General features: G+C 69.3%; 106 protein-coding genes (2 of these 106 only partly in view). 68 read left to right on the top strand and 38 right to left on the bottom strand.

Annotation, left to right across the window (positions count from 1 at the left end; translation table 11 throughout):
• Both argS and LC452_RS12205 read left to right on the top strand, forming a co-directional pair.
• Positions 1-1,250, top strand: partial view of an arginine--tRNA ligase gene (argS, locus tag LC452_RS12210; RefSeq protein WP_223625668.1) — the 3' portion only. The gene continues 415 nt to the left of window position 1, outside the view; only the last 1,250 of its 1,665 coding nucleotides appear in the window; its start codon lies beyond the left edge, outside the window; the stop codon is at positions 1,248-1,250.
• Positions 1,251-1,280: 30 nt separating this feature from the next.
• On the top strand, positions 1,281-2,135 hold the full coding sequence (locus LC452_RS12205) for a DUF2993 domain-containing protein (protein WP_223625665.1): 855 nt from the start codon (positions 1,281-1,283) through the stop codon (positions 2,133-2,135).
• A gap of 20 nt (positions 2,136-2,155) precedes the next feature.
• Here LC452_RS12205 and LC452_RS12200 read toward each other — a convergent pair whose 3' ends face one another.
• Genes LC452_RS12200 through LC452_RS12190 form a run of 3 tightly spaced genes read right to left on the bottom strand, consistent with a single transcriptional unit; the run spans position 2,156 to position 4,723 of the window.
• Entirely contained in the window at positions 2,156-2,737 is a 582-nt protein-coding gene (locus tag LC452_RS12200) for a TetR/AcrR family transcriptional regulator (protein ID WP_223625663.1), read from the bottom strand.
• Positions 2,712-3,617, bottom strand: a complete 906-nt coding sequence (locus LC452_RS12195; RefSeq protein ID WP_223625660.1) for an alpha/beta fold hydrolase — start codon at positions 3,615-3,617, stop codon at positions 2,712-2,714. Before LC452_RS12195 ends, LC452_RS12200 begins: the two co-directional genes overlap by 26 nt.
• 53 nt (positions 3,618-3,670) lie before the next feature.
• Positions 3,671-4,723, bottom strand: a complete 1,053-nt coding sequence (locus tag LC452_RS12190; RefSeq protein ID WP_223625656.1) for a YihY/virulence factor BrkB family protein — start codon at positions 4,721-4,723, stop codon at positions 3,671-3,673.
• A 147-nt stretch (positions 4,724-4,870) separates the two neighbouring features.
• Here LC452_RS12190 and lysA point away from each other — a divergent pair, with 147 nt between their 5' ends.
• The 6 genes from lysA (at position 4,871) to LC452_RS12160 (ending at position 12,276) form a co-directional block, all read left to right on the top strand.
• Positions 4,871-6,289 carry a diaminopimelate decarboxylase gene (lysA, locus tag LC452_RS12185; RefSeq protein ID WP_223625653.1) on the top strand — a complete coding sequence of 473 codons (1,419 nt, stop codon included), beginning with the start codon at positions 4,871-4,873 and terminating at the stop codon, positions 6,287-6,289.
• 21 nt (positions 6,290-6,310) lie between these two features.
• On the top strand, positions 6,311-7,615 hold the full coding sequence (locus LC452_RS12180) for a homoserine dehydrogenase (RefSeq protein WP_223625650.1): 1,305 nt from the start codon (positions 6,311-6,313) through the stop codon (positions 7,613-7,615).
• Positions 7,612-8,559: a homoserine kinase gene (gene thrB / locus LC452_RS12175; RefSeq protein ID WP_223625647.1), complete on the top strand. Its 948-nt coding sequence runs from the start codon at positions 7,612-7,614 to the stop codon at positions 8,557-8,559. The genes LC452_RS12180 and thrB overlap by 4 nt, the downstream gene beginning before the upstream one ends.
• Before the next feature lie 158 nt (positions 8,560-8,717).
• Entirely contained in the window at positions 8,718-10,745 is a 2,028-nt protein-coding gene (gene rho / locus LC452_RS12170; RefSeq protein WP_223625645.1) for a transcription termination factor Rho, read from the top strand.
• Between the two features lie 11 nt (positions 10,746-10,756).
• Entirely contained in the window at positions 10,757-11,836 is a 1,080-nt protein-coding gene (gene prfA / locus LC452_RS12165; RefSeq protein WP_223625642.1) for a peptide chain release factor 1, read from the top strand.
• A gap of 32 nt (positions 11,837-11,868) precedes the next feature.
• Positions 11,869-12,276, top strand: coding sequence for a phage holin family protein (locus LC452_RS12160; RefSeq protein WP_223625640.1), 408 nt, complete (start codon positions 11,869-11,871; stop codon positions 12,274-12,276).
• Positions 12,277-12,291: 15 nt separating this feature from the next.
• On the opposite strand, the gene epsC is transcribed toward LC452_RS12160, so the two are convergent.
• Both epsC and cysK read right to left on the bottom strand, forming a co-directional pair.
• On the bottom strand, positions 12,292-12,867 hold the full coding sequence (gene epsC / locus LC452_RS12155; protein WP_223625636.1) for a serine O-acetyltransferase EpsC: 576 nt from the start codon (positions 12,865-12,867) through the stop codon (positions 12,292-12,294).
• Positions 12,864-13,802 carry a cysteine synthase A gene (gene cysK, locus LC452_RS12150; RefSeq protein ID WP_223625633.1) on the bottom strand — a complete coding sequence of 313 codons (939 nt, stop codon included), beginning with the start codon at positions 13,800-13,802 and terminating at the stop codon, positions 12,864-12,866. Before cysK ends, epsC begins: the two co-directional genes overlap by 4 nt.
• A gap of 101 nt (positions 13,803-13,903) precedes the next feature.
• On the opposite strand from cysK, the gene prmC reads away from it, so the two are divergent.
• The 17 genes from prmC to LC452_RS12065 all read left to right on the top strand — a co-directional run bounded on the left by prmC (position 13,904) and on the right by LC452_RS12065 (position 30,723).
• Entirely contained in the window at positions 13,904-14,764 is an 861-nt protein-coding gene (gene prmC / locus LC452_RS12145; RefSeq protein ID WP_223625628.1) for a peptide chain release factor N(5)-glutamine methyltransferase, read from the top strand.
• A gap of 52 nt (positions 14,765-14,816) precedes the next feature.
• Complete coding sequence (locus LC452_RS12140; RefSeq protein WP_223625626.1) at positions 14,817-15,560, top strand: L-threonylcarbamoyladenylate synthase; 744 nt, start codon at positions 14,817-14,819, stop codon at positions 15,558-15,560.
• The gene (locus LC452_RS12135) at positions 15,557-16,726 is read left to right on the top strand and encodes an MraY family glycosyltransferase (protein ID WP_223625623.1); all 1,170 of its coding nucleotides are present in this window, start codon (positions 15,557-15,559) and stop codon (positions 16,724-16,726) included. Before LC452_RS12140 ends, LC452_RS12135 begins: the two co-directional genes overlap by 4 nt.
• A complete protein-coding gene (locus tag LC452_RS12130) occupies positions 16,726-17,244 on the top strand; it encodes a hypothetical protein (protein ID WP_223625620.1) in 519 nt (172 codons plus the stop codon). Before LC452_RS12135 ends, LC452_RS12130 begins: the two co-directional genes overlap by 1 nt.
• 143 nt (positions 17,245-17,387) lie before the next feature.
• A complete protein-coding gene (atpB, locus tag LC452_RS12125) occupies positions 17,388-18,176 on the top strand; it encodes a F0F1 ATP synthase subunit A (protein ID WP_223627644.1) in 789 nt (262 codons plus the stop codon).
• Positions 18,177-18,219: 43 nt separating this feature from the next.
• Positions 18,220-18,459, top strand: coding sequence for an ATP synthase F0 subunit C (gene atpE, locus LC452_RS12120; protein ID WP_045265023.1), 240 nt, complete (start codon positions 18,220-18,222; stop codon positions 18,457-18,459).
• Positions 18,460-18,486: 27 nt separating this feature from the next.
• The gene (locus LC452_RS12115) at positions 18,487-19,041 is read left to right on the top strand and encodes a F0F1 ATP synthase subunit B (protein ID WP_223625617.1); all 555 of its coding nucleotides are present in this window, start codon (positions 18,487-18,489) and stop codon (positions 19,039-19,041) included.
• On the top strand, positions 19,041-19,832 hold the full coding sequence (locus tag LC452_RS12110; protein ID WP_223625615.1) for a F0F1 ATP synthase subunit delta: 792 nt from the start codon (positions 19,041-19,043) through the stop codon (positions 19,830-19,832). Before LC452_RS12115 ends, LC452_RS12110 begins: the two co-directional genes overlap by 1 nt.
• Before the next feature lie 47 nt (positions 19,833-19,879).
• Positions 19,880-21,520 carry a F0F1 ATP synthase subunit alpha gene (gene atpA / locus LC452_RS12105; RefSeq protein ID WP_223625612.1) on the top strand — a complete coding sequence of 547 codons (1,641 nt, stop codon included), beginning with the start codon at positions 19,880-19,882 and terminating at the stop codon, positions 21,518-21,520.
• Between the two features lie 20 nt (positions 21,521-21,540).
• Positions 21,541-22,440, top strand: a complete 900-nt coding sequence (locus tag LC452_RS12100) for a F0F1 ATP synthase subunit gamma (RefSeq protein ID WP_223625609.1) — start codon at positions 21,541-21,543, stop codon at positions 22,438-22,440.
• A gap of 21 nt (positions 22,441-22,461) precedes the next feature.
• Positions 22,462-23,916: a F0F1 ATP synthase subunit beta gene (gene atpD, locus LC452_RS12095; protein ID WP_223625606.1), complete on the top strand. Its 1,455-nt coding sequence runs from the start codon at positions 22,462-22,464 to the stop codon at positions 23,914-23,916.
• Positions 23,917-23,918: 2 nt separating this feature from the next.
• A complete protein-coding gene (locus LC452_RS12090) occupies positions 23,919-24,179 on the top strand; it encodes a F0F1 ATP synthase subunit epsilon (protein WP_046014456.1) in 261 nt (86 codons plus the stop codon).
• Positions 24,180-24,270: 91 nt separating this feature from the next.
• The gene (locus tag LC452_RS12085) at positions 24,271-25,017 is read left to right on the top strand and encodes a YaaA family protein (protein ID WP_223625604.1); all 747 of its coding nucleotides are present in this window, start codon (positions 24,271-24,273) and stop codon (positions 25,015-25,017) included.
• 140 nt (positions 25,018-25,157) lie between these two features.
• Entirely contained in the window at positions 25,158-25,949 is a 792-nt protein-coding gene (locus LC452_RS12080; protein ID WP_223625601.1) for a large exoprotein, read from the top strand.
• Between the two features lie 98 nt (positions 25,950-26,047).
• Entirely contained in the window at positions 26,048-27,031 is a 984-nt protein-coding gene (locus LC452_RS12075) for an aldo/keto reductase (protein ID WP_223625599.1), read from the top strand.
• 79 nt (positions 27,032-27,110) lie between these two features.
• Positions 27,111-27,911 (top strand): PP2C family serine/threonine-protein phosphatase, encoded by an 801-nt coding sequence (locus tag LC452_RS12070; RefSeq protein WP_223625596.1) that lies wholly within the window; start codon positions 27,111-27,113, stop codon positions 27,909-27,911.
• 58 nt (positions 27,912-27,969) lie between these two features.
• Positions 27,970-30,723 (top strand): FtsK/SpoIIIE domain-containing protein, encoded by a 2,754-nt coding sequence (locus LC452_RS12065; RefSeq protein ID WP_223625593.1) that lies wholly within the window; start codon positions 27,970-27,972, stop codon positions 30,721-30,723.
• A gap of 24 nt (positions 30,724-30,747) precedes the next feature.
• Here the strand turns inward: LC452_RS12065 and LC452_RS12060 are convergent, their stop codons facing one another.
• Positions 30,748-31,743 (bottom strand): asparaginase, encoded by a 996-nt coding sequence (locus tag LC452_RS12060; RefSeq protein ID WP_223625590.1) that lies wholly within the window; start codon positions 31,741-31,743, stop codon positions 30,748-30,750.
• 48 nt (positions 31,744-31,791) lie between these two features.
• On the opposite strand from LC452_RS12060, the gene LC452_RS12055 reads away from it, so the two are divergent.
• The gene (locus tag LC452_RS12055; protein WP_223625587.1) at positions 31,792-32,289 is read left to right on the top strand and encodes an OsmC family protein; all 498 of its coding nucleotides are present in this window, start codon (positions 31,792-31,794) and stop codon (positions 32,287-32,289) included.
• Between the two features lie 15 nt (positions 32,290-32,304).
• Here the strand turns inward: LC452_RS12055 and LC452_RS12050 are convergent, their stop codons facing one another.
• Positions 32,305-33,102: a 1-acyl-sn-glycerol-3-phosphate acyltransferase gene (locus tag LC452_RS12050; protein ID WP_223625585.1), complete on the bottom strand. Its 798-nt coding sequence runs from the start codon at positions 33,100-33,102 to the stop codon at positions 32,305-32,307.
• Between the two features lie 93 nt (positions 33,103-33,195).
• On the opposite strand from LC452_RS12050, the gene LC452_RS12045 reads away from it, so the two are divergent.
• Positions 33,196-34,182, top strand: a complete 987-nt coding sequence (locus LC452_RS12045; protein WP_223625582.1) for an FKBP-type peptidyl-prolyl cis-trans isomerase — start codon at positions 33,196-33,198, stop codon at positions 34,180-34,182.
• Positions 34,183-34,219: 37 nt separating this feature from the next.
• Positions 34,220-35,302 (top strand): 1-deoxy-D-xylulose-5-phosphate reductoisomerase, encoded by a 1,083-nt coding sequence (gene dxr, locus LC452_RS12040; RefSeq protein ID WP_223625579.1) that lies wholly within the window; start codon positions 34,220-34,222, stop codon positions 35,300-35,302.
• A 60-nt stretch (positions 35,303-35,362) separates the two neighbouring features.
• Here dxr and LC452_RS12035 read toward each other — a convergent pair whose 3' ends face one another.
• The 3 genes from LC452_RS12035 to LC452_RS12025 form a co-directional block, all read right to left on the bottom strand.
• On the bottom strand, positions 35,363-36,985 hold the full coding sequence (locus LC452_RS12035) for a Mur ligase family protein (RefSeq protein WP_223625577.1): 1,623 nt from the start codon (positions 36,983-36,985) through the stop codon (positions 35,363-35,365).
• Between the two features lie 94 nt (positions 36,986-37,079).
• Complete coding sequence (locus LC452_RS12030) at positions 37,080-37,763, bottom strand: YcnI family protein (protein ID WP_223625575.1); 684 nt, start codon at positions 37,761-37,763, stop codon at positions 37,080-37,082.
• A 102-nt stretch (positions 37,764-37,865) separates the two neighbouring features.
• Positions 37,866-38,450: a hypothetical protein gene (locus LC452_RS12025; RefSeq protein ID WP_223625573.1), complete on the bottom strand. Its 585-nt coding sequence runs from the start codon at positions 38,448-38,450 to the stop codon at positions 37,866-37,868.
• Between the two features lie 66 nt (positions 38,451-38,516).
• Here LC452_RS12025 and LC452_RS12020 point away from each other — a divergent pair, with 66 nt between their 5' ends.
• On the top strand, positions 38,517-39,830 hold the full coding sequence (locus tag LC452_RS12020) for an RIP metalloprotease (protein ID WP_223625570.1): 1,314 nt from the start codon (positions 38,517-38,519) through the stop codon (positions 39,828-39,830).
• 19 nt (positions 39,831-39,849) lie between these two features.
• Here LC452_RS12020 and LC452_RS12015 read toward each other — a convergent pair whose 3' ends face one another.
• Positions 39,850-41,733, bottom strand: a complete 1,884-nt coding sequence (locus LC452_RS12015) for a chorismate-binding protein (RefSeq protein WP_223625566.1) — start codon at positions 41,731-41,733, stop codon at positions 39,850-39,852.
• Positions 41,734-41,982: 249 nt separating this feature from the next.
• Here LC452_RS12015 and ispG point away from each other — a divergent pair, with 249 nt between their 5' ends.
• From ispG to LC452_RS12000, 3 genes are all read left to right on the top strand, one after another.
• Entirely contained in the window at positions 41,983-43,113 is a 1,131-nt protein-coding gene (gene ispG, locus LC452_RS12010) for a flavodoxin-dependent (E)-4-hydroxy-3-methylbut-2-enyl-diphosphate synthase (RefSeq protein ID WP_223625563.1), read from the top strand.
• 65 nt (positions 43,114-43,178) lie between these two features.
• Positions 43,179-44,153 (top strand): hypothetical protein, encoded by a 975-nt coding sequence (locus LC452_RS12005; RefSeq protein ID WP_223625560.1) that lies wholly within the window; start codon positions 43,179-43,181, stop codon positions 44,151-44,153.
• 27 nt (positions 44,154-44,180) lie between these two features.
• Entirely contained in the window at positions 44,181-45,050 is an 870-nt protein-coding gene (locus LC452_RS12000; RefSeq protein ID WP_223625558.1) for a hypothetical protein, read from the top strand.
• Positions 45,051-45,069: 19 nt separating this feature from the next.
• On the opposite strand, the gene LC452_RS11995 is transcribed toward LC452_RS12000, so the two are convergent.
• The 3 genes from LC452_RS11995 to LC452_RS11985 are packed head-to-tail and all read right to left on the bottom strand — an operon-like array spanning position 45,070 to position 48,132.
• The gene (locus LC452_RS11995; RefSeq protein ID WP_223625555.1) at positions 45,070-45,975 is read right to left on the bottom strand and encodes an NUDIX domain-containing protein; all 906 of its coding nucleotides are present in this window, start codon (positions 45,973-45,975) and stop codon (positions 45,070-45,072) included.
• A 25-nt stretch (positions 45,976-46,000) separates the two neighbouring features.
• Positions 46,001-46,693 carry a nucleotidyltransferase domain-containing protein gene (locus LC452_RS11990; protein ID WP_223625552.1) on the bottom strand — a complete coding sequence of 231 codons (693 nt, stop codon included), beginning with the start codon at positions 46,691-46,693 and terminating at the stop codon, positions 46,001-46,003.
• Between the two features lie 14 nt (positions 46,694-46,707).
• Positions 46,708-48,132, bottom strand: coding sequence for an RNB domain-containing ribonuclease (locus LC452_RS11985; RefSeq protein WP_223625549.1), 1,425 nt, complete (start codon positions 48,130-48,132; stop codon positions 46,708-46,710).
• Between the two features lie 137 nt (positions 48,133-48,269).
• On the opposite strand from LC452_RS11985, the gene LC452_RS11980 reads away from it, so the two are divergent.
• From LC452_RS11980 to LC452_RS11970, 3 genes are read left to right on the top strand one after another with little or no spacing between them, the layout of a single operon-like run.
• Positions 48,270-49,040, top strand: a complete 771-nt coding sequence (locus tag LC452_RS11980; protein ID WP_223625546.1) for an isocitrate lyase/phosphoenolpyruvate mutase family protein — start codon at positions 48,270-48,272, stop codon at positions 49,038-49,040.
• A gap of 44 nt (positions 49,041-49,084) precedes the next feature.
• Positions 49,085-50,839 (top strand): proline--tRNA ligase, encoded by a 1,755-nt coding sequence (locus LC452_RS11975; RefSeq protein WP_223625543.1) that lies wholly within the window; start codon positions 49,085-49,087, stop codon positions 50,837-50,839.
• Positions 50,840-50,851: 12 nt separating this feature from the next.
• Entirely contained in the window at positions 50,852-51,892 is a 1,041-nt protein-coding gene (locus LC452_RS11970; protein WP_223625540.1) for a TIGR00730 family Rossman fold protein, read from the top strand.
• Here the strand turns inward: LC452_RS11970 and LC452_RS11965 are convergent.
• On the bottom strand, positions 51,861-53,216 hold the full coding sequence (locus tag LC452_RS11965) for an NAD(P)/FAD-dependent oxidoreductase (RefSeq protein WP_223625537.1): 1,356 nt from the start codon (positions 53,214-53,216) through the stop codon (positions 51,861-51,863). The two genes, LC452_RS11970 and LC452_RS11965, sit on opposite strands and share 32 nt — an antisense overlap.
• A gap of 132 nt (positions 53,217-53,348) precedes the next feature.
• Between LC452_RS11965 and nusA the strand changes: the two genes are divergently transcribed.
• From nusA to LC452_RS22090, 5 genes are all read left to right on the top strand, one after another.
• The gene (gene nusA / locus LC452_RS11960) at positions 53,349-54,335 is read left to right on the top strand and encodes a transcription termination factor NusA (protein WP_116635230.1); all 987 of its coding nucleotides are present in this window, start codon (positions 53,349-53,351) and stop codon (positions 54,333-54,335) included.
• A gap of 60 nt (positions 54,336-54,395) precedes the next feature.
• On the top strand, positions 54,396-54,650 hold the full coding sequence (locus LC452_RS11955; protein ID WP_223625534.1) for a YlxR family protein: 255 nt from the start codon (positions 54,396-54,398) through the stop codon (positions 54,648-54,650).
• Between the two features lie 94 nt (positions 54,651-54,744).
• Positions 54,745-57,492: a translation initiation factor IF-2 gene (gene infB, locus LC452_RS11950; RefSeq protein WP_223625532.1), complete on the top strand. Its 2,748-nt coding sequence runs from the start codon at positions 54,745-54,747 to the stop codon at positions 57,490-57,492.
• Between the two features lie 94 nt (positions 57,493-57,586).
• Positions 57,587-58,012: a 30S ribosome-binding factor RbfA gene (rbfA, locus tag LC452_RS11945; RefSeq protein WP_223625529.1), complete on the top strand. Its 426-nt coding sequence runs from the start codon at positions 57,587-57,589 to the stop codon at positions 58,010-58,012.
• A 294-nt stretch (positions 58,013-58,306) separates the two neighbouring features.
• The gene (locus LC452_RS22090) at positions 58,307-60,331 is read left to right on the top strand and encodes a helix-turn-helix transcriptional regulator (protein WP_223625527.1); all 2,025 of its coding nucleotides are present in this window, start codon (positions 58,307-58,309) and stop codon (positions 60,329-60,331) included.
• A gap of 20 nt (positions 60,332-60,351) precedes the next feature.
• Here LC452_RS22090 and LC452_RS11935 read toward each other — a convergent pair whose 3' ends face one another.
• Entirely contained in the window at positions 60,352-61,254 is a 903-nt protein-coding gene (locus tag LC452_RS11935) for an A/G-specific adenine glycosylase (protein WP_374197771.1), read from the bottom strand.
• Positions 61,255-61,303: 49 nt separating this feature from the next.
• Here LC452_RS11935 and LC452_RS11930 point away from each other — a divergent pair, with 49 nt between their 5' ends.
• The 7 genes from LC452_RS11930 (at position 61,304) to LC452_RS11900 (ending at position 68,278) form a co-directional block, all read left to right on the top strand.
• Positions 61,304-61,945, top strand: a complete 642-nt coding sequence (locus LC452_RS11930; RefSeq protein WP_223625524.1) for a hypothetical protein — start codon at positions 61,304-61,306, stop codon at positions 61,943-61,945.
• Between the two features lie 47 nt (positions 61,946-61,992).
• Positions 61,993-62,886 (top strand): tRNA pseudouridine(55) synthase TruB, encoded by an 894-nt coding sequence (gene truB, locus LC452_RS11925; RefSeq protein WP_223625521.1) that lies wholly within the window; start codon positions 61,993-61,995, stop codon positions 62,884-62,886.
• Positions 62,883-63,251 (top strand): hypothetical protein, encoded by a 369-nt coding sequence (locus tag LC452_RS11920; protein WP_223625519.1) that lies wholly within the window; start codon positions 62,883-62,885, stop codon positions 63,249-63,251. Before truB ends, LC452_RS11920 begins: the two co-directional genes overlap by 4 nt.
• Positions 63,252-63,308: 57 nt before the next feature.
• A complete protein-coding gene (locus tag LC452_RS11915) occupies positions 63,309-63,746 on the top strand; it encodes a hypothetical protein (RefSeq protein WP_223625515.1) in 438 nt (145 codons plus the stop codon).
• Positions 63,743-64,696, top strand: coding sequence for a bifunctional riboflavin kinase/FAD synthetase (locus LC452_RS11910; protein ID WP_223625511.1), 954 nt, complete (start codon positions 63,743-63,745; stop codon positions 64,694-64,696). Before LC452_RS11915 ends, LC452_RS11910 begins: the two co-directional genes overlap by 4 nt.
• A gap of 210 nt (positions 64,697-64,906) precedes the next feature.
• On the top strand, positions 64,907-67,048 hold the full coding sequence (locus LC452_RS11905) for a DEAD/DEAH box helicase (protein ID WP_223625506.1): 2,142 nt from the start codon (positions 64,907-64,909) through the stop codon (positions 67,046-67,048).
• 201 nt (positions 67,049-67,249) lie between these two features.
• A complete protein-coding gene (locus LC452_RS11900; RefSeq protein ID WP_223625503.1) occupies positions 67,250-68,278 on the top strand; it encodes a 6-phosphofructokinase in 1,029 nt (342 codons plus the stop codon).
• Positions 68,279-68,398: 120 nt separating this feature from the next.
• On the opposite strand, the gene LC452_RS22085 is transcribed toward LC452_RS11900, so the two are convergent.
• Entirely contained in the window at positions 68,399-69,250 is an 852-nt protein-coding gene (locus tag LC452_RS22085; protein WP_223625500.1) for a DUF559 domain-containing protein, read from the bottom strand.
• Between the two features lie 201 nt (positions 69,251-69,451).
• On the bottom strand, positions 69,452-71,551 hold the full coding sequence (locus LC452_RS11890) for a S9 family peptidase (protein WP_223625497.1): 2,100 nt from the start codon (positions 71,549-71,551) through the stop codon (positions 69,452-69,454).
• Positions 71,552-71,706: 155 nt separating this feature from the next.
• Here LC452_RS11890 and LC452_RS11885 point away from each other — a divergent pair, with 155 nt between their 5' ends.
• Entirely contained in the window at positions 71,707-73,083 is a 1,377-nt protein-coding gene (locus tag LC452_RS11885) for an inorganic phosphate transporter (protein ID WP_223625494.1), read from the top strand.
• On the top strand, positions 73,080-73,415 hold the full coding sequence (locus LC452_RS11880; RefSeq protein WP_223625492.1) for a peptidase: 336 nt from the start codon (positions 73,080-73,082) through the stop codon (positions 73,413-73,415). The genes LC452_RS11885 and LC452_RS11880 overlap by 4 nt, the downstream gene beginning before the upstream one ends.
• A gap of 16 nt (positions 73,416-73,431) precedes the next feature.
• Here LC452_RS11880 and LC452_RS11875 read toward each other — a convergent pair whose 3' ends face one another.
• Positions 73,432-73,998, bottom strand: coding sequence for a TetR/AcrR family transcriptional regulator (locus LC452_RS11875; protein WP_223625489.1), 567 nt, complete (start codon positions 73,996-73,998; stop codon positions 73,432-73,434).
• 60 nt (positions 73,999-74,058) lie between these two features.
• Between LC452_RS11875 and LC452_RS11870 the strand changes: the two genes are divergently transcribed.
• Both LC452_RS11870 and LC452_RS11865 read left to right on the top strand, forming a co-directional pair.
• On the top strand, positions 74,059-74,979 hold the full coding sequence (locus tag LC452_RS11870) for a phosphodiesterase (protein WP_223625486.1): 921 nt from the start codon (positions 74,059-74,061) through the stop codon (positions 74,977-74,979).
• A 60-nt stretch (positions 74,980-75,039) separates the two neighbouring features.
• On the top strand, positions 75,040-76,500 hold the full coding sequence (locus tag LC452_RS11865) for an aspartate ammonia-lyase (protein ID WP_223625483.1): 1,461 nt from the start codon (positions 75,040-75,042) through the stop codon (positions 76,498-76,500).
• Between the two features lie 68 nt (positions 76,501-76,568).
• On the opposite strand, the gene LC452_RS11860 is transcribed toward LC452_RS11865, so the two are convergent.
• The gene (locus tag LC452_RS11860; RefSeq protein WP_223625480.1) at positions 76,569-77,438 is read right to left on the bottom strand and encodes a fumarylacetoacetate hydrolase family protein; all 870 of its coding nucleotides are present in this window, start codon (positions 77,436-77,438) and stop codon (positions 76,569-76,571) included.
• 89 nt (positions 77,439-77,527) lie between these two features.
• Between LC452_RS11860 and LC452_RS11855 the strand changes: the two genes are divergently transcribed.
• Complete coding sequence (locus LC452_RS11855) at positions 77,528-78,829, top strand: PrsW family intramembrane metalloprotease (RefSeq protein ID WP_223625477.1); 1,302 nt, start codon at positions 77,528-77,530, stop codon at positions 78,827-78,829.
• 40 nt (positions 78,830-78,869) lie between these two features.
• Positions 78,870-79,559, top strand: coding sequence for an alpha/beta fold hydrolase (locus tag LC452_RS11850; protein ID WP_223625475.1), 690 nt, complete (start codon positions 78,870-78,872; stop codon positions 79,557-79,559).
• Between the two features lie 112 nt (positions 79,560-79,671).
• Here the strand turns inward: LC452_RS11850 and LC452_RS11845 are convergent, their stop codons facing one another.
• Both LC452_RS11845 and LC452_RS11840 read right to left on the bottom strand, forming a co-directional pair.
• Positions 79,672-80,421, bottom strand: coding sequence for a cache domain-containing protein (locus LC452_RS11845; protein ID WP_223625472.1), 750 nt, complete (start codon positions 80,419-80,421; stop codon positions 79,672-79,674).
• Between the two features lie 7 nt (positions 80,422-80,428).
• Positions 80,429-81,232, bottom strand: a complete 804-nt coding sequence (locus tag LC452_RS11840) for a FadR/GntR family transcriptional regulator (protein WP_223625469.1) — start codon at positions 81,230-81,232, stop codon at positions 80,429-80,431.
• A 99-nt stretch (positions 81,233-81,331) separates the two neighbouring features.
• Between LC452_RS11840 and LC452_RS11835 the strand changes: the two genes are divergently transcribed.
• Together LC452_RS11835 and LC452_RS11830 are read left to right on the top strand one after the other, a co-directional pair.
• A complete protein-coding gene (locus LC452_RS11835; RefSeq protein ID WP_223625467.1) occupies positions 81,332-81,700 on the top strand; it encodes an FKBP-type peptidyl-prolyl cis-trans isomerase in 369 nt (122 codons plus the stop codon).
• Between the two features lie 181 nt (positions 81,701-81,881).
• Positions 81,882-82,436, top strand: coding sequence for a YceI family protein (locus LC452_RS11830; protein WP_223625463.1), 555 nt, complete (start codon positions 81,882-81,884; stop codon positions 82,434-82,436).
• A 33-nt stretch (positions 82,437-82,469) separates the two neighbouring features.
• On the opposite strand, the gene LC452_RS11825 is transcribed toward LC452_RS11830, so the two are convergent.
• On the bottom strand, positions 82,470-83,762 hold the full coding sequence (locus LC452_RS11825; protein ID WP_223625460.1) for an MFS transporter: 1,293 nt from the start codon (positions 83,760-83,762) through the stop codon (positions 82,470-82,472).
• A gap of 187 nt (positions 83,763-83,949) precedes the next feature.
• Between LC452_RS11825 and rpsO the strand changes: the two genes are divergently transcribed.
• The 3 genes from rpsO to LC452_RS11810 all read left to right on the top strand — a co-directional run bounded on the left by rpsO (position 83,950) and on the right by LC452_RS11810 (position 85,609).
• The gene (gene rpsO, locus LC452_RS11820) at positions 83,950-84,219 is read left to right on the top strand and encodes a 30S ribosomal protein S15 (RefSeq protein WP_046014407.1); all 270 of its coding nucleotides are present in this window, start codon (positions 83,950-83,952) and stop codon (positions 84,217-84,219) included.
• Positions 84,220-84,375: 156 nt separating this feature from the next.
• Complete coding sequence (locus tag LC452_RS11815; RefSeq protein WP_223625457.1) at positions 84,376-85,257, top strand: hypothetical protein; 882 nt, start codon at positions 84,376-84,378, stop codon at positions 85,255-85,257.
• Positions 85,250-85,609, top strand: coding sequence for a transcriptional regulator (locus LC452_RS11810; RefSeq protein WP_223625454.1), 360 nt, complete (start codon positions 85,250-85,252; stop codon positions 85,607-85,609). Before LC452_RS11815 ends, LC452_RS11810 begins: the two co-directional genes overlap by 8 nt.
• Here LC452_RS11810 and LC452_RS11805 read toward each other — a convergent pair.
• The 7 genes from LC452_RS11805 to LC452_RS11775 all read right to left on the bottom strand — a co-directional run bounded on the left by LC452_RS11805 (position 85,592) and on the right by LC452_RS11775 (position 93,880).
• The gene (locus LC452_RS11805) at positions 85,592-86,800 is read right to left on the bottom strand and encodes an MFS transporter (RefSeq protein WP_223625451.1); all 1,209 of its coding nucleotides are present in this window, start codon (positions 86,798-86,800) and stop codon (positions 85,592-85,594) included. The genes LC452_RS11810 and LC452_RS11805 overlap by 18 nt on opposite strands.
• Positions 86,775-87,992 carry an amidohydrolase family protein gene (locus LC452_RS11800; protein WP_223625448.1) on the bottom strand — a complete coding sequence of 406 codons (1,218 nt, stop codon included), beginning with the start codon at positions 87,990-87,992 and terminating at the stop codon, positions 86,775-86,777. Before LC452_RS11800 ends, LC452_RS11805 begins: the two co-directional genes overlap by 26 nt.
• A complete protein-coding gene (locus LC452_RS11795; RefSeq protein ID WP_223625445.1) occupies positions 87,979-89,010 on the bottom strand; it encodes an ABC transporter ATP-binding protein in 1,032 nt (343 codons plus the stop codon). Before LC452_RS11795 ends, LC452_RS11800 begins: the two co-directional genes overlap by 14 nt.
• Complete coding sequence (locus LC452_RS11790; RefSeq protein WP_223625442.1) at positions 89,007-90,029, bottom strand: ABC transporter ATP-binding protein; 1,023 nt, start codon at positions 90,027-90,029, stop codon at positions 89,007-89,009. Before LC452_RS11790 ends, LC452_RS11795 begins: the two co-directional genes overlap by 4 nt.
• Complete coding sequence (locus LC452_RS11785) at positions 90,029-91,030, bottom strand: ABC transporter permease (RefSeq protein WP_223625440.1); 1,002 nt, start codon at positions 91,028-91,030, stop codon at positions 90,029-90,031. Before LC452_RS11785 ends, LC452_RS11790 begins: the two co-directional genes overlap by 1 nt.
• Before the next feature lie 68 nt (positions 91,031-91,098).
• Complete coding sequence (locus LC452_RS11780; RefSeq protein ID WP_223625437.1) at positions 91,099-92,820, bottom strand: ABC transporter substrate-binding protein; 1,722 nt, start codon at positions 92,818-92,820, stop codon at positions 91,099-91,101.
• Positions 92,821-92,866: 46 nt separating this feature from the next.
• Positions 92,867-93,880: an ABC transporter permease gene (locus tag LC452_RS11775; protein ID WP_223625435.1), complete on the bottom strand. Its 1,014-nt coding sequence runs from the start codon at positions 93,878-93,880 to the stop codon at positions 92,867-92,869.
• Between the two features lie 169 nt (positions 93,881-94,049).
• Here LC452_RS11775 and LC452_RS11770 point away from each other — a divergent pair, with 169 nt between their 5' ends.
• Together LC452_RS11770 and LC452_RS11765 are read left to right on the top strand one after the other, a co-directional pair.
• A complete protein-coding gene (locus tag LC452_RS11770; protein ID WP_223625434.1) occupies positions 94,050-95,534 on the top strand; it encodes a chlorohydrolase family protein in 1,485 nt (494 codons plus the stop codon).
• A complete protein-coding gene (locus tag LC452_RS11765) occupies positions 95,534-96,199 on the top strand; it encodes a GntR family transcriptional regulator (protein ID WP_223625431.1) in 666 nt (221 codons plus the stop codon). The genes LC452_RS11770 and LC452_RS11765 overlap by 1 nt, the downstream gene beginning before the upstream one ends.
• Before the next feature lie 16 nt (positions 96,200-96,215).
• On the opposite strand, the gene LC452_RS11760 is transcribed toward LC452_RS11765, so the two are convergent.
• Positions 96,216-97,220 (bottom strand): isopenicillin N synthase family oxygenase, encoded by a 1,005-nt coding sequence (locus LC452_RS11760; RefSeq protein WP_223625428.1) that lies wholly within the window; start codon positions 97,218-97,220, stop codon positions 96,216-96,218.
• Between the two features lie 120 nt (positions 97,221-97,340).
• Here LC452_RS11760 and efeU point away from each other — a divergent pair, with 120 nt between their 5' ends.
• The 3 genes from efeU (at position 97,341) to efeB (ending at position 100,851) form a co-directional block, all read left to right on the top strand.
• Complete coding sequence (gene efeU / locus LC452_RS11755; protein WP_223625425.1) at positions 97,341-98,285, top strand: iron uptake transporter permease EfeU; 945 nt, start codon at positions 97,341-97,343, stop codon at positions 98,283-98,285.
• On the top strand, positions 98,282-99,514 hold the full coding sequence (gene efeO / locus LC452_RS11750; RefSeq protein ID WP_223625422.1) for an iron uptake system protein EfeO: 1,233 nt from the start codon (positions 98,282-98,284) through the stop codon (positions 99,512-99,514). The genes efeU and efeO overlap by 4 nt, the downstream gene beginning before the upstream one ends.
• Before the next feature lie 65 nt (positions 99,515-99,579).
• Positions 99,580-100,851 (top strand): iron uptake transporter deferrochelatase/peroxidase subunit, encoded by a 1,272-nt coding sequence (gene efeB / locus LC452_RS11745; protein ID WP_223627640.1) that lies wholly within the window; start codon positions 99,580-99,582, stop codon positions 100,849-100,851.
• Positions 100,852-100,858: 7 nt separating this feature from the next.
• Here the strand turns inward: efeB and LC452_RS11740 are convergent, their stop codons facing one another.
• Positions 100,859-101,722, bottom strand: a complete 864-nt coding sequence (locus tag LC452_RS11740; RefSeq protein WP_223625420.1) for a serine hydrolase — start codon at positions 101,720-101,722, stop codon at positions 100,859-100,861.
• Entirely contained in the window at positions 101,719-102,861 is a 1,143-nt protein-coding gene (locus tag LC452_RS11735; RefSeq protein WP_223625418.1) for an acyltransferase family protein, read from the bottom strand. Before LC452_RS11735 ends, LC452_RS11740 begins: the two co-directional genes overlap by 4 nt.
• A 111-nt stretch (positions 102,862-102,972) precedes the next feature.
• On the opposite strand from LC452_RS11735, the gene LC452_RS11730 reads away from it, so the two are divergent.
• Genes LC452_RS11730 through LC452_RS11720 form a run of 3 tightly spaced genes read left to right on the top strand, consistent with a single transcriptional unit; the run spans position 102,973 to position 106,258 of the window.
• On the top strand, positions 102,973-104,199 hold the full coding sequence (locus tag LC452_RS11730; RefSeq protein WP_223625415.1) for an LLM class flavin-dependent oxidoreductase: 1,227 nt from the start codon (positions 102,973-102,975) through the stop codon (positions 104,197-104,199).
• Position 104,200: 1 nt separating this feature from the next.
• Positions 104,201-104,845, top strand: coding sequence for an FMN reductase (locus LC452_RS11725; protein WP_223625413.1), 645 nt, complete (start codon positions 104,201-104,203; stop codon positions 104,843-104,845).
• Positions 104,846-104,905: 60 nt separating this feature from the next.
• Positions 104,906-106,258: an FAD-binding oxidoreductase gene (locus tag LC452_RS11720; RefSeq protein ID WP_223625410.1), complete on the top strand. Its 1,353-nt coding sequence runs from the start codon at positions 104,906-104,908 to the stop codon at positions 106,256-106,258.
• Positions 106,259-106,262: 4 nt separating this feature from the next.
• On the opposite strand, the gene LC452_RS11715 is transcribed toward LC452_RS11720, so the two are convergent.
• Together LC452_RS11715 and LC452_RS11710 are read right to left on the bottom strand one after the other, a co-directional pair.
• Positions 106,263-106,955: a response regulator gene (locus LC452_RS11715; RefSeq protein WP_223625407.1), complete on the bottom strand. Its 693-nt coding sequence runs from the start codon at positions 106,953-106,955 to the stop codon at positions 106,263-106,265.
• Complete coding sequence (locus LC452_RS11710; RefSeq protein ID WP_223625405.1) at positions 106,952-108,235, bottom strand: ATP-binding protein; 1,284 nt, start codon at positions 108,233-108,235, stop codon at positions 106,952-106,954. The genes LC452_RS11715 and LC452_RS11710 overlap by 4 nt, the downstream gene beginning before the upstream one ends.
• Positions 108,236-108,382: 147 nt before the next feature.
• Here LC452_RS11710 and LC452_RS11705 point away from each other — a divergent pair, with 147 nt between their 5' ends.
• Positions 108,383-109,825 carry a cation:dicarboxylate symporter family transporter gene (locus LC452_RS11705; protein ID WP_223625402.1) on the top strand — a complete coding sequence of 481 codons (1,443 nt, stop codon included), beginning with the start codon at positions 108,383-108,385 and terminating at the stop codon, positions 109,823-109,825.
• A gap of 81 nt (positions 109,826-109,906) precedes the next feature.
• Here the strand turns inward: LC452_RS11705 and LC452_RS11700 are convergent, their stop codons facing one another.
• Complete coding sequence (locus LC452_RS11700) at positions 109,907-110,083, bottom strand: DUF5302 domain-containing protein (RefSeq protein WP_165808049.1); 177 nt, start codon at positions 110,081-110,083, stop codon at positions 109,907-109,909.
• A gap of 37 nt (positions 110,084-110,120) precedes the next feature.
• Positions 110,121-110,705 carry a DedA family protein gene (locus LC452_RS11695; RefSeq protein WP_223625399.1) on the bottom strand — a complete coding sequence of 195 codons (585 nt, stop codon included), beginning with the start codon at positions 110,703-110,705 and terminating at the stop codon, positions 110,121-110,123.
• A 139-nt stretch (positions 110,706-110,844) separates the two neighbouring features.
• Between LC452_RS11695 and LC452_RS11690 the strand changes: the two genes are divergently transcribed.
• Entirely contained in the window at positions 110,845-112,788 is a 1,944-nt protein-coding gene (locus LC452_RS11690) for a GDSL-type esterase/lipase family protein (protein WP_223625396.1), read from the top strand.
• A gap of 36 nt (positions 112,789-112,824) precedes the next feature.
• Here the strand turns inward: LC452_RS11690 and LC452_RS11685 are convergent, their stop codons facing one another.
• On the bottom strand, positions 112,825-114,018 hold the 3' portion of the coding sequence (locus LC452_RS11685; RefSeq protein WP_223625394.1) for a UDP-glucose/GDP-mannose dehydrogenase family protein. 117 nt of this gene lie beyond the right edge of the window; the window shows 1,194 of its 1,311 coding nt (coding positions 118-1,311); its start codon lies beyond the right edge, outside the window; its stop codon occupies positions 112,825-112,827.

Genomic DNA, 114,018 nt, shown 5'->3' with positions numbered 1-114,018 from the left:
ACATCGGTCACACCCGCTGGGCGGCGCTCGGTGATGCGATCGGCCGCGTGCTCGCGGCATCCGGTGCCACGGTCGCCCGTGAGTTCTACATCAACGATGCCGGCGCGCAGATGGAGCGTTTCGCGCACTCCATCGTCGCCGCGGCGAACGGCGAGCCGACCCCGGAGGGCGGCTACGCCGGCGGGTACATCAACGATCTCGCCGACCGCGTGCGCGCGGCCCGTCCCGACTTCCTCGACCTGCCGGATGACGAGCAGGTGCTCGTCGCCCGCGAACTCGGCTACGAGTACCAGCTGGCCGAGCAGCAGGAGTCCCTGGCGAAGTTCAACGTGCACTTCGACGTGTGGTTCTCCGAGCGCACCCTGCACGCGAAGAACGCCGACGGCGTCAGCCTCGTCGACCAGGCCGTCGACCGACTTCGCGAGCAGGGCCACGTCTTCGACGAGGACGACGCGGTGTGGGTGCGCACCACCGACTTCGGCGACGACAAGGATCGCGTCATCCGCCGCTCCAACGGCGAGTACACCTACTTCGCCGCCGACGCCGCGTACTACCTGAACAAGGGCGACCGCGGTTTCGCGCACAAGATCTATCTGCTCGGTGCCGACCACCACGGCTACGTGCACCGCCTCAAGGCGCTCGCCGGGGCGGCCGGCGACGATCCCGAGAAAGACGTCGAGGTGCTCATCGGCCAGCTCGTCTCGGTGGGCGGCGCCCGCCTGAGCAAGCGCGCCGGCAACATCATCGAGATGGACGACCTGCGCGAATGGCTCGGCACCGACGCCCTGCGTTACTCGCTGGAGCGCTCCCCGGCGGACTCGCCGCTCGCGCTCGACCCCGAGCTGCTGCAGAAGCGCACGAACGACAACCCCGTGTTCTACGTGCAGTACGCCCACGCCCGAACGCACAACGTGGCCCGCAACGCCGCCGATTCCGGTGTCGACCGCTCCGAGTTCGCGCCCGAGACGCTCACACACGAGTCCGAGGCGGCGCTGCTCGGCGCGCTGCAGGAGTTCCCGCGCATCGTGGCGTTCGCCGCCGAGGTGCGCGAGCCGCACCGTGTCGCGCGCTACCTCGAGGAACTCGCCGGCCTGTACCACCGCTGGTACGACAACTGCCGCGTGATCCCGCTGAGCGACGACCCGATCGAGAGCGTGCACCGCACCCGCCTGTGGCTGAACGACGCGGCCGGTCAGGTCTTCCGCAACGGCCTCGCACTCCTCGGCGTCTCTGCGCCCGAGCGCATGTAGCGCACGCTGTCGGTAGGGCAGGATGGCAGCATGAGCGACGACAACCACACGCTGCCGTATCCGGACTCCTCGGCGGAGCATCCGACGCTCGTCATCCCAGGATCCGACGCGGATGGAACGACGGATGCCGCGCCCCCGAAGCGTCGCCGTCGCCGCTGGCCGTGGGTGCTGCTGATCATCGTGGTTCTCCTCGCAGCGCTGGTCGTCGCGGCGGAGTTCATCGCGCGCTCGATCCTGCCCGGAATCGTGCGATCGCTCGTCATCGAGCAGCTCGACCTCCCCGCCGATCAGCAGCTCGACGTCGCGGCGGAGGGCATCCTGCTCCCGCAGCTCATCGGCGGACGCCTCGACGAGCTGCACCTGTCGACGGATGCCGTGACTCTGGAGGGCATCACGGGAGCGGCGGACGTCACCGCGACGGGCATCCCGCTGCGAGGAGGCGACCTGGGCGGCGCCTCGGGCACGATCCGGATCGACCAGGCCGAGTTCACGACGCTCCTCGCGGGCACGGATCTGCCCGTCGACTCGGTCGAGTTCGATGCACCCAACACCACCCTGGGCGGGTCGTTCACCGTGTTCGGCGCTGCCGTGCCGATCACCCTCACCCTCACGCCGGGTGCTGCCGAGGGCGACCTCGAGCTGACGCCGGTGGGGCTGTCGATCGGCGGGCTCGATGTCGACGTCGACGGGGTGGGATCGATGCTCGGATCGGTGGGCGACAGCCTCACCCAGACGCAGCGCATCTGCATCGCGGATCAGCTTCCGGCGGGTCTCACGCTCACCGGGCTGGAGATCTCCGGCAGTGCGGCCGTGATCGACATCGATGTCGACGGCGCGATCGCGACCGATCCGGCTCTGCTGGAGAAGGGCGTCTGCCCGAGCTGACGCAGCGCGTTCGCCGCCGGTCAGCCTCCCTCGAACGAGGCGGCCATGCGGCCGAGGGTATCGATCGCGGACTCGAGCTCCGCCGCGGAGAGCGGTCCGAGAAGGCGGGCGGCGGAGAGCAGGCCGATGGTCGCGCTCGACAGCGCGAGTGCGAGGGCATCGGCATCGACCTGCTTCTCGAGCTCGCCACGCTCCTGGAGGTCGCGCAACCATGCGACCACGCCGAGGTGCCGCTCGCGATAGCGTGCGTCGCCCACCTCGACCACGTGGCTCCCGAGGACGCCGCGGTCATCGAGGAATGCGGCCGTCATCAGCGGATCATCGAGGAGCGCTCGAGCCGATGCGCGGTACGCCTCGCCGAGGCGAGGATGCTCACCGATCTCGTTCCGCACATGCTCGTTCAGGCGGGCCGTGCCGCGTCGCAGCAGCGCATCGAGGATGTCGCTCTTCCCCGGGAACTCCAGGTAGACGGCCCCCTTGCCGATGCCGGCGCCCTCGGCGATCGCGGCGACGCTCATCGCATCGAACCCGCGGGCGAGTACGAGCTCCTCTGCGGCATCGAGGATGCGCTCGCGCCTATTCGGAACGAGAGGTCTGGGCATCGTCGATCCTTCTCAGGTGGGCGAGCATCGCCGGGATGACGATGTCGGGGCGGTCGCGCTGCACCCAGTGTCCTGCGTCCGGCACGGTCACCAGCTCCGCATCCGGAAGCCGAGCAGCGGCCGCCTGGATGCGCGCGAGTGGTACGCCCCTGTCGTGATCGCCGTGCACGAGCAGGGTCGGGGTGAGGATCGACGCGAGCTGATCGATGTAGACCGTGCGCAGCCGGTTGCCGAGCACCTGATCGCGCTGCCACTCGCCGAACACCGCCGTGCCTGTGCCGGATGCCGCCTCGGCGAGGACCGCGTCGACGAGCTCCGGCGTGCGGGCGGCCGGGTCACGGACGAGGTCGCGCAGACCTCTCTCCATCGCGGACCGGTTGCGCAGGTACGAGCGGGTCATCGCCGCCAGGAGATCGGTGCGGAGGAGCAGGAAGCTGCTGACGTGGGTCACGGCACCCAGGGGGCCGTCGGCGAGCCGGGGCATCAGGCCGTAGCATCCGAGCAGCATCGCGCCCCTTGCCCGTCCCGGCCGATCGAGGAGGTGGCCGAGCGTCATGCCGCCACCGAGGGAGAGCCCGCCGACCGCGTAGTCCGTGAGGCCGATGGCGTCGGTGAATTCCCCGACGTAGCGGACGAGACGCTCCTGCGTGAGCGCCCATTCCGCCCGCGCGCTGCGCCCGAATCCTGGATGATCCGGTGCGACCACACGGTGACCGGCATCCGCGAGGGCGGAGCCCACTTCGCCCCACGAGAGCTCTGCACTGTCGGCGCCGCCGCCGTGCAGGAGGAGGACCGTGCACCCCGTGCGCTCGATCGGACGCCACTCCAGGAAGGAGACGATCGCTCCCGGAATCGCGATCTCATCCCGTCGGGGTTCCATGTGCGTCCTCTCGTTGTGACCAGGCTATCAATGCTGGTCACAACGCGGGCCGCTCAAGATTCCGCGTCACCTCCGCCCGCCGCCTTCTGCGCCGCGCGCAGCTCGGCGGTCGCGATGCGCACATCGACCTCGGCGCGCTGCAGCCGCCGCTGGGGGAACGTCGTCGCTCCGAAGCGCTGGTGCACGCGGTCCGTCCGTTCCTCCTCGGTCGTGACGATGAACGCGCAGGCGAGCAGCATCACCTGCGTCGACAGGTTCAGCCAGATCAGGAGCGCGAGAAGCGAGGCGAAGGTCGCGAGGAGCGGATTGCTGGTCGCGCCTCCGACGAAGAGGCTGGACAGCTGCTGGAGCACGACGAGACCGACGGCGCCGAGCAGTGCTCCGCTCCAGAGGGAGCGCGCCGCAGGCTGCACGCCGGACAGGAGACGGAACACGGCGACGAGGAGAACCGTGTCGAGCGCGAAGACGACCACGAGGGAGAGCACCGGTGCCGCCCAGCTGACGAGCGGCGAGTCGGCGGGAAGCCCGAGCAGGTCGCTGATCCAGCCGACCCCGAGCCGCCCGACGAAGGTGACGGCGGCTGCGGCGACGAACGCGACGCCGATGCCGATCGCCAGAGCGAGGTTGCGCAGGATCACCCAGAGGAAGAAGGTGTCGTCCTGCACGGTTCCGGCGATCACCCGCACCGCGGTGCGCAGCGACCCGATCGCGCCGAGTGCCGCACCGATGAGGGCGACGAGCGAGATGATGCCGGCGATCGAGAAGGAAGCCGGCTGTCGCTGCAGGGCGTCCGGATCGATCACGCCGCCCTCGCCGATGAGTCCCGGCACGACCGACTGCACGGAAGAGATGATCGCCCGCCAGGCGTCGGGATTGCCCGCCAGCCACAGCGCCGCGATCGAGAACCCGAGCAGCACGCCGGCGAAGACGCTGAACAGCGCGCGATACGTGACGCTGTCGGCCAGCATCGGGCCGCGACGCTCGGTGTAGAGCAGAGCGGCACGCACGAGGCGGCGCCGGAGGGCCCAGGCGATGAGCGGCTCGCTGACACGCGCGATGAGGCCGGGGCGATCAGGGGTCGCAGAAGGCGATTCGGTGTTCGTCACGCCCCCACCCTATGAGCCCTCGACGAAGCGCTGCAGGGGCTTGACGTCCGGCGTCACCGTGACAAGGCGGTCGCAGGCGGTGCCATAGAATCGGGTCAACCTCGATGTGCGCGTTCAGCCCGAGATCCGTCCCACGATTGGTGCTCAGTGCTTCCCCCTGCCGATTCGCTCGCCCCGGAATGGCTCCTCGTCCCCGAAGATGCGAACGACCTCGCTCACGGCGTGTGGCCCGCATCCGCGGTGCGTGACGCAGACGGAGTCCTCGACATCGCCGGCGTCAGCGCGACCGATCTCGCGCGCGCCTACGGCACGCCGCTGCTGGTGCTCGACGAGGACGAGGTGCGCGGCCGCGCCAGAGCGTTCCGCACCGCGTTCGACCGGGCCGCCGCCGAGAACGGCACGACGGCGCAGGTCTACTACGCGGGCAAGGCGTTCCTCTCGACGACCGTCGCGCGCTGGGTCGTCGACGAAGGGCTGCGCGTCGACGTGTGCACCGGGGGAGAGCTCGAGGTCGCGCTCGCCGCAGGAGTGGCCCCCGCGTCGCTCGGCTTCCACGGCAACAACAAGTCGACGGCGGAGCTGGAGCGGGCCGTCGTGGCCGGTGTCGGCACGATCATTGTCGACAGTGCGATCGAGATCGAGCGCCTCGCCGCGATCACCGCGCGCACCGGTGCGGTCCAGCGGGTGCTGGTCCGGGTGATCAGCGGCGTCCACGCCGAGACCCACGAGTTCCTCGCCACCGCGCACGAGGACCAGAAGTTCGGCTTCCCGCTCGCCGAGGCCGAGGAGGCGGTCGCCCGCATCCGGGAGCTGTCCGGGCTCGATTTCGCCGGGCTGCACTGCCATATCGGGTCGCAGATCTTCGGCGTCGCCGGGTTCCGCGAGTCGGCATCCCGTGTGCTCGAACTGCATGCCGCGCTCCTCGAGGGCGGCCCGGTGCCGCAGCTGAACCTCGGCGGCGGCTTCGGCATCGCCTACACCCGCGTCGACGACCCGACCCCGATCGACGTGCTCGCCGGCGAGATCGTCACCGCGGTCGCCGAGGGCTGCGCCGCACGCGGCATCCCCGTTCCCGCCCTGTCGTTCGAACCCGGGCGCGCGATCGTCGGCACGGCCGGCGTCACGCTCTACGAGGTCGGCACCACGAAGGACGTGACCGTCGAGTCCGGCGCCGTCCGCCGCTACATCAGCGTCGACGGGGGCATGAGCGACAACGCCCGCACCGCCCTGTACGGCGCGCAGTTCTCGGCACGACTCGCCTCACGGGCCGGCGGCGGAGAGCCGCAGCTCAGCCGTGTCGTCGGCAAGCACTGCGAGTCGGGCGACGTCGTCGTCGATCACGAGTATCTGCCCTCCGACCTCGTACCGGGCGACCTGCTCGCCGTTCCCGCGACGGGGGCGTACTGCGCCTCGCTGTCGAGCAACTACAACCATGTGCCGCGTCCGCCGATCGTCGCCGTGCGCGACGGTCGGGCGAGGGTCATCGTCCGCGGCGAGACCGTCGACGACCTGCTGGCCCGGGACGCGGGCATCGACGGGGCTCAGGCCCCCGAGGGAGACAAATGACCCACCTCCGAAGGAGCAACCATGACTGACTACCGACGACTTCGTGTGGCGCTGCTGGGCGCGGGAGCGGTCGGCTCGCAGGTCGCGGCTCTCCTGCTGCGCCACGGCGACGAGCTCGCCGACCGTGCGGGCGCCGAACTGGAGCTGGCCGGCATCGCGGTGCGCGACGTCGACGCCCCGCGTGACGTCGACCTGCCGAAGGAGCTCTTCACCACCGATGCCGAGACGCTGATCCTCGGCGCCGACATCGTGATCGAGCTCATCGGCGGCATCGAGCCGGCGCGCACGAACATCCTGCAGGCGATCGGCTCCGGCGCCGACGTCGTGACGGCCAACAAGGCACTGCTCGCGACGCACGGACCCGAGCTCTTCGAGGCGGCCGACCGCGTCGGCGCCTCGGTCTACTACGAGGCGGCCGCGGCCGGTGCCATCCCGATCATCCGCCCGCTGCGCGACTCACTCGCCGGCGACCGCGTGGTGCGCATCATGGGCATCGTCAACGGCACCACGAACTACATCCTCGATCGGATGGACACCGAGGGCGCGGACTTCGCCGACGTGCTCGCCGACGCGCAGCGCCTGGGCTACGCCGAGGCCGACCCGACCGCGGATGTCGAGGGATACGACGCCGCCCAGAAGGCCGCGATCCTCGCCAGCCTCGCCTTCCACACCGCCGTGCCGCTGGATGCCGTGCACCGCGAGGGCATCACCTCGGTCACGGCATCCATGATCGACGAGGCGCGCGCCGCCGGCTTCGTGATCAAGCTGCTGGCCGTGTGCGAGCGCATCGACGTCGACGGCACCGAGTCGATCTCGGTGCGCGTGTACCCCGCGCTGGTTCCGGCCTCGCATCCGCTGGCCGCCGTGCACGGCGCCAACAACGCGGTGTTCGTCGAGGCGGAGGCCGCCGGATCACTGATGTTCTACGGCGCCGGTGCCGGCGGCGTGCAGACGGCCTCGGCCGTGCTCGGCGATGTCGTCTCGGCTGCCCGTCGTCACATCGCCGGTGGAGTCGGAGTGGGCGAGTCGACGAGGGCCAACCTCCCGGTCGTGCCGATCGGCCACGTCCACACGCGCTACCAGATCACGCTCGAGGTCGCGGATGCACCCGGTGTGCTCGCCACGGTCGCGAGCACCCTGAGCGACGGCGGCGTCTCCGTGGCGACCGTCGTGCAGACCGTGGAAGGCGAGGACGAGCCGACCGCCCGCCTGATCATCGGCACGCACCGCGCGACCGAGCAGGCGCTCAGCGCGACCGTCGACGCCCTCGCCGACAGCGCGGTCGTGGAGCGGGTCGTCTCCGTGCTGCGCGTGGAAGGCGAATGACGGTGGCGTCGGCCGCCGTCGAGGGCCGCACCGTCGAGGTGCGGGTTCCCGCCACGAGCGCGAACCTCGGCCCGGGCTTCGACACCCTGGGACTCGCCCTCAGCATCTACGACACGCTGCAGGTCACGGCGCTCCCCGCGGGGCAGCTCGAGATCGAGGTCACCGGCTCCGGTGCCGAGGAGATCCCGCGCGACGCCTCCAACCTCATCGTCCGCACGATCGCGTACGTGTTCGCCGACGCGGGGCGGCCCGTTCCGGGGCTGCGGATCGTCGCGGAGAACGGCGTGCCGCATGGCCGGGGGCTCGGTTCGTCCGGCGCTGCGGTCGCTGCCGGAGTGCTCGCGGCGAAGGGGCTGCTGGAGGGCGACGTCGAGATCGAGGACGCCGACCTGCTCCGCCTCGCGACCGAGCTCGAAGGCCACCCCGACAACGTCGCGCCCGCGCTCTTCGGCGGCCTGACGATCGCCTGGGTGGGGGAGCGCGGCCCGCAGCACAAGAAGCTCCTGGTGCACCGCGGAGTCTCTCCGCTCGTGCTGGTGCCCGCGTACACGATGTCGACCTCGCAGGCGCGCTCTCTGCAGCCGCCGCACGTCTCCACCGCGGATGCCGTGTTCAACGTGTCGCGATCGGCGCTGCTGATCGCCGCGCTGATGCAGAGCCCCGAGCTGCTTCTCGATGCCACCGCGGACCGACTCCACCAGGACTACCGCGCCGGGGCCATGCCCGAGACGCAGCGGCTGGTGCAGGCGCTGCGTGCGGCGGGCTTCGCGGCGGTGGTCTCGGGAGCCGGTCCCAGCGTGCTCGTGCTCGCCGACGGACCCGGCAGCCGACAGGACGCCGTCGAACTCGCCGATCAGATCACCGACACCCCGTGGGAGGCGCTGCTGCTCGCCGTCGACGTGCGTGGTGGTACAGTGGGGGATCGAGCGGAGGGCTCCACGTAGTTTCGTGAATCTGGCCCCATTGCAACTCTTGCAAGACCCGCACGCAAACCCCTGTGGCACTGCTCTTTCCAGAGCTCCTGCCGAGGCTGGCTGGCGCCGAGCGTCAGCCCGTGCGATCGCGCGCAGCACCCGTTGTTCGCGTTCAACGCTCATTCCCCATGACATATAAGGGAGCACTCGTGGAGAACCTCTCCGAGACCCAGAACGATCAGACGTCTGTCACGTCCGCACCTGCGGCGGCGACGGACACCGAGACGGCCGCACCGGCGCGCAAGCGCGCACCGCGTCGCGCCACCACCGCGACCGCCGCCGCGAAGGCGGAGAAGGCTGCCGAGAAGCCGGATGCCGCTGCCGCAGAGCCGCAGGCCGCACCGTCCGGCGACGGCGCCGACACGGCAGAGGCCGCGCCGAAGGCGAAGGCCCCGCGTCGCAGCCGCGCGAAGAAGGCGGATGCCGAGGCTCCGGCCGCCGACGCCGCCGCGGAAGCCCCGACCGAGGCTCCGGCCGCCGCAGAGGCACCGGCCGAGGCCGCCCCCAAGACCACCGGCCGTGGCCGCCGCGCTGCGCAGAAGCCCGCGGCAGACGCCGAGGCATCGGCATCCGAGCCCGCCGCCGACGCCGCTCCGACCGAGTCCGCTCCGAAGGACAACGGCCGCAACGCGAACGGCCGGAACGACAACGGCAACGGCCGCAACGACAACGGGCGGAACGGTTCCGCGCGGAACGACAGCGCCCAGAACGACAACTCCCAGAACGACAACGGCCAGAACGGCAACGCGCAGAACAACGACGCGTCCTCCGACTCCGCCGACGGCGACGAGCAGGGCGGCCGCGGCCGCAACCGCAACCGCAGCCGCAACCGCGGGCGCGGACAGAACGGTTCCGCGCAGGACCAGCAGCAGCCGCAGGCCGCCGCTGCCGACGACGACCAGGCCGGGAACAACCGCAACCGTCAGCGCAACAAGCGCCGCAGCGGCGCACCGACCGACGAGTTCGACACCGAGATCGGCGAGGACGACGTGCTGATCCCGATCGCCGGCATCCTCGACGTGCTCGACAACTACGCGTTCGTCCGCACCACCGGCTACCTCGCCGGCCCCAGCGACGTGTACGTGTCGCTCGGCCAGGTGAAGAAGTACAACCTCCGCAAGGGCGACGCTGTCGTCGGCTCGATCAAGCAGCCCCGCGAGGGCGAGCAGCAGGGCCGCCAGAAGTACAACGCCCTCGTCAAGGTCGACTCGATCAACGGTCTGTCGATCGACGACGCCGCCACCCGCGTCGAATTCGGCAAGCTCACCCCGCTGTACCCCCAGGAGCGTCTGCGCCTGGAGACGGCCCCCGAGAAGCTGACCCAGCGCATCATCGACCTGGTCGCGCCGATCGGCAAGGGCCAGCGCGGTCTCATCGTCGCGCCCCCCAAGGCGGGCAAGACCATCGTGCTGCAGCAGATCGCCAACGCGATCGCGCAGAACAACCCCGAGGTGCACCTCATGGTCGTGCTCGTCGACGAGCGTCCCGAAGAGGTCACCGACATGGAGCGCACCGTGAAGGGCGAGGTCATCGCCTCGACCTTCGACCGCCCCGCGGAGGACCACACCACGGTCGCCGAGCTCGCGATCGAGCGTGCCAAGCGTCTCGTCGAGCTGGGCCGCGACGTCGTCGTGCTGCTCGACTCGATCACCCGCCTCGGTCGCGCGTACAACCTCGCCGCCCCGGCATCCGGTCGCGTGCTGACCGGCGGTGTCGACGCGTCGGCGCTGTACCCGCCCAAGCGCTTCTTCGGTGCGGCTCGCAACATCGAGAACGGCGGATCGCTCACGATCCTCGCCACGGCACTCGTCGAGACCGGTTCCAAGATGGACGAGGTCATCTTCGAGGAGTTCAAGGGCACCGGCAACAGCGAGCTGCGCCTGTCGCGCTCGCTCGCCGACAAGCGCATCTTCCCGGCCGTCGACGTGAACGCCTCGAGCACCCGCCGCGAGGAGATGCTGCTCTCGGCCGACGAGGTCAAGATCACCTGGAAGCTGCGTCGTGCCCTCGCCGGCCTCGACCAGCAGCAGGCTCTCGAGGTCGTGCTCGGCAAGCTGAAGGAGACGAACTCCAACGTCGAGTTCCTCGTGCAGATGCAGAAGTCGATCCCCGCGCTCTCCTCGGGCGCACACGGGCACGACAACAACATCCGCTGAGCGGCCGTTCCGTGTTCGAGTCCGTCCAGACTCTGATCGACGAGCATCGCCGGGTCCAGGAAGAGCTCTCCGACCCGGCGGTGCACGCCGACGCGGGTCGTGCGAAGCGCGTCAACCGCCGCTACGCCGAGCTGTCGCGCATCGTCGCCGCGTATGACGCGTGGGTCGCTGCGACCGACGATCTCGAGACCGCGCGCGAGTTCGCCCGTGAGGACGAATCGATCGCGGCCGAGATCCCGGCGATGGAGGAGGAGCTGCAGTCCTCTCAGGAGCGGCTGCGGCGTCTGCTGATCCCGCGTGACCCCGACGACGCGCGCGACGTGATCATGGAGATCAAGGCGGGGGAGGGCGGTGCCGAATCGGCGCTGTTCGCCGCCGACCTTCTGCGCATGTACGTGCAGTACGCCGCATCCAAGGGGTGGAAGACCGAGCTCCTGGAGCGCAACGAGTCCGACCTCGGCGGATACAAGGACGTGCAGGTCGCGATCAAGGGCTCGTCGACCGACCCCGCGCAGGGCGTCTGGGCGCACCTGAAGTACGAGGGCGGCGTGCACCGCGTGCAGCGCGTGCCGGCGACCGAGTCGCAGGGCCGCATCCACACGTCGACGACCGGTGTGCTGGTCTTCCCCGAGGTGGATGAGCCCGAGGAGATCCAGATCGATCAGAACGACCTCAAGATCGACGTGTTCCGCTCCTCGGGTCCGGGTGGGCAGTCCGTGAACACCACGGACTCCGCCGTGCGCATCACGCACGTGCCGACGGGGATCGTCGTCTCGATGCAGAACGAGAAGTCGCAGCTGCAGAACCGCGAGGCCGGCATGCGCGTGCTGCGTGCGCGTCTGCTCGCGCGGCAGCAGGAGGAGCTGGATGCCGCGGCATCCGACGCACGCAAGTCGCAGATCCGCGGCATGGACCGTTCCGAACGCATCCGCACGTACAACTTCCCGGAGAACCGCATCGCGGATCACCGCACCGGATTCAAGGCCTACAACCTCGATCAGGTGATGGACGGCGCGCTCGACCCGATCATCGAGAGCGCCATCACCGCCGATGAGGAAGCCCGGCTCGCCGCCGTCGGCAGCGAGTCCTGACCTCTCGACGCGCGGAGCGCTAGGCTCGGCGCGTGATCACATTCCTGTTCCGCGCGCTGATGTACGTCGTGTCCGCGGGCATCGGGCTCATCGTGGCCGATGCGCTCCTCCCGGGCTTCCAGATCCAGTGGGACAAGTGGTGGGGCTTCGTCATCTGCATCCTGATCTTCGCGATCGTGCAGAGCGTGCTCGCCCCGCTCGTCGGCAAGCTGGCCGATCGGTACGCTCCCGTGCTGATGGGAGGCATCGGCATCATCTCGACGCTGATCGCCCTGGTCATCGTCGTGCTCCTGCCCATCGGCGGCCTGCGCATCGTCGACGCGACGGGGTGGCTGCTCGGCGCCGTCATCGTCTGGCTGATCACCGCGCTCGGCAGTGTGCTGCTGCCGCTGATCTTCCTCAAGCGCGATCAGGAATCTCGCGATTCCCGCCGTCGCTGACCGCGCGAGCGCGACTCAGATGGAGTAGTCGGGTGCCGTGAGGAGCGCCCGCGTGTCCTCGCCGATGCTGCGGTGGCGCGGTTTGGCGGGAACGCCGACGAGGATGCTGTCGGCCGGAGCGTCGCGGGTCACGACGGCGTTCGCACCGACCACGGAGCCCGCGCCGATCGTCACCGGACCGAGGATCTTCGCCCCCGCGCCGACGGCGACGCCGTCACCCAGCGTCGGGTGCCGCTTGCCGGAATCACGCGTGCGGCCCCCGAGGGTGACGCCGTGGTACAGCATCACGTCGTCGCCGATCTCGGCGGTCTCGCCGATCACGACTCCCATGCCGTGGTCGATGAAGAACCGTCGGCCGATCCGCGCACCCGGGTGGATCTCGACGCCCGTCAGCCAGCGCGAGAGCTGCGACCCCGCGCGGGCGAGCAGACGCAGGCGGCGTCGCCAGAGCGCATGCGAGACGCGGTGCGCCCAGATGGCGTGCAGACCCGGGTACAGCAGAGCCACCTCCACCGCGCTGCGTGCTGCGGGGTCCCTCAGGCGCGCGGCGGCGATGTCCTCGCGCACACGCGACCAGATCGACGTGCTCACTCTTCGCGGAGGTGCTCGTACAGAGCCGTCGAGAGGTAGCGCTCTCCGAACGACGGGATGATCACGACGATGTTCTTGCCGGCAGCCTCGGGGCGCTTGGCGATCTCGAGAGCCGCCCAGATCGCGGCGCCGCTCGACATGCCGACGAGGATGCCGTCCTTGGCCGCGGTGTCGCGGGCGAGACGGATCGCATCGTCGAAGGTGACGTCGATCACCTCGTCGATCACGTCGCGGTCGAGGATCGGGGGCACGAAGTTCGGTCCGATGCCCTGGATCTTGTGCGGACCGGGGTGGCCCTCGGTGAGGATGGGGGAGTCCTTGGGCTCGACGGCGACGATCTTGACGCCGGGGATGCGCTCCTTCAGCACCTGTCCGACACCCGTGATCGTTCCGCCCGTCCCGATGCCGGCGACGAAGTAGTCGACCTTGCCGTCGGTGTCGCGGAGGATCTCCTCGGCGGTGGTCTTGCGGTGGATGGCGGGGTTCGCCTCGTTGGCGAACTGCTTCGCGAGCACCGCGCCCGGCGTCTTCGCGGCGATCGCCTCGGACTCGGCGATCGCGAACGTCATGCCCTTCGTGGGGTCGGTGAGCACGAGCTCGGCGCCGAACGCCTTGAGCAGCATCCGCCGCTCCTTCGACATGGATGCCGGCATCGTGAGGATCACCTTGTAACCGCGCGCCGCTCCCACCATCGCGAGGGCGATGCCGGTGTTGCCGCTGGTCGCCTCGACGATCGTCCCGCCGGGCTTCAGCTCACCGGACGCTTCCGCAGCGTCGACGATGGCGATTCCGAGGCGGTCCTTCACGCTCGACGCCGGATTGTAGAACTCGAGCTTCGCGAGCACCGTGGCGTCGACGCCCTCGGCCACCCGGTTCAGGCGGACGAGCGGCGTGTTGCCGAACGCGGTCGTGATGTCGGAATGGATACCGGGCATGAGGAGCCTTCCTGGGAGCGGGTCGCTGCCGCACCAGCCTAGGCGAGTCGCCTAGGGGCGAGGGCAATGTGACGGGTCACCGGCACTCTACGCTGGAACCCATGCCTGAGAACTCCCTCGCCGCCGTCGTGCGCGCCGCCGCCCAGCGCCTCGCGGACGCCGGAGTGCCCGATCCGCTGGTCGACGCCGAACTGCTCGCCGGTCACGTGCTCGGTCGTCGTCGGGGCGAGGTCCAGGCGGCGATCGTGCGAGGCGATGGCATCACCGCCGAAGACGCTGCTGCGTTCGACGCGCTGGTGACGCGGCGCTCCGGTCGAGAGCCGTTGCAGCACATCACCGGCACCGCGCCGTTCCGCCACCTCGAGCTGGCGGTCGGTCCCGGAGTCTTCGTGCCGCGGCCGGAGACCGAGACCGTGGTGCAGTACGCGATCGATGCGCTGTCGAACGCGCCGGAGCCCTCCCCGATCGCGGTGGATCTCGGCACCGGGAGCGGTGCGATCGCGCTGGCCATGGCGACCGAGGTCCCGCACGCCCGCGTCTTCGCCGCCGAGCTCTCGCCGGAGGCCCACGCCTGGGCGAGCCGGAACGCGGAGGGAGTGGAGAACCTCACCCTCGTGCTGGCCGACCTCGGGGAGGCCTTCCCGGAGCTCGACGGCACGGCATCCGTCGTCATCTCGAATCCGCCGTACGTGCCCGACGCGGCGATCCCGCGCGACCCCGAGGTGCGGATGTTCGACCCGTCGATGGCGCTCTACGGGGGAGAGGACGGGCTCGACGTGGTTCGCGTGCTCAGCTCCCGCGCCCTCGCGCTGCTCCGACCGGGCGGCCTGCTGGTGATCGAGCACGGCGAGCTGCAGGGCGCGTCGATCAGAGACCTCCTCACGGCGGACGGCTGGCGCGCCGCCGCGACCCACCGCGACCTGACGCTGCGCGACCGCACGACCACGGCCCTGCGGCCGTGATCAGCTGACGTCGAGCATCTGCCGCACCCGTCCCGGATAGAATCGAACCGTCATGTCAACCATCTTCGACTGCCGCGACGAGGCGCAGCTGCTCGCCGGGATGCGCAATGCGCGCCAGGCCATCGGCCGCGGCGAACTCATCGTCATGCCCACCGACACCGTCTACGGTGTCGCTGCCGACGCCTTCTCACCGACGGCCGTGCAGCGACTGCTCGATGCGAAGGGCCGCGGTCGCGACCAGCCGCCTCCCGTGCTGATCGGCTCGAAGGACACGCTCGCCGCCCTCGCGGAGTCGGTGCCGGAGCCCGTGCAGCGACTCGTCGACGCGTTCTGGCCCGGCGGCCTCACGATCGTGCTCCCCGCGCAGCCGTCTCTGGTCTGGGACCTGGGCGAGACGCTGGGGACCGTGGCCGTGCGGATGCCGGAGGGGCACGTCGCCCTCGAGCTGCTGGCCGAGACCGGACCGCTCGCCGTGTCGAGCGCCAACCTCACGGGGCGGGACGCCGCGATCTCGGCCCTCGACGCCGAGAAGATGCTGGGCGACAGCGTCGCGGTGTACCTCGCCGACGGCATGAGCAAGGACGGCATCGCCTCGACCATCGTCGACGCCACCTCGCTCGTGCGGCGCGGCGACGAAGAGCCCGGTCTCGTGCGCATCCTGCGGTACGGCGTCGTCACCCGCGAACAGCTGCACGAGGTGCTCGGCGACCTGCTCGAACCCGATGACATGCAGGAGCCGCACGAGGATCACACGCACGAGGATCACGCGGAGGAGCAGCAGGACGGGAATCCGTGAAGCAGTATCTGTTCACGATCGTCCTCACCGCCGTCCTCACCTTCGGGCTGACGTGGGCGGTCTGGCGTCTGAGCCTGCGCTTCAAGCTCTATCCCGGCATCCGCGACAGGGATGTGCACACCACGCCGACCCCACGGCTCGGCGGGGTCGCGATCTTCCTCGGCATCGCAGCCGCCTTCGCCTTCTCCGCGGCGAACCCCTTCTTCCAGAGCATCTGGATCCCGCCGATCACGATGTGGTCGATCCTCGGCGCCTCCTTCCTCATCGCCGTGATCGGCGTGGTCGACGATCTCTGGGACCTGGACTGGATGATCAAGCTCGGCGCCCAGTTCCTCGCGGCGGGCATCATCACCGTGGGCGGCGGGCTGCAGATCCTGTCGCTGCCGTTCGGCGATCTGATCGTGTTCTCGAGCTGGGTCAGCATCACGATGACGATGTTCGCCATCGTGATCGTCATGAACGCCGTGAACTTCATCGACGGACTCGACGGGCTCGTCGCCGGCGTCTGCCTCATCTCGAACGGCGTCTTCTTCGCCTACTCCTACATCTTCACGCGCGACTCCGGCGCCTCCAGCTACTTCAACCTCTCGACGTTCATCGCCGCGGTCCTCATCGGCGCGTGCCTCGGATTCCTTCCGCTCAACTGGAGCCCCGCGAAGCTGTTCATGGGCGATTCCGGGGCACTCGTCCTCGGGCTCCTGATGTCGACCTCGGCGATCGCGCTCACCGGGCAGATGGATCCGTCCGCCCTCGACCCGGAGCGCCTCGGACGCTCGCAGCTGCTCGGTGCGTTCATCCCGATCCTGCTGCCGCTCCTCGTCGTCCTGCTGCCGCTGCTCGACTTCGGGCTGGCCGTGCTGCGGCGTATGAACGCCGGCAAGTCGCCGTTCTCGCCGGATCGCAAGCACCTGCACCACCGGATGCTCGATCTCGGACACCGTGACCGCGACGCGGTCCTCATCTTCTACGCATGGACGGCCGTGATCTCGCTCGCGGTGCTGCTCATGTACGTCGGCGCACGCGAGGACTGGCCGGGCCAGTACCTGCCGGGCGTCGGCTTCGGCATCGTGGGCATCGCGGCCTGCCTCGTCATCACCCTCAGTCCTACCCGCCGCAGAAAACGTCCGGCAGCGGTTGTACCCGATCCGACACCCGTGGAGTCCTGATGAGTCCCAGTCCCGTTTCCAGCACGCCGATCCTGCGTCGCACCCTCATCTGGTCGGCGGTGGCCACCGCGGTGCTCGCGATCGTCGCGGGCGGGGTCGGATTCCTCGTCGCCCAGGGGGAGGGGCTCGTGAGCGGTCTGCTCGGAGTGCTCCTGTCCGCCCTGTTCCTGGCGATCACCGGGATCAGCATCCTCGTCGCGAACCGCTGGTACGGGGATCCGATCTACGTGCAGCTCTTCTTCGCGATCGTGCTCGGCGGATGGCTGCTGAAGCTCGGACTGTTCGTCGTGGTGATGATCCTCCTCGGCGGTCAGCCGTGGCTGCAGCCGATGGTCTTCTTCCTCTCGATCGTGGCCGGCGTCATCATGTCGCTCATCATCGACGTGCTGGTGCTGACGCGCATGCGCCTCCCCAACGTCAGCGACACCACGCTGCCGACCGAGGTGCCCGAGGATGTGGCGCCCGGCACGCAGAATCGGCCGGATGCAGGCACCTCCGAGGCGGGCCCGCGGTCTTAGGGCATCCTCAGATTCTGATAGTGTTGAGGAGTGCCCGCCGCTCGCCCGCGAGCGCTTGCGCTGATTGCACACCGACCATCGTCGCCCCGGTTTAGACCGGTGCCCCGAAGCTGGAGCCCGCGCTGTTTAATCTTGCTGCGACCCTGATCCCTCGACTCGCCACTGACGGCGAGTTCCACGGCCCGTCGATCGATGAGTTCTTCCCGGAGATCCTCTTCAACGCGTTCGGTGTCATCCCGGTGCACCGCATCCATCTGGTGCAGTTCCTCTCCGTCATCGCCGTGGTGCTGATCCTCTGGCTCGGCACCCGCCGTATGCGCGTGGTGCCCGGCCGTTTCCAGAGCCTCGTCGAGATGGGGCTCGGCCTCGTCCGCGGCAACATCGCCCACGACCTGCTCGGGCGCAAGGACGGCGATCGCTTCCTGCCGATCCTCACGACGATCTTCTTCATGGTGCTGTTCATGAACATCACCGGCATCATCCCGTTCCTGAACATCGCCGGAACCAGCATCGCGGCCGTGCCGCTGACCCTCGCGGTCGTGAGCTACGTGACCTTCATCTATGCGGGCATGCGACAGCACGGCTTCCGGTTCTTCAAGAACGCGCTCCTCCCTCAGGGAGTGCCGGGATTCGCCATGCCGATCGTCGCGATCATCGAGCTGCTCTCGACGTTCATCCTGCGGCCGGTCACGCTGATGCTCCGACTTCTGATGAACATGGTCGTGGGGCACATGCTCCTGGTGCTGTGCTTCGGAGCCACACAATTCTTCTTCTTCACCGTCGGCGGCGGCTGGGCCGCCCTCGGCGTCGGAACCCTCGCCTTCGGCGGCGCCTTCACTCTCTTCGAGATCCTGGTCGCCGTCCTGCAGGCATACGTCTTCACCGTCCTCACCGCGGTCTACATCCAGCTCGCGGTCGCAGAAGAGCACTGAGCGGGCGGGCATCAGCCCTCCCACCCAACGAAAGGAAAAACCCGTGGACGCAACTACGGTTCTCGCTGAAATCAACGGTCACATCGGGGCGGTCGGCTACGGCCTCGCAGCCATCGGCCCGGCCATCGGCGTGGGTATCGTCGTCGGCAAGACAATCGAGGGTGTCGCTCGTCAGCCCGAGCTGGCCGGTCGCCTTCAGGTCCTCATGTGGATCGGTATCGCCTTCACCGAGGCGCTCGCATTCGTCGGCATCGCCGTCGCATTCATCCCGTTCCCCGCGTAATTTCTACCGACTTCTGAAGGAGACAGGATGCTCAACGCTCTTGTCACGAACCTCGCGGCGGAGGGGGAACCGAAGAATCCCCTGATCCCCGAGTGGTACGACATCATCTGGTCGGGTCTGTGGTTCGTCATCATCCTCTTCGTCGTCTGGAAGTTCGCGCTTCCCCGGCTGACGACGATGCTCGACGAGCGTTCGGCTGCCATCGAGGGCAACATGGCGAAGGCTGACGAGGCGCAGAAGAAGGCCGAAGCAGCACTCGAGGAGTACACCCGCCAGCTGGCGGAGGCTCGCACCGAAGCCGGTGAGATCCGTGAGGCCGCCCGTGAGGACGGCAAGAAGATCGTCGCCGAGGCGAAGGATGCGGCTTCCAGCGAGGCCGCACGTCTCACCGCGACCGCGCACACGCAGATCGAGGCTGAGCGTCAGACCGCTCTCGTCTCGCTGCGCAGCGAGGTGGGCTCCCTGGCCCTCGACCTCGCCGGCGGTGTGGTCGGAGAGACCCTCTCCGACGACGCTCGTGCCACGGCTGTCGTCGATCGCTTCCTCGCCGATCTCGAAGCATCCGAGAAGGCGGCTCAGTAATGGGCAGCGCGACCACTCAGGCACTCGCGGCATCCATCGAGACGCTTGCCGCAGCGAAGGGCGTCACTCTCGACACCGCACGGGAGCTCTTCGCTGCCGCGCGCGCCGTGAGCGAGTCGTCCCAGCTGAGCGGCGCGCTTGCCGACCCGTCGGCTCCGGCCGACGCGCGACAGAACGTCGTCGCAGCGGTGTTCGGCGGGTTCTCTGCAGACGCCCAGAGCGTTCTGAAGACCGTCGTCTCCGAGCGCTGGTCGAACGCGGGCGAACTGCTGGACGGCATCGAGGAGCTCGCGATCCGCGCCGCAGCGATCGCGGAACCCGGCGCCGACATCGAGGCGGAGCTCTTCAGCTTCTCCCGGGTGATCGCCGCCAATGCCGAGCTGGAACTCGCCCTGGGCAGCCGCCTCGGGGGAGCAGACGCCAAGGTCGCACTCGTCGAGCGCCTGCTCGCCGACGGCGGCTCCAGCGCTCCGGTCACGCTGATCGTCTCCTCGCTCGTGCGCCAGCCGCGCGGGCGGCGTGTGCGCCAGCTGCTCAACCGCGCCACGCGCATCGTCTCGAGCCAGCACGGTCGAGTCGTGGCCACGGTCCACAGTGCGTCCGAGCTCAACGACGCGCAGCGCACCCGTCTCAGCGACGCGCTCTCGCAGCGCTACGACGGCAAGGTCACGCTCAACGTCGTCATCGACCCCGCCGTTCTCGGAGGCCTGCGCGTGCAGATCGCCGACGACGTCATCGACGGCAGCATCTCCGCTCGACTCGCCGACCTTCGCCAGAAGCTCGCGGGCTAACACGACTTCGCGCGGGGAACCGCGCACCCAGATACAAAGGGAAGACAATGGCAGAACTATCGATCAGCCCCGACGTCATCCGTGACGCGCTGAAGGACTTCGCCGCCGCCTACGAGCCCACCGGGGCCGCGGCGACCGAGGTCGGCACCGTCATCGACGCCGCGGATGGAATCGCGCACGTCGAGGGCCTGCCCGGCGTCATGGCGAACGAACTCCTCACCTTCGCCAACGGCACCAAGGGTCTCGCGCTGAGCCTCGACCAGCACCAGATCGGTGTCGTCGTCCTCGGCGACTTCGCCGGTGTCGAAGCCGGCCAGGAGGTCACCCGCACCGGCGAGGTCCTCTCGGTCCCCGTCGGCGACGGCTACCTCGGCCGCGTCGTCGACCCGCTCGGCAACCCGATCGACGGCCTCGGCTCGATCGCGACCGAAGCCAGCCGCGAGCTGGAGCTGCAGGCGCCCGGCGTCATGCAGCGCAAGTCGGTCCACGAGCCCATGCAGACCGGCATTAAGGCCATCGACGCGATGATCCCGGTCGGCCGTGGACAGCGTCAGCTGATCATCGGCGACCGCCAGACCGGTAAGACGGCCATCGCGATCGACACGATCATCAACCAGAAGGACAACTGGGAGTCCGGCGACGTCAACAAGCAGGTGCGCTGCATCTACGTCGCCATCGGTCAGAAGGGCTCGACCATCGCTTCGGTGAAGGGCGCGCTCGAAGAGGCCGGCGCCCTGGAGTACACCACGATCGTGGCGGCTCCGGCATCCGACCCCGCCGGCTTCAAGTACCTCGCTCCCTACACGGGCTCCGCGATCGGTCAGCACTGGATGTACGGCGGCAAGCACGTCCTCATCATCTTCGACGACCTGTCGAAGCAGGCCGAGGCCTACCGCGCCGTGTCGCTCCTCCTGCGCCGTCCGCCGGGCCGCGAGGCCTACCCGGGTGACGTCTTCTACCTGCACTCCCGTCTGCTGGAGCGTTGCGCGAAGCTGTCCGACGAGCTCGGCGCCGGATCGATGACGGGTCTCCCGATCATCGAGACGAAGGCGAACGACGTCTCGGCGTACATCCCGACCAACGTGATCTCGATCACCGACGGCCAGATCTTCCTCCAGTCCGACCTCTTCAACGCCAACCAGCGTCCGGCGGTCGACGTGGGTATCTCCGTCTCGCGAGTCGGTGGCGACGCGCAGGTGAAGTCGATCAAGAAGGTCTCCGGAACGTTGAAGCTGGAGCTCGCGCAGTACCGCTCGCTCGAGGCGTTCGCGATGTTCGCGTCCGACCTCGACCAGGCGTCGCGTCGTCAGCTCTCCCGCGGTGCGCGTCTGACCGAGCTGCTCAAGCAGCCGCAGTACTCGCCGTACCCCGTCGAGGAGCAGGTCGTCTCGATCTGGGCCGGAACGAAGGGCAAGCTCGACACGATCGAGGTCTCCGACGTGCTCCGCTTCGAGCGCGAGCTCCTGGATTACCTGCGTCGCAACACCAAGGTCCTCGAGACCCTGCGCGAGACCAACGTCCTCGATGACGACACGGTCGCAGAGCTCGAGAAGCACACCGATGCCTTCGTCCTGGAATTCCAGGGTGGCAAGGGACACGCCATCGGCGCTCCCGGTCACGAAGAGCACGAGGCGGCCGAGGCGGAGGACGTCAACCAGGAGAAGATCGTCAAGGGTCGTCGCGCGTAACCGCGTGAGGTACTGATTTCATGGGCGCTCAACTCAGGGTCTACAAGCAGAAGATCTCTTCTGCTCAGACGACCAAGAAGATCACGAAGGCGATGGAACTCATCGCGGCTTCGCGCATCCAGAAGGCGATGGCACGCGTCAAGGCGTCCAGCCCCTTCGCGCGAGCCGTGACGAGGGCTGTCTCTGCCGTCGCGACGCACTCGAACGTCGACCACCCGCTCACCCGCGAGCCCGAGACGATCCGCCGCTCCGCGGTCGTGATCTTCTCGTCGGACCGCGGTCTCGCCGGAGCCTTCAACTCGCAGATCCTCCGTGAGGGTCTCGAGGTGGCGGAGCTCCTGCGCGGGCAGGGCAAGGAGCCGGTGTTCTACCTCGTCGGTCGCAAGGCCGTCGGCTACTTCCAGTTCCGTCGCATCGCGGCGGCCGCGGAGTGGACCGGCGACACCGACACCCCGTCGTTCCACACCGCGGAAGAGATCTCGCAGCAGCTGCTCGAGGACTTCAACCGCGGCGCGGACGAGGGCGGCGTCGACGAGATCCACCTCGTGTACAACCGTTTCGTCAGCATGATGACGCAGACGCCGGAGTCCGTGCGCCTGCTTCCGCTGGAGATCTCGGAAGCCGACGAGTCGGAGGCGGGGAACACCGTCTACCCGCTCTACGAATTCGAGCCGGATGCCGAGACCGTGCTGGACGCGATCCTGCCGGTGTACATCCAGAGCCGCGTCTTCAACGCTCTCCTGCAGTCGTCGGCCGCCAAGCAGGCCGCGACGCAGAAGGCGATGAAGTCCGCCAGCGACAACGCCGACAAGCTCATCACCGACTACACCCGTCTGCGCAACAACGCGCGCCAGGCGGAGATCACGCAGCAGATCGCAGAGATCGTCGGCGGCGCCGACGCGCTCTCGTCGAGCAAATAGACCATCAGGAAAGAGACGAAAATGACCCCCACCGCCACGGCTGACCAGCCGGCGACCGCGGTCGTCGGGCGCGTCGCACGCGTCAACGGTCCGGTTGTCGACATCGAGTTCCCGCATGACTCGATCCCCGACATCTACAACGCACTGAAGACCACGATCGTGATCGGCGACTCCTCCGTCGAGATCACGCTCGAGGTCGCTCAGCACCTCGGCGACGACCTCGTTCGCGCCATCGCCCTGAAGCCGACCGACGGCATCGTCCGCGGCCAGGAGGTTCGCGACACCGGTGAGGCCATCTCGGTCCCCGTCGGCGACGTCACCAAGGGCAAGGTCTTCAACGTCATCGGCGAGGTCCTGAACCTCGAGCCCGGCGAGACGATCGAGGTCACGGAGCGGTGGCCCATCCACCGCAAGGCCCCGAACTTCGACCAGCTCGAGTCGAAGACCACCATGTTCGAGACCGGCATCAAGTCGATCGACCTCCTGACCCCCTACGTTCTGGGTGGAAAGATCGGCCTGTTCGGTGGAGCCGGTGTCGGAAAGACCGTCCTCATCCAGGAGATGATCCAGCGCGTCGCGCAGGACCACGGTGGTGTGTCGGTGTTCGCCGGTGTCGGTGAGCGCACCCGTGAGGGCAACGACCTGATCCACGAGATGGAAGAGGCGGGTGTCTTCGACAAGACCGCCCTCGTCTTCGGCCAGATGGACGAGCCGCCGGGAACGCGTCTGCGCGTCGCCCTCTCGGCTCTGACGATGGCGGAGTACTTCCGTGACGTGCAGAAGCAGGACGTGCTGCTCTTCATCGACAACATCTTCCGCTTCACGCAGGCCGGTTCCGAGGTCTCCACGCTTCTCGGCCGCATGCCGTCCGCGGTGGGATACCAGCCGAACCTCGCCGACGAGATGGGTGTGCTCCAGGAGCGCATCACCTCGACCCGCGGTCACTCGATCACCTCGCTGCAGGCGATCTACGTCCCCGCCGACGACTACACCGACCCGGCTCCGGCGACCACCTTCGCCCACCTCGATGCGACGACCGAGCTCTCTCGTGAGATCGCGTCGAAGGGTCTGTACCCGGCCATCGACCCGCTGACCTCGACGTCGCGGATCATGGACCCCCGGTACTTGGGCGAGGACCACTACCGCGTCGCGACCACCGTCAAGCAGATCCTCCAGAAGAACAAGGAACTGCAGGAGATCATCGCGATCCTCGGTGTCGACGAGCTCTCCGAGGAAGACAAGATCGTCGTGTCGCGTGCACGTCGCATCCAGCAGTTCCTCTCGCAGAACACCTACATGGCGAAGAAGTTCACCGGTGTCGAGGGTTCGACCGTGCCGCTGAAGGAGACCATCGAGTCGTTCGATGCGATCACCCGCGGTGACTTCGACCACGTCGCCGAGCAGGCCTTCTTCAACGTCGGTGGCATCAACGACGTCGAAGAGCAGTGGGCGAAGATCCAGAAGGAGAACGGCTGACCATGGCGCTCAACGTGAGCCTGGTCTCCGCCGACGCGGAGGTCTGGACGGGAGAGGCGAGCCTCGTGGTCGCCAAGACCGTCGAGGGTGAGATCGGCTTCATGACCGGCCACGAGCCGGTGCTGGCCATCCTCGCCGAGGGTCAGGTCCGGATCACCCAGACCGATGGCACCAAGGTGCTGGCGAACGCGCAGGACGGGTTCCTCTCCATGGAGGGCGACACCCTGACGATCGTCGCCGGCAACGCCGCTCTCATCGCCTAGCAGTTCTGTTCCACACGTCCGCCCCGGACCGTCCCGCGCTCACTCGTGAGCGTCGGACGTCCGGGGCGGTCGCGTCTTTCCCCGAGGTCCCATGAAGATCCTGCTTCCTCCCTCCGAGACCAAGCGCTCCGGCGGGGACGGTGCTCCGTTGGAACTCGCGTCGTTGGCCCTGCCCGGCCTGCATGCGCATCGTTCGGCGACCGTCGATGCCCTCATCGATCTCGCCGCCGATGAGGAGGCCGCGCGGCGCGTCCTGAAGCTCAGCGAGCGCCAAGCGGGCGACATCCTGCACAACAGGACGCTGCGCACGGCACCGACGATGCCGGCGATCGACCGGTACACCGGCGTCCTCTTCGATGCGCTGGACGCGGCATCGCTGTCCACGGCGTCCCGCCGCTGGCTGGGCGAGCACGTGTGGATCCACAGCGCGCCCCTCGGGCCCGTCGGCGCCCTGGACGGGCTTCCGGCCTACCGGCTCGCCGCGGGAACGTCGGTGCCCGGGCTGCCTGCGCTGCGTCGGCACTGGGCGGATGCGACGTCGTCGGCCATCGCGGAGTCGGAGCCGCCGTTCGTGCTCGACCTGCGGAGCGAGGCGTATGTGGCGCTCGGTCCCGTCCCGGCATCCGTCCCCTCCTCGTACATCCGTGTCGTGACCGAGCACGGGCGGGCGCTCAACCATTTCAACAAGAAGTCCAAGGGGCTGCTCGTGCGGGCGCTGGCGGAAGATCGCCCGCGTATCGCGTCGGTGCGGGCTCTGCGCCGCTGGGCGACCGCGCGGGACATCGTCCTCCGCGACACCGAGGAAGCCGGAGTTCTGGAGCTCGTCGTCGCTGAGTGACGCCGCGTGTCGGCCGGTATATCTCTCCCGCGTGTTTCGTTGCCCGCCCCCATGCGCACCGCTACCATGTCCAATGCGAGGCGGTCGCTTCGTTTGCGGGGGGCGAGAGCCGTCTCCCGAGACCAAAGAATGTGAGTCTCATGGGTTACGACGACTACGGAACGGGCTATGTCGGCCTGCTCCTCGCATATTCTTTCGTGATCTTCCTGATCGCGATCGCCAGCTACGTGCTGGGCGCCATCTTCTACATGAAGATCTTCGAGAAGGCCGGTGTGCAGGGCAAGTGGCGCGCCTGGGTGCCTGTCTACAACATCATGATCTTCTTCAAGCTCGGTGACCTCAGCCCGTGGCTGGTGCTCTACGGCATCGGTGGCGCTGCGCTCCTCAGCTGGATCGGCATCGGCTTCATCTTCTCGATCGGTCTCGCCGTCTTCTCCGCGATCGCCGCCTGGCGCATCGGACTCAAGCTGCAGAAGGATGCGGTCTGGGTCGTGCTCTACGTGCTCCTGAGCGTCGTGTGGCTGGGTATCAACGCGTTCGACAAGTCGCGCTGGAACCCGAACATCCAGCCCGCCTCCTGGGCGGGCAACGGCTTCCTCGGCGACCGGACGGTGTGGGACGGCATCCCCGTCCAGCCCGCGGCCGCTGCGCCGCAGCAGGGCTACGGTGCAGCCCCCCAGGGGTACGCGCCGCCGGCACAGCCCGGATACGCGCCGCCCGCGCAGCCCGGATACGCGCCGCCGGCTCAGCCCGGATACGCGCCGCCTGCGGCTCCGGCCGCTCCGGCGACCGGCGCTCCCGTGCCCCCGGCGCAGCCGAGCACGCCTCCGGCACCTCCGGCAGCGCCCCCGGCCACTCCGCCGGCACCTCCCGCGGCTCCGCCGGCAGCTCCGCCTGCACCGCCGTCCGACCCCACGCAGCCTCCCGCGTGATCGTCTGACACAGGGCCCTCGACTTCGGTCGGGGGCCCTGTGCCGTGTCCGCGGCCCGGCGATCCGGGGCGACGGATCCGGGCGCTAACGTGGTGAGCATGGTCATCTCGCAGCGCCGTGTCGGCGCCTCCGGTCTCCTGGTCTCGGCCACCGGACTCGGCTGCAACAACTTCGGACGGGCAGGGACGGTCACCGAGACGATCGCCGGCACTCGCGAGGTCATCGACGCGGCGATCGCCAACGGCATCACCCTGCTCGACACCGCCGACATGTACGGTGCCGTCGCCGGGGCGAGCGAGTCGCTGATGGGGGAGGCGCTGGAGGGTCGGCGCGACCGCGTCGTGCTGGCCACGAAGTTCGGTCAGGAACGCGACATGGGCTACGAGTTCCCGGGGGCGCGAGGTTCGCGCCGCTACATGCGCCGCGCGGTGGAGGAGTCACTGCGGCGGCTGCGCACCGACTGGATCGACCTCTACCAGTTGCACCTTCCCGATCCCGGCACGCCCATCGCCGAGACGACCGACGCGCTCGATGAGCTCGTGCGCGAAGGGAAGATCCGTTACTACGGGCATTCGAACCTGCCGGGATGGCAGATCGCGGAGGCGGAGTTCACCTCCCGGGAGCGGTCGACCGGCCGCTTCATCTCCGCCCAGAACCACTACTCGCTCCTGGCTCGCGCGGCCGAGCGCGAAGTGCTTCCCGCGGTCGAACGGTACGGCCTCGGATTCTTCCCCTACTTCCCGCTGCACAACGGACTGCTGACGGGCAAGTTCACCCGCGAGGGCGGTCCGGAATCGAGCCGGATCATGTCCGCGCGCCGCCACGTCTGGGAGGACGCACCCTGGGACGCCCTCGACGCATTCCGCCTCTTCTGCGACGAACGCGGGATCACTATGCTGCAGGCCTCCTTCGGGTGGCTGCTGTCGCACCCGGTCGTGTCGAGCGTCATCGCCGGTGCGACATCGGCTGCTCAGGTGGAGGCGAATGCCGCAGCAGGAGACGCCTGGCGACCCGATGCCACCGACCTGGAGATCATCGACCGACTGTTCCCGCTGCCCGACGATCCGGGCGCCCGGGTGTGATCGGTGAAGAGGAGTTCCACTACGATGTGTGAGTATCCTGCGCTCGCCCGATCCGCCGCAGGTCCATCGGAGGCAGCACGTGGCTGAGACGACGAAGACGCACAGCATCACGATCGCGCAGCGCCCGCTGCAGCTGTCGTGGGCGGGCGTCACCGATCTGGGGCGTCGTCGTGAGACGAACCAGGATGCGTTCCTGGCCGAGTACCCGCTGTTCATCGTCGCCGACGGAATGGGCGGTCATGCCGGCGGCGAGATCGCCAGTCGCAGCACCGTCGCGAGGCTCGAGGCGATCGTCGAGTCCGGCGAGGTCGACCGGGAGGCTATCGAGAACGCGCTCGAGCTCGCGGTCGCCGACATCGCGGATCATCCCGAGACGACCGACGAGGGCACTGGGACCACGCTCACCGGGGTGTACCTCGACGTCGCGGGTGACGAGCCGCAGTGGGTCTCGCTGAACATCGGCGACTCCCGCGTCTATCTGCTCCGCGACGACCGGCTGGTGCAGGTGACCACGGACCACTCCGTGGTGCAGGAGCTCATCGCGGCGGGCAAGCTGAGCCCGGAAGAGGCCGAGGGCCACCCGTACAGCAACGTGATCACGCGCGCGGTCGGCGCGAGCGAGCTCACTCCTCCGGACTACCTCACGATCGACGTCCGCCCGGGGGATCGCTTCGTGATCTGCTCCGACGGGCTCACGAAAGAGCTCACCGATTACGGGATCCAGCACTTCCTGCGCGAGAACGCCGATCCGGGAGACGCCGTCGACGCGATGCTCGCGGCGGCGCTGGAGAACGGCGGCCGCGACAATGTGACGCTCGTGATCGTGCAGGTGAGCGCGACGGAGGAGTCGTCCTCCACAGACGGCGACACCTCGGAGTAACCGCCGGCACCTGTGGACAGCGCGGTTCACGGGCAGATCGTGCTGTGCACTGAGGGATATGGAATCCCTTCCGATCGCGCTCCCCGCCGCTGCTCCGCCGCCACGGAAGCCCTCGCTGCCGTTCATGGCGGCGATCGTGCCCATCGCCGCCGGAGTGGTGCTCTGGCTCGTCACCGGGTCGTTGTTCGCGCTCTGCTTCGCCGCGCTCGGGCCGCTGATGATCGTCGCGTCCCTGGTCGACGCGGCGCGGACCAGACGGCGCGACCGGCGCAGAAACGACGCCGAGGCCGAGGAGGCATGGGCCGTGGCGGAGCAGGCGCTGGACCGGAGGCAGCGCGAGGAGCGCGCCGCACGGTGGCTCCGAGAGCCGGATGCCGCGTCGTGCCTCGCACATCCGCCGCTCCGAGGTGCGCACGCGCCCGATGCGTCGACGGACCTCGTGGTGGGCAGTGGCACCACACCCAGCGGTATCCGCTGCGGTGGCGGCGATGACGCCCGTGCGCGGGACTTCCGTGAGCGGTGCGCGAAGCTGCATGACGCGCCATTGGTCGTGCCGCTGGGAGGCGGCGTCTGCCTGCGCGGCCCCGAGCCCCTGGTGGCGTCGGCGGCGCGGGCCCTGGCGATGCAGCTCTGTCTGCGCTTCCGCAGCGCCCAGCTGTCGCTCGTAGGGGTCGAGCTCGAACGATGGGGCCTCGAGTCGCTGCCACACGCCCTGCGAGCGCGTCGCGGCGGATTCCGTCTGGGCATCGCGGTGGCGGGCGCGGTGCCCATCGATGCCGACGCCGTGATCTGGCAGGCCGAGACCGGAACCGAGGTGCCCGACGGCGTCACGACCGTGATCGACATCGGCGAGCCGCGATCCGCCTCGCTGCGCACGCCCCACGGCATCGTCTCCCTCTCCGTGGAGTGCCTCTCGCTCGCTCAGACGGAGGCGATCGCACGGGACTGCGCGGAGCAGGCCGGAGATGCCGACCTGCTGCCGGTGGCGGTCGCGATGCACGACCTCGGGCAGTCGCGCGGGGATCACGGTCTCCCCGCCGCCATCGGCCGGAGCGTGCACGGAGAGATCGTGGTCGACATCGTCGAGGACGGTCCGCATGCGATCGTCACCGGAACCACCGGCACGGGCAAGAGCGAGCTGCTCGTGACCTGGGTCACCGCGATCGCCGCGTCCAACGGTCCCGACCGCGTCACGTTCGTGCTCGCGGACTTCAAGGGAGGCACCGCGTTCGAACCGCTGCGCGAGCTTCCCCAGGTGGCCGCGGTCATCACCGACCTCGACGAGGACGGAGCTCGGCGCGGCGTCTCCAGCCTCACCGCCGAGCTGCGGCACAGGGAAGCGGTGCTGGCTGCGGCCGGCGCACGAGACGTGCGCGACGTCGCCCTGCCTCGGTTGATCATCGTCGTCGACGAGTTCGCCGCTCTGCTGCAGGAGCATTCGGATCTCGGCGCCGTCTTCACCGATGTGGCCGCGCGTGGTCGTGCCCTCGGCATGCATCTGATCCTCGGCACGCAGCGCGCCGCCGGTGTCGTGCGCGACGCTCTGGCCGCCAACTGTCCGCTGCGGGTGAGTCTGCGGGTCGGCGATCCGGCAGACAGCAGGGTCGTCATCGGGACCGACGCCGCCGCCGAGATCCCGGGCGGTGCCGCGTCGCGAGGCATCGCTCTGGTGCGGCGGCCCGAGGACCGCGAGCCGGTGGCGGCACGCGTCGCCCTGACGAGTGCGTCGGATCTCCGGAGCGTGGCCTTGCGCTGGGCCGCGACCGCACGTTCGCGGAGTCCCTGGCTGCCCGCCCTGCCGGCGCACATTCCGCTCGCGGACCTCGAGGACGATGCGGCCGCGGTGTCGAACGGCACCGTCGTCCTCGGGCGGAGCGACATCCCCGAGCAGCAGGCGCAGCCGTTGGAACTCCTGACGTGCGGCGTCGAGCGAGGCATCGCGATCGTCGGCGCGCCCGGCTCGGGCCGCACCGCGGCGTTGCGGACCATCGCCGTGCAGCGGGCAGATGCCCTGTGGGTGCCACATGATGCGGAACGCGCGTGGGACGCCGTCGCGGCGTGGGCGAGCGGTGCCGAGCGGATGCCGTCGCTGCTGCTCTGCGACGATCTGGATGCGCTCGTCGCCGCCTACCCTCCGGAGCACGCCCAGCAGTTCGGTCAGCGGTGGGAGCAGCTCCTGCGGGCCGGCGGCGGCACGACGGTCGTGGTGACCGCTGCGCGCACCTCGGGGCCGATCGGACGACTCCTCGATCCGCTCCCGCGACGGGCGCTGCTGCGGATGCCGAGTCGGGTCGAGCACCTGGCCGCAGGGGGAGAGGCCTCCGCATTCGTGCGCGACCGCGCGCCAGGGAGAGCGAGCATCGGCGGGCGGGAAGTCCAGTTCGCCTGGGTCGAGAACGGCAGCCTCGCGGCGCCGGTCGAACACCCTGCGGAGGCGTGGCGACCGCAGACCCGCCTGACCGGTGTCGTGAGTTCCGGCGGTCCGGCGCTGGTGCCCCTGCTGCGCGCCGCTCATCCGGAGTGCGAGGTGCTCCTCGCGGGCGCGGATCTGCTCGTCCCGTCGGAGCCGTGCATCCTCGTGGCCGACGCGGAGACGTGGCAGCGCAGCTGGTCCCTGTGGCAGCGGATCCGCGCCGAAGGAGAGGCCCTCATCCGCGTCGAGCAGCCCGGAGATCTGCGCCAGCTCGCCGGGGTGCGGGAGCTGCCGCCCTTCGCACGCCCGCACGCCGGTCGCGCGTGGTCGATCCGCGGAGCAGGATCGCCCCGCCGGGTCGTCGTACCGGCGCTCGCGCCGGTCATCGCGCCGAGGTGAGGCACCTCGATGCAGCGCAGGCCGTCAGATGCCGCTGCCGGGGCGGATGCTGCCGACGACGTCGCCCCCACCGAGCACGGAGAGCGGAAGAGCCGCACCGAGAGCCGCGACGTCGGCCTCGGCCAGGGCTCCGGCCCGGGAGAGCAGAGTAGCGGCGACGATGGTCGAGGCGCGTGCAGCCCCGTCGAGCATCTTCAGCGCGACCGTGGTGCCGCTCGGTGCGACCATGACCATCACGCCCTCGGCGCCGCCCTTGGTGAACACACCGAGCTTCTCGATCGCGATCGTGTCGGGGCGACCGGGACCCTCGATCGTCCAGGGGTTCTCACGCACGGCCCGCACGAGCGAGCCCGCGACCCGGTGCAGGGCGAACGGGGAACGATCCGACGCGGTGCCGATCCGGTGGACGGCACGGGCGAGACCGGTCAGCGTCAGCGCGTGCACGGGCGCCCCGCAGCCGTCGATCGCCGTGTGTGCGATCTTCTCGCCCGACAGGCGCTCGACGACCTCGCGGATGTGCGCCTGCAGGGGGTGGCCCGGATCGAGATACCCGTCCGTCGACCAGCCGGTCGCGACGCACGCGCGGAGCATCGCGGCGTGCTTGCCGGAGCAGTTCATGCGCACCCGCGCCGCCTGGCCGTGCTCGCGCACGAGTTCGTCACGCGTCCCGGAGTCGCTCGGCCACGCCGGCGGGCATCCGAGGTGATCCTCCGTGAGACCGCCCTCGGTGAGCATGTCGCGCACCACCGACGCATGGCGGTCCGTCCCGCTGTGGCTCGCGGTCGACAGCGCGAGCTGCTCGCCCTCGAGGACCGCGCCCGCCGTGATGCACGCGACGGCCTGCAGGGGCTTGAGGCTGGAGCGCGGAAGGATCAGCGCGTCGGCATTGCCGAGACGGGTGACGACCTCCCCGTCGGGCGAGAGCACGACGGCAGCACCCGCATGGCGGGACTCGACGAATCCGCTGCGTTCGACGACGGCGAGTTCCACGGAATCCTGAACGGTGAGAGTCTCCAGCACTCCTCGATCCTATCGCCGCGCCCCTCCGGGCCCTGGCAGACTTGACGCATGGCAGAGCAGTCGACACCCCGCGCCCTCGGCGAGCACCACTACGCGCTCACCTCCGTCTGGACCGGCAACACCGGCACCGGAACCAGCGGATATCGCGACTACCGGCGTGACGTGAGCATCGAGGTGGACGGCAAGCCGGAGCTGCTGGCTTCGGCGGACAAGCCCTTCCGCGGAGATGCGACACGGTGGAACCCGGAGGACATGCTCCTGGCCTCGCTGTCCGAATGCCATCTGCTCTCGTACCTCCACGCGTGCGTGACGGCCGGAGTCGTCGTCGTGTCGTACCACGATCAGGCGACCGGGATGATGCGCGAGAACGGCGCAGGGGGTGGAGCCTTCGTCGAGGTGATGCTGCGCCCCGAGGTCGTGGTCGCCGAGGCGTCGATGATCGAGGCGGCGGAGCGTGCGCACGCCCAGGCGAACGAGTGGTGCTTCATCGCCAACTCGATGAACTTCCCGGTGCGGCACGAGGCCACGGTGACCGCTCGCGCCTAGAGCGGAGGGCGCCGGTCAGCGCCGCTCGTGCGGCAGAGCCTGCTTGATCTTCTCGATCGTGCCCTGTGCGGGGGCTTCGTTGTACGTGCCCGCGAGCTCCTGGCCCGAGAGCGCGTGGATGGCGGCCATGATGTCGTCGGTGGCGAGCCGACGAGCGCGCCCGCTGGTCGCAGGACCATGCGGCGACAGATCGAGAGGTTCGCCGAACTTCACGGTGATCCGCTCCGAGACGGTGGGCATCTTCGCGCCGACCGGCATCACCTTGTCGGTGCCGATCAGCCCGACGGGTACGACCGGGGCTCCCGTCTGCAGAGCGAGGAACGCCACGCCGGTGCGGCCCTTGTAGAGGCGGCCGTCGGTCGAGCGCGTGCCCTCCGGGTACAGTGCCACCGCGAGACCCTCCTCGAGCAGCTGACGCTGCAGGTCCAGAGCATCCAGCGCCGCCTGCCCGGCGCCGCGGCGCACCGGGATCGCACCGATCGACTCGAAGAACGTGCGGCTGATCCATCCGCGGAGACCCGTGCCCTCGAAGTAGGTCGACTTCGCCAGGAAGTGCACCGGGCGCGGTGCCGCCACCGGGATAGCGAGCGAGTCGATGAACGACAGATGGTTGCTCGCGAAGATCACGGCGCCGGTCGGCGGAACGTTGTCCCTGCCCTCGATCCGAGGACGGTAGACGAGTCTGGCGAGAGGGCTGATCAGGCTCCGACCCAGTCGGTAGGTGAAGCCGGCGTGACGGGGTTTCGCGGTCTCCTCTGTCGTCGCAGTCTCTTCAGGCGAGGATTCGGGCTCGACGGACTGCTCAGAGGTCATCAGAGCAGGTTACTCCGGGATCCATGCCATCGCGGGAATGAAGACTCGCGCCGCGCCTCCCAGCGCGGGCAAAGGGGAATGGGAGAGGATGGGGTGTCCCGCCCGCGATCCCGAGGTCTCACTGTGCGCAAGCGTCCGCTCATCGTCCTGTCCACCGTCGCCGCGGCGACCCTGCTGTTGGCGGGCTGCTCCGGCGCCGGCGCTCCGGAGAGCTCGGCCACGCCGGACCCGACGCCGTCGAGCTCCTGTGCGCTCGATGCGCAGCCGGGCGCGACCTCCGACTCCGTGGTCCTCGAGGGCGAGGGTGCCGACACCAAGGTCACGATCCCGGCCGACGCGGCCTTCGCCGACGTCGAGCGCACGGTCGTCTCCCCGGGCGACGGCGAGGAGATCGGGGTCAACGACCTGGTCTCCGTGCAGTACCAGATCCTCGAGGGAGCCACCGGCGAGGTTCTCGACTCCTCGGCGCGCGGTGAAGGGGGGCTCCTGCCGGTGCTCCTCGACACGAACCAGTCGTCGCTGTTCGTCGCCGCTCTCGAGTGCGAGCCGGTCGGATCGCGGATCGTCCTCACCCTGCCCGGCAGCGTGTTCGGCGAGGGCGGAACGAGCAAGGTCGTGTACGCCGAGGCCGTGGAACACCTCCCCGAGATCGCCACGGGGACCCCGGTCGATCCGACCCCCGGCATGCCGACCGTCGAACTCGACGACAAGGGCAAGCCGACCGTGACCATTCCCGACGGCGATGAGCCGACCGAGACCAAGGTCGCCGTCCTCAAGCAGGGCGACGGCGCGACGGTGGGCGCGGGTGACCTCGTCGTCGTGCAGTACCTCGGCGTGAAGTGGTCCGACGGCAGCGAGTTCGACTCCAGCTGGAGCCGCGACGCCGCGCCGTCGCAGTTCCAGACCTCGGGCGTCGTCCCCGGATTCAGGAAGGCCCTGGAGGGCCAGCAGGTCGGTTCGCAGGTCGTCGTGATGATGCCGCCCGCGGATGGCTACGGAACGACGGAAGGCCATGAACTCCAGAAGGAGAGCCTCGTCTTCGTCGTCGACATCCTCGCCACGACTCCCGTCCAGCAGTAGTCGAGGAGCGGTCGCGACCGTGTCCTAGGCTGGCGTCATGCGTCGCATCATCGTCCTCGGCTCCACCGGCTCCATCGGAACACAGGCGCTGGACGTGATCCGTGCGAATCCACGTCGCTTCGAGCTGGTCGGCCTCGCGGCCGGCTCCAACGCCGAGATGCTGGCGACGCAGGCCGCGCAGTTCCAGGTCGAGGACACCGCGCTCGGTGCTGTCGAAGCCGAACAGCTGGTGCGCGATGTCGAGGCGGATGTCGTCCTCAACGCCATCACCGGCTCGATCGGTCTGGGATCGACCCTCGCCGCGCTGAAAGCCGGTCGCACCCTCGCCCTCGCCAACAAGGAGTCGCTCATCGTCGGCGGGGAGCTCGTGCTCGCGGCCGCGGCTCCCGGTCAGATCGTCCCGGTCGACTCCGAGCATTCCGCGCTCGCGCAGGCCCTCCTCGCCGGAACCCATGCCGAGGTGCGACGGCTCGTGGTCACGGCATCCGGGGGCCCCTTCCGCGGCCGCAGCCGCGCGGAGCTCGCGGACGTCACTCCGGCCGAGGCCCTCGCGCACCCGACCTGGGACATGGGGCGCATGGTCACGACGAACTCGGCGACCCTCGTCAACAAGGGGCTGGAGGTCATCGAGGCCCATCTGCTGTTCGACGTCGCCTACGACGACATCGACGTCGTCGTGCATCCGCAGTCGATCGTCCACTCGATGGTCGAGTTCATCGACGGCTCCACCATCGCCCAGGCGTCGCCGCCCGACATGCGTCTGCCCATCTCCCTCGGACTGGACTGGCCGAACCGCGTCGGCGGCGTCGGGCGCCCGCTCGACTGGACGAAGGCCTCGTCGTGGACGTTCGAACCGCTCGACAACGCGGCCTTCCCCGCCGTCGCGCTCGCGAAGGCCGTCGGGCGGGCCGGTGCCACCTTCCCCGCGGTCTACAACGCGGCGAACGAGCAGGCGGTCGACGCCTTCCACGAGGGCCGGCTGTCGTTCCTCGGCATCGTGGACACGATCGCCCGCGTCGTCGACGCGCACGAACCGCCCGACACGCTCACGGTCGAGTCGCTGGCGGCTGCGGAGTCGTGGGCGCGCCAGACGGCCGATCGGCTGATCGCCGCGGCCTGAGCGCGCCGCGGCCTGAGCGCGCCGCGGCCTGAGCGCCGACCGGGCCGAACCGGCGCTCGGTCAGTCCTCGTCGGGGTACGGCACCGGCCAGCGCGAGTCCGGCACGGGCCACCCTGCCGCGCGGAGCGCGCGCCGGGCGAGTTCTCGCGCCGAGTACGGCGTGCGGACGCCGCGGATGTCGCGGTAGTCCTGATGGCCGGGTCCTGCCCAGAGGATCGCGTCGCCGTCGCCGACCAGGCCGACGGCAGCGATGATCGCGCTCTCCGGCGGGGAGTACTCGTGGATCTCGGCATCCGGTCGCGCCGTGCGCGCCCCTTCGACCAGAGTCGCCCGGATGGAGCCGGGGTCTTCGAATCGGGGGTGGTGGTCGGTCACGACGAGCACATCGCTGCCCTCGACCGCGGTGCGCGCCATGTCGAAACGCTTGCTCGCGTCGCGGTCGCCGTCTGCGCCGAAGAGCATCAGCACGCGACCGGGGGTCACCCGCCGGACGGCGGCGAGGGTCTTCTCGAACGCGTCGGGGGAGTGCCCGAAGTCGACGAACACCGCGGGGCCGCGCTCACCGGAGACGAGCTGGGTGCGACCGGGGAGGTACGCGCGGATGCCGCCGTCGCGCGAGAGCGCGTCGACGATGCGCTGCCAGGGATATCCGCCCGCGAGGAGCATCACGATCGCGAGGGCGGCGTTCGCCGCCATGTGCGGGCCGATCACCGGAACGGTCGTGGTCAGCGTGCCGGAGGGCCCGGTCATCGTGAAGGTGGTGCCGGCGGCCCGCTCCTCGTCGATGACGACGACCCAGTCCGCCTGTGCGGCCGCCTCGGGATCGGCGGCGATCGACGGGGTGCCAACGGTCACCGAGGGGATCTCGGAGCGCTCGACCACGATCGCACCCGAAGGGGAGTCGAGGCAGATGACACCGCGCAGCGCGCGATCGGGGCGGAACAGCGGCAGCTTCGCCTCGAAGTACTCGTCCATGTCGGCGTAGTCGTCGAGATGGTCGTGGCTGAGGTTGGTGAACCCGGCGACGTCGAAGCGGATGCCGTCGACACGGTGCCGCGACAGGGCCTGGGCGCTGACCTCGACCGCGACGGCCTCGACTTCGCGTTCGCGCATCAGGGCGAGGAGCGCATGCATCTCGGATGCCTCGGGCGTGGTCAGCCGGGAGACGATGATCTCACCGGCGATGTGACGCTCGGCCGTGGACGAGAGCCCGGTGACGACGCCCATCTGGTCGAGGATGCCCTCGAGGAGGTGCGAGACGCTCGTCTTGCCGTTGGTGCCGGTGGTGGCGAACAGCAGCGGCAGCGGGTCCTCCGCGCCGGTGCCGTACACCCACGCGCTGAGGTCTCCCAGGACGGCACGGGGGTTCTCCACCACGAGGATCGGGAGTCCCGTGTCTGCGGCGATCTCGGCACCGGCGTCGTCGGTGATGACGGCGACCGCGCCCTTCTCCGCTGCGGCGAGAGCGAAGTCCGCGCCATGGCGGTTGACGCCCTGGATCGCGACGAAGGCTTCGCCGGGCCGCAGGTCTGCGGTCGCAAGGGTGATGCCGGAGACCGCGATGCCGGCCACGTCGCCGTGGACGGCGCGGGCGAATCGGGTGGCGAGTTCGGACAGCTCACGCCGGGGCGGGTTCGCGGGGCGGAGCACGGGAGGCAGGCTCGGTTGTTGTTCAATCGACATGTCGGATCCATGATCTCACGGAGGCGGCGGGAAGCCCGTCCCACGCACGTCTCCTCCCGTGCCGCGTCGCACACGGGAGGAGACGTGCTCGGCGTCAGACGCGGCGACGGTAGGCGAGCACCGCGACGACGAGTGCGGCGACACCGGCCACCAGCCCGCCGGCACCGAGGATCGTCGGCAGCGGGTCGGCCGCGGCCGGTGCGGCGGCATCCGTCGTCGTCTCCGCGGCCTCATGCTCGCCGTGGCCGCCGGCTGCGGCTTCGGTCACCGTGACGACGGGGGCCGGCGAGTCCAGGCTGTGCGGGTCCTCGCCGTTCTCGGCGAGCTGCGTCCACTCGGTCGCACCCTCGACGCACTGCTGGACGATCGGGAACGCGAGCGAGTCGGGCGTGTTCTCGTCGAGTCCGACCGACATGCTCACCGCTCCGCGGAGGTCCGTCGGGACCGGGGTGAGTGCGGTGTAGGTCACCGCGCTCACCAGACCGTCGTCGCCACGCTCGACGTCGATCGTCCAGTCGCCGTCCATCGTGGGGGCGACCGATGCGAGCCCCTCGGGCATCGTGATGCGCAGTGCGGTGGTGGGGGAGTTCTCGCAGCCGTGCGAGAACGAGAAGGTGAGGACGCCGTGATCGCCGGCGACGATCTCGTCGGGGCTGACGCCGACGTGGGCACTGGCCATCCCGGGGACGGCGAGAGCGAGGACCGCGCCGCCGAGGACGGCGACGGAGGCGATGGCCGTGCGCCGGGCGCGGGTGCGGGAGGTGTTGTTGCTGGACATGAGGAAGTCTCCTGAGTGCTCGTGAAGCGGGCGCGTCGGAACGACGCGGGAACCCGCGAAGGATGACGCTGCGCCGGGGCAGCGGATCGTCGGTGCGGCGGTTCAGCCGCGGGCGAGCGCCGGTGGGCCGCGTCGCGAGACGTCGCGCGAGATCGCGGCGTCGAACACGGGGAGCCGGACGGAGCGGAGTGCGCCGGGGCGGCGGTGCTCGACCGGTGCGCAGAGCGCGGCGCGCAGGAGCAGCGCCTGGAACCAGCGCGCGACGGCACGCATGAGCGCCTCGCCGTGCCAGACGAGCAGCGTGGTGAGTGCGGCCGCGACGACGTGGGCGCCCAGCATGGTCGCATCGGCCGTGGCGACCGGTGCCACAGCTCCGAGCAGTGCGAGATCGAGATGGTGGGTGTGACCGGGAGAGCTCGCGACCGAAGAGCCCGTCGGCGAGCCCAGCACCTGGAACAGCAGGTGGAAGACGGCCTGCGCGAACAGCACCGCGACGGCGACCCTGGTCCGCGATGCGCGGACGCCGACCAGCAGCGCGCTGAGCGGCGTGAGCAGCGTCGCGACCGCGAGGATCAGCAGCGGATGCGGTGCGGATCCGCCGCCGAGAGTGTGCGACACGGCGGCGATCAGCGTGGCGACGGAGGAGACGGCGGCGGCGCGTACCAGTCGCAGCTGCCGGGAAGTCACCGTGTCAGCCTAGCCGGGTCGGCGATGCCGGGCGGATTCCTAAGCTGCGGGCAGTAGCGTGAGCACGTGGAAATCCTGCTCTACGTGGGCGGCATCCTGTTCATGCTGATCGGCCTCGGCTTGTCGATCGGCTTGCATGAGGTCGGCCATCTCGTCCCCGCCAAGCTCTTCGGCGTGCGCGTCGGCCAGTACATGATCGGATTCGGGCCTCGGCTCTGGTCGAAGCGGATCGGCGAGACCGAGTACGGTTTCAAGCTGCTGCCGATCGGCGGGTTCATCTCGATGTCGGGCATGTACCCCGCGTCGAAGACTGCGGGACCTGCGAGGGGCGTCTTCCGCACGCTGATCCAGGACGCCCGTTCGGCGAACGACGAGACGATCGCCGAAGGAGCCGAAGACCGTGTCTTCTACAAGCTCCCGGTCTGGAAGCGCGTCATCGTCATGCTCGGCGGGCCGATGATGAACCTGATCCTCGCACTGATCATCTTCACGATCCTGGTCTCCGGCATCGGCGTGCAGCAGGGCACGACGACGATCGCGTCGGTGACCGAGTGCGTCGTGCCGGCGGGGTCGACGGCCACCGAGTGCGCCGCCGACGATCCGGCATCACCCGCAGCAGAGGCGGGGATCGAGCCGGGCGACGTGCTCGTGTCGATCGACGGGCAGCCGGTGTCGACGTTCGCCGAGGCGACCGCGATCGTGCAGGCGGCGCCGGGCGAGACGCTCGACATGGTCGTGCGCCGCGACGGTGCCGAGCAGACGCTGAGCATCACACCGATCGCCGCGGAGCGCACGATCACGGATGCCGGCGGGCAGCCGATCCTCGACGATGCGGGTGAGCCGGTCGTCAAGAAGGTCGGCTACGTCGGCATGGGGTCGCAGATGGGCTACGTGCAGCAGCCGCTGACCGCAGGTCCCCAGATGACGGCCGACAACGTCGGCCGCGTGGCCTCCTTGATCGTCACGCTGCCGGTGCGCCTGTGGGATGTCGGCGTCTCCCTGGTCACCGGAGGCGAGCGCGATCCGAACGGTCCGCTGAGCGTGGTCGGCGTCGGCCGCATCGCCGGCGAGGTCGCCGCCACCGACGCCCCGATCCTCAACCGCTTCGCCGTGCTGCTGGGCCTGCTGGGCTCGCTGAACGTCGCGCTCTTCGTCTTCAACCTCATCCCGCTGCTGCCGCTCGACGGCGGTCACGTCGTCGTGGCGCTCTGGGAGGGCATCAAGCGGCTGTGGGCGAAGCTGTTCCGCCGGCCCCCGCCCGCGCCCGTCGACGCCACCCGGCTCGTTCCTCTGACCGTGGTCGTGGCGGTGCTGCTCATCGGGATGGGCGCGCTTCTGCTGGTCGCCGACCTGTTCAATCCGGTCGACATCCTGCAGTAAGCGGTCCTCGCGTCGTCGCTCAGGTCAGCGCGTGCCGGACCAGCCGCTCGAGCGTGCGGATGCCGTCGCGCGACAGGATCGATTCGAGATGCCCCTGCACGGATGCGAAATGCGGGCCGCGGAGGGCGTACACGTCGCCGGATGCGGCATCCGCCGACACCTCGGCGGGGCCGAGCACCGTCGTACCCGGGGTGACCCGAGCGGTGAAGGTGTTGTAGAAGCCGATCGAGGCATCTTCGCCGAAGACGGGCACCGCCTTCTGGAGTCCCTGATGCGGAGCGTCGAGCGGGGTCAGGGCGATGCCGAACCGGTCGCTGAGGATCTGGTGGCTCAGGCAGACGGCCAGCAGCGGCGCCCCATGGTCGAGGCGGCGCGACACGACGTCGCGCATGCGCGCGATGCGGGTGTTCTCGGCATCCCGCGGGTCGCCAGGCCCAGGGCCCGCGACGACGATGTCCGCGGCATCCACCTCCGCATCCTCGACGTCGCTCCAGAGCCGGATGGTGACGGACAATCCGAGGTGCCGCAACTGGTGCGCGAGCATCGTCGTGAAGCGGTCCTCCGCATCGACGACGAGGGCCGTGCGGCCGGCGAACGGCCCGTCGAGATCGTCGCCCTGAGGGTTGAGCCAGAAGTCGGCGAGCCGGGCGTTGCGCGATGACAGGAGCTCGGAGATCGTCGGGTCGTCGGCGAGAGCGCGCTCGTCTCCGGGGGCGTCGGCGTCGCTGCGGGCCTCCGCCACGCGGTCGCGGTCGATCGCGCCGATGGCGCCGAGCACGCCTGCGGCCTTGCCGTGCGTCTCGGAGACCTCGCCGAGCGGATCGGAGTGTCGCACGAGCGTCGCGCCGACCGGCACGCTCAGCGCGCCGTCCTTCAGGTACACCGTGCGGATCAGGATCGGGGCGTCGAGGTCGTGACCGCCGTCGGCGTTCGGCGTGAACAGGGCGGCGACGCCCGAGTAGTAGCCGCGCGGCTTCTTCTCATGGCGGCGGATGACCGCACACGCGTTCTGCATCGGAGATCCCGTGACCGTCGGGGCGAACATCGTCTCGCGCAGGATGTCGCGAGGGTCGAGCGCACTTCGCCCGCGGAGCATGTACTCGGTGTGCGTGAGGCGCGACATCTCCTTGAGGTGCGGTCCGGTGATCCGGCCGCCGTCGGAGCAGACAGCGCTCATCATCTTGAGCTCCTCGTCGACGACCATGAAGAGCTCCTCGGTCTCCTTGGTCGAGGCGAGGAAGTCGATGAGGGTCTCCTTCGTGGCTCCTCCGGCCGGGTGACGGAAGGTGCCGGAGATCGGATTCATCGTGACGACGCCGCCGCGGGCGACGACATGCGCCTCGGGGCTCGCGCCGACGGCGATGTGCCCGGGAGTGAAGACCGCGAAGGTCCAGTACGCCCCGCGCTCATGGGTCAGCAGGGCACGGAACCAGGTCAGCGCGGCGGTGCGGTCGTCCACGTCGATGCTCGCCGTGAAATCGCGCCGGATGACGAAGTTCGCACCTTCGCCGCGGCCGATCTCCTCGGCGATGACCTTCTCGACGATCGCCGCGTAGTCGGCGTCGGCGATGTCGAAACCCTCGTCGTGCAGCGGCACGGGCGCGTGCGGAAGGGCGGCGAGAAGCTCCGCCGTCGGCAGGTGGAGGTGCTCGTCGACGACGATGCACCGCAGCGGTGCCCCGTCGTCCTGCGCCACGAAATCGCGCTCGCGCACCTGTCGATACGGGACGAGTGCGAAGACCTCACGCGGGGTGCCGTCGATGTCGAGGGGGATGTCGCCGAGCAGGTCGACGTCGACGACGCCGCCGGTGAGGAGCTCGACGGTGTCGGCGCCGTCGCGCGCGATCAGCACGAAGGATGCCGCCGGGTCGGCGCTGAGCTCGGCGAGTCGTGAGAGGGTCATCGATGTCTCCTGTGCAGGGCTCCGGCTCGGCTCAACGAAAAGACCGCCCCGGAGGCGGTCTGGATTCGTGGGAACGCGAACACACCGCCTAAGAGGCGGGCCACCAGGTGAAGTTCGCGAGCATGGGGCGAAACTACCACACCGAGGGTCTGTGCCCCGGGCGGATGACGTGGCTGAGACAGTGCCGACATCCAGCCCGCGTGCATCCTGGCGGCGTAGGCTGGAGGCGTGCCAGCAGTGAATCTTGGGATGCCGAAGGTCCCCGTCGTCCTCGCCCCGCGTCGCAAGTCCCGCCAGATCAAGGTGGGCAAGGTGCTCGTCGGCGGTGATGCTCCCGTCAGCGTGCAGTCGATGACCACCACGAAGACGACGGACATCAACGGGACGCTCCAGCAGATCGCCGAGCTCACGGCGTCCGGCTGCGAGATCGTGCGCGTGGCGGTGCCGTCGCAGGACGACGCCGATGTGCTGCACATCATCGCGAAGAAGAGCCAGATCCCGGTGATCGCCGACATTCACTTCCAGCCGAAGTACGTGTTCCAGGCCATCGACGCCGGTTGTGCGGCTGTCCGCGTCAATCCGGGCAACATCCGCAAGTTCGACGACCAGGTCGGCGAGATCGCGAAGGCGGCCAAAGACGCCGGAGTCTCGCTGCGCATCGGCGTCAACGCCGGGTCGCTCGACCCGCGCCTGCTGCAGAAGTACGGCAAGGCCACTCCCGAGGCGCTCGCCGAGAGCGCCCGCTGGGAGGCATCGCTGTTCGAGGAGCACGATTTCCACGACTTCAAGATCTCGGTCAAACACAACGACCCGGTGATCATGGTGCAGGCCTACCGTCTGCTCGCGCAGATGGGGGACTGGCCGCTGCACCTCGGCGTCACCGAGGCCGGCCCCGCCTTCCAGGGCACGATCAAGAGTGCGACCGCCTTCGGCATCCTGCTGGGAGAGGGCATCGGCGACACGATCCGCGTCTCGCTGTCGGCCCCGCCCGCGGAAGAGGTCAAGGTCGGGCACCAGATCCTGCAGTCGCTCAACCTGCGGGAGCGCAAGCTCGAGATCGTGTCGTGCCCGTCGTGCGGTCGCGCGCAGGTCGACGTGTACACCCTCGCGGAAGACGTGACCGAGGGACTCAAGGACATGACGGTTCCGCTGCGCGTCGCCGTCATGGGCTGCGTCGTGAACGGACCGGGTGAGGCCCGCGAGGCCGATCTGGGCGTCGCGTCCGGCAACGGCAAGGGCCAGATCTTCGTGAAGGGCGAGGTCATCAAGACCGTGCCCGAGGCTGACATCGTCGCCACGCTGATCGAGGAGGCGAACCGGATCGCCGCCGAGATGGGCCCCGCGGCTCCCCTCGGCACGGCGCAGGTCGTCACGGTCTGACGCACGATCGGAGCGACCGGCGGTTCGAGGCCGGCCGTGCATCCGGGAGCCCATAGCATCGGGGCATGACTGCGCGAGTGCAAGCGGCGGCCCTGTTCACCGGAGCGCTGACGACGCTCCTGCTCCTCGCCGGGTGCGCAGCCCCGGAACCGCAGCCGTCGCCGACGAGGAGCCCGGTGGTGACGCCCTCACCCACGCCGACGCCCGACGTGCCGACCGTGGCTTTCGACGGTGACTGCGGGGCGATCTTCGCGGATGCGGCGTTCAGTGCTCTGGCGGACCAGGAGATGACGCCGGCCACCCCGGGATGGCGCCTCGACGATGCGGGTCGACTGGGCGGTGTCGACTGTCTGTGGCTGGCGGAGGACCGCGCCGTGCACGACAGCGTCACGATCGAGGTCTACCCGATCACCTCGGTGCCCGCAAGCATGCGGGTACCGGAGGCTGTCGCCGCCTGCCCGGAGACGTACTTCTGCGCCGCCGCCGCGGAGGCCGACGGCATGTGGGTCTCGGTGAGGATGTCGAGCGATGCTCCGGTGAAGGAGACGGTCGAACAGCTCCGCGATGGAGTGCTGACGAGGGTGAAGAGCAGGCCGGTGCCCGTGCCCTCGGCCGACCGCGAAGGATGGTGGGCGCCACCCGTCTGCGGTGAGCTCCGCGCTCCTGACGGCTGGACGGCCAGCGACCCCTATGCCTCGTCGGGCGTCGTGCAGCAGCTGGCAGCCGTGGCAGGCATGACGACGAGGTGCGACCTGCTCGGCTCGGTCTCCGGTGAACCGATCGGGACGAGCGTGACCTTCCATCCGGGCGGCGCGCCCGACATCGAATCGGCGGCCTCGGTCGCCGAGGCCAGGGACATCTCCGTCGAGGGTGCGGCCCGAGCGGTCGTCACGATGGATCCCGACCCGATCGAGCCGCTCGATGATCGCCTGTTCGTGTCGGACGGAACGAACGCGCTCGTGATCAAGGTGCCCCTCCACTTCGCTCCCGAGGACTTCGCTCCGCTGGCGTCGGGCCTGCTCGCGGCGATGGCAGACTGAGAGGGTTTCCCGCCACCCAGGAGTTCCATGTCTGCTTCTTCCACGATCGTGTCCTTTGCCGCCGGTGCTCTCGCCGGGGAGGGCGTGATCACTCATCGCGAGTCGACTCCGGAAGGCGCCGTCGTCGTCGTCGACCGGACGCCGTTCCACCCGGTCGATCACACGTGGCCGGATCAGCCCGGCGATTCGGGCATGATCGGTGTCGGTGAGGATCGCGCCCCCGTCGCCGAAGCCGTCATGGCGGCGGTGAGCGATGAGGGAGTGTTCGCGGTCGGCGCGGAGATCCCCGTCAAGCGCGGTGCGGAGGGCTGGACCTGGCTCGTCGGGCACCGACTCGGCGCGGAAGCGCCCGAGGGGCTCGTTCCCGGTGCGTCCGTAGCGCTCGCCGTGGATGCCGTGCGCCGTGCGGGGCTCAGCCGTGGGCACACGGCCTGTCACCTCGCCTCGCTCGCGCTCGATCTCGCGGCGGCGGATCTCTGGCGCAAGGATCCCGGCGTCGATGCTCTCGGGAACCCGGACTTCGAGGGCCGCGCCAATCAGTCCAGCCGGATCCACGAGGATGGCGCCCTCGACGAGTACCGCCTGGGGAAGAGCCTGCGACGAGCCGGATTCGACACCGAGACGTTCGCGTCGACGCTCGCCGCGCGGGAAGCGCAGATCAACGCGCAGCTCGCCGCCTGGGTGGCCTCGGGCGCTGCCAGCCGGATCGAGACCGAAGGTCCGACCATCGTCGATCGTCGGCGCTGGCACTGCGAGCTCCCGGAGGGGGAGGCCGTGATCCTCTGCGGCGGAACGCACGTCGCATCGCTCTCGGAGTTCGCGTCGATCTCGGTGACGCTCGATCTGACCGACCCTCAGCTGCTCGTGATGACGACCACGGTGGTGCCGGCGGCGTGAGGCCCGTCCACAGGACGGATCAGACGTCCGGCGCGAGGGTCCCGAGCATCACGCCGAGACCGGCCGCGAGCACGTGCGCCTGGGGAAGAGGGATCCACCTGCAGGTCCAGCGCTGAGGTGCGGCGGCACCCTCGGCTCCGCCTTCTCCGACGGTCCAGGCGATGTCGACGTCGGCATCCTCGATGCGCAGCTGGAAGAAGTGCCGTCGGACCACCTCGGGCGGCATGGGCCCCAGGTCGTAGTCCGCGGTGCCGAGCAGGCGCACGACGTCGGCGTGCAGCCCGGTCTGCTCGAAGAGCTCCCGCACCGCCGCCTCCGGAGCGCTCTCCCCATCGCGGACCGTGCCGGCAGGAACCTGCACCCCGGCGATCGCGAGCGGGACGTCGTCGAGTGTGAACACCAGCAGACGGTCGGAGTACACGACGTAGCAGACCGCCGTCTCGACCACCGAGCGCCCGGGAGCGGGCCTGTCTCGCACGGCGTCCTGCAGGATGCGATCGACCCAGGGATGCCGAGGCAGAACGGCGATCTCGGCCTCCGAGAACCACGCGGCTTCGACGAGCTCGTCATCCGTGAAGGAGAGTTCCGCGGTGGGCGGCAGTTCGCATTCGTACGCCGTGGTCACGTAGCTCACACGATCGCCGTTCGCGTAGTCCACGACGAGGTCGGGGCCTCCGTAGGTGCCGACGACGCGTCCCACCGCGGCGTCGAGGCCGAGCTCTTCCTTGATCTCCCGCGCCACCGCGGCCTCCGGATGCTCGCCCGGTTCGATGCCGCCCCCGATCGTGCCCCACAGGTCGGAGCCGCGCTGCCGCGCGAGCAGGAAGGTCGCCCCGTTCCGGATGATCGCGGTGACACCGGGCAGGAGGAGGAGGTCGTGCCCGACCCGGGCACGGAGTTCACGCACATACGGCGACATCGACATGGGGAGAGCCTAAGCGCGCGGCTGCTCAGCGCACGAAACCCGCCTGGACGCGTCCGCCGGCGCGACCGAGTTCCTCCTCGACGCGCTCGGCGAACGCGGCGAGATCTCCAGCGATGAGGGGTGTGCCGAGAGCAGCGGCACGCTCGGCGCTCAGCGCGCGGAGCCGGCGGGGGAGCCACTTGCCCGTTGCGATCCATCGGCCTTCCGTCAAGAGCATGAGCTCTGCGACGCGTTCGAAGAGCAGGGATGCCAGCACGTGCCGCTCCAGCGGATCCGTCGCGTCTCTCAGATCGTCGAGCACATCGGTGATCACGTAGCGGCGGAACGCGGACTCATCGTCCTCGAGGGAGGGACCGGCATCGAGGATAGCTCCCCAGTGCGCGCGCAGGGAGGGGGAGGAACCGTCGTCGCGGACGACGGTTCCCTCGACGAGCATGTGCAGGATGACCGGTCGGTGCTGCGCGATCCCGCGCCCGGCCCACTCCCGGAAGCCTTCCGGCGTGTACGCGAACACCTCGATGACCTCGCCGTCGAACTCGTGGGTCGCGGCCGCGCTCGTCTGCGACTCGTCGTCGAAGAGCTCCTCGCCGAGGAGCAGCAGATCGATGTCGCTCGTCCGGGTGCGCTCACCGCGCGCCGTGCTCCCCGCCACGACCGCGATCGTCGCGCGCGGATAGGTCGCGTCGATGAACCGTTCGACGAGCTCGGCGTACTGCATCGCGTCAGCGTAGCTCAGGGGGTCACACCCTCGAACTCGACCTCCCCGCGGGAGATGTCGGCTCGGACGACGCGGAGCCGGACGACATCGCCGGGCTTCGACTCGGCGGAAACCGGCGCCGTCGCCGTCACGGCGGGCTCGGCGATCTGCACCGACGCGCGCTCGCCGCGGAGTTCGATGACGGTGGCGTCGATGTCCGTGCCGACGAGCGGCAGCATCAGGGCCGCCTCGACGGCGTTGACGGTCGCGGAGTTCAGCCGCGATGCACGCTGACCGGACTCCTGCATGAGCGCGGGAAGCTGGTCGAGCGACTCGCGCGCCCAGGCCGGCACCTCGCGGCCCTCGGACACGGCGAGGCAGATGGCCAGCGCCCAGCGATCCACGAGTCGTCGCAGCGGCGCGGTGGCGTGGGCGTAGGGAGCGGCGATCGCCGCCTGGATCGCGTCCTTCGGTGCGGCTCCGTCGAAGGTGACGTAGCCGGCGCCGCGGAAAAGGGTCGCGGCCGCCTGGAGCACGGGCAGGGTCAGCGGGTCGGTCCGGTCGAGCGCGCGGAGGTACTCGCCGTAGTCTCCGGTCGTCCAGGGACGCCCGAGGGCCTCCGTCTGGTGGCGGAACGTCTCGAACGCCTGTTCGTCGGGTCTCGGCATGGTGCGGAGGATCCCGACGCCGGCGTCGAGCATGAGGGATGCGGCGGCCATGCCGGTCATCAGGGACAGCTGAGCGTTCCATTCCTCGACCGGGAGCGGGCTCGACCGCTCGATGTCATAGGTGCCGTCCGACGCACGGAGGACCTCTTCATCGGGCAGGTTCAGGCTCGCGCCTCCGCGGAGGCGCTCCTGCTCGATGCGCAGGCCGCCGATCTCGCGCAGCAGCGAAGCCGGGCCGGTCTCGCCGCGGTCGAGCGACTGCTGCGTCGTCACGTAGTCGAGCTGCGCTCGTGACCTGATCAGGGCGCGCTCCAGACGGAACGCGGAGACGGCGCCCTCGGCATCCAGAGAGAACGACCACACGAGAGCGGGCCGATCGACGTCGGCGAGGAGGGAGGCGCGGTCCTCGCTGAGCACGGCGGGATGCAGCGGGATCCGGCCGTCCGCGGCGTACAGCGTCTGGCCGCGGCGGCGTGCCTCGGCATCCACCGCCCCGCCGGGAGCGACGAAACCCGGGACGTCGGCTATCGCGTAGCGGACCGTGTATCCGGAGCCGTCGCGCTCGAGGTGGAACGCCTGGTCCAGGTCACGGGAGCCGGCGGGATCGAGCGTGGCGAACGGTATGTCGCGCAGATCGAGGTCGGGCTGCGGGGCGGTCGCGGCTTCTGCCTCGGCGAGCACGTCGCCGGGGAACTCGGTCGGCGCCTCCAAAGATTCCCGCAGGGCTGCCAGCGCGGATGCGAGCTCGGTCTGTGCGGCGGAAGGGGCGACGTGCGATCGGCGCTGAGGCATGTCTCCACACTAGGTCGAGCGCGCGACGACACGAACTTCGCAGAACAGCACGGACTTCGCGGGGATTCGACAGGTTCTCTGTGAAGTTCGTGACGTTCTGCGAACCCCCGCCGCCCGACCCGCGTTAGCGTGGAGGCATGACCACTGCAGCCAAGGCCCAGACCCTTGTCGGACTCTATGACGCCCCGGAGATCCTCCGCGTCGTGAACGTGTGGGACGTCGTCGGCGCGCGTGCCGTCGCGGCACTCCCCGAGACGAAGGCGATCGCGACCGCCGGACACGGCATCGCCGCGTCGTTCGGCTACGAAGACGGCACGACGCCACGCGACCTCATGATCGACATGGTCGGGCGCATCGCGGCGTCCGTCCAGGTCCCCGTCACCGCCGATCTCGATGACGGATACGGAGACGCGGGGGAGACCACCCGGCTCGCCATCGGCGTCGGCGTCGTCGGCGCGAACGTCGAGGACCGTCTCAAGCCGTTCGACGAGTCCGTCGCCGCGGTGGAGGCGATCGTCAAGGCCGCCGAAGCCGAGGGCGTGCCCTTCGCGCTCAACGCCCGCACCGACGCGTTCGTGCGCGCCGGCCACCGGCCGGTCCAGGAGAGCGTCGCCGACGCGATCCAGCGTGGTCGCGCCTACCTCGACGCCGGAGCCACCTCGGTCTTCATCCCGGGCCTCCTCGACGCCAACGTCGCCCGTCAGCTCGTCGAGGGCATCGGGGAGCGCAAGATCAGCGTGATCGGCGTCCCCGGCGCTCTCGCGGCTTCCGACTACGAGAAGCTCGGCGTCGCGCGCATCTCCTACGGCCCGCTGCCGCAGCGTGTCGCCCTGACGGCGCTGCAGGAGCTCGCCGTCAGCCTGTACGGCGGCGGCGTGGTCCCCTCCGGACTGCCTGCGCTCAACTGACATCGTCGAAGAAAGACGAGTGACTGCGCCTCTAGACTTGGGGCGTGGTCACTCGTCTTTCGAAATTCTTCCTCCGTACGCTCCGCGAAGACCCTGCCGGTGCAGAGGTCGCCAGCCACAAGCTGCTGATCCGGGCCGGGTACATCCGACCGCAGGCGGCCGGCATCTTCGCGTGGCTGCCACTCGGGCTGCGCGTCAAGGCGAAGATCGAGACCGTCGTCCGCGAGGAGATGGCCGAAGCCGGCGCGCAGGAGGTGCACTTCCCGGCGCTGATGCCGCGGGAGGCGTACGAGGCGACGGGACGCTGGGAGGAGTACGGCGACCTGCTCTTCCGCCTGCAGGACCGCAAGGGCGGCGACTACCTCCTCGCGCCCACGCACGAAGAGGCCTTCACCCTGCTCGTCAAGGATCTGTACTCCTCGTACAAGGACCTTCCGCTGACGATCTACCAGATCCAGGACAAGTATCGCGACGAGGCCCGCCCCCGCGCAGGTCTCCTCCGCGGCCGCGAGTTCACGATGAAGGACGCGTACTCGTTCGACGCATCCGACGAGGGGCTCGACGAGAGCTACCAGGCGCAGCGCGACGCCTACGAGCGCATCTTCCAGCGCCTCGGTCTCGAATACGTCATCGTGCAGGCGGATGCCGGGGCGATGGGCGGCTCCCGCAGCGAGGAGTTCCTGCACCCGACCCCGGTCGGCGAGGACACGTTCGTCCGCAGTGCGGGTGGATACGCGGCCAACGTCGAGGCGTTCACCACGGCCGCCCCGGACGCGGTCCCCTTCGACGACGCGGCTCAGCCCGTGATCTTCGACTCGCCCGACACACCGACGATCGAGACCCTCGTCGCGCACAGCAATGCGCACCTCGACGGCGACTACACCGCCGCCGACACGCTGAAGAACGTCGTGCTCGCTCTGACCCACCTCGACGGCACCCGCGAGCTCGTCGTCGTCGGCATCCCCGGCGACCGCGACGTCGACGAGAAGCGCGCCGAGGTGGCGTTCGCTCCCGCTGAGGTCGAGACCGCCACGGCAGACGACTTCGAGAACAACCCTCTGCTCGTCAAGGGCTACATCGGTCCCTGGTCGGCCACGGGCGCCTTCCTGGGCGAGGAGTCGGCCACCGGCATCCGATATCTCGTCGACCCCCGCGTGAGCGAGGGCACGAGCTGGATCACCGGCGCGAACGTCGATCAGAAGCACGCGCACTCGGTCGTCGCCGGACGCGACTTCTTCGCCGACGGCATCGTCGAGATCGCGAACGTGCGCGCCGGCGACCCGGCGCCCGACGGTTCCGGCCCCGTCGAGCTCGCGCGCGGCATGGAGATCGGTCACGTCTTCCAGCTCGGCCGCAAGTACGCCGAGGCCCTCGGTCTCAAGGTGCTGAACGAGAACGGCAAGCTCGTCACCGTCACGATGGGCTCGTACGGCATCGGCGTGACCCGCATCCTCGCGATCATCGCCGAGCTCAACAACGACGACAAGGGCCTCATCTGGCCGGCATCCGTGGCCCCGTTCGACGTGCAGGTCGTCGCCGCAGGCCGCGACCAGGTCGCCTTCGACGTCGCCGAGGCGTTCTCGTCGCAGCTCGAGGCCGCCGGTCTCGACGTGCTGTACGACGACCGCCCCAAGGTCTCACCCGGAGTGAAGTTCGGCGACGCCGAGCTCGTCGGCGTGCCGAAGATCGTGATCGTCGGTCGTGGAGCGGCGGAAGGACAGGTCGAGCTCTGGGACCGCAGCACCGGTGAGCGCGACGCGCTCTCGGTCGACGAGGCGATCGCCCGCCTCACCCGCTGATCCGATACGACCATGACCGACGAACCGCTGCCCGCGTCCCTGACCGCCGAGATCAACGCCGTCCTCGACGATGCCGGCGTCACGGCGGATCGTCGTCTGGTCATGCGGATGCTGCGCACGGCGATCCTGCTCGGAGAGGACGGGGCGGATCGACTCGACCTCAAGATCGCCTCGGCGGCCCTCGCAGAGATGCGCGATGCATTCCGGCTGTTCGCGCCGTTCCGCGGCGTGCCGAAGGTCACCGTGTTCGGTTCGGCGCGCACGCGGCAGGACGATCCGCTCTATCTGCAGGCGCGCGACGTCGCCGCTGCCCTCGCGGCGGACGGATGGATGGTCGTGACCGGTGCCGGCCCCGGCATCATGCAGGCCGCCGCAGAGGGGGCGGGCCCGGCGTTGTCGCTCGGCGTCTCGATCCGCCTGCCCTTCGAGGAGAAGGCGCACGGTCTCGTCTCCGGGCAGGACCACGTCGTCGCGATGAAGTACTTCTTCACCCGCAAGCTGATGCTCATCAAGGAGTCCTCGGCCTTCATCTGCCTGCCCGGCGGCTTCGGCACGCTCGACGAGATGTTCGAGCTGCTCACTCTGCAGCAGACCGGCAAGGCCGAGCCGACGCCGATCGTGCTGCTCGATCAGCCCGGCGGCACCTTCTGGCAGAACATGCGGCGCTTCATCGACGAGAGCCTCGAGCCGATGGGCGTGATCTCGAGCGGCGATTTCGATCGCGTCGTCATCACGGATTCCGTCGACTCCGCACGTGCGGAGATCGCCGGATTCTGGAGCAACTACGATTCGCTGCGCTGGGTGGGGGACTCCCTCGTGCTCCGGTTGCGCACCGAGCCGACGGATGCCGAGATCGACACGCTGAACGAGCAGTTCGCGCCGATGCTCGCTTCCGGTCGGATCACGCGGACGGCTCCCCGCCAGCCCGAGGTGGCCGATGAGGATGTGCTGCACCTGCCGCGAATCATGCTGCATCTGGATCAGCGCCAGGTCGGAAACCTGTTCCGGCTGATCCGCGCGATCAACGACCTGCCGTCTGCTCGCGCGCAGTGATCCCGGCGGCGAACTCGCCGAGGTCGACCGAACGCCCGAGAATGCGCTCCGCTGCGCGGTGCCCGGAGTAGTACGCCGCGCCGACCGTCGCGGGCTCATCGCCCCAGGTGGCCTCGCCCGCGAAGTGCAGCACGCCGTCGACCGGGCCTGCGAGCTCGTCGTGATCATGATGCGATGAGCCGACCGCCAGATGCGAGTAGGACCCCACGGAGAACCGGTCCTCACCCCAGTGGGTGATCCAGTGCGCCTGGGGCTCGCCGACCGCGTCGCCGTACAGCGCGCGCAGCGCGCGGACCACATCGGCGACGACCTCCTCGTCTGCGAGCTCCTGCATGTGGCGGCCGAACGGGCCCGCAGCGAACGTCAGCAGCGTCGGGATGCCGCTCACCGCGGACACGTCGTACCAGGAGTGCCAGTGCTCGCCGGCCTCGCCCAGGGCGCGCAGCACATAGCTCTCCTCGTTCCAGAACCGCTCGGGGAACTGGATGAAGATCTTGTTGAACACGCCCATGCCGAGACGGTCGACGGGCCCCGCCACCGCCTCGGGCAGCGCGGGCTCGAACGCGATCGACCCGGCCTTGAGCACGCCGAGCGGCACGGTGACCACGGCGCGATCGGCCGTGAACTCGGCGTCGTCGGTGCTGACCACGACGCCGGCATCCGAGCGCGCCACCCGGGTGACGATGTGCTCGAGGCGCACGTCGAGCCCTGCGGCGACGCGATGCGGGATCTCGTCGTAGCCGCCGGGGAAGATGACCTCGTCGCCGTCGATCGCATCCTCGTCGAGCCCGTGCGCGTCGAGGTCGCCGATCCAGGCGCCGCACTGCTCCTCGACACGGTGGCGGAAGAACTCGCGGATCTCGTCGATGCGCTCGGGCTCGAGGCCGGAGCGATCGAGCGCGCGCTCGGTCACGTCGAGGTAGGTGTCACCGGGGGAGGACGCGGCGATCTCCTCGACGAGCAGACGGTCGGCCTCCTCGACGTCAGCGATCCACTGCGTGGTGGCCGCGGCATCCATCGGCCGGCCGTCGCCGTCGAAGTTCTCGATCGGTCGCCCGCCCACCTGGAAGCTGCCTACGGTGTACTCGAGCGTCGGGATGCCGAGCGCCTGGACGAGCTCCCAGAGGGCGGAGTCGTCGATGCCATGGACCCACGAGGCCCCGCGGTCGACGGAGAATCCCGACTGACGATCGGAGTTCATCCGTCCGCCGATGCGGTCACGTCCCTCGAGCACCACGACGCGCTGTCCTGCGTCGGCCAGCATCCGGGCGGTCGTGACGCCCGACATCCCTGCTCCGATCACGATGGTGTCGAACGTGTTCACGTGGTCCTCCTGCGACGTCGTGGCCGCATCCGCGCGGCTGCCGCCGTGGCAACAGGCGGTGGGCACAGGGTATCGTGGTACGGATGTCGCGCGTGCGAACAGGCGCGACGAGAGCTGAATAGGGAGGCCGTCATGGACATCGAACTGAGTCTGCTGCGAGGGATCGAGAAGGAGAAGGCGATTCCCTTCGAGGAGCTCGTCTCGATCATCGAGCAGGCGATCCTGACCGCGTACTCCAAGCACGTCGCCGCCGACGGCGCCACGCCCGAGGGAGTGCGCGTGGAGCTCGACCGCAAGTCCGGCCACGTCGCCGTGCTGCAGGTCGTCAAGGACGAAGAGGGCGCCATCATCGGCGAAGAGGACGCGACGCCGGACGACTTCGGTCGCATCGCGGCCTTCGCGGCGAAGCAGGTCATCAGCCAGCGCCTCCGTGACATCGCGGACGACGTCGTGCTCGGCGACTTCAAGGACAAGGAAGGCGATATCGTCGCCGGTGTCATCCAGCAGGGGCCGAACCCGCGGATGATCCACGTCGATCTCGGCTCCGTCGAGGCCATCCTGCCGCCCGAGGAGCAGGTTCCCGGTGAGGAGTACACGCACGGCTCGCGTCTGCGCGTCTACGTCACCAGCGTCGCGAAGGGCCTCAAGGGCCCGCAGATCACGGTCTCGCGCACCCACCCCGGACTCGTCCGCAAGCTCTTCGCCCTCGAGGTGCCGGAGATCGCCGCCGGCCTGGTCGAGATCGTCTCGCTCGCTCGCGAGGCAGGGCACCGCACGAAGATCGCCGTGAAGGCCAACGACCCGTCGATCAACGCGAAGGGCGCCTGCATCGGTGAGATGGGACGCCGCGTCCGCGCCGTGACCGAGGAGCTGGCGGGGGAGAAGATCGACATCGTCGATCACGATCCGGATCTCGCGACCTTCGTCGCCCATGCGCTGTCGCCGGCCAAGGTGACGAGCGCGTTCGTGCTCGACGCCGGAACCAAGGCCGTCCGCGCCCTGGTGCCGGACTACCAGCTGTCGCTCGCGATCGGCAAGGAGGGTCAGAACGCGCGTCTGGCCGCCAAGCTCACCGGAGCGAAGATCGACATCCAGCCCGACAGCGTCCTCGACGACTGACCCGCATCTCGCCTCGACTCGCAGGGTGCGAGGCGAGGCGAGGTGGAACGCAGGTGTAAGATGGAACCCGTACGAACGTGCGTCGGCTGTCGCACGCGTGCTCCCCGCTCCGCTCTTCTCAGAGTGGTGTCCCAGAACAATGTGCTCATCGTCGATGAGCGTGCTGTCCTCCCGGGGAGGGGCGCGTGGCTGCATCCGACACGGGAATGCATGGATGCCGCTCTGCGGCGCCGAGCATTCGGACGAGCACTGCGCGTGACCACTCAGCTGGACACGCGGACCTTCGAACAGCACCCACCAAGAAACAAAGGCTGAACAGCTATGGAAACAAAGTGAACGGCTCGAAATGAGACCCGTCCGCGACTAGTGGTCTGCCCTGTCTGGGTGGACCGACTCAGACAGGAGAATTGTGGCTGGTAAACCACGCGTACACGAGATCGCCGCCGAACTCGGCGTCGACAGCAAGGTCGCTCTTGCAAAGCTCAAGGAACTCGGCGAGTTCGTGAAGAGCCCGTCCTCGACCATCGAACCGCCGGTGGCGCGCAAGCTGCGTGCGGCGATCGAGGCCGACGGCTCGCTCAAGACCGGTGGAGACGCTGCGCCTGCAGCCAAGCCCGCCGCGAAGCCCGCTGCCAAGCAGGCGCCGACCCCGGGTCCCAAGCCCGGTCCGAAGCCTGCCCCCGAGCCCGCTCCGGCTCCCGAGCCCGAGGCTCCGGCCGCGCCGGCGCCGGCAGCAGAGGCTCCCGCTGCGGCTGCAGAGCCCGCCGCGGAGAAGTCCGCCGACGGCGGTGCACCCAAGCCGGGCGCCCCGCGCCCCGGCAACAACCCGTTCTCCTCCTCGCAGGGGATGGGTCAGCGTCCGGCGGGTCCCCGCCCGGGCAACAACCCCTTCGCTTCCGCGCAGGGCATGGGCCAGCGCCCGAGCCCGACGCCCGGAAACATCCCGCGCCCGCAGGCGCCTCGTCCCGGCGCCCCGCGCCCGGGTTCCCCTCGTCCCGGTTCGCCTCGTCCCGGTGGTGCAGGTCGCCCCGGTGGTGGCGGTCGTCCCGGTGGCGCACCCTTCCAGCAGCGTCCCGGCGGCCCCGGTCGTCCCGGTGGCGCAGGCGGCCCCGGTGGTGCAGGTGGCCCCGGCGCTCGTCCCGGTGGCGGCGGCGGTTTCGCCGGTCGTCCCGGTGGTGGTGGCGGTCGCGGCCGTGGTCCCGGTGGAGGTACCGCAGGTGCCTTCGGCAAGGGCGGCGGCAAGAGCAAGCAGCGCAAGTCGCGGCGGGCGAAGCGGCAGGAATTCGAGATGCGGAGCGCCCCGGTCGTCGGTGGCGTCAACGTCACCCGTGGCAACGGGGAGATCATCCGCATGCGTCGCGGCGCGTCCATCGCGGACTTCGCCGACAAGATCGAGACGCTGACCGGCTACACCGTGCAGCCGGGAACCCTCGTCACGATCCTCTTCAACCTCGGCGAGATGGCCACGGCCACCGAGTCGCTGGATGAGGCGACGTTCGAGGTCCTCGGTGAGGAGCTGGGTTACAAGATCCAGATGGTCTCGCCCGAGGACGAGGACAAGGAGCTCCTCGAGGGCTTCGGTCTCAACCTCGACCAGGAGCTCGAGGAGGAGAGCGAGGACGACCTCGAGATCCGTCCGCCGGTCGTCACCGTCATGGGTCACGTCGACCACGGTAAGACCCGACTGCTCGACGCCATCCGCCAGACCAACGTCATCGAAGGTGAAGCGGGCGGCATCACGCAGCACATCGGTGCCTACCAGGTGTGGACCGAGCACGAGAACATCGAGCGCGCCATCACCTTCATCGACACCCCGGGTCACGAGGCGTTCACCGCCATGCGTGCTCGTGGTGCGCAGGTCACCGACCTCGCGATCCTCGTGGTCGCGGCCGACGACGGCATCATGCCGCAGACGGTGGAGGCCCTGAACCACGCCCAGGCGGCGAACGTGCCGATCGTGGTCGCGGTGAACAAGGTCGACAAGCCCGACGCCAACCCGTCCAAGGTGCGCCAGCAGCTCACCGAGTACGGTCTGGTCGCCGAGGAGTTCGGTGGAGACGTCATGTTCGTCGACGTGTCGGCACGTGCCGGTACCGGAATCCAGGAACTCCTGGACGCCGTGCTGCTCACCGCCGACGCCGGTCTCGACCTGACGGCCAACCCGAACAAGGCCGCTCGCGGTGTCGCCATCGAGGCGAAGCTCGACAAGGGTCGCGGTTCGATCGCGACGGTGCTGATCCAGTCCGGAACGCTCCGGATCGGTGACGCGATCGTCGCCGGAACGGCTTACGGTCGTGTGCGTGCCATGGCGGACGAGAACGGCGATGCGGTCCTCGAGGCCTACCCGTCGCGTCCGGTGCAGGTGCAGGGTCTCAACTCCGTGCCGCGTGCCGGCGACGTCTTCATCGTCACCGAGGAAGACCGCATGGCGCGTCAGATCGCTGAGAAGCGTGAGGCCGTCGAGCGCAACGCCCAGCTGGCCAAGGCCCGCAAGCGCATCTCGCTCGAGGACTTCACCCGTGCTCTCCAGGAGGGCAAGGTCGAGTCGCTCAACCTCATCATCAAGGGTGACGTCTCCGGTGCCGTCGAGGCGCTGGAGGAGTCGCTCCTCAAGATCGAGGTCGATGACTCGGTGCAGCTGCGCATCATCCACCGCGGCGTCGGTGCGATCACCGAATCCGATGTGAACCTCGCGACGATCGACAACGCGATCATCGTGGGCTTCAACGTGCGCCCCGACACGAAGGCGCGTGAGCGCGCTCAGCGTGAAGGCGTCGACATCCGGTTCTACTCGGTGATCTACAACGCCATCGATGAGGTCGAGAGCTCGCTCAAGGGCATGCTCAAGCCGGAGTACGAAGAGGTCCAGTCGGGCGTCGCCGAGATCCGCGAGGTGTTCCGCTCCTCCAAGTTCGGCAACATCGCCGGTGTCATCGTGCGGTCGGGAACGATCACGCGAAACGCCAAGGCCCGTGTCATCCGCGACGGTGTCGTGATCGCCGATGGCCTCGCCATCGAGTCGCTGCGCCGCTTCAAGGACGACGTCACCGAGGTCCGCACGGACTACGAGGCCGGTATCGGACTCGGCAAGTTCAACGACATCCAGATCGGTGACGAGATCGAGACGACCGAGCTCGTCGAGAAGCCTCGTAGCTGATAATTAGCGATATCTTCGGGCGTCCTTCGCTCCGGCTCCTGAGCGAGCAGCGAGACGAAGGGCGCCCGAAGGCTTTCTGAAGAGGGAGAGAACAATGGCTGGTGAACGACAGGCTCGTCTGGCGGACCGGATCCGCGTGATCCTCGCCGAGCGGCTCGAGAAGGGGCTGCGCGACCCGCGCCTCGGTTTCGTCACGTTGACCGACTGCCGCGTCAGCGGCGACCTCCAGCACGCCTCCGTGTTCTACACGGTGCTGGGCACGGAGGAGGAGCGCATCGCCAGCGGTGAGGCGCTCACGTCCGCGACCGGCATGCTGCGCAGCGAGGTCGGGCGCCAGCTCAGCACCCGTCTGGTGCCGACGCTCGAGTTCATCCCGGACGCGCTCCCGGAGAACGCCGACCACATCAGCGCACTCCTGCGTCAGGCGCAGGAGCGCGACGCGGAGGTCGCGAAGCTCGCGTCCTCGGCATCGCACGCCGGCGACGCGGACCCCTATCGCACCGACGAAGAGCAGGACTGACCGCTCTTCGTCGCCGGATTCCGGCGGCGAAGAGGGGCAACCGATATACAACGTCGGCCCCCGCTCCATTGGCGTGTTCTGCTTGCTAGCCTCGGCTCTGCGGGATCGTGTCCCGCCGAGCTGAGGGGGATCGGCATCGAGGATTCGAACGCGCATGGCGACCCGTCGGTCGCGCCCGACGTCGTCGAGGCGCTTCTCGACGGTCTCCTGGCACGCGGGCTGAGCTGTGCTCCCCATGTCCTGACGCGTCTGCTCAGTCAGCTGCACGGTGACGAGCCCACGATCGGCGAGGTCGTGGAGCGGCTCCGGCCGGCGCAGAGAGCCGGTCTTCGCCCCCTTCCGACCCCGCTTCCGGTCGTCCCGGCGATCACGGCCGTCTTCCAGGACCTGGTCCTCCCCGCGCGGGATCGGGATCTGCTCCTCGCGTTGGCCGTCTCCCTCGACGATGCCCTCGAACCGCTGCTCGAGTTCGACGGTCGAACGGCGGCCGAGATCGCTGCCGCCGTACCCGCCGGCCGTCACCTCGTCATGCGCGCCGGTCGCGCACGGTTCGTCGACCCCCGGTTGGAGATCTGGCTCCGTGCGCACACCGATCCCGCGGTGGTGGGCGTCGTGCACGAACGGCTGAGCAGGGTCTTCCACCACCGCGGCGATCGCATGAGTGCCGACTGGCATCGCGCCCGCGCGTCTCTCGACCGGGATCCCGGTGCCGCGGCCGAACTCACCCGCATCGCGCGCGAACTCTCCGAGGCCGGCCACCCGGATCGTGCCCTGCTGCTGGCGCGAGAGGCGGCCGAGCATGCCGTCGGCGTCGAGCTCGATGAGGCGAGGCTCGTGGCCGGCGCATCATCGGTGGGGGCGGGATTCGCCGTCGAGGCAGCGCAATGGCTCGGAAGCCTGTTCCCCGACGGCACCGAGCGCTACCGACTGCAAGGGCTCGCGGGACTGATCACCGTGCGCGCCCACCTGCAGGGCGCGGTGCCCGATGTCGATCCGCACACCCTGCGACCCCGCTCCGACGACCACGACGACTGGTACTCCTGGACCAGGGCGGCGGCCGTCGCGGCCGTGCTCTGCGCGGAGCGCAGCGACCGCACCGGCATGCGAGCGTGGCTGGATGCGCTGCGCACGGGCACCGCTCGCGTCGGCGCCGAGCGGGAGCTCCGTGATCCGGCCGTCGCTCTGTGCTGGCTGCTGGTGGGGGAGTCCGACGTCGACGAGGCCATCGGGTCGGGGCCGCTCAGCGGACGGATACTGCGCGCTCTGCGGACGGCCGTCAACGGCGACATCGACCTCGGCCTGCGTGTCCTGGGAGCCGCGGATGCGACGATGGACACCGATACCGACCCTCTGGTCGCGGGGTTCGAGCACAGCCCGGTCGTGCGGGCCTATCAGGCCGTCGTCGAAGTGCTGCTGCTCGTGTGGCGCGGCGACATCGGGCCCGCCCGCGAGAAGATGCTGTCCGCCGCGCGAGACCTGCCGATCACGATGCCGTTCGCGGGATTGGGCGTCGTGCTCGCCCGCCGGCTCGATCTCGCCGTCCGTGGTGAGCTCGGACCCGTCTCGCGCGCTCTCACGGCCGCCCTCCCGCCTGCGGTCAAGATCGACGTGATCGTCGACAAGGGCATCGAGGCCTTCCTCGCCGGTGCTTTCGACGGCGCCGCGTCGTCGGTGCGCCTCTGGCTCGACCTCGGAGCGCCGCAGACCACGCTGTCCGTTCCCGGCCTGGACGAGGTCGCGCTCCGCTGGGAGGTCGGCGGGGCCGCGCAGTCTGTCGTCGCGCCGCCCGAGGTCTTCCTCGCGCACGAACTGCGCCTCAGGATCGCGACGACGACGGATGGTCGCTGGCGAGCGGAACGCGACGAGGTGCACGCATCCGCTCGCACCCTGCGTTCGCCCTTCGCCCGCGCACGGGTCGAAGCCATGCTCGGCATCCAGTGCGCCATCCGCGACGAGCACGTGCTCGCCCGCGGTCATCTGCTGACCGCTCAGCATCTGTTCGAGCTCGCCGGGGCGGCAGCATGGGCCCGTTCGATCGGCGACCGCGTCGCCCGTCTCGACCCCGACGAGAGCGACGCCTCCGTCATCGCGGATCCGCTGGCGTCATGCCGGCATGCGTGGGCGCAGCTGTTGACCGCCCGTGAGGTCGAGGTGGCGATGCTCGCCGTCGGCGGTGCCGCGAACCGAGACATCGCCGCCGCCCTGAACGTGTCGGTGCGCACGGTCGAGGTGCATCTCGGCCGCGTCTTCACCAAGCTCGACGTGCGCAGGCGCGTCGAGCTGACCGCGCTCGCGCACCGCACCAACCAGCACCTCTGATCGCGTGGACCGGAGTCCGGTCAGCGGGGCAGGGAGAGGATCTCGCCGTCCGCTTCCGCGAGGCCGTCGGCGATCAGCGAGTCGATCGCACGATCCCGCTGCGGACCGTCAGGCCAGTCGGGCAGCACAGCATCCAGCGGAATCCCGTCTGATGCCGCTGCGCGGAGAAGGCGCAGCACCGCGCCACGGGCCTGCCGATCGGAGCCCTCATACGCCGCCTGACGCCGCTGGGTGTCGCCGGTGTCGGGTCGTCCTGCGGCGAGCCACGCGCACGAGCCGGCGAGAGGGCAGATCTCGCAGCGCGGAGAGCGTGCGGTGCAGACGGTGGCCCCGAGTTCCATCGCTCCCGCGTTGAAAGCGGCGGCATCGGCATCCGTCGACGGCAGCAGCGACTCCATCAGCACCAGGTCCCGGCGCGAGGGCGGAGAAGGCTGCGCCCGTCCTTCGACCGCGCGGGCGAGGACGCGCCGGGTGTTGGTGTCGACGACCGGATGACGGTCGCCGTAGGCGAAGACGGCGACAGCCCGGGCGGTGTAGTCGCCGATGCCGGACAGGGCGAGGAGAGCATCCACGTCACGGGGGACGATTCCGCCATGGCGCTGCGTGACCTCGATCGCCGCACGGTGCAGCCACAGCGCGCGGCGCGGGTAGCCGAGGTTCGCCCACTGCTGCACCACGTCCGCCGCAGAGGCCGCGGCCATCGCCGTCGGTGTGGGCCAGCGAGTCAGCCAGCCCTCCAGGTGCGGTATCACCCGGGACACCGGGGTCTGCTGCAGCATGAACTCGCTGACGAGAACGCCCCAGGCGCCGAACTCCTCGTGAAACGCCGCGCGTCGCCAGGGCAGGTCGCGGGCACCGGTTCGATACCATCGGAGCACGGGCTGCGTGATCTCCTCGACGGGGGTTGAGGAGATGGCAGACACGACGTCAGCCTATGCGAGCGCGACACGCGCCTGAGAACCGGAGAGTGCGATGAACAGGAACGACATGCGTCGACTGACCGTCACGATCGCGGCTGCAGCGGCCGTCGGCCTGCTCGCCGGGTGCACGGCCTCGGCGACACCGCAGCCGTCGCCGAGCGAGACGGCGACTCCGACGGCGACCGCGACCCCGACGGAGACGCCGGAGGCGGACCCAGCCGATCCCACGACGTGGGTCATCAGCGACGCAGGGATCGGACCCGTCACCCTGGGCGGTGACTTCGCCGCCACTCTCGGGGCGCTGCCGGACACCTGGACGAACGACGACGTGTGCTCGTGGACGGCATGGTGGAACGCCGCCGACTCGTCGTACGGGGTGTACTTCGTGCGCGGAACCGAATCGGATACCGAGCCCATCTCCGAGATGTCCGTCTACTCGGCATCCGAAGACCTCGCGGGCGTCGATGGACCCCGCACCGCTGAGGGGCTCGGCGTCGGAGCCACGACGGATGAGGTGCTCGCGGCCTACCCGGATGCGGAGCAGGGCACGGCGGAGATCGGAGCGGGCACCTGGATGCGGCTCGCCGGCGACGCCGCAGGTCACGTCTTCTTCCAGTTCCGCGAAGGCGAGGACGTCGCGAACAGCGTGGTCGTGACGACGAGGGACGAGCCCTCCTACGAGGTCTGTGGCTGACCTCGCGATGGCGCGGCCGCACCACGGCCGCATCGTAGGCTGGGGGGATGGTCTCGCCCGGAATCCTCCTCGTCGACAAGCCCGCAGGGCTGACCAGCCACGACGTCGTCGCGCGCACCCGTCGCGCGTTCGGCACGAGGAAGGTCGGCCACGCCGGCACGCTCGACCCGATGGCCACCGGACTGCTGGTGATCGGCATCGAGGGTGCGACTCGGCTGCTCACGTACATCGTCGGCACCGACAAGACCTATGAGGCGACGATCCGTCTGGGGCAGACCACGGGCACGGACGATGCCGACGGCGAGATCCTCACCCGCGCCGCACCGGATGCCTGGGACGCGGTGACCGAAAACGCGATCACGATCGGCATCGCGACGCTCACCGGCGAGATCTCGCAGGTGCCCAGCGCGGTCTCGGCGATCAAGGTCGACGGACGTCGCGCGTACGACCGGGTGCGCGCGGGGGAGGACGTCGTGCTCGCCGCACGCGACGTCGTCGTGTCGCGCTTCGACGTCGTCGCGAGACGCCAGGGCGAGGGGATCCTCGACCTCGATGTGGTCGTCGACTGCTCGTCCGGCACGTACATCCGCGCGCTCGCCCGCGATCTCGGCGCCGCGCTCGGCGTCGGCGGTCACCTCACGTCCCTGCGCCGCACGCGGGTGGGTCCGTTCGACGTCGCGGATGCCGTCGGGATCGACGACCTCTCCGATGCCCGAACTCTGACGCCTGCGCAGGCCGCGAGCCGGATCCTGCCGGCGTTGCCGGTATCCGCCGAGGAAGCGCGCGACCTCCGTCACGGCAAGCGACTGAGCGACCAGGCCCCCCGGCTGGAGGGGACGCTCGCCGCGGCGATCGACGAAGACGGCTCCCTGGTGGGCATCGTGGAGCGTCGTGGCGCCGACCTGAAGAGCGCGATGAACATGCCGGAGGCCGCCCGATGATCCTGTGGCTCACGATCGTGCAGATCGTCGCGGCGGTGGCGGCAGGGGTGTTCTGCCTCGTCGCCGGATTCGTGGGCCGCCGACCGAGCGACTTCAGCGTCGGTGCTCTCGCACTCGTCGAGGCACTGCTCGTCGTGCAGATCGTCGTGGCGATCGTCGCGCCGCTCACGGGGAATCCGCCCACGGGCGATCTCCTCGAGTTCTGGGTCTACCTCGTGTCGGCGGCGCTGCTCCCGGTCGGCGCCGTGCTGTGGGCGCTGATGGAGCGCAGCCGGTGGAGCACGGTGATCCTCGGCGTCGCCGCCCTCGCCATCGCGATCATGCTGTGGCGCATGCAGGTCATCTGGACCGTCCAGATCGCGTGACGCCGGAAGTGCACGCGGAGTCCGGCGCCCGCGCGCGGCTCTAAGATGGAATGCGCTATGAGCACCACCACCCCCTCCACTCGGATGACCGGAATCGGTCGCGTCCTCGTGATCGTCTACGCCGTCATGGCGCTGGCCGCCACGGGGCGCAGCTTCGTGCAGATCGTCCGCCGGTTCGAGGAGGCGCCGCTCGCGTACTCGCTCTCGGCACTCGCCGCCGTGGTGTACATCCTGGCCACTCTCGCGCTCGTGCTCTCTCGCCGCCGCGGGTGGTACACGGTCGCCTGGATCGCGATCGTCTTCGAGCTCACCGGCGTGATCGTCGTGGGTCTGCTCAGCATCGTTCTGCCCGCGCTGTTCCAGCATGAGACCGTGTGGTCCCTGTTCGGCCGCGGCTACCTCTTCATCCCTCTGGTGCTCCCGGTCTTCGGCATCTGGTGGCTTCGCACGCACCGGCCGTCGCGCGCCCCCGTTCCTCTCGGAGTCGACGCGTGATCGTCTTCCGCAGCCCCGCCGAGGTGCCGGACGACTTCGGTCCCAGTGCGGTCGCCATCGGCAAGTTCGACGGCGTCCACGCCGGGCATCGTGCCGTCATCGAGCGACTGAACGAGGCCGCCGCCGCGTCGGGAAGCCGGTCGGTCGCGGTGACCTTCGACCGGAACCCCCTGGCCGTCCTGCGCCCAGACCGCTGCCCGGAGAACGTGGTGACGGTCGAGCGCAAGCTGGAGCTCCTCGGCGAGCTCGGTCTCGACGCGACGCTCGTGCTCACCTTCGACGAAGAGCTCGCCGCGCGCAGCGCCGAGGACTTCGTGGTCGACATCCTCGTGAACGCGCTCAAGGTCTCCGAGGTGCTCGTCGGGCAGGACTTCCGGTTCGGCCGCGGCGGGGCGGGGACGCCTGCGCTGCTCCGAGAGCTGGGGCCGCTGCACGGCTTCACCGTCGAGGTCGTCGATGACGTGTTCCTGCCGGGCTCGCCACGTCGTGTCTCCTCCACGTGGATCCGTGAGCTGCTCGTCGCCGGTGATGTCGCCGAGGCCGCCCGCGTCCTGGGCCGGAACCCCGATGTGCGGGGCGTGGTCGTGCACGGCCTCAAGCGCGGCAGGGAGCTCGGATTCCCCACCGCGAACCTCTCGACGATCGTCGACGCGTTCGTTCCGGCCGACGGCGTGTACGCCGGATGGCTCGTCGACCACGACACCGGCATCCGGCATCCGTCGGCCATCTCGGTCGGCACCAACCCGACCTTCGACGACGTTCTCGAGCGCCAGGTCGAGGCGCATGTGCTCGACGAGACCGGACTCGACCTCTACGGTCACGACGTGTCGGTGGAGTTCGTCGAGCGACTGCGCGGCATGGTCGCGTACGAGGGCATCGAGAAGCTGTCGGAGCAGATCGGCGTCGACGTCGCCGATGCGCGGCGTGTGCTCGCCGACGTCGCAGACTGACTCCATGACGCGCGACGACGAGGAAAGTCTCCGTCGTCGCGGCGGGATGGCATAGACTGGACAGAGGTTCTCACCGATCCTCACGCGTACGGCGTGCATCGGAGGGAACCGGAATCACTGTTCGTACGGTCCTGGCTCACGCCACACGCGGACATCGAGAACGGCTCGCGGCTTCATGAGGATGCCGGAGCCTTCACGCTCAGGAGGAGCATGCCGACCACGGCAACCGCCACGCGGCGCAAGAAGACGTCCCGTCGAGACGACGAGGCCCCCCTCATCCCGATCCTCGCGCGCAAAGTGCGCGAGATCGAGGCGAAGTCGCAGCGGGGGAAGCTCGGCCCGACGAATCGCGTCAAGTTCCAGGTGATCGCCTTCCTGGTGCGCGAGGAGCGCGCCAGGGTGAAGGCGGATGCCGAGATCGGCGATCCCGCACGCGCGGAGCTGCTCAAGCGCCTCGACGGCGTGGCGACCATCCTCGCGAAGACCGCGGCACGCGACACGTCGCTCATCCAGCTCCTCGAGGCCGACCAGGCGACGTCGCCGGTCGCCAAGCGGATGCGCCGCGACTGGCTGCTCGAGTCCGGCGCCGAGCTGGCACCGGAAGAGCTCATCATCGCGGATGCCGCCCCCGTGCAGATCTCGTCTGTCCCCGCGGCCATCGCCGAGCGGCAGGTCACGCCGCCGTCGGTCGAGTCGCGCCAGCTGGCCAACCCGTTCCTCGCCCCCGACCTGACGCCCCGCAGCACCTCGACGCCGCGTCGCCGCCTCGACGGCTGGGAGCTGATGGGTCCGCTGTACAAGGCGTTCGAGACGGGCGCCGGCGGTTCCGCCGCCACGATGGAGCTGCCTCCGGCTCCGGAGTACGATCACCTCTCGCCCAAGGGCCTCGAGGTCATGGTGCACCAGTCCCGCTTCCTCGAAGCCGTGCGTGCCGGCCACCGCAGCTTCCTGCTGGCCGACGAGCCGGGCCTCGGCAAGACGGCGCAGTCGCTGCTCGCCGCATCCGTCGCCGGTGCGTACCCGCTTCTCGCGGTCGTGCCGAACGTCGTGAAGATGAACTGGGCCCGCGAGGTCGAGCGCTGGACGCCGCAGCGTCGTGCCACGGTCATCCAGGGCGACGGCACCGACATCGACGCCTTCGCCGACATCTTCATCGTCAACTACGAGATCCTCGACCGTCACCTGTCGTGGCTCGGGTCGATCGGACTCCGCGGCATGGTCGTCGACGAGGCGCACTTCATCAAGAACCTCTCCTCGCAGCGGTCGCAGAACGTGCTTTCCCTCGCCTCTCGGGTTCGGGAGCGCACGCCGGGCGGCGACCCTCTGATGCTCGCCCTCACCGGAACGCCGCTGATCAACGACGTCGAGGACTTCGACGCGATCTGGCGCTTCCTCGGCTGGACGACCGGCGAGAAGCCCGGCCCCGAGCTGATGGAGAAGCTCGACGCCACCGGATTCACCCCCGCCGACAAGGCGTTCTACCCGGAGGCGCGGGATGCCGTGATCTCCATGGGCATCGTCCGCCGCAAGAAGAAGGACGTCGCGGCCGACCTCCCGGACAAGCTGATCGCCGACCTGCCGGTGCAGCTCGACGACGAGTTCGGGCGCAGCATCCGTCAGGCCGAACGCGAACTGGGGGAGCGGCTCGCCGCACGGTACCGCCGGATCATCGAGGCCCGCGGCGACCGCGGCCTCGCGCCCGGAGAGATCGACGAGGACATCGTGCGTCTCGTCGCGCAGAACGAGCTCGAGGAGTCGAAGGCCGCAGGCACCGGGGGAGACAACGTCTTCACCATGGTCCGTCGCATCGGCCAGGCGAAGGCCCAGCTGGCCGCCGACTACGCCGCTCAGCTGCAGCGGTCGGTCGGCAAGGTCGTGTTCTTCGCGAAGCACATCGACGTGATGGATCAGGCGGAGGCGCACTTCGCCGCCGCCGGCATCCGCTCGGTCTCGATCCGAGGCGACCAGACCTCGACGGTGCGCCAGCAGGCGATCGACGACTTCAACGGCGATCCCGAGGTCGGCATCGCGGTCTGCTCTCTCACCGCGGCAGGCGTCGGTCTCAACATGCAGGCGGCGTCGAACGTCGTGCTGGCCGAGCTGTCGTGGACGGCGGCCGAGCAGACGCAGGCGATCGACCGCGTGCACCGCATCGGTCAGGACGAGCCGGTCACGGCATGGCGGATCATCGCCGCGCACACGATCGACACGAAGATCGCCGAGCTCATCGACCAGAAGCAGGGGCTCGCTGCCCGTGCGCTCGACGGCGAGGCGATCGACGACACCGCCGCGGAGCCGGTGCAGCTGGCCGCGCTGATGCATCTGCTGCGGCAGGCGCTCGGCGCCGCATAAGGGTGAAGAACGTCGGTTCTTAACGCGGAATTCCGGCTTCGGTCGCGTTCCGTCGTGAAGATCTCGGATGCTGGGTCTCACGCGTGTCAAGATCGCGGGTTTTCATCTCCGCCGAATGGCGCCTGACCGCGCCGGGGCGCTAGTGTCGATCGCAGGCAGCGTCGCCATTCCCCCTTTCACCGAACGTCTGAAGGCACCAGCATGAAGATCGGCATCCTGACGAGCGGCGGCGACTGCCCCGGCCTCAACGCGGTCATCCGCGGCATCGTGCTCAAGGGCACCACCACGTACGATCTGGAGTTCGTCGGCATCCGCGACGGATGGCGCGGTCTCGTCGACGGCGACTTCATGCCGCTCACGCGACACGAGGTCAAGGGACTGTCGAAGGTCGGCGGCACGATCCTCGGGACCAGCCGCACCAACCCCTACGAAGGGGAGCGCGGGGGAGCGGAGAACATCGCCAAGACCCTGTACGGGCACAAGATCGACGGCATCATCGCGATCGGCGGCGAAGGCACGCTCGCGGCTGCCGACCGGTTGTCGAAGGACGGCATCAAGGTGATCGGCGTCCCCAAGACGATCGACAACGACCTCCAGGCCACGGACTACTCGTTCGGCTTCGACACGGCCGTGAACATCGCGACCGACGCCATGGACCGGCTGCGCACCACCGGCGATTCGCACCAGCGCTGCATGGTGGCCGAGGTCATGGGCCGCCACGTGGGCTGGATCGCGCTGCACGCCGGTATGGCCGCCGGTGCACACGTCATCTGCATCCCCGAGGTGCCCATGTCGATCGACGACATCACCGCCCTCGTCACGAGCGCGCACGATCGAGGTCGCGCACCGCTGGTCGTCGTCTCCGAGGGCTTCAAGCTCCTCGGCATGGACGAGGCGTACAGCGACAAGGGCCTCGACGCGTTCAACCGACCGCGTCTGGGCGGCATCGGCGACCAGATCGCCCCCGCCATCGAGCGCATCACCGGCATCGAGACGCGCGCCACCATCCTCGGCCACATCCAGCGCGGCGGTTCGCCGTCGGCCTTCGACCGCGTCCTCGCGACGCGCCTCGGGCTGCACGCCGCCGACGCGATCGTCGAGGGCGCCTGGGGGCAGATGGTGGCCATGCACGGCACCGACATCGTGCGCGTCCCGTTCGCCGACGCTCTCGGCGAGCTCAACACGGTGCCGCGCTACCGCTACGACGAGGCCGCGGCGCTCTTCGGCTGAGCGGGCTCGGCCCGGATCACGCCTCCGCGAGACACGCCGGATCAGGCGATCACGCGGAATCAGGCCGATCGGTCGACAACCTGCCTGATTCCGCGCGTCTGCCTGATTCCGCGTGCTGCCTCATCGGCGCGATCGGATGTGGTGCAGGCCCTGTGCCATCGCCGTGCGAACGGTGTGCTCGACATGCGTACGGTCGCGCATCAACTGGTGATAGTCGAACCGCAAGATGGTGTAGCCGCGCAGGACGAGTCGTGCGTCCGCTCGCAGATCACGACGGCGATCCTTGGCGGCGCTGTGATGCGCGTACCCGTCGATCTGCACGCCGAGACGATCGCCGATCAGACCGTCCAGCGGGTGCCCGTCGATCCAGACCTGTTGACGGACGGCGACGCCGATCGCCCGCATCCGCTCGACGAATACGGTCTCCGGGCCGGAGTCCGATCTGGTGCCTACCAGGGACGCGATCTGCGCGGCCGCAGTAGAGCGCCAGTTGACGCGCTCGAGCTCGTCGAGATCCACGACATCCCGTTGAACCGCCGATTCCCACACCGCCAGCGCGTCGGGCGCCGGAAGGCAGCGAGCGACGTGGAAGAGCACGTTGAGGACCGGTTCCTCGGCCGACCGGGGATGCACCGGGACCGGACCGCGACCACGGTGGATCCGGATGCCTGCGGCGTCGAACCGGGAAGCGGTGTGTGGAAGCGCGACGTGCACGGCATCCGTCTCGACATCCCAGAGCCCGAGCAGGCCCGCTGCACTCGCGCACGTGGCGCGCCCGCCGACGGACGCCGCCAGCACCCGACGTCTGTCGCAGTCGACGGTGACGAGCCAGGAGCGCCGGACGCGACGGAGCAGCCCTGCCTGAACCGCGCAGCGCACCCTGTGCTCGGTGAAACCGGCCGTTCGAAGCTGGGAGACATGGACCGCTCCGCCGCTCTGACGCACCCAGTCTTCGACAGTCGTCTTCTGCACGGGACAAGTGTGCGGCGTTGGGCCCATCCCGTGTTCCCCGGGGCTCACCATCGGGGGATAGACGGCCCTCCTGTCCTTCCGTGCAGCGACAGTGCGTGACGTGGAATCAGGCGATCACGCGGAATCAGGCCAATCGGTCGACGATCTGCCTGATTCCGCGCGTCTGCCTGATCCCGCGTGCCCCTGAGCGCTCGGCCCGGATCACGCCTCCGCGAGACCGAGCGTGTCGAGAAGCCACGCGAGTTCGAACGCGCGCTCCTTCCAGGAGTTGTAGCGTCCGCTGACCCCGCCGTGGCCGGCGACCATCTCGCACTTCAGGAGCACGTCGGACGCTCCGGCCTCGCGCAGCCGTGCGACCCACTTCGCGGGCTCCACGTACAGCACGCGGCTGTCGTTGAGCGACGTCATCGCGAGGATGCGGGGGTACGCGACGCCCTCGCGCACGTTCTCGTACGGCGTGTAGGACTTCATGTACGCGTAGACGTCGGCGTCGTGCAGCGGGTCGCCCCACTCGTCCCACTCGACCACGGTCAGCGGGAGGGACGGGTCGAGGATCGTCGTCAGCGCGTCGACGAACGGCACCGCCGCGAGGATGCCGGCGAACAGCTCCGGCGCGAGATTCGCGACCGCTCCCATCAGCAGCCCACCGGCGCTCCCGCCCTCCGCGACCAGCTGCTTCGGCGTGGTCACGCCGGAAGACACCAGATGCTCGCCGCAGGAGACGAAGTCGGTGAAGGTGTTGCGCTTGTGCAGCAGCTTGCCCTCTTCGTACCACTGGCGTCCCATCTCGCCGCCGCCGCGTACATGCGCGACCGCGAAGACGACGCCGCGGTCGAGTTCCGACAGGCGTGCGACGGAGAAGCCAGGATCGATCGAGTGCTCGTAGGAGCCGTATCCGTACAGGTGCACAGGTCGCGGTTCCACTCCGGGGTCGCCGAACGAGCGCTTCCAGACGAGCGAGATCGGCACCTGCGTGCCGTCGGACGCGCGGGCCCATTCCCGGCGCTGGCCGTACTCCTTCGGGTCGTAGCCGCCGAGGACGGTGACCTGCTTGCGCAGGAGCAGCTCGCGCGAGGCGAGGTCGAGCTCGTACACCGTTCCCGGAGTCACGAACGACGTGTATCCCAACCGCAGGTAGGGCGAGTGCCATTCGGGGTTGCCACTGACTCCGGCGGAGTACAGCGGCTCGTCGAAGGAGATCTCCTCCACGGCATCGGTGGCGTAGTCGAGCAGCCCGACGCGCTCCAAGCCCTCGCTGCGGTACTCGACGGTCGCGAAGTCGCGGAAGGCGTCGGTCCCGAGAAGGCGTCGGCCGGGCTCGTGCGCCAGGATCACATGACGCGCGCCCTGCGGGTCGGATGCCGCCACCGACACGAGCTCGAAATCGAGGGCGTCGTCGTTGTGCAGTATCAGCAGACGGTCCTCGCCATCGACGACGGCGTGCTCGATCGAGTACTCGACGCCCTCGCGGCGGGGCCAGACGACGCGGGGCTCGGCGGTGAGCTCGCCCGTCAGGTCGACGAGGTATTCCTCGCTCGTGATGCTCGAACCGACGCCGATCACCAGGTAGCGACGACTGCGCGTGATGCCGGCGCCGAGCCAGAACTTCTCATCGGGCTCGTGGAACAGCGTGACGTCGTCGGCGACGGGGGTGCCGAGGCGATGCAGCCACAGGGTGTCGGGCCGCCAGGCCTCGTCGCGGGTCGTGTAGAGGATCCCGGTCCCGTCGGGCGTGAAGAACGCACCGCCGGTGTTCGGGATCTCGTCGGCGAGGTTCTCACCCGTCGTCAGGTCGCGGACCCGCACCGTGTAGAGCTCATCGCCCTCGAAGTCGGTCGACCACAGCAGCTTCGTCGCGTCGTCCGAGGTGTCGAACGCGCCGAGCGAGAAGAACTCGTGGCCCTCCGCCTCGGCGTTGCCGTCGAGCAGGACGATCTCTCCGGGCACCGGAACACCGGGCTCGAGGCGCGGGGGAGTCCAGTCGTCGGGCGCAGCCGCGGCGCGGCAGTGGATGCCGTACTGCGCACCTTCCTCGGTGCGGCTGTAGTACCACCAGTCGCCGCGTCGTGTCGGCACCGAGAGGTCGGTCTCCTGGACCCTGCCCTTGATCTCCTGGAACAGGGTCTCGCGAAGTGCGTCGAGGTGCGCGGTCTCCGCCTCGGTGTAGGCGTTCTCGGCCTCGAGATGCGCGATGACCTCGGTGGAGTCCTTCGCGCGCAGCCACTCGTACGGATCGTCGAAGGTGTCTCCGTGGTGGGTGCGGGTGGACGAGCGGCGGTCTGCGATGGGGGCGTCGGTCACCGTCCCACGCTATCCCAGGTCGAGTTGACCGGCGCGGGGCAGGGTGGGAGGATTCAACGGGGCCGGTTAACGGAAGAAAAACCCACGGTGAACTCTTCGTTCGTCACGTCGATCACGTCGACACCTCCTTCCTCCTCAACGACCGAAAGCGAACGGTGGAAACCGCAGCCCTCATCGTCGTGCTTGTCATCGCGCTGGCACTCTTCTTCGACTTCACGAACGGGTTTCACGACACCGCGAACGCGATGGCGACTCCCATCGCCACCGGCGCGCTGAAGCCCAAGACCGCCGTCCTTCTGGCGGCCGCCCTCAACCTCGTCGGCGCGTTCCTCTCGACAGAGGTCTCGAAGACGATCTCCGGGGGGATCATCAAAGAGGATGCGATCATCGCCGCCGGCACCGATCTCTTCCTCTCGCTGATCTTCGCCGGACTCATCGGCGCCATCACCTGGAACATGCTGACGTGGCTCCTCGGTCTGCCGTCCAGCTCGTCGCATGCGCTCTTCGGCGGCCTGATCGGCGCCACTCTCGTCGGCGCGGGGCTCGGCGGCATCGACTTCGGGATGGTGCTGTCGAAGATCGTGCTGCCCGCGCTGATCGCGCCGGTCACGGCCGGGATCATCGCGTTCGCGGCGACCAAGATCGCGTACTCGATCACTCGCCGCTACGACGGGAAGCCCGACGGTCGCGACGGCTTCCGCTGGGGGCAGATCTTCACGTCGTCGCTCGTCGCCCTCGCGCACGGCACCAACGACGCGCAGAAGACCATGGGTGTCATCACTCTGGCGATGATCACGATCGGCTGGCAGTCGGGCGCTCACCACGAACCCGAGCTCTGGGTCATCATCGCCTGCGCCTTCACGATCGCGCTCGGCACCTACCTCGGTGGCTGGCGCATCATCCGCACGCTCGGCAAGGGCCTGACCGACGTCAAGCCGGCGCAGGGCTTCGCTGCCGAGAGCTCCACCGCGGCGACCATCCTCGCATCGAGCGCTCTGGGCTTCGCCCTCTCCACCACGCAGGTGGCCTCGGGCTCGGTCATCGGCTCCGGACTCGGCCGCCGAGGATCGACGGTCCGCTGGCGGACCGCCGGGCGGATCGGCATCGGCTGGCTCCTGACGCTGCCCGCCGCCGGCGGCGTAGGCGCCCTGGCCGCTCTTCTCGTCGTGTGGCTGGGCAACTGGGGCGTCGCGATCGATGCCGTCATCGCCGTGGTGATCATCCTGGCGCTCTTCATGCGCTCGCGCCGCAACGCGGTCACCCCGGCGAACGCGATGAGCGACGTCGCGGAATCCGGTCTCGCGGTCGATCTTCCCGACACGCCGCCGCCGACGCGCCGTCAGCAGCGCATCGAGCAGGCCAAGGCGGAGGCCAAGGCACGAGCGGATGCCAGGGACAAGGCGAAGGCCGAGGCCAAGGCTCAGGCGAAGAAGAAGGCCGAGGCGAAGGCGGCGTCGAAGTCCGGGAAGTCCGGCAAGTCCGGGAAGCCCGCCAAGCCCGTCGACGTGAGCCGGGACGGAGACTCCGCATGACCGTTTCCATCGACTGGCTCGCCTTCCTGCAGGTGTTCGCCGCAGCCCTCGTCGGCGCGACCGCCATCGTCACGTTCTACGCCCTCGGGCTCCGCCTGCTGGTGCGCAGCGGGCGCGCTCCCGTGGTGAGTCCGGCGGAGTTCACCGATGCGATCACGGTCATCTCCGAGAAGGAGCTCAAGCGCGCCGCCAAGCAGGCCGCGAAGGCCGCCAGGAAGAGCCCGCTGACCGAGGGACAGAAGTCTCTCGCGCTGGTGGGCGCCTACGGGTGCTTCGTCCTGTGCGCGGCAGCGGTGGTCGCCGGGATCCTGATCATCGTCCTGGGGCACTGACCTCTGGACGGCGCGCTCAGCCGAGCAACCCGGCGACGAGGTCGTCGATGATGTCGTCGGTCGGGGTCTCCGGATCGATCGGCGTCGTCAGTCGGTCGAGCAGGAGTCCGTCGATCGCGTAGTGGAAGAGGGCGATCTCGCGCCGTGCGCCCGGGAGCCCCGCCGCGGTGTTGAAGGCGACATCGCCGTCGAACCCGGCGCGCTGCCAGGCTCCGAGGACGGCGGCGATCTCGGGCCGGCGGCTGCTCTCCAGGCGCAGTTCGAAGAGGGCGAGGGTGACGTCGCGATCGTCGCTGAGGCGCCGCACGATGTCTCGGATGTAGTCGGCGAACAGGGCGGGACCGGGTGTGCCGGCGGCGCGTCGCTCGAGGTCCTCCGGAGCGGGCGCGAGTCGTTCTCCGATGCGGTCGACGAGCCCGGCGACGAGGGCATCGCGGCTGCGGAAGTAGTTCGAAGTCGTGCCGGTTGGCACGCCGGCGGCGAGGTCGACGGCGCGGTGGGTCAGCCCCCGTGATCCGTCCTTCGCGAGCACGGCCAGGCCGGCATCCGCGATGCTCCGTCGTCTGCTGTCGTTCTTGGCCATGTCGGCATCCTAACGCGAGCACTACAGCCGCAGTAGTCGGGGGGAGCATAGGCTGATGCCATGTCCGCAGGAATCGGCACCCCGCACGTCTTCGGCCGGCACCGGCCAGCGTCCCACGTCCTCATCCACGTCAGCGACCCGCACTTCCTGGCCGGAGGAGCCCGCCTCGGCGGCCGCTACGACGTGGAGGCCACCCTCGCGCGCACGCTCGCGGCGATCCGTGCCGTGCATCCCGACCCTGCGGCCATCGTCATCACGGGTGACCTCGCCGACCTGGGGGAGCCGGATGCGTATCGTCGGCTGCGCGCCGCCGTCGAGCCGGTCGCCGCCGAGCTCGGTGCCCCGATCATCTGGGTCGCGGGCAACCACGACGAGCGCCCTGCCCTGCGCAGGGATCTGCTCGACCTGGCACCGACGGAGGAGCCCGTGACCGGGGTGTGGGATCTCGACGGCCTGCGGGTCGTCGCGCTCGACACGAGCGTTCCCGGTTGGCACCACGGCGATCTGGACGCGGCGCAGCTCGGCTGGCTCGCAGAGGTCCTGGCGCAGCCGGCGCCCCACGGCACGCTGCTGGCGATGCACCACCCACCCCTGCCGAGTCACGTTCCCCTGTTCGACATCCTCGAGCTGCGGCATCAGGACGAGCTCGCCGAGATCCTCCGCGGCAGCGACGTGCGCGGCATCCTCGCCGGGCACCTGCACTACTCGTCGCACGGCATGTTCGCCGGCGTTCCGGTGAGCGTGTCCTCGGCCACCTGCTACACGATGAACGTCGCGCGACCGGCCGCCGAGGTCAACGGGATGGATGCCGCGCAGGCGTTCCAGCTCGTCCACGTGCACCCCGACACGATCACCCACTCCGTCGTCCCGGTGACCGATGCGACGACCGGGGACTACTTCTCCGAGGCCTGGCTGGAGCACATGGCGAGCCTCACGCCGGAAGGACGGCTCGAAGCCTTCTCCCGGAAACCTGGCCGGTGAGCCGCGTAGACTGGTGGCATCCCCCACTCACTCACCCGCCACGACCCACAAGGATGTGACATGGCTTCTGCCGCGCCTGCCCTGACCCGCACCGAGACCGATTCCCTCGGGAGCATGGAGATTCCCGTCGACGCGTACTGGGGGATCCACACCGCCCGCGCCGATGCGAACTTCCCGATCACGAAGCGCCCGATCTCGGTCTACCCGGACCTGGTGATCGCGCTCGCGATGGTCAAGCAGGCCAGTGCCAGAGCCAACCGTCAGATCGGGGTCCTGGACCCGGAGCGCGCCGATCTCATCGACCGCGCCGCCCAGCGCGTGATCGACGGCGAGTTCCACGAGCAGTTCACGGTCGGCGTCATCCAGGGGGGCGCAGGCACCTCGACCAACATGAACGCGAACGAGGTCATCACCAACATCGCGCTGGAGATGGCCGGACGCGAGAAGGGCGACTACGCCTTCCTGTCGCCGATCGACCACACCAACCGCAGCCAGTCCACGAACGACGTGTACCCGACGGCCGTGAAGATCGGTCTGTCGCTGACGCTCCGCTCACTGCTCGAGGAGCTCGACCTGCTGCGCCTGTCGTTCCTGGCGAAGTCGCGGGAGTTCCACGACGTGCTCAAGGTCGGCCGCACGCAGCTGCAGGACGCCGTGCCGATGACCCTCGGGCAGGAGTTCCACGGCTTCGCCTCGACGCTCGGCTTCGACCACACCCGCCTGACCGAGAACGCGTCGCTGATGTTCGAGATCAACATGGGTGCGACCGCGATCGGCACGGGCATCACCACGCATCAGGACTACGCGCCGGCCGTGCTGAAGCACCTGCGCGAGATCACCTCGCTCGATCTGAAGACGTCGGCCGACCTGGTCGAGGCCACCAGCGACACCGGATCGTTCATGTCGTTCTCGTCGACGCTCAAGCGCAACGCGATGAAGCTGTCGAAGATCTGCAACGACCTGCGTCTGCTCTCGTCCGGCCCGCAGGCGGGCTTCGGCGAGATCAACCTCCCCGCCATGCAGGCCGGCTCCAGCATCATGCCCGGCAAGGTAAACCCGGTGATCCCCGAGGTCGTGAACCAGGTCGCCTTCGCCGTCGCCGGCGCGGACATGACCGTCACGATGGCGGCCGAGGCCGGTCAGCTGCAGCTGAACGCCTTCGAGCCGGTGATCGCGCACTCGATCTTCCAGTCGATCACCTGGATGCGTCAGGCGATGTGGACGCTGCGCGTCAACTGCGTCGACGGCATCACCGCCAACCGCGACCGCCTGGGCGCCATGGTCGGCGCCTCGGTGGGCGTCATCACCGCCCTCACGCCGTTCATCGGGTACGCGGCGGCCGCGGCGCTCGCGAAGACCGCGTTGCTGACGAACCGCAACGTCGCCGACCTGGTCGTCGAGGCGGGGCTCATGTCCCGCGACGAGGTCACGAAGCAGCTGTCGCCCGCGCGGCTCTCCGGACTCGAGGCCATCACGGCCGCGATCCCGATCATCTCGCCCGAGGATCTCGTCGAGATCTGACCGCCGGACAACGAGAAGGGGACGGATGCGATCCGCATCCGTCCCCTTCGTCGTTCGCGCTCGCGCGCTCAGCCGGTGATGCGGCAGTACGTCGTCAGCTCGCCGAGCCCGTCGATCCCGACGGTCACCGTCGAGTGGTCGCGGAGGAAGATCTGCGGGTCGCGCGAGTATCCGGCGCCGCCGGGGCTGCCGGTGGAGATGAGCGTGCCGGGCAGGAGCGTGACCGACTGCGACAGGTGGGCGATCAGCTTGGCGACCGAGCGGACCATCTGTCCGGTGCTCGCGTCCTGCACGGTGTGACCGTCGACGACGGCCCAGATGTGCAGGTCCTGAGGGTCGGCGACCTCATCGGCCGTGACGGCGAACGGGCCGGTGGGCGTGAAGCCGTCGAAGGACTTGCAGCGCGACCACTGCGCCTCGGAGAACTGGATGTTGCGGGCGGTGATGTCGTTGACCACCGTGTATCCCCAGACATGGGAGAGCGCGTCGGCCTCGCTCACGTCCTTCGCAGGGGTGCCCATGATCACGCCGAGTTCGGCCTCGTAGTCGACGGCCTCGCTGAGCGCTCGCGTCCATGACGTGATCTGCTCGTGCCCGTTCAACGAGTTCGGCCACAGCGTGAACACGGTCGGCGCGGAGTCGGTCTTGAGTCCGAGCTCGCTCGAGTGCGCGGCGTAGTTCAGGCCGACCGCCAGCACGGCCGGGGGAGCGAGCACGGCGGAATCGAACTCCCAATCGCCGAGGGGATGCCGCGGTGCGGTGCCGTCGGCGAGGGCGGCGCGCAACTCGTCGAGTACCCCGTCACCTCTCTCGATGAGCTTCTGCAGGGTCGCAGGAGCATCGTTGAGGAGGTCAGAGACGAGGATGGCGTCCGAATCCTGCACCACGGCGAGAACCGCGAGAGGGGAATCAGGACGGCGCAGATGAGCGAACCGCATGCTTCTACGCTACCCGGTGGCGGGGGATCGCCGCCTGGAGGTCTCCGCCAGAACCGAGCGATGAGGCTTGTGCCCCATAAGCTTCTGCTATGAGTCTCGGAGGACCTCCCCAGCCGCAGCAGCCGTCGCCCTACACGCCGCCGCCTGCGCAGCCGCCGAACACGGCGCAGTACTCGGCGCCGCAGTACGCGCAGTCGCCGTACACTCCGCCGCAGTTCTCGGCCCAGCCCGGCTACGCGTCGGCGCTCGCTCAGCCGACCCCCTACACGCCGCCGGCCCCCGTCGCGCCCTCGCCGGCTCCGTCGCTGCCGGCGCTGCCCGTGCCGACGCGGAAGGGTCGCACCGTCTCGATCTGGCTCTTCGCATTCCTGGGCTTCCTGCTCCTCGCCCTGATCGGCTACTTCGGCTGGGCCCTCGGTCCGATGGCCTCCGTCATCGGACTCGTGCTCGCTCTCATCCCGCTCACGATCGTCTTCCTCGGGGTGCGCATGATCGACCGCTGGGAGCCCGAGCCGAAGCGACTCGTGTTCTTCGCCATCGCCTGGGGGGCCATCGCGGCGATCGGACTGACGCTCCTCGTCGACCTGGGGCTCACTCTGCTCGTCGGCCAACGCGGGGAGACGTTCTCGGCGGTGGTGCAGGCGCCGATCGTCGAGGAGTTCTGGAAGGGCTTCGGAGTCTTCCTGATCTTCCTGGTCGCGCGCCGCGCATTCGACGGTCCTGTCGACGGTGTCGTCTACGGTGCTCTGGTGGGCGCCGGGTTCGCGTTCACCGAGAACATCCAGTACTTCGCGATCAGCCTGATCGAGGGCGGCGGCGAGCAGCTCACGGTGACCTTCGTGGTGCGCGCCCTGCTCTCGCCTTTCGCGCACGCCATGTTCACCTCGCTCACCGGCTTCGCGATCGGACTCGCCGCGCGTCGTCACGCGTCGGCCGGTGTCGCCCTCGGGGCCGGCCTCCTCGGCATGCTCGGAGCGATCGTGCTGCATGCCCTGTGGAACGGTTCGGCGACGTTCGCCGACTTCTTCGGCCTGTACTTCACCCTCCAGGTGCCGCTCTTCCTCGGCTTCATCTTCGGGATCATCATGCTGCGCCGTGAGGAGGCGCGTCTCACGAAGTCGCGCCTCGGCGAGTATGCGGCCGCGGGCTGGTTCACGCCCGAGGAGGTCACCATGCTCGCGACGCCGGCCGGACGCAAGGTGGGGCTCTCCTGGGCGGCGCAGCTGCGCGGAGATCGGCGTCCGCTCATGCGGGAGTTCATCAAAGACGCGACGGCGCTGGCATCGGTCCGCCAGCGGGCGATCACCGGGCGTGATCCGCTCGCGGCCGAGGATGAGCGCGCACTCCTGATCCGCACACGAGCGACCAGGGCGGCGCTGCTCGCGTACTGAGGTTGCGGCGAGTGTCTTCGCAGGAGAGAGGCGGTTCGGGATGAGCACTTTCGCGCTGATCCACGGAGGCGGGGACGTCGGGTGGTCCTGGCACCTCGTCGCTGCCGAGCTCGAGGCACAGGGGCATGACGTGATCGCCCCCGACCTCCCGGCGGATGACGACGCACTCACGCTCGAGGACTATGCGGATGCCGTCGTGGCTGCCGTCGGCGACCGGAAGGACGTCGTCGTCGTCGGACACTCGTTCGGAGGCTTCACCGCACCTCTCGTCGCCGAAAGGCTCTCCGCCGATGCTCTGGTGCTGCTGGCCGGGATGATACCCGCGCCGGGCGAGCCACCGGAGCAGTGGTGGAGTGTCACGGGCTACGGCTCCGCGGTCGAGGTGCAGTCCGCCCGCGACGGAGGGCTCACCGGCCACGACGACCCGTACGTGAGCTTCTACAACGGCGTGCCCCGCGAACTGGCAGCGGCGGCTTTGAGCAAGGAGCGCCAGCATCCGTCGTCGGCCGCGATGTCGGCACCGTGGCCCCTCGCCGAGTGGCCGGCAGTGCCGACGCGATTCATCGTGTGCGCCGACGACCGCTTCTTCCCTGCGGACTTCCTGCGCGATCTTGCGCAACAGCGTCTCGGCATCGTCGCGGACGAGGTGCCCGGCGGCCACTGCGCGATGCTGAGCCACCCGGGAGAGATCGCCGCGCTCCTCGTCGACTACGCGGAGGACTGCTCGTAGCACGCCCTGGGGGCAAGACTCAGCGCCCGGTGCTGCGGCGATGCCTGCATGTCTCCCGGGCGCTGAGTTGGTCTGTAAACAGGGTGCACCCGGCCATGCGGGGTGTCAAGAGTCAGTTGCGCGGTGCGTCGACGATGACGTGCAGGGGGACGTCCGTGCAGGCGAACCGGGGGAGCTCCGCCCGGCGAGTGCCGCGTACAGCGTCGCCGGTCGCACACTGCGGATCGGTCGAGATCACGACGCGGCCGATGCCGTTGACGACGGTGACGTCGCAATCGAGTGCAGCGAAGAGGGGCAGCAGATCGCGCTCGACCTCCGAGACGAGCATGTCGAGTCCCGCGACGCCGATCCGCTCCCCGTCGATCTCCGCGGGAACAGCGATCGTGATGGTGTACTCGTCGCTGCAGAGGTAGTCGACGTACGGTCCGGCCATGTGCGGCCGGCCGGTGGCCATCGGAATGCGGTACCACTCGAGCGCGCTGTAATCGATGTTCTCCTTGTTCAGCGACTGCGCGGCGAGCACGAGCTGCTTGCGATCCTCGCCCTGCCACCACGCGAGGTGACTGCGGGCGTCGGCGGGGAGGTCGATGGCGGCGATGAAACCGGCGCCGTACACCGGAGCATCCTTCAGGGCCAGAGTGTCCAACGCGTGCGGCTCCACGAGGGCGTCGATCCGCCCTCCGGTCAGTGTCCCCGACCGCTGGGCCTCGGCGACCCGTTCGGCGAAGGGGCCGACCCACTCGAGCAGGCTGCGCGTCGGACCGGAGAAGTAGTCCTCGACGATTCGCACGGCCTCGCGGATCGTCGTTTCGGCTGCTGTCGTCATCCCGTCCTCCGGATCCGCGGTGGATTCATCCTTCATGGCGGCCTCAGTCGGTCTTCGCTGCCAGCTGCGACCGGATCAGGGCGTCGATGACCTCGGCGACCATCGTCTCGGTGCGGGCGCCGGCGGCAGCGGCATCCGCATCTTCGACCGCGTCGACGACCGCCGCGAGATGCATCCCCTGCCGGCGATGGTCGTCGGAGGTATGCGCGACGAGTCGCAGATAGGGCGAGAACTCCGCCTGCAGCTTCATCTGCTCGCGGGTCAGACGCGCCGATTGGCTCAACGCCACGATCTCGATCTGCACGTCGTCGAGCAGGCGACGCTGCGATTCGCCGTCGAGCTCCTCGAGGCGTTCCAGTCGCCGCCGGACCTGCTGCGCCTCGGAGGGATCGGCTCGGCGGGCGGCGAGGCGCACGCCGGCACCGGTGATCGCGGCGTAGTGGGCTCCGAGATCGCGCAGCGACACCCGGGAGGACGTGCGGACGGCTTCCCGCGCGAACGAGAGCGGGTCGGCATGCGCGGCGACGAAGCTGCCGCCGTTGCGTCCGCGACGGGTGACGACCAGGCCGCGTTCGCGCACGGCGAGCAGCGCCTCGCGGATGGTGACCGGCGCGACCCCGAGACTCCTCGCCATCTCGGCTTCCGACGGGAGCCGCTCGCCGGCGCGGAGATGACCGCGGGTGATCGCATCGACCAGACGCCGCTCGACGAGTTCGGCGCGGCCCTCGTCGCCGATGGGCTGGAACAGCACGCCCTGGAGGCGATGCGGACGTTGATGCGCGGTCGTTGCGCCGTGCGGAGGCGTGGGGGAATCGGCGGCGTTCTGACGCGTCGAAATCGATTCCATGTTGCGATTCTGCCTTGTCATCAGCCGCTTGTCGAAGTGTTCGCTGTGAGCAGGTGCTGCCGCGTTGACCCGTTCGCACGCCTCCGGTTGGATGGAAGCATGACTGATCGCACAAAGCCTGAGTTCGACGCTCCCACTGGTACCGCTCCCACGGAGCTCGTCATCCGCGACCTCATCGAGGGCGACGGCGCCGAGGCGAAGCCCGGTGACACCGTGACCGTTCACTACGCCGGCGTCGAGTTCGATTCCGGCGAGGAGTTCGACTCCTCGTGGGGACGCGGCGAGACCATCCAGTTCCCTCTTCGTGGCCTGATCCAGGGCTGGCAGGACGGCATCCCGGGCATGAAGGTCGGCGGACGGCGTGAGCTCGTCATCCCTCCGCACCTCGCCTACGGGCCGGTCGGCGGAGGCCACTTCCTCTCCGGCAAGACCCTGATCTTCATCATCGACCTCGTCGCCGTCGGCTGATCGACCGCACGTCGGACACAGACGCCTCGCTCCTTCCGGAGCGGGGCGTCCGTGCGTGGTGAGAAGAAAATCCCCATGCACGGGAATACATGCAGTTGAATGTAAGTTGGGTCACATGATGCCGCGCACGCGGCCCCTGTCCGTCCGCCGCTCCGGCGGCCACGTCTCGAGGAGAGAAATCATGACCAGCATCGACATTCCCGGCTACCGCACCGGCACCTGGGTCCTCGACCCCGCGCACAGCGAGGTGACGTTCAGCGTCCGCCACATGATGATCTCGAAGGTGCGCGGAAAGTTCGGCGTCAAGAACGCCACCCTCGTCGCCCCGGAGAACCCGCTGGAGGCGAAGGTCGAGGCGTCGGTCGACGTCACCTCGATCGACACGAACGACGAGGGTCGCGATGCTCACCTGCGCTCGGGCGACTTCTTCGACACCGAGAACTTCCCGACCATGGAGTTCGTCTCCACCGGCGCGCACGTCAAGGGCGACGAGCTGTTCGTCGACGGCGACCTCACCATCCGCGGCGTCACCAAGCCGGTCAGCTTCGAGCTCGACTTCGGTGGCTTCGGCACCGACCCCTACGGCAACTACAAGGCGGGCGCCTCCGCCAAGACCGTGATCAACCGCGAGGACTTCGGACTCACCTGGAACGCCGCCCTCGAGACCGGTGGAGTGCTGGTGGGCAAGGACGTCACGATCAGCCTCGACCTGCAGGGCGCTCTGCAGCAGGACTGACGAGCACCGCTCCGATCGCGAGAACCCCGGGCCTCACGGCTCGGGGTTCTCTGCGTCGTAGTCGTGGAAGCGACCGCTGCGGCGTGCCAGTAGCGCGACCAGCGCGATCACGAGGATCCCGCCGAGGAGCGGTGGGAACCAGAGTGCGGTCACGGTCGCCAGGGTGCCGGCGTAGAGGGCTCCGACGCGCGGACCGCCGGTGACCACGACGATGAAGACGCCCTGAAGGCGCCCGCGCATCGTGTCGGGCACGGCCGCCTGCATCATCGTGTTGCGGTAGATGGAGCTGACGTTGTCGGACGCGCCGGAGAGCGCGAGCGCGACGCAGGCCGCGACGATCAGCGCGACGTCGGGGGAGTGCTCGGTCGCGGAACCGGAGAAGGCCCCGATGAGCAGGACCACCCCGAACAGCAGGATCGAGGCGCCGTAGGCCTCCACGGCGCGCTCGATGCCGCGGCCGTGCCAGCGGTAGTGCACCACCCGACCGGACAGCAGACTGGACGCGAAGGTGCCGACCGCGACCGCCGCCGTCAGAATCCCCGTCGTGACCGCTCCACCGCCGAGGATCACCGTCCCGAGCGCGGGGAACAGCACCAGCGGCTGCCCGAACGTCATCGCGATGATGTCGATGATGTACTGCGTGCGGATGTTGCCCGCCCGCCGCAGGAAGCGCCATCCGTCGACGAGTGACGCCAGGCCGGGGCGGACGATGTCGCCTTCGGGGCGCAGCGCGGGCAGCGTCCACAGGCCGAGGAACATCGACAGCATCAGCACGACGTCGATCGTGTAGGTCCAGCCGTAGCCGGTGAGTGCGACGAGAAGACCCGCGAGAGCGGGACCGGCCATCACCGTGACGCCGAATGCCACCCCGTTGAGGGCGGATGCCGATGCGAGCATGTCGCGGGGGATGAGGCGCGGCACGATCGCGGTGCGGGTGGCCATCCCGACGGAGTTGGCGGCGGAGTTGACGATGCTGAGCACGTACAGCCACCAGATCGTCTCACCGCCGGTCCAGGTGAGCGTCGCGAGCAGTGCCGTGGAGGCGAACGTCACCGTGGCGGCGATGAGGGCGACGCGGCGGCGGTCGAACGCATCCGCGAGCATCCCGCCGTAGAGCCCCGCGAAGATCATGGGGAGGAGCCCCGCGACGGCGATCATCGAGACGGCGAACGTGCTCTCGGTGAGCGCGAAGACGTGCAGCATCACCGTGACGATCGTGAGCTGGCCGCCGATGCCTGCGAGGGTGGAGCCGATCCACATCCGGGCGAAGGCGGGGCTGCTCTTCAGTGGGGTGAGGTCGATCAGGTGTCCGCGCGCTGCGCTCACTTCACGACCTCGTCCTGCACCCTCCGAGACTAGCCGAGCGTCGCGGGCAGGGGCGCCGCCGCCGTGTCGCTGGGGCGGGTCGTCAACTGGTAGACTCTTCAGGTTGCCGTTTGATCGGCCGCGGATAAAGAGAGCCCTCGCATCAGGCGTCGGGCGCCGCGCAACGAACTGAAAGGGGATCCCATCTATGCCACTCGAGTCTGACGCCAAGAAGGCGATCATGGAAGAGTACGCGACGCACCCCGGTGACACCGGATCCCCCGAGGTGCAGGTCGCGATGCTGACGCAGCGCATCAAGGACCTCACCGAACACCTCAAGGAGCACAAGCACGACCACCACTCGCGTCGTGGTCTGTTCCTCATGGTGGGTCAGCGCCGTCGTCTGCTCGGCTACCTCCAGGACATCGACATCGAGCGTTACCGTTCGCTGATCGAGCGTCTCGGACTCCGCCGCTAAGGCAGAGCGCCCCAGCGTACTTATCGCGCAGAACATTCTTGAGAAGGCCGCCCCACGGTGTGGGGCGGCCTTCATCGCGTTCGGGGGTTGACCCTCTCCTCGGTTTCCGATAGGAAAGTAAGTGAGCTTTCCACATGGAAACAGGAGGTGGTCCTGATGGACCAGAAGCCGATGCGCGGCGTCGAGCCGCTCGAGCCGCCGACACCCGAGGTGGCGCGACGGTATCTCGACGAGGTCGAAGCGGTGACCGAGCGACGCGATTCCCAGGTCGACCTCCGCGCGCAGGGGTGGATCACGATCGTCGAGGCGCTGGTGATGCTGCTCTTCGTCGCCTGCTGCGCCGTCCTGATCCGATCCGGTCAGGCCTCGCACGTCAGCCTGCTGCTCTTCGCGATGCTCGCCGCCTCCCAGATCCTGTCCGGGGCGGCGCAGAGCAGGGGAGTGCAGTGGCGCTTCCGCGGCAACCGCACGGTCTACATCGTCGTCATCGTCTTCACCGTCATCGCCATGCTCGGCACCTTCGTGCTGGTCCTCATGGCGCCTGAACTGCCGCTGGCGCTGGTGCTGCTTCCTGCGGCGGTAGGCACGGCGGCCCTCGTGGGGCTCGGCATCCGGCAGCTGTGGGCAGGACGAGACGCGCCCCACCGCGTCCGTCGCGAGCGCCCGCCGTTCCTCTGGCCCGCGAGAGGGACCACCATCGGGCTCGGGGTCCTGCTCGGTTTGCTGATCATCGTCGCGGGTACCGCCGATCTGCTCGTGTCGAACCTGCTGGCGCTCCTCGCCGGAGGCGCGATCATCGTGATGAGCATCGGCAACCGCACCGATTGGGGTCCTGCCCATCTGGGCGAAGTATGGCGATGGCCGCATTTCGCGATGTTCGCCCTGGGTGGGCTCCTGCTCACGGCCGTGGTGACGATCGGCGATCGATCCGATCTCGTGAATCCGTGGAGCACGACGATCCTCGGCGCGATCGTCGTCGTCCTCGCCGTGCTGGTGTCGCTCGTCGGATCTCCCGCCCGCAGTGGCCGAGATGGATGACCGCGCGGGACCCGTGCGCGACCCGCACCCTCGCACGCGGCTCGATGACAGCTTCTCGACACCGGTGCGCTTCTCGCTCATGGCCGCGTTGACCGACGGCATCGAACTCGACTTCGCGACGCTCGCGGGAATCCTCCAGGCGAACGATTCGGTCCTCAGCAAGGCCATCGCGCACCTGCACGACGCCGGGTACATCACGAGCAGGAAGGTGTACGTCGGAAGTCGCCCTCGCACCTGGGTGCGTGCGACGAGGACCGGCTCCGACGCGTTCGCCGGTCACCTGCGTGCTCTGCGCGAGATCGTCGAGCTGGGCGGGGGTCGGCTGACCTGGTCCTCAGGCGGCGACGGCTGATTCCTCTCTCAGGTCCACGGCCGGTCGGCGGATGACGAGAGCGACGATCACGCTGAGCACGGCCGCGGACGCGATCATGAACACGAGACCCGGCGTCCAGTCGCCCGTCAGATCGTGCAGGATGCCGACGAGCAGGCTCCCGGCACCCGCGAACGCGTAGCCGACGCCCTGCGATACGGCGGAGAGAAGGCCTGCCGAGGCCTGGTTCTGCGATTGCGTGACGATCAGACTCAGCGAAAGGCCGAACATCGCCCCCTGCACGGCGCCGAGCACGATCGTGATGATCACGTACGATGCATCGCCGGACGCCAGCCAGACGAACGCAATCGCCATGACGGCCCCCAGTCCCGGACCGAACCACAGGAGGACTCTCCGGCGTCTCGCGACCATCGGTGCGACGAGCGTCGGAATCAGACCGGCGATGCTGGCCAGCGCGAGCAGCCATCCGGCCGTCGCCTGATCGACTCCGCGATCCCCGAGCAGGCGCGGCAGCCAGGCGGCCACGGCGAAGAACAGCATCGCCTGCAGCCCGAACATGATCGTCACCAGGGCGACGGTGCGGCGGGTCGCCCGGGTGATCCTCGTCCGTGCCGGCGTGTGGGACGGTGCGTCCGATCGCGACGCCACGCGGATCATCGCTCCCGTCGCCAGCAGCGCCGGGACGGCCCAGACCGCGAGGGCGAGCGAAGGTCCGCTCGCGTGGCTGACGGGAACGGAGAGTCCGGCGCCGAGCGCGGCTCCGGCACTGAAGGACATGCTGCTCAAACCGACCCACAGGCCCCCGGCACCGAGCGACTTCAGATACGGGGGGAGGAGCGTGCCGGCGACCATGATCGCCGCACCGGCGACGAACGTCCCGGCGAGCATCGCGCCGGGCAGCACGGCACGGAGGATCAGCGACATCGCGAGAGCTGCCATCGCCCAGACCAGTGCGCGGACGACTCCGAGCCGCCGCGCCAGGAGCGGCCCGAGCGGCGCGGTCAGCCCGAAGGCGATGACCGGCAGCGTGGCGAGGATGCTCAACTGCACCGCACTCAGCGCGAAGCCGGCCCCGATCGGCTCGAGCAGCGCAGCGACCGAGGTGATCGCCGGACGCAGGTTCAGCCCGATCAGCAGTGCCGCACCGAGGCCGATCGCCCGTTCCTGGACCTTCGCTCGGCCGGTGTCAGAGAGCGACGACACGAAGGCCATCGGCTACCACGCGACCGTCGTGGATGACGGTGCGATCGCGTCCCCTGTCCATCACGGCGCTCGTCGGAGTCTCGCCGTCGACCAGCAGCAGGTCGGCGCGGTCGCCCACCGCGAGCCCCGGGCGGTCGCCGACGCGCCTCGGACGCGGGCTGGAATGCGACATGATGCTCGCCCCTCCCATCGTCGCCACGGCCAGGGCCAGCTCGATGTGGTCGTCGCGGCGGAAGCCGTTCGTGAACGCGAGCTGCCAGGTGCGGTCCAGCATGTCGGCGTTGCCGTAGGGGCTCCAGTAGTCTCGCTGTCCGTCCTCTCCGAGTCCCACGCGAACGCCGGCCTCGACGAGCTGCACGAGTGAGAGGTGATTGCTGGTCGACGGCGCGACAGTCGCCATCGAGATGTCGAGTTCGGCGAAGGTGTCGATCAGACGACGACTGGTGGCCTCGTTCACGGCGCCGAGATCGTAGGCGTGCGACATCGTCACCTTCCCCTCCATCCCCAGGGCACGCGTGCGCTCGATGACGAGATCGGTGCTGAACACTCCGAGCTCGCCCGGCTCGTGCAGATGGATGTCGATCTCGACCTGATACTTCTCGGCCAGCCCGAAGACGATGTCGAGATGCTTCGCGGGGTCGCGGTCGAGTTGGCAGGGGTCGATGCCTCCCATCACGTCGGCGCCCTGCTTGAGGGACTCCTCGAGATACTCGATCGTGCCCGCCTCGCGCAGGATGCCGGCCTGCGGGAAGGTCATGACCTGCACGTCCGCATGACCCGTGAACTTCTCCTTCGCCGCCATCACCGCGTCGAACTTCTCCAGCTTGCAGTCCACGTCGACCTGCGCGTAGGAGCGGACGCGGGTCGTCCCCTTCGCGATCATCTGCTCGAGCGTCCCCGCGACTCGGGTCGGCAGATCGATCTCGGCATCGCGCCAGTTGCGGCGATCGTTCATCATCATCCCCCACACGCCCGGTGCACCGGTGTGCTCTCGGAACGGGAGGCCGATGCGCGTGGAGTCCAGGTGCACGTGCACGTCGCTGAAGGAGGGGAGCAGCAGGCGCCCACGACCGTCGACGACGCTCGCTCCGTCGGGGAGGGCGTCACCCGCTCCACGGGGGTGGATCGCGGCGATGAGCCCGTCCTCGATCACGACATCCGAGGCGGCAGCTCCCCAGGGGCGCACATCACGAATCAGCATGGACTTTCCTTTCTTCGGGGGAGCCGAGCCGCGACACGAGGTCGGCGGCGTCGGCAAGATGATGGCACGCGGCGGGTCCCGTCGGAACCCTCTCGCCGCAGAGCTTCTGCTTCTCTTCATCGAGGAGCGGGAGAACCGGGCAGCGGGTGCGGAACACGCAGCCGCTGGGCGGGTTCGACGGGTGGGGGAGATCTCCGACCAGGCGGATCCGCCGACTGCGATCGGCCGTCGGGTCGGGCGTGGGCACGGATGACAGCAGCGACTGCGTGTAGGGATGCCGCGGTGCTCCGAACACCTCGTCGCGGGAGGCGTGCTCCATGATGCGGCCGAGGTACATCACGGCGACCTCGTCGGCGAAGTGCTTGACGACCGAGAGGTCGTGGGCGATGAACACGTAGGAGATGCCGGTGTCCGCCTGGATGTCCTGCAGCAGGTTGATCACCTGCGCCTGCACCGAGACGTCGAGCGCCGAGACCGGCTCGTCGCAGATGACGACGTCCGGTTCCAGTGCCAGGGCCCGCGCGATCCCGACACGCTGCTTCTGTCCGCCCGAGAACTCGTGGGGGAAGCGGTTGTAGTGCTCGGGGCGCAGCCCCACCCGATCCATCAGCGAGGCCACCCGGTTCTTCATCCCCTCCTTGGGCTTGATGCCCTGCGCCTGCAGCGGGGCCGCGATCGCGGCTCCGACACTCTGTCGCGGGTTCAGCGATGACGCGGGGTTCTGGAAGACCATCTGCACTCGGCGTCGGAACTCCTGCAGCTCGCTCCCGCGGAGCCCGGCGACATCCGTCCCGTCCAGCAGGATGCGCCCGGAGGTGGGCGCGAGCAGGCGCATGAGCAGGCGACCGGTGGTCGACTTGCCGCAGCCGGACTCGCCGACGAGCCCCAGGGTCGATCCGCGCTCCAGGGTGAAGGAGATGCCGTCGACCGCCTTGACGTGCGACGTGCCGCGCAGGAACCCCTTGCTGTCGGCGAAGTGCTTGGCGAGGTCTTCGACGCTCAGGAGCGGTGTGCTCATCGGGAGGCCTCCAGCACGGCAGCGACGGGCAGCGACGCCGCGGCATCCGTCAGGTGGCAGCGGGAGCGGTGCCTCGGCTCTGCGATGGTCAGCGCGGGGCGCTCGGTGCGGCACCGGTCGTCGGGCACCAGGTGCGAGACGGGGCAGCGGTCCGCGAACAGGCATCCCGTGGGCAGATCCAGGAGCGAGGGCGGGAAGCCGGGGATCGGCGTGAGGCGACCGGCGTCGTCCGCCATCGACGGCATCGAGGCGAGCAGTCCCTTCGTGTACGGATGCGCGGTCCGGAAGAAGGCGTCCTGCACATCGGCCTCCTCGACGCATTGTCCGCCGTACATCACGACGACGCGTTCGCAGACCTCGGCCACGACGCCGAGATCGTGCGTGACGAAGATCACGGCCGATCCCGTCTCCGCCTGCAGGGAACCGATCAGATCGAGGATCTGGGCCTGCACGGTGACGTCGAGCGCGGTCGTCGGCTCGTCGGCGATCAGAAGCTCCGGCTCGCAGATCAGCGCCATCGCGATCATCGCCCGCTGCCGCATGCCGCCGGAGAACTCGTGGGGATACGCGTCGTATCTCGACACCGGATCGGGGATGCCGACGCGGTTCAGCATCTCGATCGCCTGCGCCTTCGCCGCCTTGCGGCTGACGTGATTGTGCACCCGGTACGCCTCCGCGATCTGACGCCCGACCGTGTAGAAGGGGTGCATCGCCGACAGCGGATCCTGGAAGATCATTCCGATCTTGCGGCCGCGGTACGGGCGCATCTCGTTCTCGCTCAGCGGGACGAGGTCGGTGCCGTCGAAGAGGATCTGTCCCGTGACGCGGGCGCTCGTGCCCTTCAGCAGGCCCATCAGCGTCTGACTCGTCACGGTCTTGCCGGAGCCGGATTCGCCGACGATGCCGACGGTCTCCCCGCGCTGCACGGTCAGGTCCATCCCGTTCACGGCGTGCACGAGGCCGTCGTCGGTGGGGAACGTCACCCGCAGATCGCGGATGTCCAGAATCGGCGTGGTCATCAGTTGACCCTCACTCTCGGGTCGACGCCCGCGTACACGAGGTCGACGATGACATTCGCTGTGATGATGAAGAACGCGGCCAGCATGGTGATCGCCATGGTCACCGGGAGATCTCCCGAGGTGGCGGCGCGCACGGCCGTGAAGCCGAGCCCGGGGACGGAGAAGATCTGCTCCGTCAGCACCGCCCCTCCGAGCAGTGCTCCGATGTCGAGGCCGAGCATCGTGATGATCGGGGTGATGCCCGCTCGCACGCCGTGGGTGAAGGTGATCCGGCGTGTACCGAGCCCCTTGGCCCGCGCGGTGCGCATGAAGTCCTCGCCGAAGGTCTCGATCATGTTGTTGCGCGTGATGCGGATGTACTGGGCGCTGAAGAGGATGGCGAGCGCGATCCAGGGCAGGAGGTAGTTGGTGAACCACGCACCGGGGCCCGCAGATCCGAAGGGCGAGGAGATCTGGTTGCTCGTGAACGGGAGCCAGTGCAGTGCGCTGACGAAGATCAGCAGGAGCAGCAGTCCGGTGACGGGCACGGGCAGCGAGACGCCGACGGATGCCGCGCCCACGATGATCTTGTCGGTCGCTCGTCCCTTCCGAAGCGCCGCGAGAAGTCCGAGGCCGACACCCGCGATGGTCCACAGCACGACGGCGCCGACGGCGATCGAGATCGTGTACGGGAGCGCGCGGACGATGACGTCGGTCACGTTCTCGTTGGTCTGGAACGACTTTCCGAGGCAGGGCCAGGCGCAGACCTGCTCGGCGCCCGGGGCGCCGATCATGCGCTCCCCGAAGAAGCCGGTGAGGTAGGTGAAGTACTGCACGAAGAAGGGCTTGTCCATGCCGAGTGCGACGCGCGCCTGCGCGACGCGCTCCGGCGTGCACTCCTGACCGCATGCGGCCGCTGCGGGATCCGCGGGGCCGATCTGGAACAGGGCGAAGGTCACGAAGCTGACGACGAGCAGGAGGACGACCAGTGCGCTCAGACGGCGGACGATGAATCCGAACATTGCTGTCCCGTACGGGGTCGGCCGCGATGCAGCCGACCCCGTCCTTTCCGGAAGTGTCGGTCGGGTCGTTACTGCTCGACGCCGATGGTGGACAGATCGATGCTTCCGAAGAAGTACCCCACCTGCGCGTTGTGGATCTTGGAGCCCACCACGCTGTTGGTGAAGGTGCGGATCAACGGCACGATCGGGTACGACTCCATCGCCTCGTTGTAGAGCTCGGCCCACTGGGTGTTGAGCTCCTCGGACGTGCCGTTGGCGTTGCGCAGCTCGTACATCCGCGCGGACAACTCCGGGTCGTGGAAGCGTGAGATGTTGCTGAATCCGTACGTCGTGCCATCGAGGCTCGGGCCGATGTTCGGGTCGACCGTCGTGCGGGTGGAGCCGGATGCCGCGCCGCCGCACCAGCCCGCGCGGGCGATGTCGGGCATCTCGGCGCTGGCGAGCACCGTGTAGTAGTTCGCCGCGGGGATCGGGACGAGCTGCAGGTCGATGCCGAGCGCCTTGAAGTTCTGCTGCAGCACGGTGCCGAGGTTCTTGAACCGATCGATCGCGTTGGAGTAGCCGTACGTCAGGGTGGTGGGGACGTCCTTGCCCTCGAGGAGCTTCTTCGCCTCGTCGAGCTGCGGTGCGCCGTCGATGTCGAGATCCGTGGTCTCCTCCACGTAGCCGACCTGCGCATCGTTGAGGTAGGAGTTGGTGAGCTTCCCGAACCGCGCTCCGCCGTACTGCACCTGGATCGCCGCGCGGTCCATCGCCAGCGCGAGCGCGTGGCGTACGTCGGGATCGGTGATGGTCTCGGTGTTGAAGTTCAGCACGTCGGTGCAGCCGAGCAGCCCGGATGCCGTGCGGTCGGCCACGGCGGCGTCGGCCAGACGGGAGGTGTCGGACGCCTGGAGCGCGCCGTTCGAGTCGAGCGTGATCGCCGTCGGATCGGCATCCGAGATCAGCTGCTGGCTGATGGTCGCCTGCGCCGTGGACAGCGAGAACGTGAACGAGTCCGGCAGCGCCGTGCGGTTCTCGTCCGTCGCCGGGTCCCACTCGGGGTTGCGCACGAGCGTGAGCTCGCGGCCCCGGTCGTAGGACTCGATCATGTACGGGCCGGAGGAGATCGGGTGGTTCGTGTAGTCGAGCTTCGTGTCCTTCGCCTCGGGGACGGGAGCGGTGTTCGAGCGGGACACGAGTGCGGCGAAGTCCGGGTTCGGCTGCTTGAGGTGGAACACGACCGTCTTGTCATCCGGGGTCTCGACGGCGGTCAGCTCACCGCCGTTGTACGGCCCGGTGTAGGTGTCGGCGTCGAGAGCCGAGTTCAGCTCCTGGGGCGCCTGCGTGTAGACATCACGCGCGAAGGTGCGCGCGATGCCGTACTTGATGTCGGCGGCTGTGATCGGCGTGCCGTCTTCGTACTTCAGCCCGTCCTTCAGGGTGTACGTCCACGTCAGACCGTCCTCGGACGGGGTTCCGGTGTCGGTGGCGAGGTCTCCGACGATCGTCGGCGGCTCGCCCGCGGTCTCCTTCGCCATCGTGAGGGTGCGGTAGTAGAGCTGACCGACGTTCGCGGTCTGCACGTAGTTGCTGTTGCCGGGGTCGAGCGTCATGAAGTCGCTCGACATGAGGACGTTGACGTTGCCGCCGGGTTCGTCGAAGCCGGCCTGCACGATGTGCGCGGCATACGGATCCTTCGCGCCGGAGGGGGCGGATTGCCCGTTCTGGGCGGCGGTGCTGGTGCAGCCGGTGACGACCAGGGCGATTGCCACGGTCGCAGCGGCGAGCAGGGGACTGCGGTGTCGCATGACTCGGTTCTCTTTCGGTGGGGGTGGGTGTTCGGGTCGGAGGGGTTCAGCTGCGGGAGGCTTTGGGGTCGAGCGCGTCGCGCACGGCGTCGCCCAGCAGGTTGAAGGCCAGCACGGTGATGATCAGCGCCGTGCCGGGGACGATGAGGAACCACGGGTCGCTGAGATACCAGTTGCCGGCCTGCGCGGCGTTCAGCATCTGCCCCCAGGAAGGGGTCGGGTCCTTGACGCCGACGCCGAGGAACGAGAGGGCGGCTTCGGCGGAGATGTTCGCGGGGATCATCATCGTGCCGTAGACGAGCACGACACCGAGCACGTTGGGGATGACCTGCCGGAAGATGATCGTCCGGTGCGAGGCGCCGTACGACTTCGCGGCCTCGATGTACTCCTGCTCGCGGATGCTCAGCACCTGGCCGCGCACCACGCGAGCGAGATACGCCCAGCCGAAGAAGCCCAGGATGAGGACCAGGGACGCGATCGGCACGAAGCTGCCCTGACCCAGGGGGGTGTCCCTGAGTCTCGACTGCAGGATCGGCGTGAGCGAGAGCACGAGCAGCAGGTGCGGGAACGCGAGGAACAGGTCGATGATGCGGCTGATGACCATGTCGACCTTGCCGCCGAAGTAGCCCGCCGCCGCACCGAGGACCGTTCCGAGGACGACAGAGACGGCCGTCGACAGCAGCGCGATCAGCAGCGACACCTGCGCGCCGTACGCGATCCTGGCGAAGATGTCGCGGCCGAGCCCCGGTTCGACCCCGAGCCAGTGCTCGATCGACGGGTACATGTAGGCGGGCAGCGGCAGACCGGGCGTCATGAAGTTGTCGAGCACGTCGGGTCCGGTGTTCGTCGCATAGGGATCCTGCCCCTCGATCGCGACGAGAACGGGAGCGAGGAGTGCGAACAGCACGATCGCGACGACGACCCCGAACGAGACGAGAGCGACCGGGCTCCTGCGGATGCGCAGCCACGCCGTCGCGAGCAGCGATCGCCCCGTGGCGATCGTCGGGGCAGCGGTGGGGAGCACCTCGGTCTTCGGGGCGAGCGTCTGAGAGTCCGTCACGATCTTCCTTGACTGTCGGGTCTGCGGGTTTTCAGAATCGTATACCAGCTTGAGCAAATGGGATACCAAAAATTGAAACTCCTGCCGATATGCGCGCGCATGATGGAGCACGCCACGAAGAGGCGATATGTTTTGGATACCAAATCAGATCGAGATCATCGGGGCTCTCTTGCGCACACTCCTCACCGCCGACCACGTCCTCACCTTCGACGGGCACTCCCACCAAGAGGTCAGAGACGGCGCCGTCCTGGTCGAGGACGGGGTGATCGCGTACGCGGGCCCGGTCGGCGACGCGCCTTCTGCGGACGAGCGCATCGATCTCGGCGAGAGCCTTCTCCTGCCCGGCCTCATCGATCTCGACGCCCTCGCAGACATCGATCACCTGATCCTGGATGCCTGGGGCACGGGGCAGCACGCCCGACGGCTGCAGTGGTCTGCGGAGTACTTCGACCGGCGGGCTCCCGTGTTCGATGCGGCGGAACGAGCCCGCATCCGCGAGATCGCGCTCGTGCAGCTCGCACTCCACGGGATCACCGGTTACATGCCGATCGCATCCGAAGTGCACTCCGACTGGGCCGAGACGGCGGACGAGCTCCGTGCGATGGCCGCCTTCTCGCGGGAGCTCGGTCTGCGCGGCTTCCTCGGCCCCTCCTACCGCTCCGGGGTCAACGTGGTGACCGCCGAGGGGGAGCGCGGCATCCGCTTCGACGAGGGTGAGGGCGAATCCGGCCTCGACGACGCCGTCCGCTTCTTCGATGAGCTCCGCGCCCTCGACGATCCGCTGCTCACTCCGGTCTTCCTGCCGTGCCGCATCGAGACACTCACGCCCGACCTCCTGGCGGCGACAGCGGCGGCGGCGAAGGAGCGCGGCGCTCTGGTGCGGCTGCATGCGCTCCAGGGGGACTTCGAGCGGGAGCACATCCTCGAGGTGCACGGCTGCACGCCCCTCGAGCTGATCGAGTCCGTGGGGCTGCTCAACGAGCGTCTGATCGTGCCGCACGGCGTGTTCCTCGACGTGAACCCCCGCGTCCACGGCGAGGATCGCGGCGACCTCCGCCGCCTCGTCGACGCCGGTGTCTCCGTCGTGCACTGCCCGCTCACGAATGCCCGCTACGGCTCGGAGTTGGAGAGCTTCGGCCGGTATCGCGAGGCCGGACTGAACATCGCCCTCGGCACGGACTCGTTCCCGCCCGACCTGGTCCGAGGCATCGACACGGGCGTGTCGGTCGCGAAGGTGCAGAATCGGAGCCTCGCCGCCGGAGACCTGGCCGGATACGTGGAGGCCGCGACGCTCGGCGGAGCCCGCGCGCTGCATCGTCCGGATCTGGGCCGCATCAGCGTCGGCGCGCAGGCGGACCTCACGGCCTTCCGGCTCGACGATGTGCGGATGGGGGCCCTCGAAGATCCACTGCGCACGCTGATCCTGAACGGCACGGCGCGCGACGCATGCCTGACGATGGTGGCCGGACGTGTCGTGATGCGTGACGGAGTCATCGAGGGCATCGACCTCGACGCCGTCCGTGCCGACACGCAGCTGCTCTTCGCGAAGATGCGCAGCGCCTACACTGGGCGCGACCACCGGAACGGCACGATCGACGAGCTGTTCCCGCCGGTCTTCCCGATCCGCGACGCGATCCCTCGAGAGGTGTCCTGATGAGCGCCGATATCCGCACCGTCGACGGATCAGCGTTGGCGGAGCGGGTCTACCGCGGCCTGCTGCGCACGATCATCGACGGCGATCTCACCCCGGGGGCCTGGCTCAAAGAACGAGACCTCTCCGAGCGCTTCGAGGTGTCCCGCGTGCCGGTGCGCCAGGCCCTGCAGCGTCTGGAGGTCGAGGGCTTCGTCACGATGTCGCGCAACCGTGGCGCGAGCGTGACGCCGGTGACCATGGCGGATGTGGAGGAGCTGTTCGACGCACGGCTGTGCATCGAGCCGTACGCGACCCGACTCGCCGCGACGCGCGTGCATGCGGGTGAGGCGGACCCGTCCGGCCTCCGCGGGCTCCTCGAGCGTGCGCTCGCTCCGGCCGAGGTGGAGGAGCTGGGCGCCTCGAATCTCGGATTCCACCGCGAGATCGTCCGGCTGTCGGGCAACCGCATCCTCGAACGGAGTCTTCTCCCCATGCTGGGGAGGATGGAGTGGATGTTCCGGCTCACCCGGACCACGCGAGAGCAGGAGCACGACGTCGAGCACCAGCAGCTCCTCGACGCGATCCTCGCCGGTCGAGGTGAGGTCGCCGCGGCGCAGGCGCATGCGCACATCGCGCAAGGGCGCGAGCCCATTCTGGAGGCGTTGAGCTCGGCCCTCGACTGGTAGCAGCGCCTGACGGCCGTCAGACGGTGGCGTTCACGAGGTCCGGGTGGTGGATCGCCGCGACATCCGGGTGTGCGCGCAGGCGGGACTTCATGGCGTTCTCGCCGTAGGTGGCGTGAATCGGGTTGCTCGGATCATCGGTGACGCCCGTGGCCTCGGCGGCCAGGTCGGCAGGGAGCTCGAGAAGGGGGAGCTGCTGGTCGAGCGCGGGGTTGAAGAAGAACGGGATCGAGATCCGCTCCTCCGGCGCTCGGGGAGAGATGACTCGATGGTTCGTCGCCTTCAGATATCCTCCGGTGGCGTATTCGAGCAGCTCCCCGATGTTGACGACGAAGGCGCCGTCGACGGGGGGAGCGGACACCCATTCGCCGTCGCGCTCCACTTGGAGACCGCCCTTCCCCGGCTCGACCCAGAGCAGCGTGAGCACACCGGAGTCCTTGTGCGCGCCCACGCCCTGCTGCGGCTCGGGCTCGTGCGAACCCGGGTAGCGCACGATCTTGATCAGGGTGGAGGGGTCGCGGAAGGGCTCGTCGAAGTAGGTCTCGTCCGCTCCGAGGGTCAGGGCCCAGGTGCGCAGCAGTTTGCGGGCGATCGCGGTCAGGGTGTCGTGCCATTCGGTGACGATCTCCTGCAGCTCCGGCTGCGCCGCCGGCCACAGGTTCGGGCCGATGAGGCGGTTGAACGCGGGGCCGCCGTCGACGGGCTCGCGCTCCGGACCGATGTCGATCTGCTCGCGCCAGTCGACCTTGCCCTGGGTCCGCTCGCCGCCGACGCGCGTGTAACCCCGGAAGTGCGGACTGTTCACATTCTCGATGGCGAGCTTGTCCGCCTCGGGAAGCGCGAAGAAGTCGAGCGCCGCACGGTGCAGACGGGCTTCGAGCTCGGGGGAGATGCCGGTTCCGGTGAGGTAGAAGAACCCGACGTCGTGCGTCGCTGCGCGCAGATCATCGCGGAAGCGGGCAGCGGCTTCGGGGCCTTCGTCGAGCTGGGACAGGTCGAGGATGGGGAGCGAGAGTTCAGCCATGGACCGAGGCTACGTCGCGTTCGGGGGGTGTGGGGCGTGTGTTGCGCCGCATTACCCAGTGCTAGAGTCTCGTGGGTAAGGGATGCCTTACCTCAGTCTTCGCCAGAGAGTCATCATTCCGTGCTCGCAACCTTTCTCATCGGTCTCCGTGAGGGACTCGAAGCCGCCCTCGTGGTCGGCATCCTCGTCGCCTACCTGCGTCGCCTCGGTCGGCAGGATGCGCTGCCGAGGCTCTGGGCCGGTGTCGGTCTCGCGATCGCGCTCGCCCTGGGGATCGGCGCCGTTCTCACGTTCGGCGCGTACGAACTCACCTTCGCCGCGCAGGAGCTGATCGGCGGCGGTCTCTCGCTGCTCGCGGTCGCCATGGTGACCTGGATGATCTTCTGGATGCAGCGGGCCGGACGCACCATGAAGGCGACGCTCGAGGGGGGGATCGATCGTGCGCTCACGGTCGGCGGTCTCTGGGCGCTCATCGCCATCGGTTTCGTCTCGGTCGCCCGCGAAGGCATCGAGACGACCCTGCTGCTGTGGTCGATGGTGCAGTCGTTCGGCGACGCGCCGTCCGCACTGCTCGGTGCGCTCCTCGGACTGATCGCCGCGGTGATCATCGGCTGGCTGATCTCCCGCGGTGCCGTGAGACTCGACCTCCGGCGCTTCTTCGCCTGGACGGGCGGCTTCCTCGTGATCGTCGCTGCCGGCGTCCTCGCGTACTCGTTGATGGATCTGCAGGAGGCGGGCGCGCTTCCCGGGCCGTTCACCGCCGCCGCACCCATCGATGCCGTGACCGGCGGCGTCGCGGTCGGCTGGGCCGGCTTCCCCTTCGGGTGGGCGTTCGACGTCTCGGCCACGATCGCCCCCGGCGGCCCCCTCGCCGCGATCCTGCAGGCCACGGTGGGTTTCATGCCCGCCATGACCTGGCTGCAGGTCATCGCCTGGACGCTCTACATCCTCGTCGTCGGATCGCTCTACATCCGCGGACTCCGCTCGCGTCGCCCGTCGAAGCCGCAGGCTCCGGCAGAGCCGCAACTCGCAACGACCTCCCCCTCACAACAAGGAGCAGCATGACCACCTTCCACCGGATCCTCGGGGCGGTAGCCGCCACGGGTGCGGCCGCACTCGTCCTGAGCGGCTGCGTCGCGAAGAGCGATGTCGGCGCCACCGCGGCCTTCGACGTCTCCTCCACCGACAGCGACTGCGCGGTGTCGGAGTCGACGGCCCAGAGCGGTACGCTCACCTTCGCCGTGAAGAACGACACCGATCAGGTGTCCGAGTTCTACCTCCTGGCGGAAGACGGGCTGCGCATCGTCGGCGAGGTCGAGAACATCGCGCCCGCGGCATCCCGCACCCTCACCGTGGTCGCCCAGCCGGGCGACTACTTCACGCTCTGCAAGCCGGGCATGATCGGCGAGGGCGTCGGCAAGACCGCGTTCACCGTCACGGGCGACCGCGTCGCCGTCGACGGTCCGGATGCCGACCAGAAGCAGAAGGCCGTCGATCTGTACGCGGCCTTCGTGAAGGACCAGGTCGGCCAGCTCGTCCCGGCCGTCGAGGACTTCGTCGCCGCTTACGAGTCGGGCGACGACGAGACCGCCCGCGAGCTCTTCCCGCAGGTGCGTGCCTACTACGAGCGCATCGAGCCCGTCGCCGAGGCGCTCGGCGACCTCGACCCGCGCATCGACTACCGCGAGGTCGACGCCGTCGCCGAGGGCCTGGACTGGACCGGCTTCCACCGCATCGAGAAGGATCTCTGGGTGCCCGCGCAGGACGCGCTGAACGCCGATGGCGAGACGCCCGCCTGGCAGGACTGGGTGCCGTCGACTCCGGAGGAGCGCGCCGACTTCGGTGACCTGCTGCTCGCCGACGTGCAGGAGCTGTACGACTACGTGCACTCCGACGACTTCACCACGGCACTGGACGACCAGGGCATCGGGGGCATCTCGAACGGTGCGATCGCACTGCTCGACGAGGTCGCCACCGGCAAGATCTCGGGCGAGGAGGACTGGTGGTCCGGTACCGACCTCTACGACTTCGCCGCGAACGTCGAGGGCTCCAAGATGGCGTTCTCGCTCGTGCAGGACTTCGCGACCGCGCAGGGCGATGACGGCAAGGCCCTCGTCGATGAGATCGAGTCCGGCTATGCCGCCCTCGAGGAGTCGCTCGCCGCGCACGGCTCGCTCGCCGACGGCTTCGTCGGCTACTCCGAGCTGACGGAGGAGAACAAGCGCGAGTTCACCGATCTGATCAACGCGCTGGCCGAGCCGCTGTCGCAGCTCACCGGCACGGTCCTCGACTGATCGGCTGAGCAGGTACGATCACGGACGTGAACGAACCAGAGGCGGATGCCGCGGCCGACCCGGCGATGGGTGACACGGCGGCGGCATCCGCTCCGTCCGGCCTGAGCCGGCGGGGGCTCCTGGGCCTCGCCATCGGGGGAGGCGTCGCCGGACTCGCGGTCGGAGCGGGCGCCGGCCTCGCCGGTGGCGTGGCGCTCGGACGCGCCGGAGCGCAGGCCGATGCCCAGACCGCGCACGAGTTCTTCGGAGAGCACCAGGCCGGGATCACGACCTCCGTGCAGGAGCACCTGCACTTCGCGAGCTTCGACATGATGCCGCGCACCGACCGCGACGACCTCATCTCACTGCTGCAGGACTGGTCGTACGCGGCCGCACGCATGACGCAGGGCCTGGAGGTCAGCGCGAGCGGCGCCGTGGGCGGCTCGGCCGAGGCGCCGCCGGACGACACCGGCGAGGCACTCGGTCTCACGCCGGCGAACCTCACTATCACCTTCGGCTTCGGCCCCGGGCTCTTCGAGAACGAGGACGGCGACCGCTACGGCATCGCATCCCTCCGTCCGTCAGGCCTCGAGCGGCTGCCGGCGTTCCTCGGAGACGACCTCGACCCGCAGACCTCCCACGGCGACCTCTGCATCCAGGCATGCGCCGATGATCCGCAGGTCGCCGTGCACGCGATCCGCAATCTCAGCCGCATCGCCTTCGGCCGCGCCCGGCTGCGCTGGTCGCAGCTGGGGTTCGGGAAGACCTCGCGCACGACATCCGGTCAGGCGACGCCGCGGAACCTGTTCGGGTTCAAGGACGGCACGGCGAACATCCTCGCCGACGACACGGCCGCGCTCGACGATCACGTCTGGGTCGCGAGCACGGACGAGCCCTCCTGGCTCGCGGGCGGCTCCTACCTCGTCGCCCGCAAGATCGCCATGCTCATCGAGACCTGGGATCGGGTGCGGCTCGCCGAGCAGGACACGATCATCGGCAGGGACAAGGGGAAGGGTGCACCGCTCTCGGGCGGCGACGAGTTCACGGCCCCCGACTTCGGCGGCGCGTCCATCGACGCGAACAGCCACGTGCGTCTCGCGCACCCCGAGCAGAACGACGGCATCCGGATCCTCCGTCGCGGCTACAACTACGTCGACGGCAACAACGAGCTCGGCCGACTCGACGCCGGACTGTTCTTCCTCTCGTACCAGCGCGACCCCGCCCAGTTCATCTCGCTGCAGCGCCGGCTCTCGACAGACCTCATGAACGAATACATCCGACACGTCGGCTCGGGCATCTGGGCGGTCCCGGCCGGCGTGAGTCCCGGCTCTTACGTGGGTGCGGAGCTCTTCGCCTGACCGCGGATCAGGCCTCGAGCATCCGCACGACCTGCTCGGCCATGGCGTCGGCGCCCGCGTGGTCGTCGGCCGTGATCGTCACGACGGCGTCGTCCCGGAAGATCACGAGCTGGCCGTAGGCGCCGTGCAGCCTCCATGCGCCCCCGGGGCCGCCCCAGCCGGCGAGAGCGTACCGGTCGTAGCCGGGCGTCGTTCCGGCTGAGACCCAGTCGCCGTGCATCGCGTCGACCAGCTCCGCCGACACGAGGCTGCGGCCCTCCCACATGCCGCGATCGCGGATCAGGCGGCCGACACTGGCCAGTTCCCCGGTGCGGAGTGCGAGTCCGCCGCCGGCGACGATGCGGCCGTTCGGGCAGCGCTCCCACTCGACGTCGTGGATCCCCAGCGGCGCGAACAGCCGCGCATCGAGGTACTCGCCGACGTCGCCGACTCGGGCGGCGAGCACTGTCATCGCGGTGTACGTGCTCGCGTTCGAGTACTGGAAGACGCGACCGCGCGAGGGGCGGCGGAGGAACTCGCGGGCGAGATCCGGCCAATCGGTCATCATCGTCTCCGACCACGGCAGATCGACGCCGCTCGTCATCGTCAGGAGATGGCGGAGCGTGACCCCGTCGACGCTCGAGCCGAGATCGACGTCCTCGAGATACGCGGCAGCGGGCGCGTCGAGATCGATGTGTCCCTCGTCGGCCGCGATGCCCGCCGCGAGAACGCAGACGCCCTTCGCCGCGGAGTGCACGTCCTCGCGGATGTCGGGGGTCCAGCGATGCTCCGCGACATCGGAGCCGGCGAGGACATGGAGGCCGTGGGCGACGAATCCGCTCGCATCCGCTTCGCGGACGATCCGGTCGCGAACGGTCAGCGCGCGGGTCATCCGCGCAGACTTCGCGGCCGCCGGGATCCGGTCGGATCGTTCCTGCGGCCTTCGCGCGACGCGAGAGCGGGGTCGGTGAACAGCCACTTCGGTCGTGGTTCGACGAGCGGACGGAACAGCCAGCGCACGGGTTTCGTCGCGAGGGCGAGCGCGACGACCACGGACAGGATCGTCACGAGGGGCAGCCAGATCCACGTCGGCTCGAGGTCGCGCAGCGCACCGGACTCGCGGAACGGGTAGAGCACGAAGGAGTGCAGCAGGAACACGTACATCGTGTACTGGCCGAATTGCGTCCACCAGTACGTGCCCCGGGGGATCAGTGCGAAGAACGAGGCGCACAGCACCACCGCGAGCAGCATCAGAGCGAATCGGACGCCGCCGGCCCACCATTGCTCGCCGCCGAGGTCGGCGTAGGAGTCCTCGTAGAACAGCCAGTGGCGCAGGTCGACCGCCTGCCAGACCGGGAGCCAGTTCCATGCGGCCCAGCCGGCCGTCGCCAGCACCGCGAGCGCGACGACGCGCACCCACCACGGGCGGAAGTCGAGCAGGCGGAAGCGGGCGACGATGTCGCGCTCCCGCAGCCACCAGCCGAAGGCGAAGAACGGCAGCAGGCCGAGCGTTCGGGAGAGCGAGAAGGTGCTGTCGACGTTCGGCAGGTATCCCACGCCGATCGAGATGACGACGGTCCAGAACAGCGGCCAGCGCAGCAGCGCCAGATAGGGGAGGACGAGCCGGAAGATGCCGAGCGCCAGCAGGAACCACAGCGTCCACGACGGCTTCGTGATGTTCGGGTTCGCCTGGCCCTCGACGAGCCATTTGGTGAGGGTCCAGAGGACCTCGAAGATGAGGTACGGCACGAGGATGTCGGTGATGACCCGTGCCATCTGGGTCTTCGTCGGCGACCCCGACTTCGAGAAGTAGCCGGAGATGATCGCGAACGCGGGCATGTGGAACGCGTAGAGGGCGAGGTAGAACGCGAAGGCGATGTCGGAATCGTAGATGAGACGCTGGATCGCGTGGCCCAGCACCACCAGCACGATGCACGCGTAGCGGGCGTTGTCCCAGAACGGCACACGCCGCTTCGGCCGCGGGAGCGATCCTGTGGTGGGCCCTGAGATGTCCGCCCCGGTGGTGCTCATGCATCGAGGCTACAGGCCGGGAATAAAGTTGCCGTGAGCGCGTTATCCCATATACATTCAAATGAATAGAAACGGATGCCGGGCATCCGGTTCGAGGAAAACGGAGCACTCATGAGCGAGCAGTCAGGCGCGCAGGCGATGCAGTTCGGCATCATGTCGGTCAGCGACATCACGCGCGATCCCACCACGGGCGTCACGCCCAGCGAGCAGGAGCGGATCAAGGCGACGCTGACCATCGCCACGCACGCCGAAGAGGTCGGACTCGACGTCTTCGCGATCGGCGAGCACCACAACCCGCCGTTCTGGTCCTCGAGCCCCACCACGTTCCTCGCGGCGCTCGCGGCGCAGACCGAGCGACTGATCGTCTCGACGTCGACGACGCTGATCACCACCAACGACCCGGTGCGCATCGCCGAGGAGTACGCGATGCTGCAGCACGTCTCCGACGGACGCATGGACCTCATGCTCGGCCGCGGCAACACCGGCCCTGTGTACCCGTGGTTCGGGCAGGACATCCGCCAGGGCCTTCCGCTCGCGATCGAGAACTACGCGCTGCTGCACAAGCTGTGGCGTGAGGATGTCGTCGACTTCGAGGGCAAGTTCCGCACCCCGCTGCAGGGCTTCACCTCGACGCCCCGTCCGCTCGACGGCATCGCGCCGTTCGTCTGGCACGGCTCGATCCGCACCCCGGAGATCGCCGAGCAGGCCGCGTACTACGGCGACGGCTTCTTCGCGAACAACATCTTCTGGCCGAAGGAGCACTACCAGCGCCTCATCGAGCTGTACCGCCAGCGCTACGCGCACTACGGACACGGCACGCCGGAGCAGGCGATCGTCGGACTCGGCGGTCAGGTGTTCATGGCGGCGAACTCGCAGGATGCCGCGAACCAGTTCCGTCCCTACTTCGACAATGCGCCGGTCTACGGTCACGGTCCGAGCATGGAGGACTTCACCGAGATGACCCCGCTGACGGTGGGATCGCCGCAGCAGATCATCGATCGCTACGCCGCGATGCGCGAGCACTACGGCGACTACCAGCGCCAGCTCTTCCTCGTCGATCACGCCGGACTCCCGCTCAAGATCGTGCTCGAGCAGCTCGACATCCTCGGCTCCGAGGTCGTGCCGGTTCTCCGCAAGGAGCTCGCGCAGGGTCGCCCGGAGAACGTGCCGGATGCACCCACGCACGCCGCCCGAGTCACGGCCGAGTTCGGCGACGGTCCGACGCGTCAGGCCCGACCCGGTGCCAACCGCGGTGACAACCTGACCGGCGACTCGCCCTACCAGGACACCCCGGCACCCGCGGGTTCGGCCTTCGGCCTCAGCCGGAAGGGAGCCTGAGATGACCGTCCGCAGGATCGCGGTCGTCTCCGCGGGGCTGTCGAACCCGTCCTCGACGCGCATGCTGGCCGACCGGCTGGCGGCGGAGACGGTGAAGGCGCTCCGCGAACGCGACATCGAGGCCAGCGTCGACGTGATCGAGCTGCGCGACTATGCGCACGACATCACCAACAACCTGCTCACCGGCTTCGCACCCCCGGCGCTGGAGACGGCGATCAACACCGTCGTGTCCGCTGACGCGCTGATCATGGTGACGCCGATCTTCTCGACGAGCTACTCGGGTCTGTTCAAGTCGTTCATCGACGTGCTCGATCCCGACGCGCTCACCGGGAAGCCGGTGCTGATCGGCGCGAACGCCGGAACGGCACGGCACTCGCTGGCGATCGACTATGCGATCCGCCCGCTGTTCGCCTACCTGCACGCGGAGACGGTCTCGACGGGCGTGTTCGCGGCATCGAGCGACTGGGGCGGCGCCGGCGACGATGTCGCTCCGCTCGCGAAGCGCGTCGAGAAGGGCGCCAAAGAGCTTGCGGACGCGATCGCCCGGCGGGATGCCGCCTCGGCCGCCGATCCGTATGATCCGGCCACCTATCTCGGCGAAGGCCGATCGTTCGGACACCTGCTCGGCGGTCTCGCGGGGGAGTGACGCCCTGATCGCGGTACGACGTCCGTCGACAATGTCGGACGGACGTCGTACCGTGTCGTCATGTCCTCGACCTCCTCGTTCGAAGCCGTCCGCCCGCGCCTGACCGGAGCGCTCATCCTTCCCGATGATCCGGAATACGACGACGCCCGGAAGCCCTGGAATCTCGCCGTCGACCAGCGCCCTGCCGCCGTGGCCGTGCCCGCCGATGTCGGCGACCTGACCGTGCTGCTCGAGACGGCCGCCGACACGGGGATCCCGCTCGCCGTGCAGCCCAGCGGGCACGGCGCCTCGGGCGATCTCGCCGGAGCGGTGATCGTGCGCATGCCGGCGTTCGACGAGCTCGAGGTCGATGTCGAGGCGGGAGTCCTGCACGTCGGCGCCGGTGTGCGCTGGGGTGCGGTGGTCGACGCGCTGGAGGCCACCGGGTGGGCGGCGCCGGCCGGCACGAGTCCCGTGGTCAGCGTCGCCGGGTACACGCTGGGTGGCGGGCACTCGTGGTTCAGCCGCACCGCCGGACTCGGCTCCGACAACGTGCGGGCGGCGTGGGTGCTGCGCACCGACGGCACGCACGAACGGGTCGACGACGACAGCGACCCGGAACTCCTGTGGGCGCTGCGAGGCGCCGGCGGCATCGTCGGGATCGTGACCGCGCTCGAGATCGAACTGGTGCGCACGCCCGCCCTGTGGGGTGCGAGCCTCACGTTCGACGTGTCGGATGCCGCGGCGGTCATCCGGGCGGTGCGCGATCTCTCGGCCGACGCGCCCGCCACGCTCAACGTCTTCATGAACTCGATGCGCATGCCCGACGCTCCGCAACTGCCCGAGGAGATCCGCGGGCGCAGCTTCCTCGAGGTCCAGGCGCTGTCCGTCGACGGCGACGCGAGCGCTCTGCTCGACCGCGTGCGCGGCGCCGGCACGGTTCAGCGTGACACGACCGGACCGACATCGCCGGCCGCCCTCGTCGCGGCATCGAACGAGCCGACCGACCCGATGCCGGGTCGTGGCGCATCCATGGCCCTCTCGTCGTTCGACGACGCCACGATCGACGCACTCGTGGCCTACCGCGAGCTGCCGGAGCAGGGTCCGATCATGGGGATCGACATCCGGATGCTGGGCGGCGCGCTCGATTCCCCGCAGCGCCGCGGATTCGCCTCCCTGCAGTCCGCCGGCTGGTTGCTGCATGCGCTCGCCCCGATCTTCCCCGGTGCGCCGCTCGAGCCGGGCGACGCGAGCCTTGCGGGCTTCGTCGGTCTGCTGGCGCATGCCGAAGCTCCGCGCACGGTCCCGACGTTTCTCGGACCGGGGCAGACCCTCGAACGCTGCGGCAGTCCCGCCGACCTCGAGCGGCTGCGTGCGCTGCGTGCCGCCGCCGATCCGCGCGGGGTGCTGTACGCCGGTCGCCTCCCGCGCTGAGCACTCAGAGGCCGTCGGCGCCCCGGCTCCAGCCGTACTCGGTCTCGGGGCGACCACGGGCGCCGTATCGAGCGGAGCGGCGGAGGACGCCCTCGGCTGCGAGATGCTCGAGGTAGCGCCGCACGGCGACCCGCGACATCCCGAGGCGCTCCGCCGCTTCGCTCGCCGACAGCGGCCCCGCGGCGCGCAGGGCGGCGGTCACGCGCTCCAGTGACGCGGCGGACAGCCCTTTCGGAAGGGTGATCGTGCCTGTCGCCCGCCCCAGCAGCGCGTCGATCTCCGCCTGCGTCGCCTCGCCGGCCGTGGTGCTCGCGTGCTCGCGGTGCGCGCGATACTGCTCCATCCGCTCCTTGAACACGGCGAAGGGGAACGGCTTCACGAGGTACTGGAAGACCCCGAGCGCGGCCATCTGCCGCACCGTCTCGGCGTCGCGCACCCCCGTGATCGCGATCACGTCGACGGATGCCGATCGCGCCCGCAGCGCCCGCAGCACGTCGATGCCCGAGCCGTCCGGCATCGTGATGTCCAGCAGGACCAGGTCGAACGCGTCCGCACCCTGCCGTTCCAGCACGGCGCTCACCGCGGCGCGCGCGCCGCTGCACTCGCCCGACACCGTGAATCCGTCGAGGCGTGCCACGTAGTCGCGATGGAGCTCGAGGGTCAGCGCATCGTCGTCGACCAGCAGTGTCCTGATCATGAGCGCGACCTCCGTGATCCCGCCGGGGGCAGCACGACGCGGAACGTCGTCGGGTCGTCGGTGAGCGTCACGGAGCCGCCGACGCCGTGGACGACCGAACGCACGAGCGCCAGTCCGATGCCTCGGCCCTGGGCATCCGCCGGCTTCGTCGAGAAGCCCTGCTGGAAGATCCGTTCTCGGTCTTCGCTCGGCACGCCCGACCCGCTGTCGGAGACCTCGAGCACGATGCCGCCGTCCTCAGCGGGGGTCAGCGACACCTCCACCCAGCGGTGCTCCACCTCCGCCGCGGCATCCATCGCGTTGTCGACGAGGTTGCCGAGCACCGACACGCTGTCCACGGTCGAGAGCGGCGAGCGCGGCGTGTCGGGGTCGATCTGCACGCGCCAGTCGATGCCCCGCTCCTTCGCCTGCGACGCCTTGCCGAGCAGCAGCGCACCGACCGCGGGGTCGCCCTGGCGCCGGGCGGTGACCTGGTCCACGAGCGACTGGCTCTGGCGGGAGGTCTCGGTGAGGATCTCGATCGCCTCGTCGCGGCGTCCGAGTTCCAGGAGCGCGACCGCGGTGTGCATCCGATTGCCGTGCTCGTGGGTCTGGGCGCGCAGGGCCTCGCCCAGGGTGCGGATCGACTCGTAGGAGGACACGGCGTCGCGCAGCTGCCCGGGCGGCAGGTCGCCGGCGATGCGCCGGGTGACCCGGCGGGCGATCAGGGCACCGAAGGCGCCGAGGGCCACGAGCCCGGCCGTGATCCCGAGCGAGAGGGGGAGCCGGCGCACCAGCGTCTCGCTGATCGACTCGGTCGTGACGCCCGCCGCCACCCACCCGACCAGAGCGTCATCGGCGTCGAGGACCGGCACGATCGTGCGGACGGACGGGCCGAGTGTTCCGGTGAACTCCTCGGTGAGCGCCTGCGGTGCGGCGGGGATCGTCCCGAGGTACGGTCCGCCGATCTGGTCGAGATCGGGGTGGGTGACCCGCACCCCGTCGACGGTCATCACGGTGATGAAGTCGAGCCCGGCCTCGTCCACGACCTGCATGGCGTAGGGCTCGAGACGGCGCGTCGCAGCGCCCTCGTCGCCGTCCGCGAGCGAGGAGACCACATCAGGGGACGCGGCCAGCGAGATCGCGGCGGCCGCCGTCACCCGTTCAGCCTCGGCGCGGATGGCGCGCTGCGCCTCGACGACCAGGTACACCGCGACGAGCGCGCCGATCACGATCGCGGTGACGAGCAGCACGAGGAAGACGCGCGACGCGGTGCTGCGACCGTCAGAGGCATGTGCCATCGCATCCTCCGGTCGTCGTCGCTCTCGGTAGTGACCAATACGACCACAAATCGCGGCGCGGTGGGAAGTCCGCGACGGTGAATGTCATCGGCGACGAGGATGCCGCCGCACACATGACACGACGACGTTCATGATCAAGGAGGAAACATGGCCATCACAACGGGGTTCCGTCTGCCGGGGTTCAACTCGCGGCGCGGCAAGCAGTCCTGGGACCGGCACACCTGGCTCTACGTGTCGGTGATCATCGCGGTCGTGCTCGGCGCGCTCGTCGGGCTCATCTGGCCTGAGGTGGGGCAGGGGTTCGAGGCACTCGGCAAGGGTTTCGTGGCGCTGATCAAGATGATGATCGCCCCGATCATCTTCTGCACGATCGTCGTCGGAGTCGGATCCATCGCGAAGGCGGCGACGGTCGGGAAGATCGGCGGCCTGGCGCTGCTGTACTTCATGATCATGTCGACCTTCGCGCTCGCGATCGGTCTGGTCGTGGGCAACATCATCCACCCGGGATCCGGGCTCGACATGGCTGCCTCCACGTACGACCCCGAGGGCGCGGCCGAGGCCAAGACCACGCAGGAGTTCATCCTCGGGATCATCCCCGCGACGTTCTTCGGCGCCTTCACGGGCGAGAGCGTTCTGCAGGTGCTGTTCATCGCCCTCCTCGTCGGTTTCGCTCTGCAGGGTCTCGGCGACCGCGGCGCTCCGATCATGGACGCGGTGAAGCAGCTGCAGAAGCTGGTCTTCCGCATCCTCGGCATGATCCTCTGGCTGGCGCCCATCGGCGCCTTCGGTGCGATCGCGGCCGTCGTGGGCAAGACCGGCATCTCGGCGATCTGGAGCCTCGGCATCCTGATGGGCGCGTTCTACATCACGTGCGTCCTGTTCATCGTCGTGGTGCTGGGCACGCTGCTCTGGACCGTCACGCGGGTCAACATCTTCTCGCTCATGAAGTATCTGGGGCGCGAATACCTGCTGATCGTCGGCACCTCCTCGTCGGAGTCCGCGCTGCCGCGGCTGATCGCGAAGATGGAGCACGTCGGCGTCTCCAAGCCGGTCGTGGGCATCACGGTGCCGACCGGGTACTCGTTCAACCTCGACGGCACGGCGATCTACCTCACGATGGCGTCGCTGTTCATCGCGACGGGCATGGGCCAGCCGATGTCGATCAGTGAGCAGATCGGCCTGCTCGTGTTCATGATCATCGCGAGCAAGGGTGCCGCCGGCGTCACCGGGGCGGGACTCGCGACCCTCGCCGGCGGACTGCAGGCCTACCGCCCGGATCTGGTCGACGGCGTCGGCGTGATCGTCGGCATCGACCGCTTCATGTCGGAGGGACGCGCGCTGACCAACTTCACCGGCAACGCGGTCGCCACACTCCTCATCGGCACCTGGACCAAGCAGATCGACCGTGCTCGCACGCGTCGGGTGCTCAGCGGGGAGCTGCCTTTCGACGAGTCGATGCTGGACGGCGTCGATGCGCACGGGATGTCGGACGCTCCGGACGCCGCGGGTGTCCAGGAGCTCAGCGAGTCGGCCGTCGCGGAGATGGCAGCCAAGGAGCAGCGGGCCAAGGAGCGCGCCGCACAGCGCTGATCCCTGCTTCCACGGCGAACAGGCCGTATGAAGAAGAAAGGATGCGGAGGCCGGAGGAATCCGGCCTCCGCATCCGTGTGGTCAACCGCTCTTGCGTCGGAACTCGCGCCGCGTCTGCGGGGCGGCCGCGCCGTGCACGGCGGAATCGCCGTCGAGGTGCGACTCGCCCTGTCGGTGCTGCGCGTTCTTCTTCTCGAGCGCTTCCTTGAACTTGCGCTTCATCTCCTCGGAGGAGGTGGCGCCTTCTTCGGTGCTCATGCCCCGAGCCTAGAGCACGCTCGCGACGAGGGGGAGTTCAGGTCCGCCGTCTGCGGGTGACGACATCGATCAGCAGACCGACGCCGATCGCGACCGCGATCGACACCGGGACCGCGACGAGAGGCCCTCCGGGGACGATCGCGGCCACCGCGGCGCCGACCGCCGCCTGGTAGACGGCCCATCCGGTCGCGGCGAGCGTGACGAGGGCCAGATACCGCGGGGGATGGATACGCGACGCCCCGGCGACGAGGTTGATGGCGAGTCGGGCGAACGGCACGAACCGTGCCGTGAACAGCACGGTGGCGGTCCCTCCGTCGAGGCGTCGCCTCGCCCAGCCGAGAGCCTGCTGCACGCGGGGAGCGCGCATCCAGCGCCAGCGCTCGGTGCCGACGAGCCGGCCGATCAGGTAGCAGCACGCGTCTCCGACGGTCGCGGCGACCGCGGCGCAGACGATGACCGCCCACAGAGACGGCGCCCCGGTGGTGACGGCGAGCGCTCCCAGCGCCGTCACCGCGACCTCGCCGGGGATGACGACGAAGAAGGCGTCCCCGACGACGAGGAGGCTCATCAGCACCAGGCTCCAGGGGCTGTCGAGGGCATCGGCGAGCAGATCGGTCGGCACGGGTTCACTGTGCCCGTGGACGGTGAACGGAAACCAAAGAACGGATAGCCGGTGACCTGTGATCCAGCATCCGGTGAACATCTGGTGCCGAGGGTCGTTTCCGGAGGATCCCGCCCCTCGGCGCCGTCATCCTGAGGGTGTGAGAGTAGCGATCATCACGGAATCCTTCCTTCCGCACATGAACGGCGTGACCGGCTCGGTGCTGCAGATCCTGCGACACCTCGAGAACCGGGGGCACGACGCCCACGTCATCGCGCCCGCGGCCCTCGGCATGCCCGAGGCGGTGAGCGGCGCGCGCGTCGAGGCGATTCCGAGTCTCGCGCTGCCCGGCTACCGCAACGTGCGGGTGGGCACGTCGCCGGCGCACCGCGTCGCCGCCTCCCTGCGTCGGTTCCAGCCCGACGTCGTGCACCTGGCGTCGCCGTTCGCGCTCGGCTGGCGCGGGGTGCTCGCGGCCGAACGACTCGACGTGGCCTCCGTCGCGGCCTATCAGACCGACGTCGCCGCGTACACCGAGCGGTACCGGATCGCGGCGACCACGGGCATCGCCCAGACGCACATCGCCCGGCTCCACCGCCGCGCGACGATGACGCTGGCGCCGTCCGTGGAATCGGCACAGCAGCTCGCCTCTCTCGGTATCGACCGTGTGCGGAGGTGGGGGAGAGGCGTCGATGCCGAACGCTTCCAGCCTTCCCGCCGCAGCAGCGACCTGCGCGCGTCCTGGGGTGCCGACGTCGTGATCGGCTACGTCGGCCGGCTGGCTCCGGAGAAGCAGGTCGAGGATCTCGTCGCCCTCCGCGGCATCCCGGGCACCCGCCTGGTGATCGTGGGCGACGGCCCGACCCGATCGCGGCTGGAAGACCTCCTCCCGGAGGCGCTGTTCCTCGGTCACCTCGACGGTGACGCGCTCGCCGCGGCGATGGCCTCGTTCGACGTTTTCGTGCACCCGGGGGAGAGCGAGACGTTCGGCCAGACGCTGCAGGAGGCGCACGCGAGCGGCGTGCCCGTGATCGCGACCGGCCGCGGCGGTCCGCTCGACCTCGTCCGCATGGGCATCGACGGCTGGCTGTACCGTCCAGGAGACCTCGACGATCTGCGGATGCGCGTCGCCGATCTCGCCGGAGACGCCCGCAAGCGCCGGGCGTTCGGCGAGGCCGGACTCGAAGCCGTGCAGGGGCGCAGCTGGGCGAGCGTCTGCGACCAGCTCCTCGGACACTTCGACGATGCCCGGGAGCTGCACCGGGTGGATGCCGGAGCGCGCGCTCGCCGCGTGGTGCGTCCGGAGGCCGCAGCACCCGTCTCGCCGCGACGGTGGCGCCGCTACGTCGCCCTCGGCGATTCGCTCACCGAGGGGCTCTGCGATCCCGCACCCGACGGAGCCCTGCGCGGCTGGGCCGACCGTCTCGCGCTGCTGCTCGCCGCCCGGGGCGGACTCCACTACGCGAACCTCGCGATCCGCTCGAAGCGCGTGAGCGACGTGTGCGGCACGCAGCTCGATCGAGCGCTCGAGCTGCGTCCCGATCTGGTCTCGATCCTGATCGGAGCGAACGACCTGGTGAAGCATCGCGTCGACGTCGCTGCGCTCGCCGCGCGGCTGGAGGGCGCGGTGCGGCAGCTCCGCGACATCGGCGCCGACGTGGTGCTGGTGACCCCGTTCCTTCCGGGACGACGCGCCGCTTCGATCTACACCCGGCGCTTCGCCGCCTTCGCGACCGCTCTCGCCGGGATCGCCGCACGCACGGGCGCGATCCTCATCGACACCGATCTGCATCCGACACTGCCGGAGCGACCCAACTGGGGCGAGGATCTCGTGCACCTGAGCAGTCGCGGTCACCGGTTCCTCGCGTACCGGGCGGCCGAGGTCCTGGGTGTTCCGGATGCCGATGCGCTCGGTGTGCTGGATGCCGCGCTGCACGAGAACGAGACGATCGGCGCCGGGGTGTGGTGGCGCCGGCACGCGCTGCCGTGGGTGTGGCGCCGCCTGCACGGTCGAGCCGCGGGCGACGGCCGCTCGGCGAAGCACGACGACTACGTCTATCTCGGACGGTCCTCCGCCGTGCGCGGCGTCTTCTCCGGTCGTTGACCGAGCGGGCGAGCGAGGGAGGCGAGACGAGACGCCTCAGCGCCGTCCCATGCCGTGGTACTGCCAACCGGCGGCCCGCCACGCGGCGGCATCGAGGCAGTTCCGGCCGTCGACGACGATGCGGCCCCGCACCAGACCTCCGGCGTGTGCGGGTGACAGGTCACGGCGGTACTCGTCCCACTCGGTGACGATCACGACCGCGTCCGCCTCCCGCAGCGCATCGTCGCGTTCGCGGGCATAGCCGAGCTGCGGGTGCGCGGCCTGCGCGTTGTCGATCGCCGCCGGGTCGGTCACCACGACGTCGGCGCCGAGCCCGCGCAGCCGCACGGCGACATCGAGGGCGGGCGAGTCGCGGATGTCGTCGCTGAAGGGCTTGAACGCCGCCCCCAGCACGGCGATGCGTCGGCCGAAGACGAGACCGCCGAGCGCGTCGACGACGAGCTGCACGGCTCGGTCGCGCCGGCGCAGGTTGATGGCGTCGACCTCGCGCAGGAATCCGACAGCCTCCCCGCGCCCGAGCTCTTCGGCGCGTGCGGCGAAGGCGCGGATGTCCTTCGGAAGGCACCCGCCGCCGAAGCCGATGCCGGAGCCGAGGTAGCGGCGTCCGATGCGGCCGTCGTGCCCGAGCGCGTCCGCGAGGAGCGTGACGTCCGCGCCGGCCGCCTCGGCGATCTCGGCCATCGCGTTGATGAACGAGATCTTGGTGGCGAGGAAGGCGTTCGCCGCGCCCTTGACCAGCTCGGCCGTCGCGAGGTCGGTCACGAGGAACGGCGTCCCCGCATCGAGGGCGGAGCCGTACGCCTCACGGAGCACATCGACCGCGCGCTCGCCGTCGGCACCGGGTTCCGCGCCGACGACGAGCCGGTCCGGTGTGAGGGTGTCGTGGACGGCCCACCCCTCCCGGAGGAACTCGGGATTCCAGACGAGGGTCGCGCCGCTGCCCGCGATCCTTTCGGCCAGCCGTGCGGCGGTGCCGACCGGGACCGTCGACTTCCCTGCCAGCACGTCGCCCGGACGGAGGTGGGGGAGCAGGGCATCCACCGCGGCGTCGACGTACCGGAGGTCGGCGGCGTGGCCGCCGGCCAGTTGCGGCGTGCCGACGGCCAGGAAGTGCACGTCCGCCCCCGCAGCATCGGCCATGCTGCTGCGGAAGCGCAGGCGGCCGGAGGCGAGGCCGTCCGCGAGCAGCTCGGTGAGCTGCGGCTCGAAGAAGGGCGCCGTCCCGGAGGC

The sequence above is a fragment of the Microbacterium sp. EST19A genome (assembly GCF_019969685.1).
In the GTDB taxonomy this organism is placed as follows: domain Bacteria; phylum Actinomycetota; class Actinomycetes; order Actinomycetales; family Microbacteriaceae; genus Microbacterium.
Note: the sequence above shows the minus strand (reverse complement) of the source record. Positions and strands in the feature narration are given on the sequence as shown.

What these genes read in the sequence shown, in the direction of transcription:
- LC452_RS12195 (WP_223625660.1), bottom strand. Translation starts at nt 3,617, where the DNA reads ATGGAACCCCGACGGGATGAGATCGCGATTCCGGGAGCGATCGTCTCC.
- efeO (WP_223625422.1), top strand. Translation starts at nt 98,282, where the DNA reads ATGACCACCTTCCACCGGATCCTCGGGGCGGTAGCCGCCACGGGTGCG.
- LC452_RS12065 (WP_223625593.1), top strand. Translation starts at nt 27,970, where the DNA reads ATGGAATCCCTTCCGATCGCGCTCCCCGCCGCTGCTCCGCCGCCACGG.
- ispG (WP_223625563.1), top strand. Translation starts at nt 41,983, where the DNA reads ATGCCGAAGGTCCCCGTCGTCCTCGCCCCGCGTCGCAAGTCCCGCCAG.
- LC452_RS11985 (WP_223625549.1), bottom strand. Translation starts at nt 48,132, where the DNA reads ATGCCTCAGCGCCGATCGCACGTCGCCCCTTCCGCCGCACAGACCGAG.
- LC452_RS11855 (WP_223625477.1), top strand. Translation starts at nt 77,528, where the DNA reads ATGAGTCTCGGAGGACCTCCCCAGCCGCAGCAGCCGTCGCCCTACACG.
- LC452_RS11725 (WP_223625413.1), top strand. Translation starts at nt 104,201, where the DNA reads ATGACCGTCCGCAGGATCGCGGTCGTCTCCGCGGGGCTGTCGAACCCG.
- LC452_RS11790 (WP_223625442.1), bottom strand. Translation starts at nt 90,029, where the DNA reads ATGACCACGCCGATTCTGGACATCCGCGATCTGCGGGTGACGTTCCCC.
- LC452_RS12090 (WP_046014456.1), top strand. Translation starts at nt 23,919, where the DNA reads ATGGCGCTCAACGTGAGCCTGGTCTCCGCCGACGCGGAGGTCTGGACG.
- LC452_RS11795 (WP_223625445.1), bottom strand. Translation starts at nt 89,010, where the DNA reads ATGAGCACACCGCTCCTGAGCGTCGAAGACCTCGCCAAGCACTTCGCC.
- LC452_RS11720 (WP_223625410.1), top strand. Translation starts at nt 104,906, where the DNA reads ATGTCCTCGACCTCCTCGTTCGAAGCCGTCCGCCCGCGCCTGACCGGA.
- LC452_RS11830 (WP_223625463.1), top strand. Translation starts at nt 81,882, where the DNA reads ATGACCAGCATCGACATTCCCGGCTACCGCACCGGCACCTGGGTCCTC.
- LC452_RS12085 (WP_223625604.1), top strand. Translation starts at nt 24,271, where the DNA reads ATGAAGATCCTGCTTCCTCCCTCCGAGACCAAGCGCTCCGGCGGGGAC.
- atpD (WP_223625606.1), top strand. Translation starts at nt 22,462, where the DNA reads ATGACCCCCACCGCCACGGCTGACCAGCCGGCGACCGCGGTCGTCGGG.
- LC452_RS12100 (WP_223625609.1), top strand. Translation starts at nt 21,541, where the DNA reads ATGGGCGCTCAACTCAGGGTCTACAAGCAGAAGATCTCTTCTGCTCAG.
- LC452_RS11715 (WP_223625407.1), bottom strand. Translation starts at nt 106,955, where the DNA reads ATGATCAGGACACTGCTGGTCGACGACGATGCGCTGACCCTCGAGCTC.
- LC452_RS11845 (WP_223625472.1), bottom strand. Translation starts at nt 80,421, where the DNA reads ATGAAGGATGAATCCACCGCGGATCCGGAGGACGGGATGACGACAGCA.
- cysK (WP_223625633.1), bottom strand. Translation starts at nt 13,802, where the DNA reads ATGCCCGGTATCCATTCCGACATCACGACCGCGTTCGGCAACACGCCG.
- thrB (WP_223625647.1), top strand. Translation starts at nt 7,612, where the DNA reads ATGACGGTGGCGTCGGCCGCCGTCGAGGGCCGCACCGTCGAGGTGCGG.
- LC452_RS11900 (WP_223625503.1), top strand. Translation starts at nt 67,250, where the DNA reads ATGAAGATCGGCATCCTGACGAGCGGCGGCGACTGCCCCGGCCTCAAC.
- LC452_RS11810 (WP_223625454.1), top strand. Translation starts at nt 85,250, where the DNA reads ATGGATGACCGCGCGGGACCCGTGCGCGACCCGCACCCTCGCACGCGG.
- LC452_RS12110 (WP_223625615.1), top strand. Translation starts at nt 19,041, where the DNA reads ATGGGCAGCGCGACCACTCAGGCACTCGCGGCATCCATCGAGACGCTT.
- LC452_RS11920 (WP_223625519.1), top strand. Translation starts at nt 62,883, where the DNA reads ATGATCCTGTGGCTCACGATCGTGCAGATCGTCGCGGCGGTGGCGGCA.
- LC452_RS12015 (WP_223625566.1), bottom strand. Translation starts at nt 41,733, where the DNA reads ATGACCCTCTCACGACTCGCCGAGCTCAGCGCCGACCCGGCGGCATCC.
- LC452_RS11785 (WP_223625440.1), bottom strand. Translation starts at nt 91,030, where the DNA reads ATGTTCGGATTCATCGTCCGCCGTCTGAGCGCACTGGTCGTCCTCCTG.
- LC452_RS11955 (WP_223625534.1), top strand. Translation starts at nt 54,396, where the DNA reads ATGGAACCCGTACGAACGTGCGTCGGCTGTCGCACGCGTGCTCCCCGC.
- LC452_RS12115 (WP_223625617.1), top strand. Translation starts at nt 18,487, where the DNA reads ATGCTCAACGCTCTTGTCACGAACCTCGCGGCGGAGGGGGAACCGAAG.
- LC452_RS12200 (WP_223625663.1), bottom strand. Translation starts at nt 2,737, where the DNA reads ATGCCCAGACCTCTCGTTCCGAATAGGCGCGAGCGCATCCTCGATGCC.
- LC452_RS11850 (WP_223625475.1), top strand. Translation starts at nt 78,870, where the DNA reads ATGAGCACTTTCGCGCTGATCCACGGAGGCGGGGACGTCGGGTGGTCC.
- LC452_RS11970 (WP_223625540.1), top strand. Translation starts at nt 50,852, where the DNA reads ATGACCGACGAACCGCTGCCCGCGTCCCTGACCGCCGAGATCAACGCC.
- LC452_RS11710 (WP_223625405.1), bottom strand. Translation starts at nt 108,235, where the DNA reads ATGGCACATGCCTCTGACGGTCGCAGCACCGCGTCGCGCGTCTTCCTC.
- LC452_RS12000 (WP_223625558.1), top strand. Translation starts at nt 44,181, where the DNA reads ATGTCTGCTTCTTCCACGATCGTGTCCTTTGCCGCCGGTGCTCTCGCC.
- nusA (WP_116635230.1), top strand. Translation starts at nt 53,349, where the DNA reads ATGGACATCGAACTGAGTCTGCTGCGAGGGATCGAGAAGGAGAAGGCG.
- LC452_RS11805 (WP_223625451.1), bottom strand. Translation starts at nt 86,800, where the DNA reads ATGGCCTTCGTGTCGTCGCTCTCTGACACCGGCCGAGCGAAGGTCCAG.
- LC452_RS11780 (WP_223625437.1), bottom strand. Translation starts at nt 92,820, where the DNA reads ATGCGACACCGCAGTCCCCTGCTCGCCGCTGCGACCGTGGCAATCGCC.
- LC452_RS11815 (WP_223625457.1), top strand. Translation starts at nt 84,376, where the DNA reads ATGGACCAGAAGCCGATGCGCGGCGTCGAGCCGCTCGAGCCGCCGACA.
- LC452_RS11730 (WP_223625415.1), top strand. Translation starts at nt 102,973, where the DNA reads ATGAGCGAGCAGTCAGGCGCGCAGGCGATGCAGTTCGGCATCATGTCG.
- LC452_RS12080 (WP_223625601.1), top strand. Translation starts at nt 25,158, where the DNA reads ATGGGTTACGACGACTACGGAACGGGCTATGTCGGCCTGCTCCTCGCA.
- LC452_RS11990 (WP_223625552.1), bottom strand. Translation starts at nt 46,693, where the DNA reads ATGCAGTACGCCGAGCTCGTCGAACGGTTCATCGACGCGACCTATCCG.
- LC452_RS11880 (WP_223625492.1), top strand. Translation starts at nt 73,080, where the DNA reads ATGACCGTTTCCATCGACTGGCTCGCCTTCCTGCAGGTGTTCGCCGCA.
- LC452_RS12030 (WP_223625575.1), bottom strand. Translation starts at nt 37,763, where the DNA reads ATGTCCAGCAACAACACCTCCCGCACCCGCGCCCGGCGCACGGCCATC.
- LC452_RS11740 (WP_223625420.1), bottom strand. Translation starts at nt 101,722, where the DNA reads ATGACCCGCGCGCTGACCGTTCGCGACCGGATCGTCCGCGAAGCGGAT.
- LC452_RS12140 (WP_223625626.1), top strand. Translation starts at nt 14,817, where the DNA reads ATGTCAACCATCTTCGACTGCCGCGACGAGGCGCAGCTGCTCGCCGGG.
- LC452_RS11760 (WP_223625428.1), bottom strand. Translation starts at nt 97,220, where the DNA reads ATGGCTGAACTCTCGCTCCCCATCCTCGACCTGTCCCAGCTCGACGAA.
- prmC (WP_223625628.1), top strand. Translation starts at nt 13,904, where the DNA reads ATGCCTGAGAACTCCCTCGCCGCCGTCGTGCGCGCCGCCGCCCAGCGC.
- LC452_RS11915 (WP_223625515.1), top strand. Translation starts at nt 63,309, where the DNA reads ATGAGCACCACCACCCCCTCCACTCGGATGACCGGAATCGGTCGCGTC.
- LC452_RS11905 (WP_223625506.1), top strand. Translation starts at nt 64,907, where the DNA reads ATGCCGACCACGGCAACCGCCACGCGGCGCAAGAAGACGTCCCGTCGA.
- atpA (WP_223625612.1), top strand. Translation starts at nt 19,880, where the DNA reads ATGGCAGAACTATCGATCAGCCCCGACGTCATCCGTGACGCGCTGAAG.
- efeB (WP_223627640.1), top strand. Translation starts at nt 99,580, where the DNA reads ATGGGTGACACGGCGGCGGCATCCGCTCCGTCCGGCCTGAGCCGGCGG.
- rbfA (WP_223625529.1), top strand. Translation starts at nt 57,587, where the DNA reads ATGGCTGGTGAACGACAGGCTCGTCTGGCGGACCGGATCCGCGTGATC.
- LC452_RS12205 (WP_223625665.1), top strand. Translation starts at nt 1,281, where the DNA reads ATGAGCGACGACAACCACACGCTGCCGTATCCGGACTCCTCGGCGGAG.
- rpsO (WP_046014407.1), top strand. Translation starts at nt 83,950, where the DNA reads ATGCCACTCGAGTCTGACGCCAAGAAGGCGATCATGGAAGAGTACGCG.
- LC452_RS12075 (WP_223625599.1), top strand. Translation starts at nt 26,048, where the DNA reads ATGGTCATCTCGCAGCGCCGTGTCGGCGCCTCCGGTCTCCTGGTCTCG.
- LC452_RS12035 (WP_223625577.1), bottom strand. Translation starts at nt 36,985, where the DNA reads ATGTCGATTGAACAACAACCGAGCCTGCCTCCCGTGCTCCGCCCCGCG.
- LC452_RS11980 (WP_223625546.1), top strand. Translation starts at nt 48,270, where the DNA reads ATGACCACTGCAGCCAAGGCCCAGACCCTTGTCGGACTCTATGACGCC.
- LC452_RS11860 (WP_223625480.1), bottom strand. Translation starts at nt 77,438, where the DNA reads ATGCGGTTCGCTCATCTGCGCCGTCCTGATTCCCCTCTCGCGGTTCTC.
- LC452_RS12050 (WP_223625585.1), bottom strand. Translation starts at nt 33,102, where the DNA reads ATGACCTCTGAGCAGTCCGTCGAGCCCGAATCCTCGCCTGAAGAGACT.
- LC452_RS11995 (WP_223625555.1), bottom strand. Translation starts at nt 45,975, where the DNA reads ATGTCGATGTCGCCGTATGTGCGTGAACTCCGTGCCCGGGTCGGGCAC.
- LC452_RS11835 (WP_223625467.1), top strand. Translation starts at nt 81,332, where the DNA reads ATGACTGATCGCACAAAGCCTGAGTTCGACGCTCCCACTGGTACCGCT.
- dxr (WP_223625579.1), top strand. Translation starts at nt 34,220, where the DNA reads ATGCGTCGCATCATCGTCCTCGGCTCCACCGGCTCCATCGGAACACAG.
- LC452_RS11865 (WP_223625483.1), top strand. Translation starts at nt 75,040, where the DNA reads ATGGCTTCTGCCGCGCCTGCCCTGACCCGCACCGAGACCGATTCCCTC.
- truB (WP_223625521.1), top strand. Translation starts at nt 61,993, where the DNA reads ATGGTCTCGCCCGGAATCCTCCTCGTCGACAAGCCCGCAGGGCTGACC.
- LC452_RS12005 (WP_223625560.1), top strand. Translation starts at nt 43,179, where the DNA reads ATGACTGCGCGAGTGCAAGCGGCGGCCCTGTTCACCGGAGCGCTGACG.
- LC452_RS11735 (WP_223625418.1), bottom strand. Translation starts at nt 102,861, where the DNA reads ATGAGCACCACCGGGGCGGACATCTCAGGGCCCACCACAGGATCGCTC.
- rho (WP_223625645.1), top strand. Translation starts at nt 8,718, where the DNA reads ATGACATATAAGGGAGCACTCGTGGAGAACCTCTCCGAGACCCAGAAC.
- LC452_RS11875 (WP_223625489.1), bottom strand. Translation starts at nt 73,998, where the DNA reads ATGGCCAAGAACGACAGCAGACGACGGAGCATCGCGGATGCCGGCCTG.
- LC452_RS11705 (WP_223625402.1), top strand. Translation starts at nt 108,383, where the DNA reads ATGGCCATCACAACGGGGTTCCGTCTGCCGGGGTTCAACTCGCGGCGC.
- LC452_RS12180 (WP_223625650.1), top strand. Translation starts at nt 6,311, where the DNA reads ATGACTGACTACCGACGACTTCGTGTGGCGCTGCTGGGCGCGGGAGCG.
- LC452_RS11765 (WP_223625431.1), top strand. Translation starts at nt 95,534, where the DNA reads ATGAGCGCCGATATCCGCACCGTCGACGGATCAGCGTTGGCGGAGCGG.
- LC452_RS12130 (WP_223625620.1), top strand. Translation starts at nt 16,726, where the DNA reads ATGAGTCCCAGTCCCGTTTCCAGCACGCCGATCCTGCGTCGCACCCTC.
- LC452_RS11800 (WP_223625448.1), bottom strand. Translation starts at nt 87,992, where the DNA reads ATGCTGATTCGTGATGTGCGCCCCTGGGGAGCTGCCGCCTCGGATGTC.
- LC452_RS11870 (WP_223625486.1), top strand. Translation starts at nt 74,059, where the DNA reads ATGTCCGCAGGAATCGGCACCCCGCACGTCTTCGGCCGGCACCGGCCA.
- LC452_RS12055 (WP_223625587.1), top strand. Translation starts at nt 31,792, where the DNA reads ATGGCAGAGCAGTCGACACCCCGCGCCCTCGGCGAGCACCACTACGCG.
- LC452_RS11930 (WP_223625524.1), top strand. Translation starts at nt 61,304, where the DNA reads ATGAACAGGAACGACATGCGTCGACTGACCGTCACGATCGCGGCTGCA.
- LC452_RS11840 (WP_223625469.1), bottom strand. Translation starts at nt 81,232, where the DNA reads ATGGAATCGATTTCGACGCGTCAGAACGCCGCCGATTCCCCCACGCCT.
- LC452_RS11700 (WP_165808049.1), bottom strand. Translation starts at nt 110,083, where the DNA reads ATGAGCACCGAAGAAGGCGCCACCTCCTCCGAGGAGATGAAGCGCAAG.